This is a genomic window from Pseudonocardia sp., assembly GCF_035305885.1.
Classification (GTDB): Bacteria; Actinomycetota; Actinomycetes; order Mycobacteriales; family Pseudonocardiaceae; genus Pseudonocardia.
Genome location: NZ_DATGOP010000152.1, coordinates 113,188 through 219,714 on the forward strand (window position 1 = coordinate 113,188; position 106,527 = coordinate 219,714).

The window sequence follows — 106,527 nt, forward strand, 5'->3', positions numbered from 1 at the left end:
GCAGACGCTCTACGAGCAGACCGGCCACGAGTTCCTGGCGCACCTGCTCGTGCACCGCGACGCCACGCGGCTGAAGGTCACCGTCGAGGGCCTGCTCAAGTCGATCGCCGACGACGGGCGCATCCACACCACCTACAGCCAGACGATCGCGGCCACCGGCCGGCTGTCGTCCACCGAGCCGAACCTGCAGAACGTCCCGATCCGCACCCCGGCGGGCCGCCGCATCCGGCAGACGTTCGTCGTCGGCCCGGAGCACGCGGAGCTGATGACCGCCGACTACAGCCAGATCGAGATGCGGATCATGGCGCACCTGTCGGAGGACGAGGCGCTCATCGAGGCGTTCCGGTCGCGGCACGACTTCCACGCCGAGACCGCCGCGCGCGTGTTCGGCTGCGCGCCCGAGGAGGTCACGCCGGAGCAGCGCGCCAAGATCAAGGCGATGAACTACGGGCTGGCCTACGGCCTGTCCGCGTTCGGCCTGGCGAGCCAGCTGCGGATCTCCACCGATGAGGCCCGCGGCCTGATGGAGGAGTACTTCAAGACCTTCGGCGGCGTGCGCGACTACCTGCGCAGCATCGTCGACGTCGCCCGCAAGGACGGCTACACGGCGACGATCATGGGGCGCCGCCGCTACCTGCCCGACCTCACCAGCGACAACCGCCAGCGCCGCGAGATGGCCGAGCGCATGGCGCTCAACGCCCCCATCCAGGGCAGCGCCGCCGACATCATCAAGGTGGCGATGCTGGGCGTCCACCGCGCCCTCGCCGACGAGGGGCTGCGCAGCCGCATGCTGCTGCAGGTCCACGACGAGCTGGTGCTCGAGGTCGCCGAAGGCGAGCGGGAGAAGGTCGAGGAGCTCGTCCGCCGGGAGATGGGCGCCGCGGCCAAGCTCTCGGTGCCGCTGGAGGTCTCCGTCGGCTACGGGCGCAGCTGGGACGACGCCGCCCACTGACGGTCGCCGGCGGCGGGTTCGAGGATCCGCAGCCGGGCGGGGCCGAGGCGCAGCACGCCGTCGTCGAGCGGCTCGCACCGCACGCCGCCGCGGCCGCGCAGGGCGCGGAACGCGCCCGGGGCGAGCACGACGTCCATCCATCGGCACGGGTTCGCGGGCCGGTGCGCCCGGAAGCGGACCGGCCCGTCGCCGGAGTCGAGGCTGAACAGCGCACCGGGGTGGTCGCGGCCCGCGGCGAGCTCGTCGACCGGGAAGCCGCGCAGCACCACGTTGCGGCGGGTGAGCAGCGGGTCCGGCGTGGAGGGCAGGCCCAGCTCGCGGGCGATCGCGTCGATCGACTCGGCCGCGAACAGCGTCACCGCGGACCGTCGGTGCGCCGGCCGGGCGAAGTAGCGGTCCCCGACGAGGCCGAGCCCGGCGCGCACCGCGACCGACTCGAGGCGGCGGCCGTCCGGGTCGGGGCGTGGGCCGTCGTCGGGGCGGCCCGCGTAGGAGTGGATCGGGGAGACGAGGAGACCGGCGATGTCGACCGCGATCTCCTCCACCCGGTCGACGTTACCGGGGTCCCGGGTCGACGACGCCTCACGTGTCCGTTCCGGCGCCCGTCAACGCCTGGACGCCGACGACGTCCAGCAGCCGCAGCCGCTCGGCGGTCTCGCTGCCCTCCGCCGCGCTGAAGACCATGATCCGCAGGTCGGTGCCGAGCGCCGCGAGGATGTCGCAGTCGAGGGTGAGCTCGCCGACGCTCGCGTGCCGGACCGTCTTGGTCATGGGCTCGTGCACACCGACGACGCCGGAGTCCCACAGCGCCGCGAAGTCACCGCTGCGGGTGCGGAGCTCATCGATCAGCGCGGCCAGGCCGGCGTCCTGGGGATAGCGGGCCGACGCCGCCCGCAGGTCGGACACGAAGGCCGCGCGATGACCCGCGTGCCGGCTCACGGCCTGGGGGTACCCGGCGGGCGGCGCGACGAAGGACCACCACACCGCGTTCCTGCCGAAGCCGCGTGACGGTGGCGGGTCGCCGAACAGCGCCGCCCACAACGGGTTCCACGTGATCAGGTTCCAGGCGGCGTCGTACACGGACAGCGGGGTGCCGGTCAGCCGGTCCAGCAGGCGCTGGACGCCCGCCGGCACGTGGTCGGACACCTGCCCGGCGCTCGGCACCGCCTGCCCGGCGAGCACGAAGAGGTGCTCGCGCTCCGCCGTCGACAGCCGCAACGCCCGGGCCAACGCGGACAGCACCTGCGGGGACGGGTTCGTCGACCTGCCCTGTTCGAGCCGCACGACGTAGTCGACGGACAACCCGGCGAGCCGGGCGAGCTCCTCCCGGCGCAGGCCCGGCGCGCGCCTGCCCCCGTTGTCCGGCACGCCGACCTCGGCCGGTTTCGTGCGATCCCGCCAGGCGTGCAACGCCCTGCCGAGATCCCTGGTTCCGGTCATCCCCCGAGTGTGGCCGAACGGCCGCGTTCCGTCGTGGTACTGCGAGTCCACCGGCTGCGGCGGGCACTGGTCGACGCCCGCGGACCCGCGAACGCTGGCTGGACCGGACGGCGGGGACCGACCCCGCCGCACTGCGCCGAAGGAGCACGTTCGTGAGGTACCGCAACCTGGGGCGGACCGGGATCGAGGTCAGCCCCTACGGCCTCGGCACGCTGATGTTCGCGAGCCAGATGGGCAACGACCCGGACGAGTCGGTCCGGATCATCCACAAGGCGATCGACGCCGGGATCAACCTCATCGACACCGCCGACCGCTACGCCGACTCGGAGGAGATCGTCGGACGAGCGCTCAAGGGCCGCCGCGACGAGGTGGTCCTGGCCACCAAGGTCGGCCTGCCCATGGGCGAGGGGCCCAACCGGAAGGGCGGCTCCCGCCGCTGGATCACCACCGCCGTCGAGAACTCGCTGCGCCGGCTCGGCACCGACCACATCGACGTCTACCAGCTCCAACGGCCCGACCCGCACACCGACCTGGAGGAGACCCTCTCCGTCCTGACCGACCTCGTCAGGGCGGGCAAGGTGCGCGCCATCGGCTCGTCGACCACGCCGGCCTCGATGATCGTCCAGGCCCAGTGGGTCGCCGAACGCGCCGGGCTGCAGCGGATGCGCACCGAGCAGCCGCCGTACTCGATCCTGAACCGCGGCATCGAACGGGAGGTCCTGCCGCTCGCGCAGGAGTACGGCATGGGCGTCATGGTGTGGGGCCCGTTCGGCCAGGGCCTGCTGACCGGCCGGGTGCGCAAGGGCGGTGGCAACGACCTCCGGCGCGCCCGGTTCTCCCGTCACCTGTCCGACGAGCGTCGCATCGACGTCGTCGAGCAGCTCGTCCCGCTCGCGGAGGAGGCCGGCCTGCCCATGACCCACCTGGCGATGGCCTTCACCATCGCCCACCCGGGTGTGAGCGCCGCGCTCCTCGGCCCGCGCACCATGGAGCACCTCGACGACCTGCTGGCCGGGGCCGACGTCGAGCTGTCCGACGACCTGCTCGACCGGATCGACGAGATCGTCCCGCCGGGCACCGACGTCACCGCGCTCGACCAGGAGTACAGGCCTCCGGCCTTGCTCGAGACGGCACTGCGGCGTCGTCCCGCCGGGCTCCGGTCCGCGGCCTGAGCAGCCCGGTCCGGGCCGTCGCCGTGGCTACCGGCCACCGGGCACGAGGACGCCCCTGCCGTGCATGCGGCCCTCCTCCAGGTCGGCCATCGCGTCGGCGAAGGCCTCGAGCGGGTAGGTGCGGGTGTGCACCGGCACCCCGCCGGTCGCCGCGAGGGCCATGAGCTCCCGCAGGTCGTCGTGCGTGCCGACCGCGTTGCCGACGACGCTGATCTCCGGGAGCACGAGCGCGAACGTGGGCACCCGCAGCTCGCCGCCGTAGCCGACGACGAAGTAGGTGCCGCGGGCCCGCACCATGGCGAAGGCCGCAGCCGGGGCGTCGCCCTCGCCGACGAAGTCGATGACGACCTCGGCTCCCTGCCCGCCGGTGAGGCCGCGGACGCGCTCGACCTGCTGCTCGTCGGCGGGGACGACGTGGTGTGCGCCGATGCCGCTGGCGAGTTTGAGGGCCTCGGGGTCGCGGTCGACCGCGACGACCTCCGCCGCGGTGAGCGCCCGCAGGCACTGCACCCCGATGTGGCCGAGCCCGCCGATCCCGACGACGATCACGCGGGTCCCGGGACCGAGCAGCGGCACCGCCTTGCGGACCACGTGCATGACCGTGAGGCCCGCGTCGGCGTGCGGCGCGACGTCGACCGGCCGCAGCTCCCCGGGGAGCGGCAGCACGGCGCGGTCGGTGGTGAGCAGCAGCTCGGCGAACCCGCCGTCGCGGGTGAGGCCGGTGAAGGCGAGCCCGCGCTCGCAGCGCATGTCGTCGCCGATGCGGCAGGCCGGGCAGACGCCGCAGGACTGCTGCGGGTGGCAGATCACGGGGTCGCCGACTGCGACGTTCTCGACGGCCGACCCGACCTCGTGCACCCAGCCGCTGTTCTCGTGCCCGAGGGTGACCGGGAGCTCGCTGGGCACGACGGGGGCGAACCACCCGTCGCGGATGTGCAGGTCGGTGCGGCACAGCCCGGCGCCCCCGACCCGGACGACGACGTCGTGCGGGCCGCTGATCCGGGGTTCGGGCACCTCGTCGAGCCGAGGCGGGTGGTGGTGGTCGTGCAGCCGGACGGCCTTCATGACGCCTCCCCGGGGATCGAACCGTGTGGAGCGGCCCAGGGTCGCGAGGAGGCGCGGGGCTGTCGCCGGCCGTTCGGTCCAGGACCCGTCCGGCCGTCCGGGCGCCCGTCCGAGCTAGAACGCGTGGACCGGGCGGGCGCGCTCCCGCCGGGCCAGCGTGCCGACCAGCGCGGACTGCCCGTGCCGGCGCACCGCGAGCCGCACGAGGAGGTCCCGGACGGGCGCGAACGCCGCGTCGGGGAACTGCGGCGTGGGCACGCCGATGCTCACCGCGAGGTCGTCGGAGTGGACGACGACCTCGAGGAGCCGGGTCAGGAGGAAGTCGTCGCGGCGCAGCGCCCAACCCTGCCAGGGGATGGGCACCACCTCCCGGGCGGCCCCGGTGTCCATCAGCTCGCGCACCCGCTCCAGGGCCGCCCCGGCGCGCTCGTGCAGCGCGGCGGGCCCGAGCTCGGCCTCGGCGTCGTCGGTGCTGCGGTCGTTGGCCGGGTCGTCGGGCGAGGTCGCCTTCACCCAGGCGGCCCGCGCGTAGTGGTCGTCGGCGCTCTCGAGCGTGGGCAGCTCCGCAGCGGCGGGCAGCAGGTCGGCGGCGCGGGCGAGCTGGCGTCCCAGGTGGCACGCGAGCGCGCCGATCGACATCTTCTCCAGGGCGCTCGGCTGCGACCACCGGTCGGTGACCTCGGGTCGTCGGATGAGGTCCAGGGCGATGGACCCGGCGGTCAGGAAGGCGTGGTCGTGGCCGTCGACGGGTGCGTGCACCCGGCCAGCATGGCAAACCCGATCAACCGGCGGCGCGGGCCAGCTCGCGGGCGCGCAGCGCGAGCCACAGCTCCTGCCGGTCGTGGGCGGAGGCGAGCCGCCGGCCGGTGAGCGCCTCGACGGTCGCGATCCGGTTCCGCACGGTGTGCCGGTGGACCTGCAGCGCGGCGGCCGCGGCCTCCCAGTGCCCGTTGTGCTCGAGGAAGGCGGTGAGGGTGCGCGCCAGCTCGCCCGCCCGCTCGTCGGCGTCGAGGGGGCCGAGCACGGCGTCGGCGAACCCCTGCAGCCGCTCCGCGGGAACCGCCGCGAGCAGCTGGCGGCTGCTCGCGATGTCGGCGGCGTGCACGTGGCGGCCCGAGAGGCGGCTCTCCGGCAGCGCCGAGCGCGCCTGCCGCAGCGACACGGCGAGCGCCCCGGGGCGCACGGCGATGCCGATCCCGGCGGGCCGGGTGGGGGCGAGGGTGCCGAGCACGCCGGCGAGGTCCACACCGACCGGCACGGCCAGCTCGACCGCCTGCTCCCCGGCGATCTCGACCACCCGGGTCAGCGCGTCCGGCAGGGCGCCCGCGATGTCGGCGGCGAGCTCGGCGGCGTGCGGCGCGGCGATCACGGCGGCCTGCAGGTCGCCGCCGGGCAGGCCGGCCGCGTCCAGCCAGCGCGCGGCGACGATGTCGTCGACGGTGCCGCGGGCGAGGCGGGCGAGCAGCTGGGCCCGGTCGCGCTGCCTGGTCGCGCCCAGGCCGTGAACGCGTTCGAGCTCGAGCGACAGCAGCGAGACGAGGTCGCCCGTGACGAGGTTGGAGCCGACCCGGTCCGCGGGGCCCGCGACGAGCAGCCACGCGCGCAGCCGCCGCGACCCGAGCGGGTGCACCTCCCGCCTGCGTTCGGCGGTGGCGTCGACGGCGGCGCCGAGCAGGCCCTGCGCGCGGACCCGCGCGAGCATCGGGGCGAACTCGGCGACGAGGGCCTCGTGCCCGGGCCGGGAGGTGGCGACGGGTCGTTCGAGCAGGTCCACGACGACGGCGGGGCGGCCGGTGGCCCGCTCGTACGCGCCGAGGATGCCGGCGAGCCCTCCGGGCTGGACGGCGGCCGCGGTGAGCGCGCGCTGCGTGTGCAGCGCCCACTCCAGCTGCTTGCGCTCTTCCCGGGCCCGCCACGCGAACACGGCCTTGGTGACGGCGATGAACGGCACCCCGTCGGGCACGGCCAGAAGCGGCATGCCCGCGGCCTCGGCGGCGCGGACCAGGCAGTCGGGCGCCGCCTGGTAGCGCAGGTCGGCACCGAGCCCCAGCCCGAGCGCGCGCACGCCCGCGGCCTGCAGCCCCTCGACGTACCTGGCGCAGCCCTCGTCGGTCTCGTCGAGCAGCAACCCGATCGTGAGCAGCAGCTCGCCGCCCTGCAGCCACGGCCCCGGCTCCCGCAGCTCCGACACGGCCGCGGCCTCGATCTCGCGGCCCAGCGCGGCGTGGCCGGCGACGACCGCGAGCCGCAACGCCGGGTCGGCGGCGAGGTCGGCGACGGTGAGCACGCGTGCTCCCTTGGACGTTTCGTCGATTCGATCGGACCAACGTTAGACACGACGGCGATGGGTGGGAAGCCTGCGGGCCGCCACCCTGGGCCGATGCCGCTGGGACCAGTCGACGCGACCACCACCCCCCGCTTCGCCGGACCCGACACGTTCGCGCGCCTGCCGCGCCTGGACCAGGTCACCGACGTGGACGTGGCCGTGCTGGGGATGCCCTTCGACTCCGGGGTGTCCTACCGGCCGGGCGCCCGCTTCGGGCCGGCCCACGTGCGCGCGTCGTCCAAGCTGCTGCGCCCGCACCACCCGGCGCTGCAGGTCGACCCGTTCGCGGCCCAGCAGGTCGTGGACGCCGGCGACGTGTCGATCAACCCGTTCGACATCGAGGAGGCGATCCGCGCCGTCGAGCGGGCCTCCGACGAGCTGCGCGGGAGCGGGGCCCGGCTGCTGTCGATCGGCGGCGACCACACGATCGCGCTCCCGCTGCTGCGCTCGGTGCACCGCACGCACGGCCCGGTCGCCGTGCTGCACTTCGATGCCCACCTCGACACCTGGGACACCTACTTCGGCGCCCCGTACACGCACGGCACCCCGTTCCGGCGGGCGAGCGAGGAAGGCCTGCTCGACCCGGAACGCTGCCTGCACGTCGGGATCCGCGGGCCCGTCTACGGCTCGGGCGACCTCGCCGACGACGCCCGCCTCGGTTTTCAGGTGATCGGCTCCGACGACTACCAGCTCGACGGCCTCGCCGCCGTGGTCGAGCGGATGCGGGCCCGCCTGGGCGACGGCCCGGTCTACGTCTCGGTCGACATCGACGTGCTCGACCCCGCCCACGCCCCCGGCACCGGGACGCCCGAGGCGGGCGGGCTCACCAGCCGCGAGCTGCTGCACACCCTGCGCGGGCTGGTCGGGGTCGACATCGTGGGCGCCGACATCGTGGAGGTCGCCCCGGCCTACGACCACGCGGAGATCACCGGCATCGCGGCGGCGCACGTGGCGTACGAGCTGCTCTCCGTGCTGGCGAAGGGGTGATCGGGGCGCGATGAGCACCCGCAACGGGGGCGCCGCCGTCGTCGAGACCCTCGCCGCGCACGGCGTCGACACCGTCTTCGGCGTCCCGGGCACCCACAACCTCGAGCTGTACCGGCACCTCGGTGCCGCCGGCATCCGAGCCGTGACGCCGCGCCACGAGCAGGGTGCCGGCTACGCCGCCGAGGGCTACGCCCGGGTGAGCGGACGACCCGGGGTCGTGCTGACCACCAGCGGGCCCGGGCTCACCAACGCGATGACCGCCGCCGCCACCGCGTACGCGGAGTCGCAGCCGCTGCTCGTCGTCTCGCCCGGGGTGCCGACCGGCGCCGAGGGGGCCGACCTCGGTCTGCTGCACGAGGTGAAGGACGCGACGGGGGCGATGGACCGGCTCGTCGCCTGGAGCCGCCGCGTCGCGAGCCCCGAGGAGGCCGCCGACGCCGTCGCCGAGGCGTTCGCCGGGTTCCGCGGCCGGCGCCCCCGCCCGGTGCACGTCGAGATCCCGCTCGACGTGCTGGAGCGGCCGTGGGGCGGCAGCCCGTGGGTCGGGGCGGTCACCGCGCCGCCCGCGCCCGACCCCGCCGACGTGCGACGGGCGGCCACCCTGCTCGCCGCGGCGCGCCGGCCGCTGGTGATCGCGGGCGGCGGCGCCGTCGATGCGGCCGACGAGGTGCGGGCGCTGGCCGAGGCGCTGGGCGCGCCGGTCGCGACCACGGTGAACGGCAAGGGCGTGCTCGACGAGTCGCACCCGCTCGCGGTCGGTGCCGCCGTGCGGCTGCGCGCGCTGCAGGAGGCGGCCGGCGAGAGCGACGCGCTTCTCGTGGTGGGCAGCGAGCTCGGCGACGCCGACCTGTGGGAGGGGCGGATCTCGGCGCCGACCGTCATCCGATGCGACATCGACCCCGGCCAGTTGCACAAGAACTGCACCGCGGACGCCACGCTGCTCGGCGACGCGGCCACCGCCCTCCGCGCGCTCCGCGCGGCCATGCCACCCCTTCCGACGGACGCGCCGCTCGGCGGAGGGGACAGGGCGCGGCAGCTGCGGGAGGCGTGCCGGCGGGAGGCGCGAGCGCAGGCCGGCCGCTATGCGGAGATCACCGCCGCGGTCCGGGCCGCGCTGCCCGCCGACGGCGTGCTCGCCGGGGACAGCTCGCAGGTGACCTACCTCGGCTCGGTGCACTTCTTCGACCTGCCGGCCCCGCGGCGGTTCTGCTACACGCCCGGCTTCGCCACGCTCGGCTACGGCCTGCCCGCGGCGATCGGGGCGGCGCTCGCCCGCCCCGGCCACCCGGTCGCGGCGCTGCTCGGGGACGGGGCGCTGCTGTTCTCGGTGCAGGAGCTCGCCACCGCCGTCGACCTGCGGCTGCCGCTGCCGGTCGTCGTGGTCGACAACGGCGGCTACCGCGAGATCCGCGACCAGCAGGCCGCCCGCGGCATCCCGCCGGTCGGGGTCGACCTGCCCGCCCCCGACCTCGCCGCGCTCGCCGCCGCGTTCGGCGCCCGCGGCGTCGCCACCGGCGACCCGGGGGCGCTCACCGCGCTCGTGGCCGGCGCCCTGTCGGCCGATCGCCCGACCCTCATCCACCTGAAGAACCGGGAGTAGCCGTGGACGTCGCCATCGTCGCCGCCTACCTGGCCGCCATGATCGCGTTCGGCTTCTGGGGCAAGCGCCGCGCCACCACGGAGTCGGAGTTCCTCGTGGCGGGCCGCCGCCTCGGCCCGCTCCTCTACGCGGGCACGATGTCCGCCCTCGTGCTGGGCGGGGCGTCGACCATCGGCGGCATCGGGCTCGGCTACGAGTACGGGATCTCGGGCATGTGGCTCGTGGTCGCCATCGGCGCGGGCGTGCTGCTGCTGTCGCTGCTGTTCGCCGGGCGGATCCAGCGGCTGAAGGTCTACACCGTGAGCCAGATGCTCGAGCTGCGCTACGGGCCGGGGTCGAGCGTGCTGTCAGGCGTGGTCATGTTCGGCTACACGCTGATGCTCACGGTGACCTCGACGATCGCCTACGCCACGATCTTCGCCGCGCTGCTCGGCCTGCCGCGGGTGCCGTCGATCCTGCTCGGCGGGCTCGTGGTCGTGGTCTACTCCGCCCTCGGCGGCATGTGGTCGATCACCCTCACCGACTTCGTGCAGTTCCTCATCCAGACCGTCGGGATCTTCCTGGTCCTGCTGCCGATCGTGCTCGTGCGGGCCGGCGGGTTCGCCGCGCTCCCGCCGGAGGCGCTCTCGCCGGTCACGATCGGCACCGACACGATCGTCACCTACTTCGTCATCTACACGTTCGGCCTGCTGATCGGCCAGGACATCTGGCAGCGGGTGTTCACCGCGCGCAGCCCGGGCGTCGCGCGGTGGGCGGGCGCGGCCTCCGGCGTGTACTGCCTGCTCTACGGCGTCGCGGGCGCCGTGGTCGGGATGGGGGCCGGCGTGCTGGTCCCGGGCCTCGCCGAGCGCGACGACGCGTTCACCGCGGTGGTCGACGTCGCCATGCCGCCGGTGCTGTCGGGCCTGGTGCTCGCCGCGGCGCTGGCCGCGGTCATGTCCACCGCCAGCGGCGCGCTGATCGCGACCGCCACCGTGTTCGGCCAGGACATCGTGCAGCGGCTGCGCGGGCGGGCGCCCGCAGGCGGGGAGGAGGACCACGTCCGCGGCAACCGCGTGCTCATCGCGGTGTTCGGCGCGGTCGTGATCGTGGTCTCCTGCCTGCTCCAGGACGTCGTCGCCGCGCTGACCATCGCCTACGACATCCTCGTCGGCGGGCTCCTGGTGCCGATCCTCGGCGGCCTCGTCTGGCGGCGGGCCACGATCGTCGGCGCGATCGCCGCGATGGCCGTCGGCACGGTCGCCACCCTGACCACGATGGCGGTCGTCGGCGACATCTACGCGAACGAGCCGATCTACGTCGGGCTCGTGACCGGCCTCGTGGCGTTCGTGGTGGGCAGCCTCGCCTCCCGGGCGACGGCGCCCGCGGTGCTCGCGGAGTGGGACCGGCGCTCGGCGGGGGAGCAGGCCGCGGCGGACGCCAGCGCCTGAGCGCGGGCCGGCGTGATCCCGGCGTGATGCCGTGCGGTCTCGCGCCGCGTCGGCGCGCCCCTTCCGGCCGCGGCGGCCCGCGCCGGTAGCCTGCCCCCTCGAACGGCTGTTCGCGAGAAGACGGGCTGGGGGAGATCGGGTGCGGGTGCTCGGCGTCGACCCGGGGCTGACCCGGTGCGGTCTCGGGGTCGTCGACGGCGCCGGCGGGCGCCGCGTGCGGTGCGTGGCGGTGGACGTCGTGCGCACCCCGGCCGACTCCCCGCTCCCGGAGCGGTTGCTCGCGGTCGGGGCCGAGGTCGAGCGGTGGATCGAGCGGCACCGTCCGGACGTGGTGGCGGTCGAGCGGGTGTTCAGCCAGCACAACGTCCGCACCGTCATGGGCACCGCGCAGGTCAGCGGCGTCGTCGCGCTGCTCGCGGGCAAGGCGGGCCTCCCGGTCGCGTTCCACACCCCCAGCGAGGTCAAGGCCGCCGTCACCGGCGAGGGGCGCGCGGGCAAGCAGCAGGTGACGGCCATGGTCACGCGGCTTCTGAAGCTGGAGGAGGCCCCGCGCCCCGCCGACGCGGCCGACGCGCTCGCCCTCGCGATCTGCCACTGCTGGCGGGCCCCGATGCTCGACCGGATGGCGCAGGCGCAGACGCGGTCGGCGGAGCTCGCCCGCGCCCACCGGGCGCGGCTCGCGGCCGCGCGACGTGCGGGGGAGGCTTCATGATCAGTTCGGTGCGGGGAGAGGTCCTGGAGATCGGCCTCGACCACGCGGTCGTCGAGGTCGGCGGGGTCGGCCTCGCCGTGCACGCCACGCCGGCCACGTTGTCGAAGCTGCGGCGCGGCGAGCAGGGCCGGATGGCCACCGCGCTGGTGGTGCGGGAGGACTCGCTCACCCTGTTCGGGTTCGCCGACGAGGACGAGCGGGAGCTGTTCGGCCTGCTGCAGACCGTGAGCGGCATCGGGCCGCGCATCGCGCTCGCCACCCTCGCCGTGCTCAGCCCGGACGCGCTGCGCCGGGCGCTCGTCGACGGCGACGTGGCCACCCTGACCCGGGTGCCCGGGATCGGCCGCAAGGGCGCCGAGCGGCTGGTGCTCGAGCTGCGGGACAAGGTGGTCGTCCCGGCCGCCTCCCCGGCCACGGCGACCGCCCCGGTGAACGGGGCGAACCCGCGCCGCGACCAGGTGGTGGAGGCGCTGGTGGGCCTCGGCTTCGCGGCCAAGCCCGCCGAGCAGGCGGTGGACGCCGTGCTGGCCGCTGACGGGGAGGCCGACGCGAGCGCGCTGCTGCGGGCCGCGCTGACCAGGTTGGGTGGCAAGGGTCGATGACCGAGCTGTCGCTCACGCCGGGGCCGGAGCCGGAGGACCTCGAGGCCGAGGCCTCGCTGCGGCCGCGCACGCTGGACGAGTTCATCGGCCAGCCGCGCGTGCGCGAGCAGCTGCAGCTGGTGCTGGAGGGGGCGCGGCGGCGGGGCCAGCCGCCGGACCACATCCTGCTGTCCGGGCCACCCGGGCTGGGCAAGACCAGCCTCGCGATGATCATCGCCGCCGAGCTCGGTGCGGCGATCCGGCTGACGTCCGGTCCCGCCCTGGAGCGCGCGGGCGACCTGGCCGCGATGCTGTCCAACCTCGAACCGGGCGATGTGCTGTTCATCGACGAGATCCACCGCACCGCCCGGCCCGCCGAGGAGATGCTCTACCTCGCGATGGAGGACTTCCGCGTCGACGTGGTCGTCGGCAAGGGCCCGGGTGCCACCTCCATCCCGCTCGACGTCGCCCCGTTCACGCTGGTGGGCGCCACCACCCGGGCCGGTGCCCTCACCGGTCCGCTGCGCGACCGCTTCGGCTTCACCGCGCACATGGAGTTCTACGAGCCGCAGGAGCTGGAGCTCGTGCTCCGCCGCGCGGCCACGATCCTGGGCGTCGACCTGCGCCCGGACGGCGCCGAGGAGATCGCGCGCCGGTCCCGGGGCACGCCCCGCATCGCCAACCGGCTGCTGCGCCGCGTGCGCGACTTCGCCGAGGTGCGCGCCGACGGGGCCATCACCCGCGCCGTGGCGCGCGAGGCGCTGGCCGTCTACGACGTCGACGAGCTCGGCCTCGACCGGCTCGACCGCGCGGTGCTGGGGGCCCTGGTGCGGTCGTTCAACGGCGGGCCGGTGGGCGTGTCGACGCTGGCCGTGGCGGTGGGCGAGGAACCGGGTACCGTCGAAGAGGTCTGTGAGCCCTACCTCGTGCGCGCCGGGATGCTGGCGCGCACGCCACGGGGCCGGGTGGCCACCGCAGCCGCCTGGTCACATCTGGGCATCGCTGCGCCACCGGACGTCACTCCGGGAGGACCTCCCGCGTTGTTCTGAACCGGGGGCTGGCAGACTCTGGTGGCTCCTCGACGTGCGGAGATTCGGAGACCTGGACCATGGAACTGCTGTTCCCCCTGTTGATCCTCCTGCTGTTCATCCCGATCTTCCTGCAAGGGAGGCGGCAGAAGCGCCAGATGCAGGAGATGCAGGCGATGCAGGCCGCGCTCGAGGTCGGTGACGTCGTCATGACCACCTCGGGCCTGCGCGGCACCGTCGTCGACGCCTCCTACGAGGACACGATCGACCTCGAGATCGCCGACGGCGTCGTCACCACCTGGGTGCGCGGCGCGATCCGCGAGAAGGTCAACCCGGCCGTCGAGGAGACCCCGGCCGAGGAGACGCAGGACGGGGCGAGCACCGACGGCGAGGCCGCTGCGACGGAGCAGCCCGCGGCGGAGAAGGACGAGTCGACCAACGGCAGCGCCCGGAGCTGACGGCGCCCGCGCGGCGGCCGGTGCACCGGCGGCCGCGCTCGTAGAGGAAGAGATCGCGAGCAGTGGCATCCACCCCGGGGCAGATCCGTCCCTGGCGTCACCTGGCGGCGTTCGTCGCCGTCGTCGGCGCGTTGTACGGGCTGGTGTTCTTCACCGGTGACGGCAACCCCCTGCCCAAGCTGGGCATCGACCTGCAGGGCGGCACCCGCGTCACCCTGCAGCCGCGCACCGAGACCGGCGCCGAGCCGCCCTACGACCAGCTCGTCCAGGCCCAGTCGATCATCGAGGCCCGGGTCAACGGCCTGGGCGTGTCCGGCGCCGAGGTGGTCATCGACGGCAGCAACCTGACCATCACCGTGCCGGGCCAGGAGGGCGATCAGGCCCGATCGCTCGGGCAGACCGCCCAGCTGCGGTTCCGCGAGGTGATCGGCGGGCCGTACGCGGCGCAGCAGCCGGGCCAGGACCCCGAGCAGCCGGGCCAGCCCGGCGAGCCCCAGCCGGGCGCGCCGGAGCCCGCCCCGCCGCCGCCGGGTGACCAGCAGGCCCCGCCGCCGCCCGCCGACCAGCAGGCGCCCGAGGGCCAGCCCCAGGGGATGAGCGGCCCCGGCGACGTCGTCGAGCGCGCGGTCGCCCCGGTCGCGCACACCAACCCGCTGCAGGACCCGGCGCCCCCGCCCGCCCCGCCACCGCCCGCGCCGAGCGGGCCGGAGGACCCCCGGCTCGCGGCCGAGGTCGAGTCGGCGCGCGAGATGCGGCAGAGCACCGACCCCACCGTCCAGGAGACGGCGTTGCTCACGCTCGACTGCAACGCCCGCGACCCGCTGCGCGGCTACGACGACCCGGCCCGGCCGCTCGTCGCGTGCAGCCAGGACGGCACCGAGAAGTACATCCTGGGGCCGGCCTTCCTGGAAGGCAGCCAGATCGACACCGCCCAGGCGCAGCAGAACACCACCGGCGTCGGCTGGGTGGTCAGCCTGACCTTCGAGGCGGAGGGCGCCCAGACCTGGGGCGAGTACACGACCAACAACGTCGGCAAGCTGGTGGCGTTCACCCTCGACGGCGAGGTCGTGTCGGCGCCGCGGATCAACCAGCCGATCTTCGGGCCCACCCAGATCGAGGGGCAGTTCAACCAGGCTGAGGCCGAGCAGCTCGCCGGCGTGCTCCGCTACGGCTCGCTGCCGCTGTCGTTCGAGGCGTCCGAGGCGCAGACGGTGTCGGCCACGCTCGGGCTGGCCTCCCTCGAGGCGGGCCTGTTCGCGGGCGCCATCGGGTTGGCGCTGGTGTTCCTCTACGGCTTGGTCTACTACCGGGCGCTCGGGATCCTGCTGATCCTGTCGCTGGTCCTGTCGGCGTCCATCGTCTACCCGGTGCTGGTGCTGCTCGGGCGGTGGATCGGGTTCACCCTCGACCTCGCGGGCGTCGCCGGCTTCGTCCTCGCCATCGGCATCACCGCCGACTCGTTCATCATCTTCTTCGAACGGTTGAAGGACGAGATGCGCGAGGGGCGGACGTTCCGCTCGGCGGTGCCGCGCGGGTGGGTGCGCGCGCGGCGCACGATCCTGACCGCGGACGCGGTGAGCTTCCTCTGCTCGGCGGTGCTGTACATCCTGGCGGTCGGGCAGGTGCGCGGGTTCGCGTTCACCCTCGGCCTGTCCACCGTCCTGGACCTGATCGTGGTGTTCCTGGTGACCCACCCGCTCGTGGCGTTGCTGTCCACGTCGCGCGTGTTCGGCAACCCGGCCCTGTCCGGGCTGGGCGAGGCGGCCCGCACGGGCGCAGAACGCAGGCGGGCGTTGGCCACGGCGGCCGGCCGATCGAAGGGAGCCTGACGTGGCCAGCGTGATCAACAGGCTCTACACGGGCACCGGCGCGTTCGACATCGTCGGGCGCAAGCGCGCCTTGTACATCGCGTTCTCGGTGCTGGTCCTGATCTGCATCGGCTCGATCCTGTTCCGGGGGTTCAACCTCGGCATCGACTTCACCGGCGGCACGCAGATCCAGTTCCCGGCCACCACCGCGGCCGCGCCGGCCGACGTGGAGGCGGTGCGCGGGGTCTACGAGCGGGTGATCGGCCAGGAGCCGGAGTCGGTGCAGTCGGTGGGCACCGGGGAGGCGTCGTCGATCCTCATCCGCTCGACGACCCTCGACACCGGTCAGCTGGTGACGCTCAGGCAGGCGCTGTTCGACGAATTCCAACCGCTCGGGGAGTCCGGAGCCCCCGACATCGGCGTGATCAGCGACAGCGCGGTCAGCGGCAGCTGGGGCGGGCAGATCACCCGCCAGGCGCTCATCGCGCTGGCGGTGTTCCTCGTGCTGGTCACGATCTTCCTGGCGTTCTACTTCGAACGCGCGATGGCCATCGCGGCCCTGGTCGCGCTGCTGCACGACGTGGTCGTCACGGCGGGCATCTACTCGATCGTCGGGTTCGAGGTCACGCCGTCGACGGTGATCGGCCTGCTGACCATCCTCGGGTTCTCGCTCTACGACACGGTCGTCGTGTTCGACAAGGTCAAGGAGAACACCCGGGGGCTGCTCGGGCTGACCCGCCGCACCTACGCCGAGGCGGCCAACCTGGCGGTGAACCAGACGCTGATCCGCTCGTTCAACACCTCGCTGTTCGCGGTGCTCCCGGTCGTGGCGCTGATGGTGATCGGCGTCGGCCTGCTCGGCGTCGGCACGCTCGCCGACCTGGCGCTGGTGCAGATGGTCGGCATCATCGCCGGCGTGCTGTCGTCGGTGTTCCTGGCCACGCCGATCCTCGTCGACCTGAAGATGCGCGACGAGCGGTTCCAGCAGCAGGCCGCGCGGGTGGCGGCGCGGCGCCAGAAGGCGGCGGCCGCCGCTGCGGGCGCGACCCAGGGCGCGGACGACCCGGACCTCTCCGACGACGCCGTGCTCGAAGGGGAGCTGCGCAAGGAGCGCGCGATGGCCGCGGCGGCGAGCGTGCCGGCGCGCCACACCCGCGGTGGGCAGCACCGCGGCGGCGCCCGCCCGACCGGCAAGGCCGCCCGACCGACGGGGAAACGGCGCCGGTGAGCGGGCCCGCCGTCGTGAGCGGCGAACCCGAGCTGGAACGGGTCGCCGGGCTGGTGCGCGACGTGCCCGACTACCCCTCGCCGGGCGTGCTGTTCCGCGACATCACGCCGGTGCTGGCCGACGCGGAGGCGTTCACCACCGTCACCACCGAGATGGCGGCGCTGGTGGGGGAGGCCGACCTCGTCGCCGGGGTCGAGGCCCGCGGGTTCCTCATCGGCGCCGCGGTCGCGGTGGTGGCGGGCTGCGGCGTGGTGCCGGTGCGCAAGGCGGGCAAGCTGCCCCGGGTCGTGGCCTCCCGCAGCTACGAGCTGGAGTACGGCACCGCCACGCTCGAGCTGCCCGCCGACACCGTGCACCCGGGCACGCGGGTGTTCCTCGTCGACGACGTGCTCGCGACCGGCGGTACCGCCGCCGCGGCGGCCGGCCTCTTGCGCGAGGTGGGGGCCACCGTGGTCGGATTCGGGGCGTTGCTGGAGCTCACCGGGCTGAACGGCCGGGCACGGATGGGTGACGTACCGGTGCACGCCCTGCTGACGGCCTGATCCGACGACGCCTAGACTGGCGTAGGTGGGAGGCGCGACGGGATGACGGAGCTGCAGAACCCCGCGCTCCCGGCCGCGGAGTCGGCCACACCCGTCCCGGACCCCAACGCCAACGGGGCCCGGCCGTCGGCGACGCGGCGGGTGCGCGCCCGCATCGCACGACGGATGACGCCCCAGCGCGTCGCCGTCGTCGCTCCCGTGCTCGAGCCGCTGGCCAGCGTGCACCGCAGCATGCACCCGAAGGCCGACCTCGGCCTGTTGCAACGCGCCTACGACGTCGCCGCGGAGAAGCACGCGGGCCAGAAGCGCAAGTCCGGCGACCCGTACATCACCCACCCGCTCGCCGTGGCCACCATCCTCGCCGAGCTGGGCATGGACACCACCACGCTGGTCGCGGCGCTGCTGCACGACACGGTCGAGGACACCGACTACTCGCTCGACCGGCTGCGCAAGGACTTCGGCGACGAGGTCGCGCACCTCGTCGACGGCGTCACCAAGCTGGACAAGGTCGAGCTGGGCACCGCCGCCGAGGCCGAGACGATCCGCAAGATGATCGTCGCGATGGCCCGCGACCCGCGGGTGCTGGTGATCAAGCTGTCGGACCGGCTGCACAACATGCGCACGATGCGCTTCCTGCCGCCGGAGAAGCAGGCGAAGAAGGCCCGCGAGACCCTCGAGGTGCTCGCGCCGCTGGCCCACCGGCTCGGCATGTCCACGATCAAGTGGGAGCTGGAGGACCTGTCCTTCGCGATCCTGCACCCGAAGAAGTACTCCGAGATCGTGCGGCTGGTCGCCACGCGCGCGCCCTCCCGCGACACGTACCTCAAGCAGGTCATCGACGAGGTCACCCAGCAGCTGGACGCGGCCCGGATCCAGGCGACCGTCGAGGGCAGGCCCAAGCACTACTACTCGATCTACCGCAAGATGATCGTCAAGGGCCGCGACTTCGACGACATCCACGACCTCGTCGGGGTGCGCGTGCTCGTCGACGAGGTGCGCGACTGCTACGCGGCCATGGGCATGGTCCACGCGCTGTGGCAGCCGATGCCCGGCCGGTTCAAGGACTACATCGCCCAGCCCCGCTTCGGGGTGTACCAGTCGCTGCACACCACGGTGATCGGGCCGGACGGCAAGCCGCTCGAGGTGCAGATCCGCACCCGGGAGATGCACGAGACCGCCGAGTACGGCATCGCGGCGCACTGGCGGTACAAGGAGACCCGCGGCACCCACCAGGGCCAGGCCCTCGAGGTGGAGCAGATGGCCTGGATGCGCCAGCTGCTCGACTGGCAGCGCGAGGCCGCGGACCCGGGCGACTTCCTCGAGTCGCTGCGCAACGACCTCGGATCCCAGCAGATCTTCGTGTTCACGCCCAAGGGCGACGTGGTCACGCTGCCCGCGGGCTCCACCCCGGTCGACTTCGCCTACGCCGTGCACACCGAGGTCGGCCACCGCTGCATCGGGGCCCGGGTGAACGGCAAGCTCGTCGCGCTGGAGCGCAAGCTCGAGTCCGGCGACGTCGTCGAGATCTTCACCTCGAAGGCAGAGGGCGCCGGGCCGAGCCGCGACTGGCTGTCGTTCGTCGCGTCGCCGCGGGCGAAGTCGAAGGTCCGGCAGTGGTTCGCGAAGGAGCGCCGCGAGGAGGCCATCGAGGCGGGCAAGGAGGCGATCGCCCGCGAGGCGCGCCGCACCTCGTTCCCGCTGCAGCGGCTCGTGTCGGCCGATGCGATGGCCGCGCTCGCGCGGGAGATGCACTTCACCGACGTCTCCGGGCTCTACGCCGCGGTCGGCGAGGGTCACGCCAGCGCCCGGCACGTGGTGCAGCGGCTGGTGGCGCTGCTCGGGGGCGAGGAGCAGGCCGAGGAGGACCTCGCCGAACGCGCCAGCCCGTCGATCGAGCGGCTGCGCCGCCCGGGCGGCGACGCCGGGGTCGTGGTCCTCGGGCCCGACGGCGAGATGGGCGACATGTACATCAAGCTCGCCCGGTGCTGCACGCCGGTCCCGGGCGACGACATCCTCGGGTTCGTCACCCGCGGCGGCGGCATCAGCGTGCACCGCACCGACTGCACCAACGCCAAGGACCTGCAGACCCGCAAGGAGCGGCTCGTCGAGGTCGCCTGGTCGGTGAAGCCGGGCTCGGTGTTCCTCGTCGCGATCCAGGTGGAGGCGCTCGACCGGCACCGCCTGCTGTCGGACGTCACCAAGGTGCTCGCCGACGAGCGGGTCAACATCCTGTCGGCATCGGTGCAGACCTCGCGCGACCGGGTCGCGGTCTCCCGGTTCACCTTCGAGATGGGCGACCCGAAGCACCTCGGGCACGTGCTGCGCGCCGTCCGCAACGTCGAGGGCGTCTACGACGTCTACCGGGTGACCAGCGCGAGCTGAGTGGCGCGCGCCCGCGCCGGGTACTTCCTGCCGAGCAGGGAGGAGAAGCCCATGAGCACGGTGCCCGAGGCGGAACGCACCCAACCGCTGCCGGCCCTGGAGCAGACCCGCGCGCAGCTCACCCCCGAGCAGGCGCGCCGGCTCGGCGGCATCCGCTGGGGCGCGGCCTTCTTCGGCTGGGTGACGGCCACGGCGATGGCGGCCCTCCTCGGCGCCGCGCTGACCGCGGCGGCCACCGCCATGGGGTGGGTGTCGCTCGCGCCAGGGGCGCTCGACCGGCTCGGGCCCGCCGGCGGTCTCGCCCTGCTGGTCGTCGTGTTCGCCGGGTACTGCTGCGGCGGTTACGTCACCGGCCGGATGGCCCGGTTCGCCGGCGCCCGGCAGGGGGTGGCCGTGTGGCTGTGGACGCTGGCGCTGGCCGCGGTCGGTGCCGCGGTCGCCGCGGCGACCGGCGCCATCGCCGTCCCGCGGCCCGACGAGCTGTGGAACGCCCTGGTCGGCGGCGAGCTGATGGACGGTGGCGTGCTGTCGGCCGGTGCGGCGGCGCTCACCGTCGGGCTGCTCGTGGTGACCCTGCTCGGCGCGGTCCTCGGGGGCCTCGCGGGCATGCGTTACCACCGCAGGATCGACCGGGAGCTCGTGGCACCCCCCGTCGACTGATCCGGGGTTCTACCGCACGCCCCACAGGCCGCACCGGTGGGCCGCGGCGAACTGGCCCGCCGAGGTGGTCGTCGTCGCAGCGCCCGGACCGGAGATCGTGAGCAGCGCGCCCCCGCCGGTCCACCGCGGCCACGTGGTGGCACCGCCGCCGTTCGGGTCGCCGGTCGCGGCGAACCGCGCCCAGCGCTCCACCAGCTCGGCGGCGAGCGCCCGCTGGTCGGCCGAGAGCTGCGGCCCCGCGGGCAGGTCGAACAGGAACGGCATCTCCGCCCCGTGCGGGGAGCCGCCCGCGAGGCCGGGCGGCAGCGCGTACGGCGTGGGCGCGGCCGGGTCGGCGAACTCGTAGGCGTAGAGCGGGCCGCGGCCGGCGAGCGCGCGGTAGTTGACCAGGCCGGGGCAGGCGTACACGCGATCGGTGATCACGTCCGCCCAGGCCCGCTCCGGTGTGCGACCCGGCGTCCGGTAGGCCGCCTCGGCCTCGGCGGCGCGGGCACCGGCTGCGGCCGCGAGCAGCGCGCGGAACCCCGAGTCGGTGATCGGGGTGCCCGCGCGGTCGAAGAACGCGGCGGTGAACAGCGTGCCCTCGTCGCGCGTGGTGCCCGCGAGCACGGGCAGGCCCGGGCGGACGTCGCGGCCCAGCACCAGGTCGGACGGCCGCCGCGGCAGCATCGGGGTGCCGGTCGCCGGGCTCCAGTAGTAGCCGGCCCCGTCGACGAGCTGTTCGGTGGGCAGCGCGCGCAGGCACTCGAGCACGACGGTCGTGTCCCCGTCCGGCGGCGCCGGACACCCGAGCTCACCGGCCACGGTCACGCCGGCGGCCTCGACGAGGGGCAGCGGCTTCCACGTGTCGCCCGCGGGCCCCGCCCCCGGGCGGATGGTGTCGACGAGGCTGCCCGGGCCGCACTCGCCGCTCTGCATGATCACCCGGTGGAACAGCCCCACCGACTGGGGCGAGGTGAGGTGGGCGCACACGCTGTCCGCGCCCGCGGACTGGCCGGCGAGCGTGACGTCGTCCGGGTCGCCGCCGAACGCGGCGATGTTGCGCTGCACCCACCTGAGCGCGGCGCGCTGGTCGAGCAGCCCGAACGAGCCCGAACCCTCCAGGCCGGGCAGGCCGAAGAACCCGAAGATGCCGAGGCGGTAGTTCACGGTGACCACGACGAGGGGGCCCGCCTCGGCCAGGCGCCGCGGGTCGACGTCGGTGCCCGCGCCCGTGTTGAACCCGCCGCCGTGGATCCACACCAGCACCGGCAACCCCGCGTCGGCCGTGGTGCCCGCCGGGACCGTGACGTCGAGCGTGAGGCAGTCCTCGGTGCCGTCCGCGCCACCCCCTGCGGGGGCCTGCGGTGTGCCCGGGGCGGACGCCGGCTGGGCGCACCGCGGCCCGGGCTCCGTTGCCGGGCGGGTGCCGTGCCAGCCTGGCGGCCGCGCGGGAGGGGCGAACCGCCGATCGCCGACGGGGGCGGCCGCGTACGGGATCCCGCGGTAACGCAGCACCGACCCGTCGGCGCGGCCGAGCAGCTCGCCCTGCTCCACCGCGACGACCTCGCCGAGCGGGGTCGGCGGGGCGGGCGGTGGCGCCGTGCACGCCGCACCGGCCAGGGCGAGCGCCACCCCGACGGCGCTGTGCAGGAGGCCCCGGGCGGTCACCCGGCGGTCCGGTGCCGCCGGGTCGGTCGCACGGGGTCGGCCGGCACGCGTCAGCCCAGCTGGGCCCGCTCGATGGTGACCTGCTCGACCGGGCGGCCGTCGGTCGACCCGTTGCTCTGGTCCTGGCCGCGGCGCGCGATCTGGTCGATCACCTCGAGCCCCTCCGGGCTGATCGTGCCGAACGCGGTGTACTCGGGCGGCAGCTGGGCGTCGCCGTAGACGAGGAAGAACTGGCTCCCACCGCTGTTGGGCGCCGCGGTCTTCGCCATCGCGACGGTGCCGCGGCCGTAGGTCAGCTCGGGGAACACCTCGTCCGGGATCGTGTAGCCGGGGCCGCCGGTGCCGAGGCCCGACGGGTCGCCGCACTGCAGCACCTGCAGGCCCGCGCCCGTGGTGAGCCGGTGGCACGGGGTGGCGTCGTAGAACGACTGCCGGGCGAGGCTTTCGAAGTTGTGCACCGTGCACGGGGCGAGCGCCCGGTCGAGCGTGAGCGGGATGGCGCCCGCGTTGGTCTGCAGGGTGACGTTCACGGTGCCCTGGGCGCTGACCTCGCCGCCGGACGGCGGCTCGACGGGCTTCGCCGCCGGCTCGTCCGAGGCGGGGTACTCGCAGCTGACCGTGGCGGGCAACGGGGTGGGCCGCGCCGGGGCGGGGGCGATCTCGGTCGGGATCGACTCCGGGACGCCCGCGGCGGCCGCGGACGTCGGGGCCGCGTCGGTCGACGGTGCGGCGGTGTCGTCGCCCCCGGGCAGGCCCACGGTGGAGAGCAGGACCACGGCCAGGACCACCACGACCACGACCGAGACGGACGTGATGATCGCGACACGCTGGCGGCGGCGCGCCCGTTCGGCCCGTCGCCGCTGCTGGTTCTCCAGCTTGCGCTTGGCCGCTTCACGCCGCATCTGGTTGGTCGCCACCGGATCTCCCTTGCTTGCGCCGAACGGCGGCAGGATAGCGATCGACCCTGAGACGATCCGGTGAGGTCACGTGCCTCTACGCTGGAGTTGTGCTCGTCGCAGGATTTCCCGCCGGATCGTTCCAGACCAACTGCTACGTGGTGGCGGCGGGTCAGGGCGAGGCGTGCATCGTGGTCGACCCCGGCCAGGACGCCGTCGAGCCCTTGGACGCGCTGCTCGCCGAGCACCGGCTCACCCCGGTCGCGGTCCTGCTGACGCACGGCCATTTCGACCACACGTTCAGCGTCGCGCCGGTCTGCGACGGCAACGACGTGCCCGCCTGGATCCACCCGGACGACCGGGAGATGCTCTCCGACCCGCTGAAGGGGCTCTCGCCGGATGCGGTCGCGTTCTTCGGCGGGCGGCTCGAGGTGCGCGAGCCGCGGGAGGTCCGCGAGCTCGCCGACGGCGCCGCCCTCGAGCTCGCCGGCCTCACGCTGCGCGTCGACCACACCCCGGGCCACACGCCCGGCTCCGTCGTGTTCAGCACCCCCACCGAGGAGGGCGTCGAGGTCGTGCTCGCCGGCGACACGCTCTTCGCCGGGTCGATCGGGCGCACCGACCTGCCCGGTGGCGACCACCAGCAGCTGCTCGCGAGCCTGCGGGACAAGCTGCTGACCAGGCCCGACGACACCGTCGTGCTGCCCGGCCACGGCCCCACCACCACCGTGGGGCGCGAGCGGGCGTCCAACCCGTTCCTGCAGGGGCTCGGCGCACCGGTGCGGGGGCGGGGCCTGTGACCACCGTGGAGGAGAAGAAGATCACCCCGTTCGCCGCGCCCAAGGGCGTCCCGGAGTACTACCCGCCGGAGTCGGCGGGGTTCGCCCACGTCCGCGCCACGCTCGAGGCCGCCGCCGACCGCGCCGGCTACGGGCTGCTGGAGCTGCCGGTGTTCGAGGACACCGCGCTGTACGCGCGCGGGGTCGGCGAGTCCACCGACGTGGTCACCAAGGAGATGTACACCTTCTCCGACCGCGGCGAGCGGTCGGTGACGCTGCGGCCGGAGGGCACGGCGGGCGTCGTCCGGGCAGTCATCGAGCACGGGCTCGACCGGCACGGGCTGCCGGTCAAGCTGCGCTACTCGGGCCCGTTCTTCCGCTACGAGCGCCCGCAGGCGGGCCGCTACCGCCAGCTGCAGCAGGTCGGCGTCGAGGCGATCGGCGTCGACGACCCGGCCCTCGACGCCGAGGTGATCGCCGTCGCCGACGAGGCGTTCCGGGCGCTGGGGCTGACCGGCTACCGGCTGGAGATCACCTCGCTCGGCGACGCCGAGTGCCGCCCCGCGTACGGGCAGATGCTGCGGGAGTTCCTCGCCGGCCTCCCGCTCGACGAGCCCACTCGGGCCCGCGCCCAGCTCAACCCGCTGCGGGTGCTCGACGACAAGCGGCCCGAGGTGCGCGCGATGCTCGCCGACGCCCCGCTCCTGGTCGACCACCTGTCGGCGGCGGCCGCCGACCACTACGCCGCGGTCAAGCAGCACCTCGACGACCTCGGCGTGTCCTACGTGGAGAACCCGCGCATGGTGCGCGGCCTGGACTACTACACGAAGACCACGTTCGAGTTCGTCCACGACGGGCTCGGGGCGCAGTCCGGGATCGGCGGCGGCGGCCGCTACGACGGGCTGATGGCCACGCTGGGCGGCAAGCCGCTCTCGGGCATCGGGTTCGGCCTCGGCGTCGACCGCACGCTGCTGGCCTGCAAGGTCGAGGGCGTCGCGCCCTGGTCGGAGGCCCGCTGCGAGGTGTTCGGCGTGCCGCTGGGCGACGCGGCCAAGCGACGGCTGGTCCAGATCGCGGCGCAGCTGCGGCGGGCGGGCGTGCGGGTCGACCTCGCCTACGGCGGGCGCGGGCTCAAGGGCGCGATGAAGGCCGCGGACCGGTCCGGGGCCCGCCTCGCCCTCGTCCTCGGCGAGCGCGACCTCGAGGCCGGCACGATCGCGGTCAAGGACCTGGCGAGCGGCGAGCAGCGGTCGGTGGCCCTGGACGCCGTGGTCGACACGGTGGTCGGCGCGGTCGGCTGAAGACGTGCCCCTGGCTTCAGGAATGTGGCTTTCCTGAAGCCCAGCGTCATGAATGTGGCTTTCCTGAAAGCGCCGGGGGGCGCATCGCCCGGATCGCCGAGGGTGGCCGCGGCGGCTTACGCTCGCCGCGTGGCCGAATCGGACCGGGAGCGCTGGGACGCCCGGCACGCCGCGGCGGTGGCCGTGGGCGCGGTGGGGCCCGCCCCGCCCGACGCGCTGCGCGGGCGCACCGAGCTGCTCCCGCCCGGCGGGCGCGCCCTCGACGTGGCCTGCGGCCGCGGCACCGTGGCGGTGTGGCTGGCCGCCCGCGGGTTCGCCGTCGACGCCGTCGACGTCTCCCCGGTCGCGTTGGACGCCGGGCGCGAGCTCGCGGTGCGGGAGGGCGTCGCGGTGCGGTGGCTGCGCCACGACCTCGACGACGGGCTGCCCGAGGGCGGGCCCTACGACGTCGTCGTGTGCCAGCGCTTCCGCGACCCCGCCCGCTACCCGGAGCTGGCCGCTCGGCTCGCTCCCGGCGGCCTGCTGGTGGTCACCGTGCTGTCCGAGGTCGGCGAGGGACCCGGCCCGTTCCGCGCGCCCGCGGGGGAGCTGCTCGCGGCGTTCGCCGGCCTCGAGGTGCTCCACCACGTCGAGCGGGACGGGGAGGCGCACCTCGTGGCGCGGCTCAACGCGGCGGCGTCAGACCGTCGGTGCCCGTCCGACCGTCGGCGCCCGCCAGGCCGTCGGTGAAGTCGGCGTCCTTCGTCTCGCCCAGCGGGAGCAGCGCGCCGAGGCACACGAGGGCGATCACCAGCACGTACGCCGAGACCGCGGCGCTCGACCCGGTGCGGGCGAGCAGGTCGGTGGCGATGATCGGGCTGAGCCCGCCGCCGACGATCCCGCTCGCGCTGTAGGCGAACGAGGAGCCCGAGTAGCGGTAGCGCACCCGGAACAGCTCCGGCAGGAACGCCCCCATCGGCCCGTAGAGCATCGCGAAGCAGATCAACCCGCCGACCATGCCCAGCGTGATCAGCAGCGGGTTGCCGGTGTCGATCAGCCAGAACAGCGGGAACGCCCACACCGCCGCGAGCACCGCCGACGCGATGCAGACCCGCTTGCGGCCCACCCGGTCGGACTGCACGGCGAACCACAGCGTGAGCGCGCCCATGACGGCCACGGCCACCATCGCGGCCAGCAGCATCGTGGTGCGGTCGACGTGCAGCGTGGTCGTGCCGTAGGACAGCGCGAACGTGGTGACCGTGTAGAAGAGCGTGTGGGCGAGGACGAACGACAGCGTCGCGAGCACCAGGACCTTCGGCTGGCGGCGCAGCAGGTCCGCGAACGGCACCCGGGAGCGCTCCTGCCGGTCCATCGCGGCCTGGAACACCGGGGTCTCGGCGATCCGCATCCGGATGTAGTAGCCCACCACGAGCAGCACGACCGAGGCGAGGAACGGGATCCGCCAGCCGACCGCGCGGAAGGTCTCGTCCGACATCGTCGCGTCCAGCAGCAGGAACATCGCGTTGCCGAGGACGAAGCCGACCGCGGGGCCGAGCTGCGGGAACGCCGAGTAGAGCCCCCGCTTGCCCGGCGGGGCGTACTCGGTGGCGAGCAGCACCGCGCCGCCCCACTCGCCGCCGAGCCCGACGCCCTGCAGGAACCGGGCCGTCACCAGCAGGATCGGCGCGAGCACCCCGATCGTCTCGAACGACGGGATCAACCCGACCGCGACCGTCGCGCCGCCCATGAGCACCAGCGACACGATCAGCATCCGCTTGCGCCCGATCCGGTCGCCGAAGTGGCCGAACAGGATCGCGCCGAGCGGCCGGGCGACGAAGCCGACCGCGAACGTCGCGAACGACGCGAGCGTGCCGGCGAGCGGCGAGAACGACGGGAAGAACACCCCGCCGAACACGAGCGCCGCCGCCGTGCCGTAGATGTAGAAGTCGTAGAACTCGATCGCGGTGCCGACGAAGCTGGCGACCGCGATGCGTCGCCCGGTCGGCCGTTCGGTCGTGCTCATTCGCCCAGTGTGCGCACGGTCGGGTCCCAGTCCTCCGGCAGGGCGGGCGCCACGTCGACCGTGGTCGCCACGTCCACCGGCGTCCCGCGCTCGGCCGCCTCGATCGTGGAGATCATGACGTCGAGCACGTGCTCGCCCAGCTCCCCGGACGCGCGTTCGGGCCTGCCCGCGCGCACCGCACGGGCCAGCTCGAGCACGCCGGTGCCGCGGGTGGCCGGTGCGGGCGCCGACGGGGTGGTCGTCTGCTCGCCGTCCATGCGGTGGACCACGATGTCGCCTGCGAACGTGTTGGGGTCGGGCACGGCGATGGTGCCGTCGGTGCCTGCCACCTCGATCACGCGGCGCTTCACCGCCGAGTCGAAGCTGAACACGCTCTGCGCGCTCGCCCCGCCGGCGAACCGGTAGATGGCCGCCACGTGGGTGGGCACCGTGACGTCGAATCGCTGCCCGGCGCGCGGCCCCGACCCGACGGTGCGCACCTCGCGCGCCTTCGAGGTGACCGCGGAGACCTGCGTGATCGGGCCGAGCAGCTGGACCAGCGCGGTGAGGTAGTAGGGGCCGAGGTCGAACAGCGGGCCCGCGCCGTCCTGGAACAGGAAGTCGGGGTTGGGGTGCCACGACTCGGGGCCGGGGCTCTGCAGCAGCGTGAGCGCCGTGAGCGGCCTGCCGATCGCCCCGCCCTCGACGAGCCGGCGCGCGGTCTGGATGCCGGGGCCGAGGAACGTGTCCGGCGCCGTCGCCACCCGCAGCCCGCTCGCCCGCGCGGCGTCGAGGAGCTTGCGCGTGCCCTCGCGGTCCAGGCCGATCGGCTTCTCGTTCCACACGTGCTTGCCCGCCGCGATCGCCTGCAGCGCCACGTCGACGTGGGCCTGCGGCACGGTGAGGTTGACGACGAGCTCGATCGCGTCGTCGTCGAACACCTCGGCCACCCCGCCGCCGCGGGGCACGCCGAACGCGTCGGCCTGCGCGCGGGCCCGCTCGGCGTCGAGGTCGCCGACCGCGCGGACGTCCAGGTCGGGGAAGCGGGTGAGGTTGCGCAGGTACTCGGTGCTGATGACGCCTGCGCCGATGACGCCGACCCGCACCGGCCCCCCGCTCACGCCGGCTCCGCTCACGCCAACCCCTCCGTGCGCAGCCAGGCGAGGCTGTCGGCGACCGCTTGGAACCGGTCGCCGCGGGTGTCGTCGAGCTCGACGACCCGCAGCGCGTGCGGGGCGGCGGCGAGGATGTCCCGCACCGGGAGCCCGCCGCGGCCGACCGCCACCTGGTCGAGCGGGTCCGGGGTGGCGGGCCCGTCCTTGATGTGCACGGCCGTGACCCGGTCGCCGAGCCGCTTGAGCAGCTCCACCGGGTCCTGCCCGCCGACCGCCGCCCAGTAGGTGTCGACCTCGAGCACGACCGCGTCGTCGAGGCGTTCGGCGAGCAGCTCGAGCGCCGTGGTGCCGTCGTGGACGATCTCCAGCTCCTGGGCGTGGTTGTGGTAGCCGAGGCGCACGCCGTGCGCGGCGGCGACCTCGGCGGCGGCGTTGAGGTCGTCGGCGACGGCCGCCACCCCGTCCGGGGTCTCGAAGCGCACCCGGTCGATGCGCGGGTCGAACACGGTGCCCACGCCGAGGGCGGCGGCCGTGGCGAAGATCTCCTGCTCCGCGCCGGTGCCCACGACGTGCTGGTGCGCGGTGGGCGCGGTGAGCCCGTTGGCGGTGAGCGCGGGGCCGAGCTGCGCCGCGTGGTCGGTGAGCTTGAACGGCTCGACCTGGGTGAAGCCGAGCCCGGCGAGCCGCGCGAGGGTGCCGGGCAGGTCCTCGGCCAGCTGCTCGCGCAGGGTGTAGAGCTGAACGGAGAGGAGGGTCACCCGACGAGGATCACGGTTGGCAGGCGGCTGGGGCAAGCGCTGTCCCAGCGGGCGGACGATCCCGGAGGGTGCACCGCGCCGTCCATCGGGCGCCCCGACCCGTCCGACGGACGGCCCGTTGGCCGGATGGGTTCCGACGAACGCGCCGTCCGTCGGGATCTACGGTGCCTCGTCCGCGGCCGGCACGGTCTCCCGTGCGGCCACGGCGGCCGCCAGCGCCGTCGTGATCGGCACCGAGGCCACGAGCCCGATGCTGCCCACCAGGGTCCGCACGATCTCGGTGGCTACGTCCTGGGAGGTGACGACCTCGCCGAAGCCGCGCCCGGACACCGAGAACAGCAACAGCAGCGGCAGCGCCGCGCCGGCGTAGGCGAGCACGAGGGTGTTCACGGCGGACGCGACGTGGTCGCGCCCGATCCGCATGGCCGAGGTGAACAGGCCGCGTGCACCCAGGGCGGGGTTGGCGTATCGAAGCTCCCACACGGCGCTGGTCTGGGTGACGGTGACGTCGTCGAGCACACCGAGCGCGCCGATGACGACGCCGGCGAGCAGGAGGCCGCGGGCGTCGACGCCGGTGCCGAGCGTGGCGATCAGGTTGCTCGTCTGGTCGTCGAGGCCGGTGAGCCGGGCCGCGGCGGAGAACCCCGCGCCGAGCGCCCCGATGAGCGCGAGCGAGAGCAGGGTGCCGAGCACGGCCGTCGAGGTGCGCGCCGACGGGCCGTGCGTGAGGTACAGCACCGCGAACATGATCAGGCAGGAGCCCACCACCGCGACGGCGAGCGGGTCGCGGCCGGCGAGGATCGCCGGGACCACGAAGAACAGCAGCACCACGAAGCTGAGCCCCAGCGCGGCGAGCGCGGCGAGGCCGCGCCAGCGGCCCAGGGCGAGCACCGCGACGGCGAACAGCCCGGCCAGCCACCACAGCGGGGTGTCGCGTTGGAAGTCGATCACCTGGTAGGAGCCCGCGTCCTCCGGGTCCGCGCCGGACCAGCCCAGCACGACCCGGTCGCCGACCGCGAACTGCGGGGTGCCGGGCTCCACCGGCACGACCTGGATGAGGTCGCGGCCGGGGCGGGGCCCGTCGGCCATGTGCACGACGAGCGCGACGCACCCGCCGTTGCCGGAGCCCGGGGTGCAGTCGGTGGGACGGGTCGCGGTCACCTGGGCCCGGACCTGCTCCTGGGCCGACTGGTACGTCGTGGCGGGCGGCCCGCCGGTGGGCCAGAGCAGCGCGAGCCCGACGAGCGTGGCGAGGGCGCACGGCACGAGCAGGGCCGCGATGAGGATCCGGACCCTGCGGCCGGCCGGGCGGGCGGGGCCGTGCCCGTGCCCGTGACCCGCGGCGGCGGGTCCGGGCTCCGCCTTCGCGGCGGGCAGCCACCGGGTCGCCCAGGCGGGCAGCGCGGGGACGGGGACGCCGAGGACGCGGCGGGGCCCCGCGGCGTCGGAGGCGGCCTCGGTGGCCCTGCCGTCGGTGGCCCTGCCGTCGGTGGCCCTGCCGTCGGCGGTGCGGCCGTCGGCGGGTTCCGCGGCGGCGCGGGCCCGGTCGTGGACCCCCAGCAGCTCGGGGGTCAGCGCCGGGGTCTCCGCGGTGGTCTCGACGAACAGCTCCGCGGGCGCCGCCGGCGGGTCGCCGGGGCGGCGGGCCGGCATCGCGGCGCGGCCCCCGTCGAGGCGCGGGCGCCGCGAGCGGGCCGGGCCACGCCCGGCGGTGGGCGCGTCGGGGGAGCGGCGGCCGGGCTCGGCCGCAGGGCCGTCCGGGGCACCGCCGTACCGGTCGGCCTCGCCGACGGGCGCATCGGCCTGCGGGTCGCCGCCGGGCCGCTGCGGTCCGGCAGCGCGACCGCGGGCGCTCGGCGGCGCGGGGCCGGCCGCGGGACCGGGTTCGGCTGCGGCGTACCGGCTGGGCGGGCCCGTGCCCCTGGCGTCGCTGTGGGCGTCGGCAGGTGGCGGGTGCGCGGCGCGTCGAGGGCGGGCCGCCCCGCCGTCGGCGGCGGGGCCCGCGTCGGGCGGGCCGTACCAGCCGGCGTGGTCGACGTCGTGCTCGCCCGCGGGGTCGACGCGCGGCTGCCGGGCCCGGGTCGGGCCGCTGCGCGCCGCGGGCGGCTCGGCGCCGGTGTCGGGGTGTTCGCCGAACCAGTCGGCTTCGCCGAGGGGAGCCTCGGGCCGGGTGCCGACGCCGGGTGCTGCGCGGGCGGGGCCGCTCGGCGCTGCGGGTGGCTCGGCGCCGGTGTCGGCGGGTGCGCCGAACAGGTCGTCCGCGCCGACGGGGGCGTCGGCCCGGGGCTCGGCCGAGGGCCGCTGCCGTCCGGGGGCGCGACCGCGGGTGGGTGCGGCTTCGCCGGCGCCCCGGGCGTCGGGGGTTGAGGGCGGCGCGGGTCGGCCGTACCAGGCGGCCTCCTCGGGATCGGCCTCGGCCCGGTGGTCGACGCGGCGCTGCTGCGTGCGCGCAGGGCCGACTCCCTGCTGGTCCCCGCCGTACGGCGAACCGTCCGGGTCGAGGGCCTCCTGCGGGTCGTCGGCCTGCCGGCGCTCGGCGGCGCGCCGCCGGGACCTGCGCCCGGGCTGCGCCGTCGCGCCCTCGCCCTCGTCTGCGTCGCGGTCGGCGCCGCCGCCGGGTGAGGGCTCCGCGGGGGGCGGCCAGTCGGCGAGGTCCCAGCCGCCCGCGACCTGCTCGGGGTCGGGCCGTTCCACGGCCGGCCAGCCGCCGCTCGGGTCGCCGCCCTCCCAGGCGCCCCCGCCGTACCAGTCGGCGAACGCGTCGTGGGCGGGGGCCTCCGGGGCGTGGTGCGCGGATGCGCCTCGGCGGCGGGAGCGCCGCGGCGCGTCGGGCCGGCGGACGGGGAAGCCGGCGTCGGGCGGCTGCGGGGCGGCGCCGGGCCGGTCCGTGCGGTGACGGCCGGCCGCGCGTCTGCCCCGGACCGCCCGGATGGTCTCCTCCGGTTCGTCAGCAGGCACGATCCCCATCCTGACAACGGGGGCGCGGTGGTTGGCGCCTCGTCCGTTCGCCGGTGGCTGCTGCGCGGTCACCGGCCCGCCGTCCGGGGCTCAGCGGTCGGGCGTCCGGCCTGTCAGCGGGTGTTGCGGCCGCTCGGCGCGCCCGGTGCGTCCGTTCGGCCGATGCGCTCCAACACCTCCTCGGCGACGTCGGCGGGCGGACGGTCGGTGTCGACGCCGAAGCCGGGCTCGCCGGGCTCGAGCGGCTCGAGGGTGGCGAGCTGGCTGTCGAGCAGGGACGGGGGCATGTAGTGGCCGCGGCGGTTGTCGACGCGCTGCTGCAGCAGCGCGCGCGGGGCGAGCAGGTGCACGAACCGCACGGAGGGGTGCCCGTCGCGCAGCAGGTCGCGGTAGCTGCGCTTGAGCGCGGAGCAGGTCACCACGGCGTCGCGGCCCGCGGCCTCCTGCTCGCCGATCCAGGTGGCGATGCGGCGCAGCCAGGGCCAGCGGTCCTCGTCGTCGAGCGGGGTCCCGCCGGCCATCTTGGCGCGGTTGGCCTCCGGGTGCAGGTCGTCGCCCTCGACGAAGGCCCAGCCGGTGCGCTCGACGATCGCGCCGGCCACCGAGCTCTTGCCGACACCGGAGACCCCCATCACCACCAACGTGCGTGTCATGGGGGAGAGCTTCGCGCATCGCCGGGGCGCCCGCTTGCACCCGTCATCGAACGGGTGTTCGATGACGGTATGGCTTCCGGGTTCCGCTGGAGCGGGCAGCAGGTGCTCGACGACGGCGTCGGCGCGGCGCCCGCGCTGCCCGGGATGCGGGGTCTGCTGCGGTCGGTGCGCACCCCGGAGTTCGCGGGCACGGTGTTCCACGAGGTGGAGGCGAAGTCGGCGCTGAACCGGGTTCCGGGCTCGTCGCCGATGCCGTTCACCTGGACGATCAACCCCTACCGCGGGTGCAGCCACGCCTGCACCTACTGCTTCGCGCGCAACTCGCACACCTACCTCGACTTCGACGCGGGCGCCGACTTCGACCGCCAGATCGTCGTGAAGGTCAACATCGTGCGGGTCCTGGAGCGCGAGCTGCGCTCGCCGCGGTGGGGGCGCGAGCCGGTGGCGATGGGCACCAACACCGACCCCTACCAGCGGGCGGAGGGCCGCTACCGGCTGATGCCCGGCATCGTGGCCGCGCTGGCCCGCTCGGGCACCCCGTTCTCGGTGCTCACCAAGGGCACGGTGCTCGCGCGCGACCTGCCGCAGCTCGCGGCGGCCGCGGCCGACGTGCCGGTGTCGCTCGGGGTGTCGCTCGCCCTGCTCGACCGGCCGCTGCAGGCCCGCCTCGAGCCGGGCACGCCGTCGCCCGCCGCGCGGCTGGAGCTGGTGCGCCGCATCGTCGACGCGGGGTTCGACTGCGGGGTGATGGTGGCGCCGGTGCTGCCGATGCTCACCGACTCGGCCGAGGCGCTCGACGACCTGCTGGCGGAGATCAGCGCGGCGGGCGCGAGCGGCGCCACCGTGCTCGCCCTCCACCTGCGGCCGGGCACGCGCGAGTGGTTCATGGCGTGGCTGGGCCGCGAGCACCCGGGCCTGGTCGGGCCGTACCAGCGGCTGTACCGCCGCGGCTCCTACGCCGACCCGGAGTACCGCCGGGCGCTGGCCGAACGCGTCCGCCCGCTGCTCGCCCGCCACGGCCTCGACCGGGGTGTGGGCATGCCCCGCACGCCGGCGCGGGAGGCCGCTCCCGCCCCACCCGCCGAGCAGCTGACGCTCCTGTGAGCCGTGCGGCGGGGCGTGGGCGGGGTGCGCGGAATCCGGGTGGCCCCGGCCGGATAACCTCGCCTCGTGATGCGCAGCCACCCCGCCGGCACTCTGCGTGCCGAGCACACCGGACAGACCGTGACGCTCGCCGGGTGGGTGGCGCGCCGCCGGGATCACGGTGGCGTGATCTTCATCGACCTGCGGGACGCCTCCGGCTCGGCGCAGGTGGTGTTCCGCGAGGGCGAGATGGCCGAGCGGGCGCACCGGCTGCGCGCGGAGTTCTGCGTGCAGGTCGTCGGCGAGGTGGTGCGCCGCCCCGCGGGCAACGAGAACCCCGACCTGGCCACCGGCGAGATCGAGATCACCGCCACGTCGCTGACGGTGCTCTCGGAGTCGGCGCCGCTGCCGTTCCCGCTCGACGAGCACAGCGACGCGAACGAGGAGATCCGCCTCAAGCACCGTTACCTCGACCTGCGCCGCAGCGGCCCCGCGCGTGCCCTGCGGCTGCGCAGCGAGGCCAACCGGATCGCGCGCACCGTGCTGGCCGAGCGCGGCTTCGTCGAGGTCGAGACCCCGACGCTCACCCGCTCCACGCCGGAGGGCGCGCGCGACTTCCTCGTGCCCGCCCGGCTGCGGCCCGGCTCGTGGTACGCGCTGCCGCAGAGCCCGCAGCTGTTCAAGCAGCTGCTGATGGTGGCGGGCGTCGAGCGCTACTACCAGATCGCGCGCTGCTACCGCGACGAGGACTTCCGCGCCGACCGGCAGCCGGAGTTCACCCAGCTCGACATCGAGATGAGCTTCGTCGAGCAGGACGACGTGATCGAGCTGGGCGAGGAGATCGTCGCCGCGCTGTGGTCGGAGCTCGCGGGCTACGAGATCCCGCGCCCGATCCCGCGGCTCACCTACGCCGAGGCGGTGTCCCGCTACGGCTCCGACAAGCCGGACCTGCGGTTCGGGGTGGAGCTGACCGACCTCACCGAGTACTTCGCGAACACCTCGTTCCGGGTGTTCCAGGCGTCCTACGTCGGCGCGGTCGTGATGCCGGGCGGCGCGAGCCAGCCGCGCAAGCAGCTCGACGCGTGGCAGGAGTGGGCCAAGCAGCGCGGGGCGCGCGGCCTGGCGTACGTGCTCGTCGACGACGACGGCGCGGTGAGCGACCGCGGCCCGGTCGTGAAGAACCTGTCCGAGGCCGAGCGGGAGGGCCTGCCCAAGGCCGTCGGCGCCGCCCCCGGCGACGCGATCTTCTTCGCCGCCGGCCACCCGTCCGACGCCCGCGAGCTGCTCGGGGCCGCCCGCGGCGAGATCGCGCGCCGCTGCGGCCTGGTCGACGAGAGCGCCTGGTCGTTCGTGTGGGTCGTCGACGCCCCGCTGTTCGAGCGGGTGCGCGACGAGAAGGGCAACGAGATCGGGTGGACCGCGGTCCACCACCCGTTCACCTCGCCCAACCCGGAGTGGATCGACCGCTTCGAGGAGGCGCCGGACCAGGCGCTGGCCTACGCCTACGACATCGTCTGCAACGGCAACGAGATCGGCGGCGGCTCCATCCGTATCCACCGCTCGGACGTGCAGCAGCGCGTGTTCGCGCTGCTCGGCATGGACGAGGCCGAGCAGCGGGAGAAGTTCGGCTTCCTGCTCGACGCGTTCGCCTACGGCCCGCCGCCGCACGGCGGCATCGCGTTCGGCTGGGACCGCACCTGCATGCTGCTGGCCGGGGCCGAGTCGATCCGCGACGTGATCGCGTTCCCGAAGACCGGCGGCGGCTTCGACCCGCTCACGTCGGCGCCGGCGCCGATCACGCCCGAGCAGCGCAAGGAGGCCGGCGTCGACGTGGTGCCACCGCCCGCCGCGGCGTCCCCGGCCGGCGACGAACCGCCGACGCGGTCGTGAGGGCCGCGGGGTCGGCGCGCCGCTTGCCGGACGACCGGCCCGCCCCGCGCCGACCCGCCCGCGCAGCGGGCCTCCGGTGCGGGGCATGAGGGCGTCCGCGCAGGCGGCGAACGGTGGCAGGCAGGACGGTGACGCACCCGTTCCCGGGGCCGTCCGGAGGTGTTCGGAACGGGGCCGGCGAAGGCTTTCCGCGGGGTAGGGTCGACACGATGGTTCGCGACCTGGGCAGCTTCCCCAGGCCGGTGCTCGCTGCGCTGGCTGCTGCCGAGCGGCTGCTCACCCGCCGGTCGGGGGCGGGTGTGGTGCTCGCCGACCCCGAGGACCTCGGGGGGAGCGAGCGGTCGGTGGTGGCGCGCGCCCGGCTCGCGCGCAACCCGTTCTCGTTGCCGCGCACGATCGTCGTCAAGCACTACCTCGGCGAGCCCGACCCGGACCGGCCCGACCCGTTCCACTACGAGGTCGCGAGCTGTCAGCTGTTCACCGCGCTCCCGGCCGACAGCCGCCCGAGCCCGGTGCTGATCGCGCACGACCCGCAGGCCCGCCTGCTCGTGCTGGAGGACCTGGGCCGCAGCTCGACGCTCGCCGACAAGCTGTTCGGGCCCGACCCGGCCGCCGCCCGCAGCAACATGCTCAGCTGGGCGCGGGCGCTGGGCCGGATGCAGGCCGCCACGGCGGGCCGGGAGGGCGATTTCGGCGCGCTGCTGCGCCGGCTGGGGGAGCGGGCGTGGCGCGACCCGGTCGCGGAGGACGCGCGCATCGCGCTCGCCAAGGGCCCCGCGCTGCTCGCCAGCGAGCTCGGCGTCGACGCCTCGTCCGCCGCGATCCTGGAGGCCCACGAGACCGCCCGGCTGCTCGGCGGAACCCGGTACCGGGCGTTCAGCCCGTCCGACACCTGCCCCGACAACAACCTCGTCACCAGCCGGGGCGTGCGGTTCGTCGACTTCGAGTGGGGCTGCTTCCGCGACGTCGCGCTCGACGCGGCGTACTTCCGGGTGCCGTTCCCCGGGTGCGAGGCGAGCTTCGCCCTGCCCGCCGGCCTCGCCGACACGATGCTCGAGGCGTGGCGCAACGAGATCGCGACCGTCTGGCCCGACCTGGACGAGCCCGCCGTGCTCGAGCGCAGGCTGCTGCACGCGCAGCTGCTGTGGGTGTGGCTCACCACCTGGTGGCTGCTGCCCCGCATCCGCGAGCGCGACCGCCCGATCGGCCCCGACGCCACCCGGTCGCCCCGCATCAGCAGCGCGCTGGGGCACTACTGGCGCCAGATGGCGCGGGAGGCCGAGAGCGGCGGGCTGCCCGGCACCGCCGAGCTCGGCGACGCGGTGGCCGACGCGCTCGCGAAGCGGTTCCCGGACGCGCCGGGCACCCTGCCGCTCTACCCGGCGTTCCGCTCCGTGGCCTGACCGGCCGGGACGTCAGGCGACCCGGCGGGCCGGCTCCGGCGGGACGAGCGGCAGCAGCGCCTCGATCCGCCACAGCTGCGCGCGGGTGCAGGTGGGGCAGATCCAGGTGATCGTGCCGTCCGGCTCGTGCCGGCTGCTCCAGGTGAGCGCGTCGCCCGGGGTGCGGTGGCGGGCGCAGAGCGGGCACACGGCGTTCTCCATGCCGGCCGAGGATCCTCGGCCCGGATTGCGCTCGGATGAAGCCGGCGTGACGGTCACGACGCGTGGACGTCCGACCACCGGAGGTCGTGGCGTGTCGCCCGGGGGCAGGATGGGCGCCGTGCACGACGACGGGGGCCGGACGACCGGCTGGCCGGCGGGGGTCGAGTGGGAGGCGCATCGCGCCGCGGTGTTCGGCGCGGCCTACCGGATCCTCGGCACGGTGGCCGAGGCCGAGGACGTCACCCAGGAGGTGTGGCTGCGCGCCGCGGCCGCCGACCTGTCCGAGGTGCGGGACCTGCGCGCCTGGCTGGTGACCGTGGCGGCCCGCACGTCGTACAACGTGCTGCGGTCCGCTCGGGTCCGCCGCGAGTCCTACGTGGGGCAGTGGCTGCCCGAGCCGCTGCTCACGGGGCCGGACGCCGCGCAGGAGGTGCTGGTCGACGAGTCGGTGAGCACCGCGATGCTCGTGGTGATGGAGGCGCTCGGCCCCGCGGAGCGGGTCGCGCTGGTGCTGCACGACGTGTTCGCCGTCCCGTTCGACCACATCGCGGAGGTCCTCGGCACCACGCCCGCCGCCGCCCGCAAGCTCGCCTCCCGCGCGCGGTCCCGGGTGGCCGCGGTGCAGGAGCGCCCACGCGCGTCGAAGGCCGAGACCCGGCGGGTGCTGGAGGCGTTCCGGGCCGCGGCCCACGCCGGGGACATGGCCCGGCTCGTCGCGCTGCTGCACCCCGACGTCGTCTACGTCGGCGACGGCGGCGGCCACGTGCCCGCCGCGCGCAGGCCGGTCACGGGCGCCGAGCCGGTGGCCCTGCTGACGATCCGGCTGATCACCACCAGGCGGCCGGACGGGACCCGGATCGTCGAGGTCAACGGCCTGCCGGCGCTGCTGACCCACCGCGGCGGCAGGCCGGTGTGGCTGGACACCGTCGAGATCGCCGACGGGCGCATCACCGCCATCCGCAGGCAGGCCAACCCGGAGAAGCTCGCGCGCATCGGTCACATCTGAGCCCGCCGCCCTGTCTCCCTGCCGATGGAACGAGCGAAGGGGAGGCACGTGGCCCACGTTGTGATCATCGGTGGCGGTTTCGCGGGCGTGTGGAGCGCGGCGGGGGCGGCGCTCGCGCGCGGGGATGCCCGGCTGCGCATCACCCTGGTCGCGCCGAACGACGACCTCGTCCTGCGACCGCGCCTGTACGAGCCGGAGCCGGAACGGGCGACGGTGCCGCTGCGGCGGATCCTCGACCCGATCGGGGTCGAGCACCTGCGGGCCGCGGTGCGCACGATCGACACCGGGCGGTGCGTGGTGGACGCGGGCGGCACCGAACTCGCCTACGACCGCCTCGTGCTCGCCGCGGGCAGCGCGCTCGTCCGGCCCGACGGGCTGCCCGGCGCGGAGCGGCTGTTCGACATCGACACCCTCGACGGCGCCCGTCGGCTCGCCGACCACCTGCGCGGCCGCGACGGCTTCTCGGTCGTGGTCGTCGGCGCGGGGTTCGTCGGGCTGGAGGCGGCGACCGCGCTGGCCGACCGGGGGCGCGTGCTGCTGGTGGACCGGGCGGACGTGGTCGGGCCCGAGCTCGGCCCCGGCCCGCGCCCGGAGATCGAGAAGGCGCTGGACGAGCTGGGGATCGAGACCCGGCTCCGCACGACCGTGACCGAGGTCGGCGACGACTACGCGGTGCTGTCCGACGGGAGCCGGGTTCCCGCCGACGCGGTGGTCTGGTCGGTGGGCATGCGGGCGAGCGGGCTCACCGGGCAGATCACCGACGAGCTCGACCCCCTCGGCCGGGTGCCGGTGGACCGGCACCTGCGCGCGCTGCCCGAGGTGTTCGTCGCCGGGGACGCGGCCGCCGCGGCCTTCGACGCCGAGCACACCGCCATGCAGGCCTGCCAGCACGCCACCCCGCTCGGCAAGGTCGCCGGCTACAACGCGGCGGCCGACCTGCTGGGTGCGCCACTGCGCCCGTTCACCCCCGGCCGGTACGTCACCTGTCTCGACCTCGGCGACGCGGGCGGCATCTTCACGCGCGGCTGGGACCGCAGGGTGATGGCGACCGGCGCCGCCGGAGCGGAGATCAAGAAGAAGATCAACCAGGCGATCCACCCGCCGGTCGACGACGCCGCCGCGATCCTCGCCGCCGCCGACCGGGTGCGGAAGGAGCTGCCGTTCTTCCCGGACGAGCCTGCCGACGACGAGACCGCCGCCTGATCAGCCCGCCTGCCGCAGGAAGCGGTCGATGCGCACGAGCGCCTCCTCGAGCTGGGGGAGCGCCGTGGCGTAGGAGCAGCGGATGTGGCCCTCGCCCGAGGGACCGAAGACGCTCCCCGGGACGACGGCCACGCGCTCGGCCTGCAGCAGCCGCTCGGCGAACGTCACCGAGTCCATTCCCGTCGAGCGGATGGAGGGGAACGCGTAGAACGCCCCACCGGGCTCCGGGCAGTCGAGCCCGGTCTCCCGCAGGCCCTTGACGAACACCCGCCTGCGCCGGTCGTAGTCGGCGACCATGGCGTCCACCTCGTCCGACGGCGCCGAGAGCGCCTCGACGGCGGCGAGCTGGGACACGTGCGGCGCGCACAGCATCGTGTACTGGTGCACCCGCACCGCGAGCTCGGCGACGGCGGCCGGGGCGCAGATCCAGCCCACCCGCCAGCCGGTCATCGCGTGGGCCTTCGAGAACCCGCCGAGCAGCACCGTGCGGTCGCGGGCGCCGGGCAGGGTGCCCAGGCAGGTGTGGCTGCCGGCGTAGGTGAGCCGGTCGTAGATCTCGTCGGAGACCAGGTAGAGGTCGTGCTGCTCGGCGAGGCGCACGAGCGCCTCCAGCGCGGCCCGCGGCTGCACGGCGCCGGTCGGGTTGGCGGGCGAGCCGAGGAGGATCGCCTTCGTCCGCGGCGTGACCGCGGCCGCGACGACGTCGGCGTCGACGGCGAACCCGTCCTCGGCGCGCGTGGGCACCCGCACCGGGGTGCCGCCCGCGAACGCGACGCACGGTTCGTAGGCCACGTAGCAGGGCTCCGGGACGATCACCTCGTCGCCCGGGTTGAGCAGCACGCGCAGCGCGAGGTCGAGGCCCTCCGACACGCCGGTCGTGATCAGGCACTCGCGGGCGGGGTCGTAGTCGGCGCCGTAGCGGGCGGCGAGGTCGGCGCAGATGAGCTCGCGCAGGCGGGGCAGCCCCGCGTTGGAGGTGTAGGTGGTGTAGCCCTGCTCGAGGGCGTAGATGCCCGCCTCGCGCACCCGCCACGGGGTGACGAAGTCGGGTTCGCCGACGCCGAGGGAGATGACGTCGTCCATCTCCGCGGCGATGTCGAAGAACCGGCGGATCCCCGACGGGGGACAAGCGGCGATGACGGAGTTGAGCGGCTTCATGGCGTGACCGGCAGCCGGTGGTCGGCCTCCTGGGCGGTGAACGCGTCGCCGTCGCGCTTGTAGGTCTTCAGCACGAAGTGCGTGGCGGTCGACTGCACCCGGTCGATCGTGGACAGCTTCTGCGACACGAAGTCCGACACGGCCCGGATCGTCGGCGCGATCACCGTGCAGCGCAGGTCGTGCGTGCCCGACACCAGGTAGACGCTGCGGACCTCCTCGAACCGGGCGATGCGCGCCGCGACGTCGTCGAACCCGACCCCGCGGGCGGGGGTGAGCGAGACGTCGATGAACGCGGTGACCCGCTCGCTGGTGGGGTCCTCGTCGACGGCGTCCCAGTCGACGACGGCCTTGTAGCGGCGGATCGCCCCGGACGCCTCCCAGGCCGCGATCGCCTCGCTCACCTCGGCGACCGGGAGGCCGGTCATCGTCGCGATCGTCTCGTGGGAGAGCTGGGCGTCGCGCTCCAGCAGTTCCAGGATCTGGCGCACGCGCCGAACCCTACGTCGCGCTCGCGCGCCAGGCGGCGCCGAGCCGCTCCACGGCCGTGTGGAGCTCACCGGGCGGGTTCGAGGCGAAGCAGAGCCGGGCCGCGGCCGACAGGTCCTTCGCGACGGCGAACGCGGTGCCCGGTACGTACCCGACGCCGCGGTCGAGCGCGGCCGGCAGGAGGTCGGCCGGCCGGGTGCCGTCGGTGAACTCGACCCAGCAGAACATGCCGCCGGTCGGCACGGAGCAGGTGACCGCGTCGCCGAAGACCGCGGCGACGGCGCCGGTGAGGGCGGCGGCGCGCTCGCGCAGCGCCGCGCGCAGCCGGTCGAGGTGCGCGGTGAGGAAGGCGCGGTCGGCCAGCAGCTCGGCCGCGACGAGCTGGGTGAGGCTCGAGGTGCACAGGTCGGTGGACTGCTTGAGCCGCTCGACCGCCGCGCACAGCGGCGCGGGACCGGTGAGCCAGCCGACCCGCAGGGCCGGGGCGAGGATCTTCGACGCGCTGGACAGGCGCACCACACGCTCACCGAACCCGGCGACCGGCGGTGCGGGCGGCCCGGCGAAGGCCAGCAGCCCGTACGGGTCGTCCTCGACCACGAGGAAGCCGTACCGCTCGGCGAGCTCGGCCAGGCGGGCCCGCCGGGGCGCGCTGAGCGTGGCGCCGCGGGGGTTGTGGAAGCTGGACACGGTGTGCACCAGCCGGGGTCGCAGCCCGGCGGCGAGCCGGTCGGCGAGCACGTCGACGGCCATCCCGTCGGCGTCCACGGGCACGGCGTGCAGCGCGGCGCCCGCGGCCTGGAACACCTGCAGCGCACCGACGTAGACCGGGTCCTCGACCACGACCGGGTCGCCGGGGTCGAGCAGCGCTCGCGCCACCAGGTCGAGGGCCTGCTGCGAGCCGCTGGTCACCACGACGTCGGTGGGGGCGACCGCGCGCCCGATGCGCTCGGACTCGCGGGCGGCCAGCACCTCGCGCACCGGCCGCAGGCCCGCGGTCTCGCCGTACTGGATGGCCGCCGGGTCGGCGGCGGCCTTCGCGAGGGCCGCCGCGATGCGCTCGCGGGGGAGCAGGTCGGTGCCGGGGAGCCCGCCGGCGAGGGAGATCACCTCGGGGCGGGCGGTGAGCGCGAGGAGGTCGCGGATCGCCGAGCCGCTCACGTCGCGCAGCCGGGTGGAGAGGGTGATGGACACGCGGATCGCCTTCTGTCGAACCAGGGGTGGTGCGTCGTCCTGGGTCGGCAGGGCGAACTGGAGGGCGGGCCGGGTTGCGCCCGTGCAGAGGATGCCCCACGTGTCCTGTGATGCGGAACTGATTTCTCGGATCCTGAGATGGCCTAAGGTCGGGCGGGTGCTCCTGTGGATCAACGGGCCGTTCGGCGGCGGCAAGACCCAGACCGCCTACGAGCTGCACCGGCGGCTGCCGGGCAGCGTGGTGTGCGACCCGGAGCACGTCGGCTTCGGCCTGCACCGGATGACGCCGACGGCGCTGCGCGGCGACTTCCAGGACTTCCCGGCGTGGCGCCAGGGCGTGCGGGAGGTCCTCGACCTGGTGCTGCGCAAGCACGACGGCCCGGTCATCGCGCCGATGACGCTCGTCAACCCCGGCTACTTCGACGAGGTGGTCGGGCGGCTGCGCGAGGACGGGCACGACGTGCGCCACTTCGCGCTGCTCGCCGAGCGGGAGACGGTGCTGCGGCGGCTGCGCGAGCGCGGCTGGGGCCGCGGGCTGAAGGGGGACAGCTTCGCCGTCGCGAAGCTCGACGAGTGCCTGGAGCGGCTGCAGGGGCCGGAGTTCGCCGAGCACATCCGCACCGACGCCCTTCCGGTGCCGGACGTGGCGACCCGGATCGCCCGGTCGGCGGGGCTGCCGATCGCGCCGAACCTCGACGGTCCGCTGCGGCGGCGGCTGCGCCGCTACGCGGTGAGCCTGCGCCACGTGCGCTTCGGCTGACCGGGCGTCGAGGAGAACACGACCTGCACCGGCGCCGGTCAGCGGCGGGTGGGCCCGGTGAGCTCGATGGCCGGACGCCCGGCGACGTCGGGGCCGGCCGTGCCGGTGTGCGCGCCGGAGAGCTCGTCGTTCCCGTCCACCAGGGCGTCGGCGAGCAGGCCAGCCCCGCCTCCTGGCGCCACCGAGGGGAACGCCGGCCGCGCGCGCCCGCCGCGCGGCGCGTCCGGGAGCGACCGGCTACCGCACCCCGCGGATCGGTCGGACCGCCAGCGCCCCGGCCAGCATGAACAACCCGCCGGTGAGGAACAGCAGCGGGTAGTTCCCGGCCGGCGCCCCCGGCGCGGGCGGCCCGGCCCCGATCGCCAGCACCAGCGGGGCGATCATCGGCGCGAGGAGGTTGGGGAACAGGCTCGCGATCGTGAACAGGCCCATGTTCTTCGCGGCCTCCGCGCGCCCGGCGGGCAGCAGGTCCGTGGCCATCGCGAGGTCGACCGCGACGTACACGCCCTTGGCCGCGCCGAGGAGCGTGACGCCGACGAGGAACACCGGCAGCGTCTGCGCGAGCCCGGCGACGGCGAAACCCAGCGCGCCGAGGCAGGCCGCCGCGCCCACGAAGACCTTGCGCCGGCCGGCGCGGTCGGAGAGGTAGCCCGAGACCAGGTTCGCGGCGATGCTCACGCCGTTCTCCAGCAGCAGCACCCCGAACATCACGGCGGCGATCGACGCGGCGGGCACGCCGATCCGGGCGAGCAGGAAGTAGGTCTGGTAGACGATCAGGATCGTGATGCCCATGAACACGAGCAGCCTGCTCACCCAGGTCCAGGCGAAGTCGGGGTAGCGGCGCGGGCTGGACCAGAAGCTCGACGCGATCTCCCGAACCGACAGCGGCGGCCGCGGCCGCCCGTCGTGCACCCGGTCGGGCAGCACGAGGCACAGGAACCCGACGGCGACCGCGGCCAGGCCGACCGGTGCGAGCAGGCCCCAGGTCAGCGAGCCCGCGTTCAGCGTGAGCAGCCCCGTCCCGAGCGTCGTCGCGGCGCCCTGCCCCATGCCGACCAGCCCGCCGATGCGCCCGCGCTGGTGCGGCGGCACCTGGTCGGGCAGCACCGCGGTGATCGCGGCGAGCAGCGCCTGGATGCCCAGCTGCGTCACCGCCCACCCGACCACCAGCACCGGCATCGACGGCGCGACCGCGACCAGGCAGAGCCCCACGGCACCGGCCGCGGTCCCGCCGAGCATCCACGGCCTGCGCATGCCGAACCGGGAACGGGTGCGGTCCGACAGCCGCCCGAACAGCGGGTTCCCGATGATCCCGAACACCGCGCCGACGGCCGCCACCAGGGACAGCGATCCGCTCGCCCCGTCCGGGTCGATCTCGCGCACCCGCAGCGCCAGCGTGATCGCGGCCGGGGTGAGGATCGCCGACCAGGCACACAGGTTGGCCAGCACGAACGCGACCAGGGCCAGCGGGCGCAGGCCCGGGCCCGCATCCGTCGGCGGCGCCCCCGGTGCGGCGGGGCTCGCGGCAGAGGGCACGGCTCCAGAGGGCACGGCTGGGTCCACGGTGTGCTCCACGGCGGGTCGGCGGGCCGGCCGCGCCGGTCCGCTGCGGGGGGAGGGAGATGGTCGGTCAGACGGTCAGGTGGAACAGGCGGATCGCGATGCCTTCGAAGAACTCGCGCTTCTCGCCCGCGTCGAGCGGGAGCTGGTCCTGGTGGCGCACCTCGTCGGGCACGTACTGGTACGGGTAGTCCATCGCGTAGAGCACCCGGTCGGCGCCGACGACGTCGCGGACGAACATGATCCCGGGCTGCCAGGCCATCCCGCTGGTCGTGTACCAGACGTTGCGGCGCAGGTACTCGCTCGGGCGCAGCTGCAGCGCCTTCATGGCCGGGTAGCGCCCGGACGCGACCTGCGCGGCGTGGAAGTGGTCGATCCGGGGCAGCCAGAACGGCAGCGCCTCGCCGAGGTGCCCGACGACGAGCTTCAGCCGCGGGAACCGGTCGAACACGCCCGCGTTGATGATCCGCAGCAGGTGCATCCCGGTCTCGACGGCGAACCCGTAGATCGCGCCGTCGAGGCCCGCCTCGTACAGCGGGTCGACCATGCGGTCGTTCGGGGTGTTCGGGTGCAGGTAGACCGGCACGTCGAGCAGCTCGGCGGCCTCCAGCACCGGCCAGAACCGCGGGTCGTCGAGGTAGTCGCCCTGCACGTGGGAGTTGGCGACCACGCCGCACATCCCGAGCCGCCGCACGGCGCGTTCCAGCTCGGCGACCGCGGCATCCGGGTCCTGCCACGCGACCGCGGCGAGCGCGGTGAACCGGTCGGGGTGGTCGCGCACGGCCTGCGCGGCGACGTCGTTGGCGAGCGCGGCCACCGAGCGTGCGGTGGCGGGGTCGAGGACGTTGGTGCCGGGTGCGGTGAGCGCGAGGACCTGGTGGTCGATGCCGGCGGCGTCCATGTCGGCGATGCGCTCGGCGCCGAGGTCGGCCAGCTTGCGCACGACGGCCCGCGGCCGCTCCGCCGCGCTGCCCAGGTAGAAGCCCCACAGGCTCTGGAAGCCCTTGTCGCCCTCCCCGTCGCGCAGCAGGCCGCGGTAGAGCTGCAGCAGCTCGGGCGGGGCGAAGGCCTCCTCGGTGGCGATCCGCCGGTAGCTCACCCCCACGGCTGCCCCGTCACGGGGTGCGGGTAGTGGAACGGCAGGACGTCGGTGTTCGGGAAGAACGCGAAGTCGGGCAGCAGCTCGTCGGGCCCGGTCGGGTCCTCGGGGTAGGTCTTCGTGGGGATCAGGTGGTTCATCGGCGCGGTGCGCGCCCAGCCCTTCGCGTAGTCGGCGTGCCAGAACGGCCGGTAGTGCAGCTCCTTGATCTTCCAGACGCCGTCCTCGACGACGTAGGTGTTCTCGTAGACGCCGCCTTCCCACCACTGCTCGAACGAGGTGCGCCCGGCGAGCTCCGGCGCGGACTCGTGGACCCCGGCCTGCATGAGCGCGCGGATGCGGGCCTTCGCCGACCGCGCGTCCGGCGCGACCGTCACCACGTCCTGCAGCATCGGGTGGTCGAGGAGGAAGCCGGGGAGCGGGCCGTTGTGGCCGCGGGTGAACCGCTGCCGGAACCGCTCGAGGTACAGCCGCTCCACGCCCGCGCGGCCCCGGTAGCGCCCACCGATGAACACGACGTCGCCGTCGCGGGCGAACAGGTCGACGACCTCCTGGTAGAGGCACTTGTCGAGGTAGTAGCCGTACTTGTGGTGCAGCGTGCGCACTTCGTGGCGGGCCTCGGTGATCGCGAGGCGCCGCGCGAGGTCGTCGACCGTGCGGCGCAGCTGCTCGATCTCGGTGGATGCCTCGGTCGTGGACATGCGAACCCCTTCGTTCTCGTCAGGCGGTGCGGGCGGCGAGCTCGCGGCTGCTCACCCAGTTGCCGTGCAGGCCGCGGCGGATCCGGATCGGCAGCGCCACCGTGGCGACGGGCGGGCCGTCGAGCCGCTGCGCGTCGAGGATCACCAGGTCGCTGCGCATCTCCTGGTGGCGCCCCACCACCACGAACACGTAGCCGTGGCCCTCGGGCGCGTCGTCGTCGCCCGGGACGAACAGCGGCTCGCCCACCGAGCAGTCGTCACCGGGGTAGTAGATCTGCGGGCGCGTCGCGCCGGTGGTGTCGAAGGCGCCGATCCAGCGGAACCCGGCCCCCGGCCGGTCCTCGCCGGGTACGTGGTTGAGCGCGAGGAACCCGCGCCGGTGCGGCAGGGTCTCGTAGCGGTCGTCCATGCGCGGGAACTCGCCCGCGACGTCGGTCAGCCGGGTCTCGGTGAACGTCTGCTCGTCGGAGCCCATGTCGATCGTCCAGCGCGACAGGTAGCCGCGGGCCCGGATCGGGTCGTAGGGCGCCCCGGTGACGTCGGGGAAGAACGGGAAGAAGTTGCTCTCGCCGACCGGCGTCTCGATGTGGATGTGCCGCCCGTCGTCCCACGCGCCGAGGATGTGGCTGGCGAACCGGTTCGACCCGCGCAGCCACCGCACCTGGTCGGCGCGGCCCTTCCGCGGCAGCACCCCGAGGTAGATCTCGCGGTCCGGGTCCCACTGGAAGTGCGGCTGCCCCGCCTCGAGCCACTCCCACTCGCTGCGCATCGGGATGATCGGGAAGATCACGAAGTTCTGGGTGACGGCCCAGTCGTGGACCATGCTCGAGTACGGCGCGCGCAGCCACGCCTCGTGGATGATCCGCCCGTCCGCGTCGGCCTCGTAGTAGGCGATGTCCGGGGTCGTCTCGCCCTTGGCGGCGTAGCCGAAGAACACCATCTCGCCCGTGTGCGGGTCGATCTTCGGGTGCGCGGTGCACGTCTGCGAGGTGAGCGTGCCCTCGAAGGTGTACTCGCCGATCGTCTCCAGGGTGATCGGGTCGAGCAGGATCGGCGGGCTGTCCTCCTTCGACGCGTACAGCTTCCCGCCGTGGTAGAAGACGTTCGTGTTGGCCAGGCCGCGGGAGATGCCCGCGACGGACGGGTCGTCGGTCAGCGGGTTGCGGTAGGCCCCGAACAGGGCGCGGCCGGCCTTCGCCTCCGCCTCGTAGCGCGGGGTGCGCACGTAGCGGCTGCGGAAGTCGACCCGCCCGCCGTGGAAGCGGAAGTACATCGCCATGCCGTCGTCGTTGAACGTCGGCACGTCCGGGAGCACGGCGGGCGGCCACTGCCGGTCGGTGACCACGCGGTAGTAGGTGCCGGACAGGTGCTCGGGCACCTCGCCCTGCACCACCTCGAGCCCCGCGATGTCGGCCTCGACCCGCATCGGCGCCTCGAACGCGCTCAGCCCATCCCGCGGCGGGAACCTCGTCATCGTCGACCCCCTCGTGGTGGCGGTGACCACCACCACAGCCGGGTCTACGCGACGGCGACAAGCGACCGCGACGACCTTTCCCCGATGTGGAAAGGCTGCCGGTGGGTGGGCTGGTTCTCCCGGCCCGGCGGGCTCCGCGGGACCAGGTTCCGCCGAACGCAGGCGTGAGGCTGTCGCACGGTGTGCTGCGCGCCCGAACCGGCCAGGCGCCGGGCCCGCCGCGAAGCCTGCCCGGAGGGCGGCCGGCACGGTCCGCGGCGCCACCAGTCGGCCCGGGGGATCCGTCCCCGGCCGACCCCTCAGCTGCCCCGCATCCGCTGCTGGATCTTCGACGCCGCCGCGATCACCGCAGGCGCGAGCGCCCGCAGCCGGGCCGCCGTGCCCAGCCGCGACATCGGTGCGGCGACGCACACGGCCGCCACCGGTTCCCCGGTGCCCAGCAGCACGGCGGCCCCGAGGGCGGCGACGGCGGGGTCGGTCTCGCCGAGGTTGGCCGCCCACCCGCGGCGGCGGACGCGGTTCAGCTCGCGCCGCAGGTCGTCCCAATCGGTGATCGACCGGGCGGTGGTGGCCTGGAGGTGGTGGCTGGGGTAGCGGTCGCGCAGCGCGTCCGGGCTCAGCGCGGCGAGCATCGCCTTGCCGCCCGAGGTGCTGTGCGCGGGCAGCAGCAGGCCGAGCCGCGAGCTCACCCGCACCGACCGGCGCCCCTCGAGGGACTGCACGAAGCGGGTGTGGCGACCCTCGAGGATCGCGAGGCTGACGGTCTCGCCCAGCTCGTCGCGCAGGGCGGCGAGCACCTCGGCGCCCGCGTCGCGCAGCGGCACGGCGTTCGAGCCGGCGACGAGCGTGAGCTCGTGCAGCGCCGGCCCGACCGTGTACGGCCCTCCCACGTGGTCCTGGCGGGCGAAGCCCTCCCGCACGCAGGTGGCGAGGAGCCGGTGCGCGGTCGAGACCGCGACGTCGAGCTCCCGCGACACCTCGGTGACGGTCACCGAACCGCGCCGCGCCACCAGCCGGACGAGCGCGAGCACGGCGGCCGCCGAACCGATCGCCCCCCGCTGCGGTTTCCGCACGCCGGAACCATAGGCACCCGGGCGCGCCGTCGGGGGCCAGTGGCAGGCTGGAGGGGATGACTACCGAGGCGGACGGGCTGTTCGAGCTGGACGAGCCGGACCAGGCGCCGCCGGTCGAGCAGGCCGGGGCGGGGGCCACGGCGCCGCTCGCGGTGCGCATGCGCCCGCGCACCCTCGACGAGGTCGTGGGGCAGGGCCACCTGCTGCGCCCCGGCGCGCCCCTGCGGCGGCTCGTGGAGGGCGGCGCCGCCGCGTCGGTGCTGCTCTACGGGCCGCCCGGCACCGGCAAGACCACGATCGCCCGGCTGCTCGCCGGGGTGGGCAGCCGGCACTTCGTCGCCCTGTCGGCGCTGTCGTCCGGGGTGAAGGAGCTGCGCGCCGTCATCGACGACGCGCGCCGCCGGCGCGACCGGCTCGGGCAGCAGACCGTGCTGTTCATCGACGAGGTGCACCGCTTCTCGAAGACCCAGCAGGACGCCCTGCTCGGCGCCGTCGAGGACCGGCTGGTGCTGCTCGTGGCCGCCACCACGGAGAACCCGTCGTTCTCGGTGGTGTCGCCCCTGCTGTCGCGGTCGCTGGTGCTGCAGCTGCGGTCGCTCACCGACGACGACGTGCGGTCGCTGCTGCGGCGGGCCGTGGCCGACCCGCGCGGGCTCGACGGCGCCGTGTCGCTCGCCCCCGACGCGGAGGACGCGCTGGTCCGCCTCGCCGGCGGCGACGCGCGGCGGGCGCTCACGGCCCTGGAGGCGGCGGCGGACGGCGTGCTGGGCACCGCACCGGCGGACTCCGAGCCGGTGATCGACGTCGCGGCGGTCGAGCGGGCCGTCACCGAGGCCACGGTGCGCTACGACCGCCAGGGCGACCAGCACTACGACGTGATCAGCGCGTTCATCAAGTCGATCCGCGGCTCCGACCCGGACGCGGCGCTGCACTACCTCGCCCGCATGCTGGTGGCGGGGGAGGACCCGCGGTTCATCGCCCGGCGGCTGATGGTGCACGCGAGCGAGGACATCGGGCTCGCCGACCCCACCGCGCTGCAGGCCGCCGTCGCCGCGGCGCAGGTGGTCCAGCTGGTGGGCATGCCGGAGTGCAGGCTGGCGCTCGCACAGGCCACGATCCACCTGGCCACGGCGCCCAAGTCCAACGCCGTGATCACGGGCATCGACGAGGCGATGGCCGACGTGCGCGCGGGCGCGGCCGGGGCGGTTCCGCCGCACCTGCGCGACGGCCACTACGCGGGCGCGCAGAAGCTGGGCAACGCGGTCGGCTACCGCTACCCGCACGACGACCCCGGCGGCGTGCTGGCCCAGCAGTACCCGCCCGACGGGCTCGTCGGCCGCGACTACTACCGCCCCACCACCCACGGCGCCGAACGCGCCCTCGCCGAGCGGCTGCCCAAGCTGCGCCGCGTCGTGCGCGGCGAGCGGTCCGGCTGAGCCCTCCGTAGAACCACGGTGCCGGGCGCCCGCAACCGGTGGGAGGCTCACCGCGTGTCGATCAGCACCCTGGTTGCGCTCGGGTTCGCCGGGATCCTCGGCTACCGCGCCTACACCCACGTCACCGCGGCCCTGGCCGGGCGGTCCCGACGCCTGCGCTCGCTCGGCGCCACCCCGGTGTCGGTCGCGGAGCTCGTGGCGATGGCGGGCGCGGCGCGCACCGAGCTCGGGACGGGGGCGTTCGACCAGCACGTCGTCGTCTCCGGCACGGCGCAGCCCGCGCAGGGCGGGCCGCTCGCGGCACCGTTCAGCCGGACGCCGTGCGTCTGGTACCGGGCGATGACGATCCGCGTCGTGCGGGACCGCAAGGGCACCCGCCACGAGGTCGACGCCGACTTCACGAGCCGGCAGTCGTTCCGCCTGGTCGACGACGGCGGAGAGCTCCACGTGGTGCCCGGGACGGGCCCGGTCGAGGGCGCGGCGCAGCTGCCCGACGAGCTCGTCGAGACCGAGGGCGAGGGCCTCGAGCTCGGCCTGGTGCGCATCGTGGCGAACCCCGACCGGACGATCCGCCGCGAGTGGATCGTCCCGGCCGGGACGCCGCTGACCGTCGTCGCCGACGTCACCGAGGCCGGGGACCGGCTCGTGGCCCGCGAGCGGCCGGACAAGCCGATCCGGGTCACGACGGCCACGTCGTCGGAGGCGGTCCGGGCCGACGAGCGGGCCGAGCGCGCCGGGTGGCGCGCCGGTGCGCTCTGCGCGGCCGGCGCGATCGTCGCGCTGCTGCTGGCCGTGATCGGGCCGTTCTGACCCCGCCGCCGAGCCCGCGGCTCAGCCGCGCGGCACCGGCTCGCCCGCCCACGCCGGGTCGCGGCCCAGCGAGGTGAGCACCCGGGTCCACGGGTCGGCGTCCGGGGCCGCGGGCAGCGCGTGGCCGAACGGGGCGCCCGGCGCCTCCCGCGACTCGTCGTCCGGGATCCGTTCGGTCATCGCGAGCGCGGCGGCGACGACCTCCGCGTCGAGCCCCGCGCCGTAGTCGTCCTGCGCGCCGAGGGCGGCGGCCACGTCCCAGCCGTGCACGAGCGTGTCGATCAGGTGCATGTGCACGACGACCGGCACCGGCGCCCGGGTGCCGAACTCGGGCAGCAGGACCGGCCCGTCCTCGTCGCCGACCTGCGCGAACGCCGCCACGAGGTCGTCCAGGCCCGCGGTGAGGGCGGGCGCCGGGTCCGCGCCGACCGGCCGCGGGGCGAACGCAGCCACGTCCACCTCCTCTCCGGTGCGGGTGGCCCGGACGGTGGCGGCGAACCCGTGGTCCTGGCCGGCCATGTGCTCGAGCAGGGCACGCAGCGCCCACCCCGCGCAGGGGGTGGGCCGGTCCAGGTCGGCGGGGGTGATGCGCGCGAGGACGGGGCGGATGCCGTCGACGGCGCGTCGGTGCAGCTCTCGAATGTTCTCCACCGGTAGATCGTCTACCAACGTTTACGATTGGTCAAGGGATATCGTCCCGCCGTGGACGGGCAACGGCACGACCTGGGGGCCGCGTTCGCGTGGCTCGCGCGCGCGATGCTCAAGGCCGAGGAGCCGATCCTGCGCGCGCACGACGTCGAGATGTGGGACTACGCCGTGCTCGCGACGCTCGAACGCGGGCCCGCCTCGACCCAGTCCGAGCTCGCGGCGGCCTCGGGGCGGGACAAGACGCGGCTGATCCCGATCCTCGATCGCCTCGAGGCCCGTGGCCTGCTGCGCCGAACCCCGGACCCGGCCGACCGGCGCAACCGGATCGTCGCGCTCACCCCCGCCGGCCGGGAGGTCGTCGCCGCGTGCCGGTCGGCGATCCGGGCGATGGAGCGGGAGTTCCTCGCCGACCTGGACCCCGGGGAGCGGGCGACGTTCGTCGCCGTGCTGGACCGGCTCGCGGATGCGGTGCGCCCCGGCTGACGCCTCCCGTTGACGGGCACTAAGTTCTGCCGTAGAACTAATCCCGCCACGACGAGGTGAACGGAGGCGCCATGATCCAGCCGCTCCCGGACCCGATCCACCTGCGGGCGGGCGGGGTGAGCGTCGTCCTCACCACCGACGGGGAGCGGCTCCCCGCGGTGCTGCACTGGGGCGCCGACCTCGGCGACCTGACCGCCGCCGACCTCGCCGAGCTCGCCCGGGCCGGGGTGCCCGCCCCGGTCCCCAACGACCTCGACCGGCCCACCCGCGCCGGGATCCTCGCCGAGCACGCCGACGGCTGGAACGGCAGGCCGGGGCTCGCCGGGCAGCGCGCAGGCCGGGCGTGGTCGCCGCTGTTCGCGCTGACCGACCTCGCGGTGGCCGACGACCCGGACGGCGGCGCTCGCGTGCGCGCGTCCGGCCGGGATGCCGAGGCCGGCCTCGAGCTCCACCTGGAGCTGCAGCTGCTGCCCTCCGGGGTGCTGCGCCAACGCGCCACGGTGGCCGTCCCGCCCGACGCCGACCCCGAGCCGTTCGTCGTCGACGGGCTCGCCCTCGCGCTACCGGTGCCCCCGGTCGCCACCGAGCTGTTCGACCTCGCCGGCCGGTGGGGACGCGAGCGGGCGCCGCAGCGGATGCCGTTCGTGGTCGGCGTGCACTCCCGCGAGAACCGCCGCGGCCGCACCGGCCCGGACGCGCCGCTGATCCTCGCCGCCGGCACGGAGGGCTTCGGCTACGCCTCCGGCGAGGTGTGGGCGATCCACGTGGCGTGGAGCGGCAACCACGTCGCCTACGCCGAGCGGCTGTCCACCGGCGCCGCCGTCCTGGGCGGCGGCGAGCTGCTGCTGCCCGGCGAGGTGCTCCTGCGGCCGGGGGAGTCCTACACCGGCCCGTGGGTCTACGCCGCCCACGCCACCGGCCTCGACGGGATCGCCGCGCGCTTCCACACGATGCTGCGCGCGCGCCCGCACCACCCGAAGAACCCACGGCCGGTCGTGATGAACACCTGGGAGGCCGTCTACTTCGACCACGACCTCGACCGGCTCGTCGAGCTCGCCCGCGTCGCCGCCGACGTCGGGGTGGAGCGCTACGTGCTCGACGACGGGTGGTTCCGCCACCGCCGCGACGACGGCGCCGGCCTGGGCGACTGGTACGTCGACGAGGACGTCTGGCCCGAGGGGCTCCACCCGCTCGTGCGCGAGGTGCGCGAGCGCGGGATGGAGTTCGGGCTGTGGGTCGAGCCCGAGATGGTCAACCCCGACTCCGACCTCGCTCGCGCCCACCCCGACTGGATCCTGCGCACCGGCGGGCGGACGCCCATCACGTCGCGGCGCCAGCAGGTGCTCGACCTCGCCAACCCCGACGCCTACGCCTACCTCCTCGAGCGGCTCGACGCCCTGCTCACCGAGTACCCGATCAGCTACCTCAAGTGGGACCACAACCGCGACCTCGTGGACGCGGGGCACGGCCCGCTCGGGGTGCCCGGCGTGCACGCCCAGACGCTCGCCGTCTACCGCCTGATCGACGAGCTGCGGGCGCGCCACCCCGGTGTGGAGATCGAGTCGTGCTCGTCCGGCGGGCTGCGCGTGGACCTGGAGATCCTCCAGCGCACGGACCGGATCTGGGGCAGCGACCAGACCGACCCCCTCGAACGCCAGCAGATCCAGCGCTGGACCGCGCAGCTGCTACCGCCCGAGCTGATCGGCGCGCACGTGGCGGCGCCGCGTTCGCACTCCACCGCCCGCACCCACGACCTGTCGTTCCGCGCGGGCACGGCGCTGTTCGGCTCGTTCGGCATCGAGTGGGACCTGACCGCCACCGGGCCGCAGGAGCGCACGGAGCTCGCCGCGTGGGTGCAGCTCTACAAGGACGTCCGCGGCCTGATCCACACCGGCACGCTGGTCCGCGCCGACCAGCACGACCCGTCGTTCGCCCTGCACGGTGCCGTCGCCCCGGACCGCTCCGACGCGCTCTACGCCCTCGTGCAGCTGGCCACGCCGCTCACGTCGGTGCCGGGCCGGCTGCGGCTGCCCGGCCTGGACCCGGACCGGCGTTACCGGGTCACCGCCCAGCCGCCGGGCGACCGGCCCGCGCTGCGCCAGCGACGGCCACCGGAGTGGCTCGCCGACGGGGTGGAGCTGCCGGGCCGCGCGCTCGCCGCGGTCGGGCTGCGGGCCCCCGCGCTCAACCCCGAGCAGCTGCTCCTGCTGCGCGCGACGGCGGTGGCGTCGTGACCACGGCCGCCGTCCCGGCGACGGGCGCCACCGCCGGCGGCCCCGGCGGTGCCCACGCCACGGCCCGCCGGGCCCGCACCCGCCGCGAGACCTGGGTGGCGCTGGGCTTCACCCTCCCGACGATCTTCGGGTTCGTCGTGTTCTACCTGTGGCCGTCGGTGCGCGGGCTCGGCCTCAGCTTCACCGACTACCGGTTCTTCTCCGACACCTCGTTCGTCGGGCTCGCCAACTACCAGCGGCTGCTCGCCGACGAGACGTTCTGGAACGCCATGGCGGTGACCGTCTGGTACGTCGTGCTCAACATCGGCTTCCAGACGGTGCTCGCGGTCCTGCTGGCGGTGCTGCTGCACCGGCTGACCCGCTCGGTCGTGATCCGCGGGCTCGTGCTGATGCCCTACCTGGTGGCCAACGTCGTCGTCGCGCTGCTGTGGTTCTGGATGCTCGACGCCCAGATCGGGATCGTGAACGAGATGCTGTCCTGGTTCGGGATCGGCCCGATCTCGTTCTTCGGCAGCGAGTCGTGGGCGATCCCGACCATCGCGTTCGTCAACACGTGGCGCCACCTGGGCTACACGGCGCTGCTGATCTTCGCGGGGCTGGTGATGATCCCGCGCACCCTCTACGAGGCGGGGCGGGTGGACGGCGCGAGCGAGTGGCAGATGTTCTGGCGCATCACGCTGCCGCTGCTGCGCCCCGTGCTCGCGCTGGTGCTGGTGGTCACCGTGGTCGGTTCGTTCCAGGTGTTCGACACCGTCGCGGTCACCACCATGGGCGGGCCCGCCGACGCCTCCCGCGTGATCCAGTACCACATCTTCGACCTCGCGTTCGAGCGCCTGGACTACGGCTACGCCTCGGCGGTGTCGGTGGTCCTGCTCGTGATCCTGTCCGTGATCGCCTTCGTGCAGCTGCGGCTGATGCGAGCCGGCGAGTCGGACCTCGGCTGAGGAGTCGTCCATGGTCACCGTCGATGCGGACACCGCCGTCGCGCCCGCCGGTCGCACCCCCGGCCGCGAGGCGGGTGGCCTGACCCCGGGACGCGTGCTGGCGTGGGCCTGCCTGCTCGCGATCATCCTGGTCACGCTGTTCCCGTTCTACTGGATGCTGCGCACGGCCCTGTCGAACGGCACGACGCTCGCCACCGCAGGGGGCTCGTTCCTGCCGGTCGACTTCACGTGGGGCGCGTTCCGGCGCGTGCTCGGGCTGGCCACCCTCGAGGAGGCGCAGGCGGAGGGCGGCACCGGCTCGGCGGTGGACTTCTGGGTCTACCTGCGCAACTCGGTGGTGGTGTCGGCGCTGATCACAGCGGGACAGGTGTTCTTCGGCGCGCTCGCGGCGTACGCGTTCGCGCGGATGCGCTGGCCCGGGCGCGACGCGGTGTTCTTCGTGCTGCTGACCGCGCTGATGGTGCCGCCGATCTTCACGCACCTGCCGAACTTCCTGCTGATGCGCGACCTCGGCCTGCTCAACACCTACGCCGCGCTCGTCCTGCCGTTCTTCTTCATGACCCCGTTCGCGGTGTTCTTCCTGCGGCAGTTCTTCCTCGGCATCTCGCGCGAGATCGAGGAGGCGGCCCGCCTGGACGGCGCGGGCCACGTCCGCACGTTCTTCCGGATCATCGTGCCGATGAGCTGGGGGCCGATCACCACGCTGGCCCTGTTGCAGTACGTGCAGTCGTGGAACGAGTACTTCTGGCCGCTGCTGGTGGGCAGCGAGCGCAGCGTCCGCACGCTCACCGTCGCGCTGGGGGTGTTCCGCGCCCAGACCCCGCAGGGCGGCCTGGACTGGCCGGGGCTGATGGCGGCCACCCTGGTCGCCGCGCTCCCGGTCCTGCTGCTGTTCCTCGCGTTCGGGCGCAAGATCGTCGACTCCATCGGCTTCTCGGGGATCAAATGAAGCGCACGACCACCGCCGCCCTGGCCGCCGCCGTCCTCGCGCTCGCCCCGGCCTGCGCCGCCGAGCGCCCGCCCGCCGAGTCCGGCGGCTGGGCCGAGACCGGCGAGGTGACCTACTGGATGTGGGACGCCAACCAGCTGCCCGCCTACCAGCGGTGCGCCGACGAGTTCGAGGCGGCCAACCCCGGCATCGACATCGCGATCGAGCAGGTCGGCTGGGACTACTACTGGGGCAGGCTGCTGACGGCGTTCGTCGCCAACGCCGCGCCGGACGTGTTCGTCAACCACACCTCCAAGTACGGCGACCACACCGCGCGCGGGCTGATCGAGCCCCTCGACGAGCTGATCGCGCGCGACGGGCCCGACCTGGCGCAGTTCGTCGAGGGCACCGGCGACCTGTGGGTCGGCGACGACGGCAGGCGCTACGGCCTGCCGAAGGACTTCGACGCGGTCGGCATCTTCTACAACGCGGCGATGGCCCGCGAGGCCGGCATCACGCCGGAGCAGATGCAGAACCTCACCTGGAACCCGCAGGACGGCGGCACCTTCGAGCGCGTGCTCGCGCGCCTGTCGGTGGACCGCAACGGGGTGCGCGGCGACGAGCCGGGCTTCGACCCGCGCAACGTCGCCACCTACGGCCTGGGCATCAACTACCCGCCCGGCGGCGGGTCGGGGCAGACGGAGTGGTCGTACCTCACCGCGACGCTGGGCTGGACCCACACCGACCGCCCGTTGTGGGGCACCCGGTTCAACTACGACGACCCCCGATTCCAGGACACGATCGCCTGGTGGCGGGGCCTGGTCGAGAAGGGCTACATGCCGCCGGTGGAGCAGGCGGTCGGCACCGAGCTGGGCCAGCTGCTGCAGGCCGGGCGGGTCGCGCTGGTCACCGACGGGTCGTGGAACATCCGCACGTACGCCCGCCTGGGCGGCGTCGAGCTGGACACGGCGCCGACCCCGATCGGCCCGCTCGGCCACCGGGCGGCGATGACCAACTCGCTCGCCGACACGATCGCGGCCGGCTCGCCGAACAAGGGCGCCGCCTGGAAGTGGGTGCGCTACCTCGCCTCGCCGGAGTGCCAGGCGGTGGTGGCCGAGGGCGGCGTCGTGGTGCCCGCGATCGCGTCCGTCGTGCCCACCGCGGAGGCCGCGATCGGTGCGCACGGCCTGGACATCACCCCGTTCACCCGCCAGCTGCGGGAGGGCACCGCGTTCCCCTTCCCGGCCGCCCAGCACGCCGCCGAGGTGGACGCGATCATGGAGACGGCGATGGAACGGGTGATGACCGGCAGGGCCGACGTCTCGTCGCTCACCGCGGCCAACGAGGCGGTCAACGCCCTGTTCACGCAGGGGTGACGGCCCGGGCGGCGCGGGCCCGGCCCAACACGTGCTCCTGCACGGCGACGGCCGCCGCCCCGCGGGCCCACTCGGTGAACGGGAACGGCTGCACGTCCAGGGGCACCGGCGCGAGCGGGGCCTTGCGGTTCTCCTCCAGCGCGGCGTCCAGCGCCGGGCGGGCGACGTCGACGAGCCCGATGCCGTCGCCGGTGAGGATCACCAGCTCCGGGTCGATGAGGTTGGCGATGTCGGCCACGAGCACCCCGAGCGCGCTCGCGGCCTCGTCGACGACCCGGCGGGCGGCCGGGTGGCCCTCGGCCGCGAGCGCCAGCGCCTCGTCGTAGGTCACCGGGCGGCCGAGCGCCTGGGCGACCGCCCCGGAGACCGCGCGGGAGGACACGAGGCCCTGCGCGCAGCCGCGGTGGCCGTCCTCGCAGACCACGGAGCTGAGCACGGGCCGGTGCCCGATCGAGCCGCCGCCGCCGTGCGCGCCCTCGACCACGAGGTCGTGCACGACGATCCCGCACCCGACGCCCGCCCCGATCGTGATCACGAGCAGCGACTGCAGGCCGCGGCCCGCCCCGAACCAGTGCTCGGCCGCGGTGAGCGCCCGGACGTCGTTGTCGACGACCGCGGGCAGCCCGGTGGCCTCGTGCACCAGGTCGGCGAGCGGGACGCGCTCGTGCCAGCCGAGGAAGTGGGCGCGGGCGACGTCGCGGCGGTCGACCACGAACCCGCCGACCCCGACGCCGAGGCCGACGACGCCGGGGTGGTCGGCCCGCAGCAGCCGGGCCGCGTCGGCGATCGCCCCCACGACGGCGGCCGGCTCGGCGCCGGGCAGCGGGCGCGTGTGCTCGGCGAGCACGTTCGCCCGCAGGTCGCACACGACCGCGAACAGCGTGTCGCCCGTGACCTTCACGCCGATGAACCGGTGTTCGGAGGGGGCGACGTCCAGCGGCAGCGACGGGCGCCCGGTGCGCGGGTGGTCCGGGTCGTCGCGCGAGCCGGGGTCCGGGTCGCCCTCGACGAGCAGGCCCCCGTCGACCAGCGGGCGGGTGAGGCGGGTCAGCGAGCCGGGGGAGAGGCCGAGCCTGCGGGCGAGCCGCGCGCGCGGCAGCGGGCCGAACCGCAGGACCTCGACGGCGACGCGCCGGTGGCTGCCGTCGAGCGCGCCCCAATCCGAGAGCGGAGTTTGTTCCGCGACGGAAGTCACCCGACGACGATAGCGGTCCGACGGTCACCTCGTCGTGGATTTCACCGGCCCCGGGCGAACGGCGGCCAGCGGACGGCGCGACCGAGCACGTCGGCCGGGTCGTAGCGCCGCTTCAACGCGACCAGGTGGGCCCAGCGGTCGCCGTGGTGGGCGCGCCAGTCGTCGGCGTCGACCGGCACGGTGCCGATCGGGTAGCGCGTGCCGCCCGCGGCGACGGCCCGGTCGAGCAACCGCCGGTTGCGCGCGAGGACGCCCGCGGCGTAGTCGGCGCCGGCGTCGGGCGGGCCCGCGGTCATCACCGTGAACAGGTGCACCAGGTCGCTGCCGTCCGGGTCGGGCAGCCGCGGCGACGGCCGGGTGAGCGCGGCCCTGCGGTGGGTGTAGAGCAGCACGAACCCGCCCGCGCCGACGTCGGCCGGGCCCAGCTCGGCGAGCGTCGCGCCGACGACGTCCTCGACCCGCGAGTCGGGCAGCCACACGGTGAGCCACGGCTTGGGCAGCGCGTCCCAGCCGATGGCGGCGCGCAGGTCCGCCACCGCGTCGTCGATGCGCGTGATGTGCTCCAGGTAGCCGTCCTCGCGGACCTCCGCCCCCGGCGGCACGGGGAGCTCGGCGTCGAAGGCGAAGGCGTTGAGGTGGTGCAGCTCGCCCGCCTCACCGGGCCGCCACCAGTCGCCGAACACCTCCGTCGCCTCGCCGGCGCGGACGACGGCGCGCAGGTGGGCGAAGAACGCGGCCGGGTCGGCGTGGGGCAGCGACCAACCCCGCACCGCCGTCGGGGCGGGCACCAGGGCGACGGTGGCCTCGGTGATGATCCCGAACTGGCCCAGCCCGCCGAGCACGGCGTCGAACAGCTCGGGTTCGGCCGTCGGCGAGCACCGGCGCAGCCGGCCGTCGCCGGTGACGACCTCCAGCTCGTGGACGTGGTCGACCTGGGCGCCGCTCGCGACCGCGGGTGGGATCCCGCCGACCGACAGCGTTCCGCCGACGGTCAGGCCCAGGTAGCCGGTGGCGGCCGGGATCGCGAGGCCACGGGCGTGCGCGGACCGGGCGAGCTCCAGCCAGGTGGTGCCCGCGCCGACGGTGGCCCGGTCGGGGCCGATCGCCCGCACCCCGGCGAGCGCGGTGGTGTCGACCACGACCCCGCCGGGCACGAGCGACTGCCCGCCCGTGGTGTTGCCGAGGCCCCTGGCGCCCACCGGGACGCCGTGGGCGCGGCAGTGGGCGACGACACGGGCCACGTCGGCCGCCGAGCCGGGACGCAGGACCGCGGCGGGCAGCCCGGTCGCGATGTGCCCGGCGTCGGACGCGTAGCGGGTGCGCGTGGCGAGGTCGGTGTGCAGCGCGCCGTCGAGCGGCGGCAGGACGCCGGGCAGGGCCGTCACGTGGCCATGGTGGCCGATCGCGCCCCTCCGAGCAGCGCCGAGCGCGGGGTGGTCAGGAACTTCCGCAGCTCCGAGCGCGACACCCGCTCCTCGCCGGTGATCACGAAGTAGACCATGCCCGCGTCGGACACGTCGCCCTTCTCCGCCACCTCCAACCGGGAGTGCACCCAGGCCATCTCGGGGCCGAGGTCGCGCAGGTAGTCCCAGTCGGACAGCTTCGTGGGGCCGAGGTTGCCGTTCTGGTCGGGGATCTGGACGCGCTGGCAGCCCAGCTCCAGCACGTCGTCGTAGGAGTGGCCCCCGTGGTCTGTCTTCCCGTGGGTCTGGTTGAACGTCCCGTTGCCGTGGGAGACGCACTTGACGTGCCGCCGGGCCGCGGGGTCGGCGGCCTCGAGGGCCATCCAGGTGGTCTCCATCGGCCCGGCGAGCACGATCGTGAGCTCGTCGTCGGGCGTCGAGGCGTTGATCTCGGCGGTGAGCGCGGCGACCCCCGCCTCGAGCTGCTGCGGGTCGGCCCCGTCGTAGAACCGCGAGAGGTCGAACCCGAACCGCTCGCCGGCGCCGAGCACGCTCTCGGTCATGTTCCGGCGGTGCTCGGAGGAGGAGTCCCAGATGTGGTTGTTGTAGATGTAGTTGACGACGTTTTCCTGGAACCCGGCGTGGGCCAGGATCGCGAGCGCCATCGCCGAGGAGGCCCAGTCGTCCTCGTCGTGCTGGTTCCCGTCGGCGGACAGCGCGATGCGCCCGGGGTCGCGCACGGTGGGGTTCTGCGCGGCGCGCTCCGCGGTGATCGCGGGCAGCGACGACCCGGGCGGGGTCGGCACGGCGGGCAGGTCCGGCGGCGGGGGTGCCCCGACGAGGATCGCGGCGGTTGCGGCTGCAGCCCAGAACATCACGTCGAAGATCGTGCGGGACGCGGCGGGCCGCCGCGGCGTTTTCGGGCGAACCTCGTGCGGCCGGGTGGCCGATGATCACCCGACGGTGGGAATCGCCGGGTCGCGGCGCACCGGACAGCTCATGCACCGCGGCCCGCCGCGGCCCCGGCCCAGCTCACCGCCCGGGATGTCGAGCACCTCGATCCCGGCCGCCTGCAGGTAGCGGTTGGTGGTGACGGTGCGCTCGTAGGTGACGACCACGCCGGGCGCGACGGCGAGGGTGTTGCACCCGTCGTCCCACTGCTCGCGCTCGGCGGAGTGGACGTCCTGCACCGGGGTGAGCACGCGGATCGACGGCAGTCCGAGCGCGGCGGCGATGGCGCGGTGCATGTCCTCGGGCGGGTGGTCGCGGACGTCGAGCTCCTTGTCCGAGTCGCCGGGCCGGATCGTGTAGGCCGGCAGCATCCCCAGCCCCGCGTACTGGGTGAACGTCTCCGGGTCCACCATCGTCAGCACCGTGTCGAGGTGCATGAACGCCCGCGCCTGCGGCATCCGCAGCGCGACGATGCGGTCCACCTCGCCGCCGGCGAAGAGCTTCTGGGCGAGCCGCTCCACGCCCTGCGGGGTGGTGCGCTCGGACAGCCCGATCAGCACCGCGCCGCCGCCGAGCACGAGCATGTCGCCGCCCTCGGTCGTCGCGGGCCCGTTCACCGAGCCGTCCGACCAGACCGCGTGGCCCGCGCGGGCGAACAGCGGGTGCCAGCGGTAGACCGCCTCGTAGTGCACGGTCTCGCGCATGCGGGCCTTCTTGCGCATGCTGTTGATCGCAACCCCGCCGTAGATCCACGCCGACGTGTCGCGGGTGTAGAGGTGGTTGGGCAGCGGCTCGAGCACGAAGTCGTCGGGGTCGAGCACGTGGAAGGCGATCGAGCGCGGCTCCGGGATGCGGTCGAGCACCTCCCGCTTGGTGATGCCCCCGACGAGGTGGTCGGCGAGGGTGTCGGCGTCCATCGCGTCGAAGCAGTTGCGCAGCGCGTCGATGGCGAGCGGGCCGTACACCCGGTCGTCGAAGATCCGGTCCAGCACGTACTTGCGCGCCTCGGGGATGTCGAGCACGGTGCGCAGCAGGTCGCCGAACAGGTGCACCGCGACGCCGCGCTCGCGCAGCAGCGTCGCGAACGTGTCGTGCTCCTCCTGCGCCCGCGCGACCCACAGCACGTCGTCGAACAGCAGCCGGTCCTTGTTGCCGGGGGTGAGCCGTTTCAGCTCCAGCCCCGGCCGGTGCAGGATCACCTCGCGCAGGACGCCGACCTCGGAATCCACCCGGTACATGCGGCACATCCTGCCGCCACCCGCGACCCCCGGCCGGGCACGATGGGCTGGTGCAGCTGGACCGCCTGGATTCGGAGATCATCGCGCTGCTGGTGGAGGACGCCCGCCGCAGCTACGCCGAGCTGGGTCAGCGGGTCGGCCTGTCGGCGTCGGCGGTGAAGCGGCGGGTGGACCGGCTGCGGGCCGGCGGCGCCATCACCGGGTTCACGGTGCGGCTCGACCCGGCCGTCCTCGGCTGGACGGTGGAGGGCTACGTCGAGCTGTACTGCACCAACAGCACCCCGCCCGGGGTGATCCGCGCGGCCGTGGACCGGTTCCCGGAGGTCGTCGACGCCAGCACCGTCTCCGGCGACGCCGACGCCGTGCTGCGCATCCTCGCCACCGACATGCGCCACTTCGAGCAGGTGCTCGAGCAGATCGGCGCGCAGCCGTTCGTGGCGCGCACCAAGTCGGTGCTGGTGCTCTCGCCGCTGCTGCGCCGCTCGTCCACCCCGCCCGCCGGGGCGGGCCGGTGAACCGGTTCGTCGGTGGCGGGGACGAGGATCGGGGCGTGAGCGACGAGCGCCCGGTGGGCACCGCGGAGGACCCCGACCTGCCCCGTGCCCGCGCGGGCGACGCCGACGCCTTCACGCGGCTGGTCGCGCCGCTGCGCCGGGAGCTGCACGCCCACTGCTACCGGATGCTCGCCTCGACCCACGACGCCGAGGACGCCCTGCAGGACGGGCTGCTGCGGGCGTGGACGGCGCTCGGCGGCTTCGACGGGCGCAGCTCGCTGCGCACCTGGCTGTACTCCGTGGTCACCCACGCCTGCCTCGACGCGGCGCGCCGCCGCGGGCGCAGGGCCACGCCGGTCGACCTCGGCCCGGCGAGCGACCACGCCGTGGTCGACTCCGCGCCGCGCACGGACGTCGCGTGGCTCGAGCCCTACCCGGACGCCCTGCTCGCCGACGCCGCGGTCGAGCAGCGGGAGGCCGTCGAGCTCGCCTTCGTCGCCGCGTGCCAGCACCTGCCGGGCAACCAGCGCGCCGCGCTGCTGTTGTTCGAGGTGCTCGGCTTCTCCGCCGCGGAGATCGCGCAGATGATGCGCACCTCGCGGGCGTCGGTGAACAGCGCGCTGCAGCGCGCCCGCGCCGTGCTCGCGCGGAAGGTCCCCGACCGCACCCAGCAGCGGACGCTGCGCGAGCTCGACGACGCCCGGCTGCGCGCGGTCGTCGCGGGGTTCGCCGAGGCCCTCGAACGGCGCGACCCCGACGGGTTGGTCGCGCTGCTCACCGACGACGTGACCTGGACGATGCCGCCGCTGCCGCACTGGTACCGGGGGCTTCCCGCCGTGGCCGACTGGGCGCGGCGGGTGCCGCTGGGGTCCTGCGGGTCCTGGCGGCACCTGCCGACGTGGGCGAACGGCCAGCCCGCGCTCGCCTGCTACCTGTGGGACGACGCCGCCGGAAGCCACCGGGGCTGGGCGGTCAACGTGCTCGCGCTGCGCGGCGACCGGATCGCCGCGATCACCTCGTTCCTCGGGAACGAGCAGGTCACGGCGTTCGGGCTGCCCGCCGCGCTCCCCTGAGGGGCCGCGCACGATTCGTGCGCGAGACGGCCGGAACACGCAACGATCCGGCGCGATCCGGCAGGACTTCGCGATTGTCGCCCGCCCAGGGCGTTCCTACCGTGACCACTGTGACCAGCGTCCTGCCTCGGCCGGTAGCGGCCACCGAACCCGTTGCCCGGCCGCGGCACTACGTGATGTGCCGCCCCGAGCACTTCGAGGTCCGCTACGCCATCAACCCGTGGATGCGGCCCGGTGAGCCCGTCGACCGCGAGCGCGCCGTCGCCCAGTGGGAAGCGCTGCGGCAGACCTACGTGGACCTGGGCCATCGGGTCGACCTGATCGACCCGGTCCCGGGCCTGCCCGACATGGTCTACGCCGCCAACGGCGCCACGGTCGTCGACGGCGTGGTGCTCTGCGCGCGGTTCCGCCACCCCGAGCGCGCGCCCGAGGCCGCCGCCCACCGCGCGTTCTTCGCCGCCGCCGGCTACCCGGTGGTGGAGCCGCGGTTCGTCAACGAGGGCGAGGGCGACCTGCTCGTCGTCGGCGACGTCGTGCTGGCCGGCTACGGGTTCCGCACCGACCCGCGCGCGCACGCGGAGGTCGCCGCCGTGTTCGAGCGCGAGGTCGTGCCGCTGGAGCTGGTCGACCCGCGCTACTACCACCTCGACACGGCCGTCGCCGTGCTCGACGACGCCACCATCGCCTGGCTGCCCGCCGCCTTCAGCCCGGCGGCGCAGGAGGAGCTGCGGGCCCGGTTCCCGGACGCGGTCGTCGCCTCCCCGGCCGACGCCGCCGTCCTCGGCCTCAACGCGGTGAGCGACGGCAGGCACGTCGTGCTGCCCGCGCAGGCCACCGGGCTGGCCGCGGCCCTGCGCGAGCGTGGGTACGAGCCCGTCCCGGTCGACCTGTCCGAGCTGCTCAAAGGGGGCGGCGGGCCGAAGTGCTGCACGCTGGAGGTGCGCTCATGACCCTGACCGACAGCCCGATCGACACCGCGATCGACACCCGGACCGGCACCGGCGCCACCGCGCTGCACGAACAGCTGGTGGACGAGCACTCGGCGCACAACTACCACCCGCTGCCCGTCGTCGTGGCCGAGGGCATCGGCGCGTGGGTCACCGACGTCGAGGGCCGCCACTACCTCGACTGCCTCGCCGGATACTCCGCCCTGAACTTCGGCCACCGCCACCCCGAGCTCGTCGCCGCGGCGCACCGGCAGCTCGACCGGCTGACCCTCACCAGCCGCGCCTTCGGCAACGACCAGCTCGGCCCGTTCTGCGCGGAGCTCGCCGCGCTCGTCGGCAAACAGCGCGTCCTGCCGATGAACACCGGCGCCGAGGCCGTCGAGAGCGGGCTCAAGGTCGCCCGCAAGTGGGGCTACGAGGTCAAGGGCGTGCCGGAGGACCGCGCCCGGATCGTCGTGGCCGCCGGCGGGTTCCACGGCCGCACGATCAGCATCGTCTCCTTCTCGACCGACCCGCAGGCGCGCGCCGGGTTCGGCCCGTTCACCCCCGGCTTCGACGTCGTGCCCTACGGCGACCTCGCCGCCCTGGAGGCGGCGATCACGCCGGAGACCGTGGCCGTGCTGCTCGAGCCGGTGCAGGGCGAGGCCGGGGTGATCGTGCCCCCGGACGGCTACCTGGCCGGCGTCCGTGAGATCTGCGACGCCGAGCGCGTGCTGTTCGTGGCCGACGAGGTGCAGTCGGGCCTCGGCCGCACCGGCCACGTCCTCGCCACCCGCGGCGCCGGCACCGACGCGGACGTCTACCTGCTCGGCAAGGCGCTCGGCGGGGGCATCGTGCCGCTGTCGGCCGTCGTGGCCGACGACGAGGTGCTCGGCGTGCTGCGCCCCGGCCAGCACGGCAGCACGTTCGGCGGCAACCCGCTCGCGTGCGCGGTCGGCCGGGCCGTGGTGGGCCTGCTCTGCGACGACGGCCCGCACGGGGTGCTCGCCGCCGCCCGCCGGCTCGGGCCGGTACTGCGGGAGAAGCTCACCGCGCTCGTCGGCGACGGCGTCGTCGCGGTCCGCACCGCGGGCCTGTGGGCGGGCGTCGACGTCGACCCGCACCTGGGCACCGGCCGGGACGTCTGCGAGGCGCTCGCCCGCCGCGGAGTGCTGGCGAAGGACACCCACGGCTCGACCATCCGGCTCTCCCCGCCGCTGGTCGTCACCGAGGAGGAGATCGGGTTCGCGGTCGACGCGCTCGCCCGCTCGCTGGCCGAGCTCGCCGGCAGGTGATCTCCACCCGGTAGGCTGCCCGCGGACGCACGCCGAGAGGGGAGCAGCACCGGGATGTTCTGGACGGTGGTGGGCTGGATCGTCTTCGGTCTGGTCGCGGGCTTCATCGCCCGCGCGATCGTGCCCGGCAAGGACGACATCGGCATCCTGCGCACGATCATCCTCGGCTGCGTCGGCTCGATCGTCGGCGGCCTGATCTTCGGGCTGCTCACCGTCGGGCTGCGCGGGTTCCAGCCGGCCGGCTGGATCGGCTCGATCATCGGCGCGGTGATCGTGCTCGTCGTCTACAACCGGGTCACCGGGCGCAAGCGCAACCGGGTCTAGCCCTCGCGCAGCGCCCCGTCGGTCCGCCGGTCCGGCCCGGCCGCCGAGCGGAACGGGTGCCCGTGCGGGCCCGCCTCGGCGAGCAGCTCGGGGCGCAGCATCCCGAACAGCGCGGTCAGCAGCAGCTCCGCGGTGTGCTCCGCGGGCTCGTGCGGCCGGTTGATGCTGCGCAGCAGCAGCAGGTTGACGATCATCCCGCTGACGTCGAGCGCGCTCGGGAACGGACGCAGCTCGCCCGTGCACTGCCCGTGCTCGATGAGGATCCGCAGCGGCGTGGGCACGGGGGCGAGCGTGCGCGGGTCGCTCTCGTCGGCGGGGTCCGGCGGGCCGCCCACCTTGATCGTGTACTCCTCCACGGCCGACCAGAAGGACGCGGTGAGCCTGCGGTGGCGCTCGCTGATGCGGGCGAGCGCCCGGATCTGGTCGGTGAGCGCGTCCACCACGGGGCGGCGCAGCGCGACGTCCCGCTCGGCCTGCCCCACGAGCGGGCGCACCATCGGGCCGTACACCGCGCCCATGAGCGCGTGCTTGGACGGGAAGTGGTTGTAGGCGGTCGCGGCGCTCACCCCGGCCGCGGCCGCGACGTCCTCCATGCGCGTGTCGGCCCACCCGTGGCTGCCGAACGACGCGTCGGCAGCATCCAGCAGCGCTCGTCGCGTTCGGTCACGCTTGGTGCGGGCGGCGCGGGCGCGCGGATCGTCCCGTTCGACGGGGTCGGTCGCTGCCATCGAGCGCAGCGTAACCGCTTTCGAGCCGAACTGCTCTTGACTCCAACTTGGTATGGACCCAAACTGCGTGCTTGAACGTCGAACGATCCCGATCACCGCAGGGCACGGCGGTGATCGGGGCACGAGAGGGGCCTCCGGGCGACGCCTGCGGTCGGGGGACGCACAGGTATCAGTCGCCGTCCCGGTCGCTCCTCCACGGCAGTGACGCACAACCAAGGCCCAGCACACGGGCAGCGGTAACACCGAGCACGACTCAGCACGATCGCAGTACGCGCCGTCCGGCCGTCCGGGCGGCGCGAGCCGCCGGGGAAGGCTCTGCCGGCGCAGGGGAGGGGAACCCGATGTTCGAGTCAGACCTGTTGTCCGATCATTCCTGTCGACGCCGCGGAACGGCCGCGCCCGGCGCCATCCCGCTCGTCACGGCGGCCCTGCGATGAACGGCCTCGCGGCGGTCGCCCCGGACGCGGTCCCCGTCGGCGACCCGGCCGGTGCCGGCGCCGTCGCGCCGCTTCCGGACGCCGCGATCGCCGAGCCGCCCGAGCTCGAGCCGGCGGCCGAGCCCGATCCACCGCTCATGGAGACGCTGCTGCGGGCCGCGGTCGCCGGGGAGCCGCACGCCCGCGAGCGCCTGCTCGCCGAGATCCACCCGCTCGTGCTGCGCTACTGCCGGGCCCGCCTGGGCAGGCAGGAGACCCTCATGGGCTCCGCCGACGACGTCGCGCAGGAGGTGTGCCTGGCGGTCGTCAACGCCCTGCCCGGCTACACGCTGCGCGGGCTGTCGTTCCGCGCGTTCGTCTACGGCATCGCCGCGCACAAGGTCACCGACGCGTTCCGGGCGATCGGCCGCAACCGGTCCGAACCGGTCGCCGACATCCCGGACACGCCGCTCACCCACGACGGCCCGGAGCACCACCTCCTGCAGGCCGAGCTGACCGAGCGGCTGGGGTCGCTGCTGCACACGCTCACGCCGCGCCAGCGCGAGGTGCTCGTGCTGCGCATCGCCGTCGGGCTCTCGGCGGAGGAGACCGCCCAGGCGGTCGGGTCCACGCCGGGGGCGGTCCGGGTCACCCAGCACCGGGCCCTCAACCGGCTGCGCCGCACGATCCTCGCGGCCGCGGGGGTCGACGCCGACGCGTCGGCCGACACGGTGTCCGACGGCGACGCCGACCTGGACGAGGAGGGGTAGGAACACCGGGTCATCGCCCGGTCGGGCCGTGCGGCCCTGCCGGTAACGGGATGCGGGCGGGGAGTAACCTGAGGAGATCAAGAGCGGCGAATCGAGGTGCGCCGCGCGAGATCCGGGGAGGCTTCGTGTCGGCTGGCCAGATCGCGGCGCTCATCGCCGCGGGGGCCTTCGTGGTCCTCGTGCTGCTGCTGGCCGTCCCGCTGCTGAAGCTGGGCCGCACGCTCGACGAGGCCACCATCGCCATCCGCAAGGCGCACGAGGGCGGTGACCCGCTGCTCAAGGACGCCCAGACCACGCTGCACCAGGTGAACACGCAGCTGGAGCGGGTCGACGGCATCACCTCGAGCGCGCGCACCGTGTCGAGCAACGTCTCGGTGCTCACGTCGCTGTTCACGGCCACGCTCGGCGGCCCGCTGGTGCGGGCGGCCGCGTTCAGCTACGGCCTGAGCAAGGCGATCAAGGCCCGCCGCGCCGGCCGGGACGCCGGCGCCCACTCGCGGCGCCGGAGGGGGCGGCGGCGGTGAAGCGCCTGTTCTGGCTCGGAGTGGGGGTCGCCGTCGGCGTGTACGCCACGCGGCGGGCCTCGGAGGCGGCCCGGGCCCTCACCCCGGCCGGGGTGGGCGCCAACCTCGCCGAGGGCCTGCGCGAGCTCGGGGCCGGGATCGGCGCGTTCGGCGCGGAGGTGCGCGCCGGCATGACCGAGCGGGAACACGAGCTCGCCGAGCTCGTGGAGCGGCGGACCGGGACCCCGATCCCGGCGCTGTCCGACGCCTTCGCCGACCCGGAACCCGCCCCGCCGCGCCGGGCGGCGCACCGCGGTCGAGCGCGCAGGGCAGGGGCCTGACGCGCCTCTGCCCGAGCCTGCGTCCCCCTGCCGTACCGCGTCCCTGCCGCTGCGGGAGACTGGGCCCCGCCGTGCCTGCCTCCCGCTCGACCCTTGGAAGCCAACCGTGCAGACCCACGAGATCACCCGTCGGTTCACCGAACACTTCGTCAACGCCGGCCACACCCGCGTGCCCAGCGCCTCGCTGATCCTCGACGACCCGAACCTGCTGTTCGTCAACGCGGGCATGGTGCAGTTCAAGCCGTACTTCCTCGGGCAGGTCCCGCCGCCGTACCCGCGGGCCACCTCGATCCAGAAGTGCGTGCGCACCGGGGACATCGACGAGGTCGGCAAGACCACCCGGCACAACACGTTCTTCCAGATGGCCGGGAACTTCTCCTTCGGCGACTACTTCAAGGAAGGCGCGATCGAGTACGCCTGGAGCCTGGTCACGAACAGCCAGGACGCCGGCGGCTACGGCTTCGACCCGGACCGCATCTGGGTCACCGTCTACCAGGACGACGACGAGGCGGTCGCCCTGTGGAAGCGCATCGCCGGGTTGCCCGACGAGCGGATCCAGCGCCGCGGGGGCAAGGACAACTACTGGGACATGGGCGTGCCCGGCCCCGGCGGGCCCTGCTCGGAGATCTACTTCGACCGGGGCCCCGAGCACGGCCGCGAGGGCGGCCCCGTCGCCGACGAGGACCGCTACCTCGAGATCTGGAACCTCGTCTTCATGCAGGACGAGCGGGGGGAGCTGTCCCCCAAGGACGGGCACCCGCCGATCGGCAGCCTGCCGAAGAAGAACATCGACACCGGCATGGGCGTCGAGCGGGTCGCCTACCTGCTGCAGGGCGTCGACAACGTCTACGAGACCGACCTGGTCCGGCCGGTCATCGCCCGGGCCGAGGAGTTCTCCGGCCGCCGCTACGGGGCCGACCCCACCGACGACGTGCGTTTCCGCATCATCGCCGACCACGCCCGGTCCGGCGTCATGATCATCGGCGACGGGGTCATCCCCTCCAACGAGGGCCGGGGCTACGTGCTGCGCAGGCTGTTGCGCCGCATCGTCCGCTCGGCCCGCCTGCTCGGCGTGCACGAGCCGGTGCTCGGCTCGTTCGCCGAGGTCGTGCGGGACACGATGGGCCCGGCCTACCCCGAGCTGGTCACCGACTTCGAGCGCATCTCGGCCGTGATCAGGGCCGAGGAGGAGGCCTTCCTCGCCACGCTCACGGCGGGGTCGAAGATCTTCGACACCGCCGTGGCCGCCACCAGGCAGTCCGGTGGCACGCAGCTCTCCGGCGACAAGGCCTTCCAGCTGCACGACACCTACGGCTTCCCGATCGACCTCACGCTCGAGATGGCCGCCGAGGCCGGGCTCACGGTCGACGAGCAGGGCTTCCGCCGGCTGATGGACGAGCAGCGGGCCCGGGCCAAGGCCGACGCCGCCAAGCACAAGGTGGGCCACGGCGACGCCTCGGTCTACCGGGCCGTCCTCGACACGGCGGGCACCAGCGAGTTCCTCGGCTACACCGATCTGGCCGCCGAGGGGCGGGTGGTCGGCCTCGTCGTCGACGGCGCGGGCGTGCCCGCCGCCGGCACCGGCAGCGCGGTGGAGGTGATCCTCGACCGCACGCCGTTCTACGCCGAGGGCGGTGGCCAGCTCGCCGACACCGGCTGGATCCGCGGCGACGGGTTCACCATCGAGGTCTCCGACGTCCAGTCGCCGGTCACGGGGCTGATCGTGCACCGCGGCACGGTGACCGAGGGGGAGGCCCGGGTGGACGCCACCGTCCACGCCGAGGTGGACACCGCCCGGCGCGCCGCGGTGTCGCGGTCGCACTCGGCCACCCACCTCGTGCACGCCGGGATGCGCAAGCACCTCGGTGACGCCGCCGCCCAGGCCGGTTCGCTCAACGCCCCCGGCCGCCTGCGGTTCGACTTCACCTCACCCGGTGGCGCCGTGCCGGCGTCGGTGCTGGCCGACGTCGAGGACGAGGTGAACGCCGTCCTGCAGAACGACGAGGAGGTCCGCTGGTTCGTGACCTCCCAGGACGAGGCCCGCAAGCTCGGTGCGCTCGCGCTGTTCGGCGAGAAGTACGGCGACAAGGTGCGCATCGTCGAGATCGGCGACTACTCCCGCGAGCTGTGCGGCGGCACCCACGTGCACCGCTCCGGCCAGCTCGGCCTGGTGAAGCTGCTGTCGGAGTCGTCGATCGGTTCCGGCGTGCGCCGGGTCGAGGCGCTGGTCGGGCTCGACGCGTTCCGCTACCTGGCCAAGGAGCACGTGCTCGTCTCCCAGCTGGCCGAGCAGTTCAAGGCCCGCCCCGAGGAGCTGCCCGAGCGCATCGGCGGCATCGTGGAGCGGCTGCGCCAGGCCGAGCGGGAGCTGGAGAAGGTCCGCGCCGAGGCGGTGCTGTCCTCGGCCGGCGCGCTCGCCGACGGCGCCGAGGACGTCGACGGGATCGCGCTCGTCGCGGTCGCCGCCCCGGAGGGGGTCAGCGGCAACGACCTGCGTGCGCTCGCCTCCGACGTGCGCGGCCGGCTGGGCGCCCGGCCCGGGGTCGTGGCGCTGTTCTCCGCCGCCGGGGAGAAGGTGTCGTTCGTCGTGGCCACCACGGCCGCGGCCCGCGAGCGGGGGCTCGCCGCCGGGAAGCTCATCCCGGAGTTCGCCCCGGCCGTGGGCGGGCGCGGCGGCGGCAAGCCCGACCTCGCCCAGGGCGGCGGTACCAACCCCGCCGGCATCCCGGACGCGATCGCCGCGCTGCGCGCCGCCATCCGCGCGTGAAACCGGGGCGCTACCTCGGCATCGACGTCGGCGCCGTCCGGGTCGGGGTGGCGATCTGCGACCCGGGCGGCGTGCTGGCCACCCCGCTCGCGACCGTGCCGCGCGACGTCGAGGGTGGCTCCGACGTGCGCGCGATCGCGACGCTCGTCGCCGAGCACGAGGTGGTCGGGGTGGTCGTCGGGCTGCCGCGCACCCTCGCGGGGCGCGACGGCCCGGCCGCCCAGGCCGCCCGCGCCTTCGCCGACGCACTGGCCGCGGCGCTGGACGTCCCCGTCGAGCTGTCCGACGAGCGGCTCACGACGGTGGTGGCCACCCGGCAGCTGCGCGAGCGCGGGGTGAAGGGCCGCAAGCAGCGCGCGGTGGTCGACCAGGCCGCCGCCGTCGCGATCTTGCAGGGCTGGTTGGACGCCCGGCGCCGCTGATCGTCCTCCCGGCTCCGGCCGGGCACCCGCCGCTGCCGGCGCCCCCACCGGATGGCTACTCTCCGGTCTCGTGAACCCGGACGGATGGGACCAGCGACGGCCGACCCGCCCCCCGGGTGCAGGCGAGGGGCCGGGCCACCGTCCCGGCCCGCCGCCCCGCCCGCAGGGCAGGCCGCTGCCGCGGGTCGGGGCGGGACCGTCCCTGCACCCCGGCCCTCCTGCGCCCGATCCGGGTCCCCCCACGGTGCCCGTGCCCGCCGTGGGCCCGCGGATGGCCGGCGGGCCGCGGCGCCCGCCCGGGCCGCCGGAGGGCGGCCCGCAGCCCGCGCGGCCGGAGGGGCCGCCTCCGCCCGGCCCGCGCCGCGAGGCGCCGCGGGCGCAGCAGCCCCCGGCGGTCCAGCAGCCCGAGCCCGACGAGCCGCAGGCGGCGCCGCGCACCAAGCGCAGGCGCGCACCGGTGGTGCTGGCCGCGCTGTTCCTGCTCGGCGTGGTCGTCGCGGGCGGGGCGTACACCTACCTCACCTGGTTCTCCGTGCCCGACTACGAGGGCGCGGGCACGGGCGACGTGGTCATCGAGATCGAGGAGGGCGACTCGACGCGCCGGATCGGCGTCGTGCTCGCCGAGAACGGCGTCGTCGCGGCCCCGGAGTCGTTCGTCCGCGCGGCCGAGGACGACGAGCGGATCCGCTCCGTCCAGCCGGGCTTCTACCAGATGCGCAGGCAGATGTCGGGCGCCGCGGCCGTGGCGATGTTGCTGGACCCGGCGTCCCGCGTCGGTCAGCTCGACGTCCGCGGGGGTGTGCAGCTCGACGACACGCGGGCGCCCGACGGCACCGTCGCCCCCGGCGTGCTCAGCCTGATCTCGCAGGCCTCCTGCGCCCGCATCGACGGGCAGGAGAGCTGCGTCTCGGTCGACGAGCTGCGCACCGCCATGATGGAGACCGACCCGGCCGAGCTCGGCGTGCCGGAGTGGGCGTTGGAGAACGTCAGCGCGGCCGAGCCGGCGCGGCGGCTCGAGGGCCTGATCGTGCCCGGCCGCTACGACGTACCGCCCGGGGCGCCCGCGGTGGAGGTGCTGCGCGGCCTGCTCGCCACCTCGGGGGAGCGCCTCGAGGCGTCCGGCCTCGTCGCGGGCGCGCAGAGCATCGGCTCCACGCCCTACGAGGTGCTCACGATCGCCTCGCTCGTGGAGAAGGAGGCGATCAACCCGGACATGCCGAAGGTCGCCCGCGTGATCTACAACCGGCTCGGCGCGGGCAGGCGGCTCGAGCTCGATTCGATGGTCAACTACCCGCTGGACCTGCAGGCGCTGCGCACCACCGCGGAGGACCGGGCCCGGCCGGGCCCCTACAACAGCTACCAGGTGGCGGGCCTGCCACCCACGCCGATCGCGGCGGCGGGCAGGGAGGCCATCGCCGCGGCGCTGAACCCCGAGCCGGGCCCGTGGCTGTATTTCGTGCGGTGCCAGACCGACGGCACGTCCTGCTTCGCCGAGACGCTCGAGGAGCACAACGCGAACGTCCGTGCCGCCCGGCAGAACGGGGCGTTCTGAGCTACTCCGGGCGGCCGAAGAACCCGGGCGGGGGCGTCGGTGACGGGGTGGCGGTGCCGTCGACGGGCACGGCGGCGCCCCGGGTGAACCGGCGCAGGTCGGCGCCGGTGAGCACCCGCGCCGGGAACGGGTCGCCCGCGGCCCTGCGGGTGAGCGCCGGGACCGGGAGCGGCGCCGCGGACCCGACGAGCACCAGGTTGCCGAACCGCCGCCCGTGCAGCAGCTGCGGCGCGGCGATCACCGCCACCTCGGGGAACACCGTCATGACGGCGGCGACCTGGGTGCGGGCGAACGCGAGCGTCCCGCCGTCGGCGACGTTCGCCGCGTAGACCCCGTCCGGGGCGAGGACCGCGGCCGCGGCGCGGACGAACTGCACCGACGTCAGGTGGGCGGGGGTGCGGGCGCCCGCGAACACGTCGAGCACCACCAGGTCCGTCGACCCGGCCGCGATGCGGGTGAGCGCGGCGCGGGCGTCGCCGACGGTGACCTCGATGCCCGTTCCGTCGGCGGGCAGCCGGGAGGACACGAGGTCGACCAGGCCCGCGTCCAGCTCGACCACGCGCTGCGGCGACCCGGGGCGGGTGGCGGCGATGTAGCGGGCCAGCGTCCAGGCGCCCCCGCCGAGGTGCAGCGCGCGGATCGGCTCGGTCGGCGGGGCGATCAGGTCGGCGACGTGGGCCAGCCTGCGGACGTACTCGAACTCCAGGTGTGTGGGGTCGTCGAGGTCGACGTGCGACTGTGCGGTGCCGTCGAGCAGCAGGGTCCAGCCCTGCGGGCGGTCGGGGTCGCCGACGAGCTCGGCCGTGGCGTGGTCCACCTCGGCGGTGATGACCGCCCGTGCCGTCCGCACGTCGCGCTGCTGCACGCTTCGATCCTGCCCCGCCCGAGGCACCTGGATGCACACCGGTCCGACGTTTCGCGCGTCGCAGAACCCGGTTGTCCACCTCGCGCCCCGCCCATCCACAGCTCCGCCGCACCCCTCGACCGCCGCCGCCCACCGGCCGAGCATCGAGCCGGAACCGATGGACGCGACGGAAGGGGAAGCGATGGATGCGGTCGTGCTGGCGGTCGGGGCGTTCGCCACCGCCGGGGTCGGGGCGGGCGCAGGCGCGCGGGTGCTGCTCCGGCGGCTGCGGCGGGGCACGCGGATCCCGCCGCCGTGGTGCGAGGTGGTGGTCGGCGTGGCGTGGGCGGCCACCGGGGCGCTGTGGGCGGCGGGCCGGCTGCCCGGGGCGTGGGTGCCCGCCGTGCTCGGGGTGGGGTGGCTCGCGGTCGCGGCGGGGGTGGTCGACCTGCGGCACCACCGGTTGCCCGACGCGCTCACGCTGCCCGCGCTCCCGGCCGCTCTGCTGCTCCTGGCGCCGGTGGGGCCCGCCGCCGTGGCCAGGGGAACGGCGGGTGCGGCGGTGGCGGCGGGCGTGCACGCCGCGGTCCACCTGGTCGACCGGCGCGCGGTCGGCGCGGGCGACGTCAAGCTCGCCGCCCCGCTGGGGGCCGTCCTCGCGGCCGCGGCCTGGCCCGCGCTCGCGGCGGCGGCGGTGCTCGCGGCGCTGCTCACCGCGGTGCTCGGCGCAGCGCTCGCCGTGGTGCTCGCCGGGGTCGGCGCGGTGGGCGCCCGGGGCGGTGTGCCGTTGCCGGCCGGGGGTGGCGGCCCCGCGCGGGCGGGCCCGGGGAGGAGTCCGAGGCCGGCGGGGCGGGCCGTCCCGCACGGCCCGTCGATGCTGGCGGCCACCTGGCTGGTCGCGGTGGCCGCGTTGGCGCTGGGCGCGGGGGGTGGGTGAGCGGTGGGGTGAGACAATCGCGCTCGTGCTGCGCTGGATCACCGCCGGGGAGTCCCACGGCCCTGCCCTCGTCGCCGTGCTGGAAGGCATGGTGGCCGGGGTCGAGATCACCACCAAGGAGCTCGCCGCGGAGCTGGCCCGGCGCCGGCTCGGCCACGGTCGTGGCGCGCGGATGAAGTTCGAGGCCGACGAGCTCGAGGTCATCGGCGGGATCCGGCACGGGGTCACCCAGGGCGGCCCGGTCGCGGTGCGCATCGGCAACACGGAGTGGCCGAAGTGGGAGGCCGTCATGGCGGCCGACCCCGTCGACCCCGAGCTGATCGCGGGTCGCGCTCGCAACGCGCCGCTCACCCGGCCCCGCCCCGGCCACGCCGACTACGCCGGGATGGTGAAGTACGGCTTCGACGACGCGCGGCCGGTGCTCGAACGCGCCAGCGCGCGCGAGACGGCGGCCCGGGTGGTGCTCGGCACCGTCGCGAAGGCGTTCCTGGCGCAGGCGTTCGACGTGTCGATCGTGTCGCACGTGGTGGCGCTCGGCTCCGTGGAGGCGCCCGAGGGCGAGGCCCCCGGCCCGAACGACCTGGACCGGGTGGACGCGAGCCCGGTGCGGGCGTGGACCGAGGAGGCCACCCAGGCGATGGTCGCCGAGGTCGACGCGGCGCAGAAGGACGGCGACACGCTCGGCGGCGTCGTCGAGGTGATCGCCTACGGCCTCCCCGTGGGCATCGGCTCGTACGTGCAGAGCGACCGCAGGCTCGACGCCCGGCTCGCCGGGGCGCTGATGGGCATCCAGGCGATGAAGGGCGTCGAGATCGGCGACGGGTTCCGCACGGCCCGCCGCCGCGGCAGCGCCGCACACGACGAGATGGTGCCCGGCGACCCGGTGCGGCGGCTGTCCAACCGGGCGGGCGGCATCGAGGGCGGCATGACCAACGGCGAGCCGGTGCGCGTGCGGGTCGCGATGAAGCCGATCTCGACCGTCCCGCGGGCGCTGCGCACCGTCGACGTGGCCACCGGCGAGCCGGCGCAGGCCATCCACCAGCGCTCCGACGTCTGCGCGGTCCCCGCGGCCGGTGTGGTGGCCGAGGCGATGGTCGCGCTCGTGCTCGCCGACGCGGCGCTGGAGAAGTTCGGCGGCGACTCCCTCGCGGAGACCCGCCGCAACCTCCGCGGCTACCTCGACGCCATCCGCGAGGCCTGACCCGCGAGTCGCGCCCTGGATGCGCGCGAGTCGCGCTCCGAGTGCGGGCGAGTCGCGCTCTGCGTGTCGGCGAGTCGGGGCCTGGGTGCGCGCGGGTCGCGGGCCGGATGCGCGCGAGTCGGGCTCACCTGCCCGTGAGTCGCGGTGCGGCGTGCGCGCAGGAGGCCCGGTCACCCCGACGAGCCGGCCGGCCCCTGCTCAGCCGCGGCGGAGGTAGCCGGGTGCCGCCTGCATCGCGAGCCATGTCCGGGCCGCCCGGGTCACCGCGTCGCGCCCGTCCTCGGCCGGCGCGATCCACCCGCTCGGGCCGTCCGGCACCCGGCCGCACCCGCCGCGGACCCCACGGCCGGCCCTCCCGTTGCGGGCCGTGGGTCGGCGGCCGGTGTCGGCCGCTACTGGTGCTCGGCCCGACGCCGCTCGCCGCGACCGCGGTGGACGCCCGCGTGGAAAGCGGCCGCGCGGTCGGCCGGCCTGCTGCGCTGCTCGCAGCGATCGCCGCCGAGGCCCCGGGTGTTCTCGGTGCCCGGGTCGGCGCCGAACGGGGCGAACGGTGTGCCCGTGCCGGCCCCACCCGGCGTGCGCAGCTGCGGCTCGAGGTGCGTCTGGCGCCGGCGGCGGGGGAGCGGCAGCTGCTCGCGGGCGGGCGTGGGCCCGTCCGGCGGCGGGGGCGTGTCGTCCGGTGCGGTCACCGATCGCCCTCGCTGGGCTGTTCGCTCTCGCGTTGCGTCACCGGCTGCTCCGATCATGCGGAATCGCGGTTCCTGCGCACCATATCTGATCACCAACCGGTGCGCCGCGGGGGAGCCTCGCACATCCCCGCATCGGGGACGACGCGGCGGTCACTACGCTGGGCGCGTGCCTTCCGAGACTCGCCCCACGCTGGTCGTCGTCGGTCCCCCGGGGGCCGGGAAGACCACGGTCGGTCGCGTGCTGGCTCGGCGGCTCGGGGTCGGGTTCGCCGACGCGGACGCGCTGATCGAGGAGCGCACCGGCAAGTCGATCCCCGACCTGTTCGTCGAGGACGGCGAGGAGGGGTTCCGGCGCATCGAGCGCGAGGTCGTCGCGGAGGCGCTGCGGACCCACGACGGCGTGCTCGCCCTCGGCGGCGGCGCGGTGCTGTCGGAGCAGACGCGGGCGCAGCTGCGGGAGCACCGGGTCGTGTACCTGTCGGTGGGGCTCGCCGACGGCCTGCGCCGCACCGGCATGTCCACGGCGCGGCCGCTGTTGTCGGGGGTCAACCCGCGCGCCACGTTCAAGGCGCTGCTCGACGCGCGGGCGCCGCTGTACAAGGAGGTCGCGACGGTGCAGGTCGCGACCGACCGGTGCAGCCCGAACCAGGTGGCCCGGGCGGTGCTGGAGGCGCTCGGCGAGGCCCCCGCCTCCGCGCCCGACGACCCGGTCGACCCGGACGACCCGCTGGACCGGCCCACCCCGCACGGGGGTGCGCCGCTGCCGGACCCGACCGTCCGGGCCTGACCCGCACGGTCATAGGGTGATCGCCGTGAGTGCGACGGTGCGGATCGACGTGGCCACCGAACGGCCCTATCCGGTGCTGGTGGGCCGCGGGGTCCGCGCCGAGCTGGCGGGCACCGTCACGGGACTCGGCGCGGCGGCCGCTCTGGTCGTGCACCAGCCCGCACTGGCCGAGCTCGCGGAGGCGGTCCGCGCCGAGCTGGAGGGCGCGGGGATCGACGCCCACCGCGTGGAGGTCCCCGACGCCGAGGAGGGCAAGGCCCTTCCGGTCGCCGGGTTCTGCTGGGAGGTCTGCGGGCGGATCGGGCTCACGCGCAACGACGTCGTGGTGTCGCTGGGCGGCGGGGCGGTCACCGACCTCGCCGGGTTCGTCGCGGCGACGTGGATGCGCGGCGTGCGGGTCGTGCACGTGCCGACCACGCTGCTCGCGATGGTCGACGCGGCCGTCGGCGGCAAGACCGGCATCAACACCGCCGCAGGCAAGAACCTGGTCGGTGCGTTCCACGAGCCGTCCGCGGTGCTCGTCGACCTCGCGGTGCTCGACACCCTGCCCGAGGCGGAGCTCGTGGCGGGGAGCGCGGAGATCGTCAAGACGGGGTTCATCGCCGACCCGGTGATCCTGGAGCGGATCGAGGCCGACCCGCGGGCCGCGCTCGACCCGGCGGGCCCGGTGCTGGCGGAGCTGGTGGAGCGCTCGATCCGGGTGAAGGCCGACGTGGTGGCGGCCGACCTGCGCGAGTCGCACCTGCGGGAGATCCTCAACTACGGCCACACCCTCGGCCACGCGATCGAGCGGCGCGAGGAGTACCGGTGGCGCCACGGCTCGGCGGTCAGCGTCGGGCTGGTGTTCGCCGCCGAGCTGGCGCGGGCCGCCGGCCGGCTGGACGACGCGACCGCCGACCGGCACCGGGCGGTGCTGTCGGCCATCGGCCTCCCGGTCACCTACGTGCCGGGCGTGCTGCCCGAGCTGGTCGAGTCGATGCGCGGGGACAAGAAGGCGAGGGCGGGCACGTTGCGGTTCGTGGTGCTGGACGGGCTGGCGAAACCGGGCCGCCTGGAAGGCCCAGGTCAGGGATTGCTGGAGCGCGCCTACGCGGCGGTGGCGGCATGAGCCGGGTCCTCGTGCTCAACGGCCCCAACCTCGGTCGGCTCGGCACCCGCGAGCCGGCGGTCTACGGCCGCACCACCTACGCCGACCTCGTGGCGATGTGCGAGCGCACCGGCTCGGAGCTGGGACTGCAGGTCGAGGTGCGCCAGACCGACCACGAGGGCGAGATGCTCGGTTGGCTGCACGAGGCCGCCGACGCGGGCGCGCCGGTGGTGCTGAACGCGGGCGCCTGGACCCACACCTCGGTGGCGGTGCGCGACGCCTGCGCCCAGCTCACCGCGCCGCTGATCGAGGTGCACATCACGAACGTCCACAAGCGCGAGGAGTTCCGCCACCACTCCTACCTGTCCGGGGTCGCCACCGGGGTGATCGTCGGGCTCGGCGTGGACGGCTACCTGCTCGCGCTGCGGTGGATCGCAGGCCACACCCGGGCGACCGCCTGACGGCCCGCCCGCGGGCACATAGGGTGGCCGCCATGCCCTTCACCGCCCGCAGGGCGGCCCTGCGCGCCCTGTTGCCCGGCGCGGGCGTCGACGCCCTGCTCGTCACGGACCTGGTCAACGTCCGCTACCTGAGCGGCTTCACGGGCTCCAACGCGGCGCTGCTCGTCCACGCCGACGGCGACGACCGCAGCCGCATCTGCACCGACGGCCGGTACGCCACCCAGGTGGCCGCCGAGGTGCCGGACCTCGCGGCCGTGATCGAGCGCGCCTGCGCCGTGGAGCTCGCGAAGCGGGCGGCGAAGCTCTCCGTCGAGCGGCTCGGCTTCGAGTCCGACGTCGTCACCGTCGACGGGTACGAGGCCCTGGTCGAGGCCGCGGGCGGCGTGCCGCTGGTGCGGGCGCCCGGGCTGGTGCAGCGGCTGCGCGCGGTGAAGGACGCCGCCGAGGTGGAGGCGCTGCGGCGCGCCTGCTCGGTGGGCGACGCGGCGTTGGCCGAGCTGCTCGAGGCGGGCGGGCTGCGCCCCGGGCGCACCGAACGGGAGGTGGCGCTCGACCTGGAGAACCGGATGCGCGCCCACGGCGCCGACGGGCCCGCGTTCCCGACGATCCTCGCCGCGGGTGCGAACTCGGCGGTGCCGCACCACCGGCCCACCGACGCGCAGCTGCAGCGCGGCGACCTCGTGAAGATCGACTTCGGGGCGCTCGTCGACGGCTACCACTCCGACATGACCCGCACCCTCGTGCTCGGCCCGGCCGCCGACTGGCAGCGCGAGCTGCACGCGCTGGTCGCCGAGGCCCAGGCCGCCGGGCGGGCCGCGCTCGTGCCCGGCGCCGAGGTCACCCGGGTCGACGCCGCCGCCCGGGACGTGGTGGAGCGGGCCGGGCGCGGTGACCAGTTCGTGCACGGGCTGGGGCACGGGGTCGGGCTGCAGATCCACGAGGCGCCGTACGTTGGCCGCACCGGCACCGGGTCGCTGGCGGCGGGCATGGTGGTGACCGTGGAGCCCGGCGTCTACCTGGAGGGGAAGGGTGGCGTGCGCATCGAGGACACGCTCGTGGTGCGCCACGCCGACCCCGAGCTGCTCACCCACACCACGCGCGAGCTGCTCGAAGTCTGACGGTATCCTGGATGGCGGACGACGGCGCCGCTCTAGCGCGCCGCTTCATGAGCTAACCCCGGCGCGCGCGAACCGCCCTCTGGTGTCCTGCGCGCCCCCGCGACAGACGCAAGGAGTCAGGCGCACGTGGCCACGACGAACGACCTCAAGAACGGTCTGGTGCTCAACCTGGACGGCCAGCTGTGGTCGGTCACGGCGTTCCAGCACGTGAAGCCCGGCAAGGGCGGCGCCTTCGTGCGCACCACGCTGAAGAACGTGGTGACCGGCAAGGTGGTCGACAAGACCTTCAACGCCGGCACCAAGGTCGACACCGCCACCGTGGACCGGCGCGACATGACCTACCTCTACCGGGACGGGTCCGACTTCGTGTTCATGGACTCCGACACCTACGACCAGATCCCGATCCCGGAGAGCATCGTGGGTGACGCGGCGAACTACATGCTCGAGAACCAGGCCGCGATGGTGGCCTTCCACGAGAGCACCCCGCTCTACGTGGAGCTGCCCACGTCGGTCGAGCTCGTGGTCTCCCACACCGACCCGGGCCTGCAGGGCGACCGCTCCACCGGGGGCACGAAGCCCGCCACCCTCGAGACCGGCGCAGAGATCCAGGTCCCGCTGTTCGTCAACACCGGCGACAAGGTCAAGGTGGACACCCGCGACGGGCGCTACCTCGGCCGCGTATCCAGCTGATGCCCAAGCGCCTTCGCAGGGCCCGCACGAGGGCGCGCAAGCGGGCCCTCGACATCCTGTTCGAGTCGGAGGCCAGGGGGGACGACCCCCTGGCCGTGCTCGCCCACCGGCGGCAGACCGACGACGCGCCGCCGGTGTCGGACTACGCCGCGACGCTCGTCGAGGGCGTCGTCGCCCACCAGGAGCGCATCGACCAGCTCCTCGCCGAGCACGCCGAGGGCTGGACCGTCGCGCGCATGCCCGCGGTCGACCGCACCCTGCTGCGCATCGGCGTGTTCGAGCTGCTCTGGATGGACGAGATCGACGACCCGGTGGCGATCACCGAGGCCGTGGAGCTGGCGCGCACGCTGTCCACCGACGACAGCCCGCGCTTCATCAACGGCGTGCTCGGTCGCATCGCCGACATCGCCGAGCACCTGCGCGCCACCCGCTAGCCCGCCACCGGCGAGAGCACCGCACCGACCGCCAGGCCGAACACCAGCAGGGCGCCGGCCTGGCGCACGTGCACCCAGGCGAGCGCCGCGTACCACAGCGGCCACACCGGGAAGCCCGCCGGCGGCTCCTGCGGCGGCGGGCGGCGGAAGTGCGGCCACACCTTCGCCAGCCGCGGCAGCGCGAGCACCGCGACGAGCGCTGGCCACGGCATCGCGCCCACGAGGACGCAGCCGGCCACCAGCGCGTAGAAGGCGACCATCAGCCCGAGCGTGACGGCGCGGGCGCGGCGTTCGCCGAGGATCACCGGCAGCGTGCGGATGCCCTGCGGCGCATCGAACGGGATCTTGTCGACGTGCTTGCCCATCAGCACGGTCGTGCACAGCAGGCCGTAGGGCAGCGACGCGAGCAGCACCGGCCACGTGATGGACCCCGTCGCGGCGTAGTAGGTGCCGCCGACCATGAGCGGGCCCCACACCACGAGCACGTCCGGCTCCCCGAGCCCGCGCTTCTTCAGCCGCAGCGGTGGCGCGGTGTAGGCGACGCTCAGCACGAAGCCGGCCACCGCGAACGCCACCACCGGCAGCCCCCGCGCCGCCGCGAGCACCGCGAGGATCACCAGGTCGGCCGCGTTGACCAGCACGATCGCGGTGATCAGCGTGCGCCGCGAGACCAGGCCGGACAGCACCGGGTGCGGCGCGTAGAGGGCGCGGGGGTAGGTTGCGGTGTCGCTGCCCGCCTGCGCGTCGAACAGGTCGTTCATCAGGTTGTTGGCGACGTGCGCGAGCACGATCCCGGCGACGGCGAGCGCGAGCAGGCCTGCGTCGAAGCCGGGCGCCCCGACGGCGAGCAGGGCGGCCACCAGCCCCGAGACCAGGGTCATCGGCAGCACCGCGGCCCTGGTCACGACGATCCACAGGGTGACGGGGTCCATCGGCCCGCCGGGCGGCGGGTTGGTGGTGCGCAGCGCGTAGAGCCAGGACGACAGCCGGGACCGACCGGCGCGGGCCTCGCTCACCCGGCGAGCGTACGCCCGCGCCCCCGCCCGGCTACCGGATGAACCGGTCGACGAAGTCGGCGCCCAGCCCCACCTTCTCGTAGTGCTCGCGGCACAGGTCGATGTAGTCGAACACGTCGAACGTCCCGTTCGGCTTGCCGTTCTCGTCCAGCCAGATCAGCGGCCCGGTGACGTTGAACGTGATGCGGGTCGGCTCGCCGATGTCGTAGGTGACGAGCGTGTGCCCCTCGCCCGGCGCCTCGTAGACGAAGTCGCCCGCGGTGGCGACCCAGTCGTGCTCGAGGTAGCCCCACTTGCCCGAGATCGTGTACGCGAACACCTGGTGCGGGTGGTAGTGCCGGTTCACCAGGCCCGCGCCGCGCGCCATGAGCACGTCGCACCAGCGGTTCTGGCTGGTGGAGATGAACAGCGGGCGGGTGCCGACCGTCTCCGACAGCGGGGCGTAGTAGCGGTCGTCGTCGATCGGCCCGTCGGAGACGTGCAGGTCGGGCAGGGCGCCCGGCCGGAAGACGTTCTCGATGGGCGCGATGTCGTGCCAGAACTCGGTCATGGCGTCACCTTCCCCGGGCCCGGCCGCCGGGGCCTTCCCCAGCGTGCACGGCGTCCGATCGAGCGCGTACCGCGCGCGCCCGCCACTCCCGGGGCGGGCAGCCGTAGGTGGCCCGGAACACGCGGCTGAAGTGGTCGGGGTTGGTCATGCCCCACGAGCTGCAGATCGACTCGATGGTGCAGCCGGCGAGCGCCGGGTCGGCGAGGTCGCGCCGGCAGCGCTCCAGCCTGCGCTGCTGCACGAACCGCGACACGGTGATCCCCTCGGCGCGGAACAGCTTGTGCAGGTAGCGCACGGAGATGAAGTGCGCGTTCGCGATCCGCTCCGGGCCGAGGGCGGGGTCGGCGAGGTGCTCCTCGATGTAGGCGTGGATGCGGTGGCGCAGCAGCGCCGCCGGGTCGCCGGGCGCTGCGGGCCTGCCGGTGTCGAACAGCGACCGCAGCAGGCCGACCATGCTGTCGGCGAGCGCGTCGGACTCGGCGACGGTGCCCTCGTCGAGCCCGTCGAGGAGCCCGGCGAGGAACGGGCCGACGTGGGCCGCGAGGCCCGTTCCGCCCGGGATGCGCAGGGCCGTGCGCGCCCCGATGTGGTCGGCGTGCGGGCCGAGCAGGTACTTCGGGAAGTTGAAGACGATGAGCTCGAACGGCCCGTCGGCGCGGTCGCAGACGACGTCGATCGTGAACGGCCGGGACGTGTCGTGGGTGGTGAGGTCCCCGGGCACGAGCTCGCTCGCCCGGTCGGCCTGACCGACCCGGCAGACGCCGCGGCGCACGAGGTACAGCTGCAGCTCCTCGGGATCGCCCTGGCGGATGGTGCTCGGGGTGCGCAGGCAGGTGTTCGGGTCGCCGGTGATGCGGAACGCCTGGATGGGGCCGAGGTGGTGGCCGAGGACGCGGCCGAAGAACGGCTCCGCGGGAGAGCGGTCGGGCCGCAGCGCGATCCGCAGCGGGAAGAAGATCTTCGACGCGGCCTCGTGCCAGCAGGCGAACCGCTCCCGCGGCGGAACGGTGCGCGTGTCGACGAGGACGGCCATCGTCGAACCGCCTCCTCGCGATCGGCTGTCCCCCTCGGAACACGAGCCATCACAGTGGCGCCGTCGACGCGGTGTCAAGCGGGTCCCCGCGTGGTGGAAGGGAAGCCGGGCGGTGATCGCGATCCGCGCCGTCGTGCACTGCTGCCGCGCGCCCGTGCACGGGTGCGGTGCGCGGGGCCGCGCCGCGGCGGCGGCCCCACTAGCGTCCGGCGCACCGATCCTCGAGGGGCAGTTCCTCGAGGGGCAGTGCACGCAGGGGGAGTGATGCGGGCGGTCGTGACCCGCGAGGCCGGGGTCATGGAGGTCGGCGAGGTGCCCGACCCGGGAGCGCCGGGTGCCGGGCAGGTGCTGCTGCGACCGGAGGCCGTCGGGATCTGCGGGTCGGACCTGCACTTCCTCACCGCGGAGCTGAGGACGCCGCCCGCGTTCGGCCCGCAGTTCCCGCGCGTGCAGGGCCACGAGTTCGCCGCCGTGGTGGAGGCGCTCGGCCCGGGCTGTCCCCCCGGGCTCGCGGTGGGGCGGCGGGTGGCCGTGCACCCGCTGTCGTCGTGCGGGACGTGCCGGGCCTGCCGGGTGGGGCGCGGGAACGCGTGCCCGAACTTCCGGCTGGTGGGCGTGCACGTCGACGGCGCGCTGGCCGAACGCGTCGTCGTGGCGGCGGACCAGGTGTTCGACGTCGGCGAGCTGCCGGCGGCCACCGCCGCGTTCTGCGAGCCGATGTCGATCGCCGTGCGGGCCCTCGAACGCGGGAGGGTGGCCGAGGGGGAGCGGGTCGTCGTGCTCGGGGCCGGGCCGATCGGCCAGGCGGTGACGATCGGGGCCCTCGACCGCGGTGCCCGCGTCCTGGTCACCGACGTCGCCGCGGGCCGGCTCGCCCCGGCGGCCGCGGCGGGGGCCGACGTACTCGACGCCACGGCGGACGGGGTCGTACCGAAGGCCCGCGAGTGGGCCGAGGGCGGCGGACCCGCGGTCGTGGTCGACTGCACCGGGGTGCCCTCGGCCATCGCCGACGGCGTGGCGATGGTGGCGCCCGCTGGGCGGGTCGTCGTGGTCGGCATCTCCCACCGGACGGTCGAGCTGCCGGTGAACGCCTTCACCGAGAAGGAGATCGACGTGCTCGGCTCCACGGTGTGCACCGGGGCGGACTTCGCCGAGGCCGTCCGGCTGGTCGGCAGGCGCCGCGCGCAGGTGGAGCGGCTGATCACGCACCAGGTGCCGCTCGCGGAGGCGCCCGCCGCCGTCGAGCACGCGTTGCACCACCCCGGGGATGTGATGAAGCTCGTGATCCGGACGGAGGGGGCGTAGCGGTGGGCCTGCTCGCGGGGAAGGCCGCCGTCGTCACCGGCGCGGCAGGCGGGATCGGCCGCGGCGTCGCGCGCGAGCTGGCCCGCGAGGGCGCATCCGTGCTGGTCTCCGACCTGGGGTCGGCGGCACGCGGCGGCGAGGAGACCGTGGCGCTGATCGAGGACGAGGGCGGCACGGCGGCGTTCACGCCGTGCGACGTGACCTCCGAGCGGGACTGCGCCGCGCTCGTGGCCGCCGCGCTGGAGCGGTTCGGTCGCCTCGACTGCGCGGTCAACAACGCCGGCATCGCCGTGCACAAGCCCCTCGCCGACGTGACCGAGGAGGAGTACGACCGCGTCCTCGGCGTGAACCTGAAGGGCGTGTTCCTCGGCATGCGAGCCCAGATCCCGGCGATGGTCGAGCGCGGCGGCGGCGCGATCGTCAACGTCGCGTCGGTGGCGGGCCTGCAGGCCGTGCCGCTGATCAGCCCCTACACCGCGAGCAAGCACGGGATCATCGGGCTCACGCGCAACGCCGCGAAGGAGTACGGGGAAGCGGGCGTGCGCGTGAACGCCGTCTGCCCGAACGCGATCCGCACCCCGCTGATGGACGCGTCGCCGCCGGAGCTCGTGGAGGAGCTGATCCGCCCACAGGCGATCAAGCGCGTCGGCGAGCCCGAGGAGGTCGGGTTCGCCGTGGCCTACCTGTGCTCGGATCGAGCCGCGTTCGTGACCGGCGTGGCGCTCCCCGTGGACGGGGGCTACGCGGCCTGACGCGCCCGGGCCGCGGGACCGGGCCGCTGGGTCAGGCGCTGGGCCGGGCCTCGGGCGGCAGGACGCCCCAGTCGATCAGCTGGTCGGTGAGCTCACCGGGCGTCATGTCGTAGATGATCGACAGCGACCGGAGGTCCTCGGAGCGGATCGAGAGCACCTTGCCGTTGTAGTCGCCGCGCTGGCTCTGGATCGCCGCGGCGTAGCGGGCGAGCGGGCCGACCTTGTCGGCGGGGAGCTGCTGGAGCCGTTCGAGGTTGATCACGATCTTCGTGGCGGGCTCCGACCCGGACGGGACGCGGCCCTCGGGAAGCAGCTCGGCGACCGGAACGCCGTAGAAATCTGCCAGCTCGGCCAGCTTCTGCACGGTGACGGCGCGGTCACCGCGCTCGTAGGAGCCCACCACGACGGCCTTCCAGCGACCGCCGGACTTCTGCTCGACGCCGTGCAGCGACAACCCCTGCTGCTGCCGGATGGCGCGGAGCTTCCCGCCGAGCGCCTTGGCGTAGTCGCCCATCTGGCGACCTCCTCACTTGCTGCTGGCTCGGCCGCGGGACCGAGCTGTTCCAGTGGTGCTGCTGTCCCGGCGCACACGGCACCGGTCCTCGCGCCCCGGGTGGACCCCCCGCAACCGCGGCCACCCAGGGAGCAATGCCTAGATACGGAGAGTAATCATGCGCTCGCCCCGACAATCGGTCAAGTTGTCGTCCCCCTCCCGGTGCCACAGTGGACACAGACCACTCGAACGGCTGATCGAGCGTCCCCCGCCAGCCGTTACGCCGTCCGCTGCGGGCGCACGACCCCCCAGATGGTCTCAGCCGCACCATCGCACTGTGACGGGTGGGGTATGTGTGGGGGGCCGCGGAGGGTACGGGGTGTGACATCCGCGATGCGGCGGCGCGCGAGCGGGGGGTCGCGGGCGGGCCGCTGGTAGCGTCCGGATGACCGGTTCCTTTAAAGCCCGTCCGGTGAGGCGGGGAAGGAGAATCTCTGTGGCGGAGCACCGCCGCGGGGACCCGGCAGGCGAGAGCGCTCCCGCCCGGGAGCTGCTCGGCGCTGCCGACGTCGCCCGCACCATCAGGCGCATCGCGCACCAGATCATCGAGAAGACGGCCACCGGGCCGGGCGGCCTGGCCGACGTCGTGCTGATCGGCATCCCCACCCGCGGCGTGGTGCTCGCGCGGCGGCTCGCCGCGGCGATCGCCGAGTTCGAGGGCACGCCGATCCGCGTCGGCGCGGTCGACCCCACCCTGTACCGCGACGACCTGCGCCGCCGCCCGGCCCGCGCGCTGGAGGACACCGCCGTGCCCGAGGGAGGGCTCGACGACGCGCTCGTCGTGCTCGTCGACGACGTGCTGATGTCCGGCCGCACGGTCCGCGCCGCGCTCGACGCGCTCGGCGACCACGGGCGCCCGCGCGCGGTGCAGCTCGCGGTTCTGGTCGACCGCGGGCACCGCGAGCTGCCGATCCGCGCCGACTACGTGGGCAAGAACGTGCCCACCGCCCGCGACGAGCAGGTGCTGGTGCTGCTGGAGGAGATCGACGGGACCGACGCGGTGCGGCTGCGGAAGGCGGTGCAGCCGTGAAGCACCTGCTCTCGGTCACCGACCTCGACGCCGCCTCCGCGACCGGCCTGCTCGACACCGCCGACCGGCTCAAGCAGGCGCTGCTGGGCCGCGAGGTGCGCAAGCTGCCGACCCTGCGCGGCCGCACCGTGATCACGATGTTCTACGAGAACTCCACCCGCACCCGGGTGTCGTTCGAGGTCGCGGGCAAGTGGATGAGCGCCGACACGGTCAACGTCAGCGCCTCGGGGTCCTCGGTCGGCAAGGGCGAGTCGCTGCGCGACACCGCGCTCACGCTCTCGGCCGTCGGCGCCGACTGCGTGATCGTGCGGCACCCCGCCTCCGGCGCGGCGCACCGGCTGGCCGGCTGGGTCGACCGGGACGCGGCCAAGACCGGCACCCACACCTCGATCGTCAACGCGGGTGACGGCACCCACGAGCACCCCACCCAGGCCCTGCTGGACGCGGCGACCCTGCGTGACCGGCTCGGCGGCATCGCCGGGCGGCGGGTCGGGATCGTCGGCGACGTGCTGCACAGCCGGGTCGCGCGCTCCAACGTCTTCCTGCTGGCGACGCTCGGCGCCGAGGTGGTGCTGGTCGCGCCGCCCACGCTGCTGCCGGTCGGCGTGGAGCAGTGGCCGTGCCGGGTGAGCCACGAACTGGACGCCGAGCTGCCCGGCCTGGACGCGGTGATGATGCTGCGGGTGCAGGCCGAGCGGATGCACGGCGCCTTCTTCCCGTCGGCGCGCGAGTACGCGATCGGCTACGGCCTCACCGAGGAGCGCGCGCGGCTGCTGCCCGACCACGCCGTGGTCATGCACCCCGGCCCGATGGTGCGCGGCATGGAGATCGCGCCCGCGGTCGCCGACAGCCCGGCCTCGACGATCCTGGCGCAGGTCGCCAACGGCGTGCACGTGCGCATGGCCGTGCTGTACCACCTGCTGGCCGGAGCCCCCGAATGAGCCGGCGGCGTGCTCCGGAGAAGTTCAGGAAAGCCACATTCACGAACCTGGAGGGCAGGAAAGCCACATTCCTGAACCTCGGCGGAGGCTCTCATGACTGACCTGCTGATCACGAACGCGCGGCCGTACGGGGAGGACGCCGTCGACCTGCTCGTCCGCGACGGCGTGGTGACCGACATCGGCGCCGGCCTCGAGCGGCCCGACGGCGTCGAGGTCCTCGACGCGGCGGGCGGCGTGCTGCTGCCGGGGTTCGTCGACCTGCACACCCACCTCCGCGAGCCCGGCGGCGAGGAGTCCGAGACCATCGAGACCGGCTCCCGCGCCGCAGCGCGCGGCGGCTACACCGCCGTCTTCGCGATGCCCAACACCGACCCCGTCGCCGACACCGCGGTCGTCGTGGAGCACGTGCGCCGCCGCGGCGAGGAGGTCGGCCTGGTCGACGTGCACCCCGTCGGTGCGGTCACGGTCGGGCTCGAGGGCGTCAAGATGGCCGAGCTCGGCACGATGGCGCGCTCCCGCGCCCAGGTGCGGATGTTCTCCGACGACGGCCGCTGCGTGCACGACCCGGTGATCATGCGGCGCGCGCTGGAGTACGCCTCCGCCCTCGACGTCGTGATCGCCCAGCACGCCGAGGACCACCGGCTCACCGTCGGCGCCCAGGCCCACGAGGGCGTGGTCGCGTCCCGGCTGGGCCTCGCCGGGTGGCCGGCCGCCGCCGAGGAGACGATCGTGGCCCGCGACTGCGCGCTGGCCCGCGACGCCGGGGCGGCGCTGCACGTCTGCCACGTCTCGTCCGCGCGCACCGTCGAGGTGCTGCGGGCGGCGAAGGCGCGGGGCGTGCGGGTGTCGGCCGAGGTCACGCCGCACCACCTGCTGCTCACCGACGCGGCGATCGCGAGCTACGACCCGGTCAACAAGGTCAACCCGCCCCTGCGCACCGGCGAGGACACCAAGGCGATGCGCGCGGCGCTGGCCGAGGGCGTCATCGACGTGGTCGCCACCGACCACGCCCCGCACGCCGCCCAGTACAAGGACACGGAGTGGGCCGCGGCCAAGCCCGGGATGCTGGGGCTGGAGACGGCGCTCTCCGTCGTGGTGCACACCATGGTCGAGCCCGGCCTGCTGGACTGGCGCGGCGTCGCCCGCGTGATGTCGGAGCGGCCGGCGCAGATCGCGGGCCTTGCCGACCAGGGGCGGCCGATCGCGGTCGGCGAGCCCGCCACGTTCGCCGTCGTCGACCCGGACGCGGTGTGGACCGTGCGCGGCGCGGCGATGGCGAGCAAGGCCACCAACACCCCCTTCGAGGGGATGCGACTGCCCGCCGCGGTGACGGCCACCGTCCTGCGCGGGCGGATCACGGCGAGGAACGAGGAGGTGCGGGCGTGACGGCGGTTCTCGTCCTCGAGGACGGACGGATCTTCCGCGGCGAGGCCTACGGCGCCCGCGGCCAGGGGCTCGGCGAGGCGGTGTTCACCACCGGCATGACCGGCTACCAGGAGACCCTCACCGACCCCAGCTACCACCGCCAGATCGTGGTGCAGACCGCGCCGCAGATCGGCAACACCGGCTGGAACGACGAGGACGACGAGTCCCGCGGCATCCAGGTGGCCGGCTACGCGGTGCGCGACCCCGCCCGCACGCCCTCGAACTGGCGCTCGCGCCGCTCGCTCGAGGACGCGCTGCGCGAACAGGGCGTCGTCGCGATCTCCGGCATCGACACCCGCGCCGTGGTGCGCCACCTGCGCGAGCGCGGCGCCATGCGGGCGGGCGTGTTCTCCGGCGACGCACTGGCCCCCGACGCCGAGCTGCTCGAGCGGGTGCTCGCGAGCCCGCCGATGGAGGGCGCCGACCTCTACGGCGCGGTGACCACCCCCGAGCCCTACGTCGTGCCCGCGGTCGGGGAACGCCGGTTCCGGGTGGCCGCGCTCGACGTGGGGATCAAGTACAACACCCCGCGGATGATGGCCGCCCGCGGCATCGAGGTGCACGTGCTGCCCGCCCACACCCCGATCGAGCAGATCGACGACCTCGCCCCGGACGGGTTCTTCATCGCCAACGGGCCCGGCGACCCGGCCACCGCCGACGTCCCGGTGGAGCTGACCAGGCAGGTGCTCGCCCGGCGGATCCCGACGTTCGGGATCTGCTTCGGCAACCAGATCCTCGCCCGTGCGCTCGGCCGCGGCACCTACAAGCTGCGCTACGGCCACCGCGGCATCAACATCCCGGTGGTCGAGCACGCCACCGGCCGGGTGGCGATCACCTCGCAGAACCACGGGTTCGCCGTCGAGGGCGAGGCGGGGGAGCGGTTCGACACCCCGTTCGGCCCCGCCGAGATCACCCACACCTGCCCGAACGACGGCTGCGTGGAGGGCCTGCGCGCGGTGGACGTGCCCGCGTTCAGCGTGCAGTACCACCCCGAGGCCGCCGCGGGCCCGCACGACGCGCAGGACCTGTTCGACCGGTTCGTCGAGCTCATGGACGGGAGCAACAGCTGATGCCCAGGCGCGACGACATCCGGCACGTGCTGGTGATCGGCTCCGGGCCGATCGTCATCGGCCAGGCCGCCGAGTTCGACTACTCCGGCACGCAGGCCTGCCGCGTGCTGCGGTCCGAGGGCATCCGCGTCTCGCTGGTGAACTCGAACCCGGCCACGATCATGACCGACCCCGAGTTCGCCGACGCCACCTACGTCGAGCCGGTCACGCCCGAGTTCCTGGAGCAGGTGATCGCCGCGGAGCGGCCGGACGCGATCCTGCCCACCCTGGGCGGGCAGACCGCGCTCAACGCCGCGGTCGCCCTGCACGAGCAGGGGGTGCTGGAGCGCTACGGCGTCGAGCTGATCGGCGCCGACATCGAGGCCATCCAGCGCGGCGAGGACCGGCTCAAGTTCAAGGAGATCGTGCAGTCGGTCGGCGGCGACGTGCCGCGCAGCGCGGTCTGCCACTCGATGGAGGAGGTGCGGGCGGCCGTCGCCGAGCTGGGCCTCCCGGTCGTCATCCGCCCCTCGTTCACGATGGGCGGCCTCGGCTCCGGCATGGCGCACACCCCGGAGGAGCTGGAGCGGCTCGCCGGCACCGGGCTCGCCGCCTCGCCGGTCACCGAGGTCCTCATCGAGGAGTCGGTGCTCGGGTGGAAGGAGTACGAGCTCGAGCTGATGCGCGACCGCAACGACAACGTCGTGGTCGTCTGCTCGATCGAGAACCTCGACCCGATGGGCGTCCACACCGGCGACTCGATCACCGTCGCCCCGGCGATGACGCTCACCGACCGCGAGTACCAGCACATGCGCGACGTCGGCATCGCCGTGCTGCGCGCGGTCGGGGTGGACACCGGCGGCTGCAACATCCAGTTCGCGGTGCACCCGAGGACCGGCCGGCTCGTCGTCATCGAGATGAACCCGCGGGTGTCGCGGTCCTCGGCGCTCGCGTCGAAGGCCACCGGGTTCCCCATCGCGAAGATCGCCGCCCGGCTGGCGATCGGCTACACGCTCGACGAGATCCGCAACGACATCACCGGCGAGACCCCGGCCGCGTTCGAGCCGACGCTCGACTACGTCGTGGTGAAGGTGCCCCGGTTCGCGTTCGAGAAGTTCCCCGGCGCCGACCCCGAGCTCACCACCACGATGAAGAGCGTCGGCGAGGTGATGGCGCTCGGCCGCTCGTTCCCCGAGGCGCTCGGCAAGGCGCTGCGGTCGCTGGAGACCTCGCGCGTCGGGTTCTGGACCACGCCCGACCCCGACGGCGAGCCGGACGTCGCCGCGAGCCGGGACGGGCGGATCTACGCCGTCGAGCGGGCGCTGCGGATGGGCCGCAGCGTCGCCGAGGTCGCCGCGGAGTCGGGCATCGACCCGTGGTTCGTCGACCAGGTGGCGGCGCTCACCGAGCTGCGCCAGGAGATCGTCGACGCCCCGGTGCTCGACGCGCCCCTGCTGCGGCGGGCGAAGCGGGCGGGGCTGTCGGACCGGCAGCTCGCGGCGCTGCGCCCGGAGCTGGCCGGCGAGGACGGGGTGCGCGCCCTGCGGCACCGGCTCGGCATCCGGCCGGTCTACAAGACGGTCGACACCTGCGCGGCCGAGTTCGCCGCGAAGACGCCGTACCACTACAGCGCCTACGAGACCGACCCCGCCGCGGAGTCGGAGATCGCGCCGCAGACCGAGAAGCCGAAGGTGATCATCCTCGGCTCCGGGCCGAACCGCATCGGGCAGGGCATCGAGTTCGACTACTCCTGCGTGCACGCGGTCATGGCGTTGCGCGAGGCCGGGTTCGAGACCGTCATGGTCAACTGCAACCCGGAGACCGTCTCCACCGACTACGACACGGCCGACCGGCTCTACTTCGAGCCGCTGACCTTCGAGGACGTCCTCGAGGTGGTGCACGCCGAGCAGCGGTCCGGCACCGTCGCGGGCGTCATCGTGCAGCTGGGCGGGCAGACCCCGCTCGGGCTCGCGCAGCGGCTCACCGCGGCCGGGGTGCCCGTGGTCGGCACGTCCGCGGCGGCGATCGACCTCGCCGAGGACCGCGGCGCCTTCGGCGAGGTGCTGCGCAAGGCGGGCCTGCCCGCGCCCGCGTTCGGCATGGCCACGTCGTTCGACGAGGCGCGCGCGATCGCGGCGCGCATCGGCTACCCGGTGCTGGTGCGCCCGTCGTACGTGCTCGGCGGGCGGGGCATGGAGATCGTCTACGACGACGAGACCCTCGCCGGCTACATCTCGCGCGCCACCGCGATCAGCGAGGAGCGGCCGGTGCTCGTCGACCGGTTCCTCGACGACGCCATCGAGATCGACGTCGACGCGCTGTGCGACGGCCACGAGGTGTTCATCGGCGGCGTCATGGAGCACATCGAGGAGGCCGGGGTGCACTCCGGCGACTCCTCGTGCGCCCTGCCGCCGATCACCCTGGGCCGCTCCGTGCTGGAGCGGGTGCGCCGCTCCACCGAGGCGATCGCCCACGGCGTCGGCGTCCGCGGGCTGCTCAACGTGCAGTACGCCCTGCACGGGGAGACGCTCTACGTCCTGGAGGCCAACCCGCGGGCCTCCCGCACGGTCCCGTTCGTCTCCAAGGCCACCGCGGTGCCGCTGGCCAAGGCGGCGGCGCGGATCATGATGGGCGCCACGATCGCCGAGCTGCGCGCCGAGGGCATGCTCCCGGCCACCGGCGACGGCGGGGAGCTGCCGCCGGACGCGCCGATCGCGGTCAAGGAGGCGGTGCTGCCGTTCCACCGGTTCCGCACCGTCGACGGCCACGGTGTCGACCCGCTGCTCGGGCCGGAGATGAAGTCCACCGGCGAGGTCATGGGCTTCGACGGCTCGTTCGGCGCGGCGTTCGCGAAGTCGCAGGCCGGGGCGTACGGGTCGCTGCCCACGTCCGGGAAGGTGTTCGTGTCGATCGCCGACCGGGACAAGCGCGCGATGGTGTTCCCGGTGCTGCGGCTCGCCGACCTCGGCTTCGAGGTGCTCGCCACCGCGGGCACGGCCGACGTGCTGCGCCGCCACGGCGTCTCCGCCACGGTGGTGCGCAAGCACTACGAGGGCGGCGAGACGATCGTCGACCGGATCCTGGCCGGGGACGTCGACCTGATCATCAACACCCCGTACGGCAACGCCGGGCCCCGCGTGGACGGCTACGAGATCCGCTCCGCGGCGGTGGCCCGCGGGATCCCGTGCATCACCACGGTGCAGGGCGCCGGGGCGGCGGTGCAGGGCATCGAGGCGATGAAGGCGGGCCGCATCGGCGTCCGCTCGCTGCAGGACGCCCACGCGAGCCTGCAGAAGGCCCGCTCGTGACGGCGGCGTTCGGGCAGCGCCTCGTGCGCGCGGTGGCCGACCTCGGGCCGCTCTGCGCCGGCATCGACCCGCACCCGGGCCTGCTCGCCGCGTGGGGGCTGACCGACGACGGCGACGGGCTCGCCCGGTTCGCGCAGGCCTGCGCCGAGGCGTTCGCCGGGACGGTGGCCGTGGTGAAGCCGCAGTCGGCGTTCTTCGAGCGGCACGGCTCGCGCGGCATCGCGGTGCTCGAGGAGCTGCTGTCGGCGTTCGCCGGCACCCCGACGCTCACGATCCTCGACGTCAAGCGCGGCGACATCGGCTCGACCATGGACGGCTACGCCGACGCCTACCTCGGGGTGGGGGCGCCGCTGGGCGCCGACGCGGTGACGCTCTCGCCGTACCTCGGGTTCGGGTCGCTCACGGCCGCGCTCGACACCGCCGCCGACGCCGGGCGCGGGGCGTTCGTGCTCGCCCGCACCTCCAACCCGGAGGGCGCCGAGGTGCAGCTGGCGGAGTTCGGCGGGCGCTGCACGGCCCAGGCCGTGGTGGACGCCGCCGCGGCCCGCAACGCCGGCGCCGAACCGCTCGGCGACGTCGGGGTGGTCGTCGGCGCCACCCGCGAGCACGGGCTCGACCTGTCCGCCGTGAACGGCCCGGTGCTCGCGCCGGGCCTCGGTGCCCAGGGCGCGGCCCCCGCGGACATCCCCGGGATCTTCGCGGGCCTGCGGGGCATCGTCCTGCCCGCGGCCGCCCGCTCCGTGCTGAAGGCCGGCCCGGACGTCGCCGCCCTGCGGGCGGCGGCGGAGTCGCTGCGCGACGAGCTGGCGGCCCTGGAGTAGCCCGCCCGCACGCGGTGAGACCGCCTCCCGGCGGCGCCGCGCGCCCCGCTGGGCAGGCCCTCGGGCTGCCCGCGAAGCCTGCCGTTGGGGGCCGCAGAGGCTCGCAGGTCGAGGGTCGCGACGCGATCGCGTAGCGACGCCAAGCGCCCTCGACCTGCGAGGAGCGACCCGGCACACCGCGCGGCGCCACCAGGAGGCCGCGCGGGGGATGCACCCGGGCGGCCGGCCGTCCGACGCAAGGCCGTCGCGGTTGCGCGGGATCCGCTCGTGCGGCCCGCGACCGCCGCCTGGCCCGTGCTCGACGGCCGGTTCGGGCAGGCGCCCGATCGTCGTGCGCCCACGAGCGCCGACCGTGCGCCCGGCGCGCCCCGGCCCCGGCACCGTGCCGCGGATCACCGAACTGATCATTCGTCGCGCCGGAGCACCCGCCGACAGCGGGTCGGCGCAGCTCGGCGCGCCCGCACGACTGATCGGCGCGGCCGCCCACGGGCCCGCGGTTCGGGCGAATCCGACGATCGGGTGGTCCGCAGGGGCGCGGGTACGGTGGCGAGCGGGGCGACGGTCGTTCCGGTGCGCCGAGTGGGCGGGTTGAATCCACGATCGGGCGCATTCCCGTGGTATCACCCGTACGGGTGGGCCCCGAGGGAGAACCGGCAGGTGGACCCCCGTTTCCCCTTCCCGGCCGGGCGTGAGTACGTTCGGTGGGAGCCGCGGGCCGGGGCCCGCGACGGTGGTGAGGATGCGCCTGGATTGCAGGCCGCACGGAGAAAGACGGAGGAGACCGTGGCCCTTCCCCAGCTGACCGAGGAACAGCGTGCTGCCGCCCTGGAGAAGGCGGCTGCGGCGCGCCGGGCTCGGGCCGAGCTGAAGGACCGGCTGAAGCGCGGAGGGACGACCATCGGGGAAGTCCTGAAGCAGTCGGAGTCCGACGAGGTGCTGGGCAAGATGAAGGTCTCGGCCCTGCTCGAGGCCATGCCGGGCGTCGGCAAGGTCCGGGCGGCTCAGATCATGGAGCGCCTGGAGATCGCGCCGTCGCGCCGGCTGCGCGGGCTGGGCGAGCGGCAGCGCAAGGCGCTGCTTGCCGACTTCGAGTCCTGACGAACGCGCTGGTTCGGGCTCTGGAAGACTGAGCAGCGTGTCGGAAGGCGTACGGAGGGGTCGGCTGGTGGTACTGGCCGGCCCCTCCGGCGTCGGCAAGTCCAGCGTGGTCAACGCGCTGCGCAGCCGGCTGCCGGAGATGTACTTCAGCGTGTCGGTCACGACGCGCGCACCCCGCCCGGGCGAGGTCGACGGGGTGCACTACCACTTCGTCGACCCCGCCCGTTTCGACGAGCTCATCGCCCGCGGCGAGCTGCTGGAGTGGGCGGAGATCCACGGTGGCCTGCAACGGTCCGGCACGCCGCGCGAGCCGGTGGAGCGGGCCCTCGTCGAGGGGCGTCCGGTGCTCGTCGAGGTCGACCTCGCCGGTGCCCGCACCATCAAGGCCGTCCTGCCCGAGGCGGTCACCGTGTTCCTCGCGCCGCCGTCGCTCGCCGAGCTGGAGCGGCGGCTGCGCGAGCGGGGCACCGAGTCCGAAGCCCAGTTCCGCCGTCGCCTGCAGACCGCCCGCGAGGAGCTCGCGGCCAGCGACGAGTTCGACGTGGTCATCGTCAACGCCGACCTGCAGGACGTCGTGTCCCGGTTGGTAGAATTGCTGGTCGGCGCGGGTGATCCCGCGGTACGGCCGTTCCCCCAGGAGTCTTCTTCGTGAGCATGCCGATGACCGGTTCAGTCGCCGGTTCCACCCCCGAGGGCATCACCAACCCGCCCATCGACGACCTGCTCGACAAGGTCAGCTCGAAGTACGCGCTGGTGATCTACGCCGCCAAGCGCGCCCGCCAGATCAACGACTACTACTCGCAGCTCGGCGAGGGCCTGCTGGAGTACGTCGGCCCGCTCGTCGAGCCGGGTCCGCGCGAGAAGCCGCTGTCGATCGCCATGCGCGAGATCCAGGCCGGGCTGCTCGAGCACACCGAGGGCGAGTAGTGCCCGGCCCCCGGGTCCTGTTGGGTGTCGCCGGGGGCATCGCCGCCTACAAGAGCGCCGAGCTGCTGCGCCGGCTCACCGAGACCGGGCACTCCGTGCGGGTGCTCCCGACGGCCTCGGCGCTGGAGTTCGTCGGCGCCGCGACGTTCGAGGCCCTGTCCGGGCAACCGGTGCACACCGGGGTCTTCGCCGACGTCCCGGAAGTGCCGCACGTGCGGCTCGGCAAGGAGGCCGACCTCGTCGTCGTCGCCCCGGCCACCGCCGACCTGATCGCGCGCGCCGCGGCCGGCCGCGCCGACGACCTGCTCACCGCGTCCCTGCTCACCGCCCGGTGCCCGGTGCTGTTCGCGCCGGCCATGCACACCGAGATGTGGGAGCACCCGGCCACGCGCGCCAACGTGGAATTGCTGCGCTCCCGCGGCGTGGTCGTCATGGAGCCCGCTTCCGGCCGGCTGACCGGCGCCGACACCGGCCCGGGTCGGCTGCCCGAGCCGGCCGAGATCGCCGAGCTGGCCCGGCTGCTGCTCGAACGCGGCGACGCGCTGCCCCGCGATCTGGAGGGCCGCCGCGTCGTCGTCTCCGCGGGCGGCACGCGCGAGGCCCTCGACCCGGTGCGCTACCTCGGCAACCGCTCGTCGGGCCGCCAGGGCTACGCGCTCGCGCGGGTCGCGGCGCAGCGGGGCGCCCAGGTCACGCTCGTGGCCGCGCACACGGCCGACCTCGGCGACCCGGCCGCGGTCGAGGTGGTGCGGGTCGGGTCGGCGCTCGAGCTGCGCGACGCGATGCACGCCGCCGCCAAGGGCGCGGACGCGGTGGTGATGGCCGCCGCCGTGGCCGACTTCCGGCCGGAGGCGCTGGCCGAGCACAAGATCAAGAAGGACGGGTCGGAGCCGCCGCCGCTGCGGCTCGCGCTCAACCCGGACATCCTCGTCGAGCTGGTCGCCGCGCGGGAGCCGGGGCAGGTGGTGGTCGGTTTCGCCGCCGAGACCGGGGACGAGACCGGCGACCCGCTGCACCACGGCCGCGCGAAGCTCGCCCGCAAGGGCTGCGACCTGCTGGTGGTCAACGCCGTCGGCGACGGGCGGGCGTTCGAGGTGCCCGACAACGCGGGGTGGCTGCTGGGCGCCGACGGCAGCGAACAGGAGCTCGAACCGGGCTCCAAGGCCCTGCTGGCGTCCCGGGTGTGGGACGCGGTGGCCGCCCGCCTGGCCTGAGGCGCCTGGCGCGGGCGGCCGCGGAACGCGAGGTGGTGACCGCGGGGCGGGCGCAGCGAGCGGGTCCGGGGACACCCGGCGCAGCCCGCCCCGCGGAGCACCGGCCCCGCCTCAGCGGAACAGGCCGCCGAGACCCCCCGAGCGGGGCGCGTGCACGCGGCTCGTGTCCTCGGAGTCGTCGGACTCCTCCTCGGACGAGTCGGCCGCCGTCGAGTCCTCGTCCTCGCTCTCCTCCGAGCTGCTGTCGCTCGCGCTGCTGTCCTGCGAGCCCCTGCTCTGCGAACCGCTGCTGTCGGACCCGCTGTCGGACCCGCTGCCCCGGGAGCTGCTGCGCTCGGAGCTGCTGTCGCTGCTGCGGCTGCCCTGGCGCTCGGAGCGGCTGCTGTCGTCGGAGTCGTCGGTCGAGCGACGGGACCGGCGGTCGGAGCTCGAGCTGTCGTCGTCGGAGTCGGTGTTGCGCGCGGCGGGGGCCGGCGCGCGCCCGTTCACGGAGATGTACTCCTGCGCGGCCCAGCCGCCCATGTTGGTCAGCCGCAGGAACCCGTCGCGGGACTCACCGACCTTCACCGCCGTGCCCTCCTCGCACAGGGCGACGATCCGGGAGGAGGTGCTGGGCTCCGCGCGCACGTTGACGTTCTTGGTGCAGCGGCCCGGCTGCTCGGCACCGGGCGTCGCGGTGGCGGTCCCGGAGAGCAGGGCGACGACGGCGGTCGCGCTGACCGCGACCACCGCACCCACGGCAGCGGTCGCGCGGCCGGGTCGGTCGAACAACGACGTGGGGGCCTTCATGATCAGGTGTCCTCCGTAGAAGTGGGCCTTCGCAGGGGACCAACGAGCGTTTCCGTTACCGATTCGCTACCCAGCGCAACATCACCGGATGGATTGACGAGTCCGGGGCGTGTCGTGCACGACGTGACGTTGCGTGCTCGTCGAGCGACCTACCCGCTGCCCCGTGCCCCGGTCGGCGCGTCGACTACGCTCGCGGTTCGAACACCGGGTGGCGTGGGACCCGGGTGGAATTCCGAAGTGAGATGCGGACGGAGTGGGCGTGGCGACACCAGGGCGGCGGCTGTTCACCAGCGAGTCGGTGACCGAGGGTCACCCCGACAAGATGTGCGACGCCATCAGCGACACCATCCTCGATGCGCTGCTGGCGCAGGACCCGCGGAGCCGGGTCGCGGTGGAGACGCTCGTGACCACCGGGCAGGTGCACGTGGCGGGCGAGGTCACCACCAGCGCCTACGCCGACATCCCCACGCTCGTGCGGGACAAGGTCCTCGAGATCGGCTACGACTCGTCGGCCAAGGGCTTCGACGGCGCCTCCTGCGGCGTCAACGTCGCGATCGGCGCCCAGAGCGCGGACATCGCGCAGGGCGTCGACACCGCCTACGAGACCCGGGTCGAGGCGGCGGAGGACGAGATCGCCCGCCAGGGCGCGGGCGACCAGGGCCTGATGTTCGGCTACGCCAACACCGACACCCCGGAGCTGATGCCGCTGCCGATCGCGGTCGCGCACCGGCTGGCCCGCCGCCTCACCGCGGCCCGCAAGTCCGGCCTCCTGCCGTACCTGCGCCCGGACGGCAAGACGCAGGTCACGATCGAGTACGACGGCGACAAGGCGGTCCGGCTGGACACGGTGGTCGTGTCCACCCAGCACGCCGCCGACATCGACATCGACGGCCTGCTCACGCCCGACATCCGCGAGCACGTGGTCGGCCCGGAGGTCACCGACCTCGGCATCGACGTCTCCGACTTCCGGCTGCTGGTCAACCCGACGGGCCGGTTCGTCGTGGGCGGCCCGATGGGCGACGCGGGTCTGACCGGTCGCAAGATCATCGTCGACACCTACGGTGGCTTCGCCCGCCACGGCGGCGGTGCGTTCTCCGGCAAGGACCCGTCGAAGGTGGACCGCTCGGCGGCCTACGCCATGCGCTGGGTCGCGAAGAACGCGGTCGCGGCGGGCCTCGCCGAACGCCTCGAGGTGCAGGTGGCGTACGCGATCGGCAAGGCGGCCCCGGTGGGCCTGTTCGTCGAGACGTTCGGCACCGAGCGCGTCGACCCGCTCAAGATCCAGGCGGCGATCGCCGAGGTGTTCGACCTGCGCCCGGCCGCGATCATCCGCGACCTCGACCTGCTGCGGCCGATCTACGCCCAGACCGCGGCGTACGGGCACTTCGGGCGCACCGACATCGACCTGCCCTGGGAGCGCACCGACCGCGCCGCCGCGCTGAAGGCCGCGGCGGGCGCCTGACGCCGGCGTCGCCTCCAGGCTCGGGTGGGCGCCCGCGTGAGCACCGAGTGGTGAGCACCCTGACCCGACGGGGTCGCAACCGCGGTGAGTGGCAGCCCGCGGCCGAGCTGCCGGTCGCCCGGGTGGCCGTCGACGTGCCGCTCGCGCACCTGGACCGGCCCTTCGACTACCGCGTGCCCACGCACCTCGACGCCGAGGCGAAGCCGGGGGTGCGGGTGCGCGTGCGGTTCGCCGGGCGACTCGTCGACGGGTTCCTGCTCGAGCGGGTCGCCGAGTCCGGCCACACCGGTCGCCTCGCGTGGGTGGACAAGGTGGTCTCGGCCGAGCCGGTGCTCACGCCGGAGGTCGCGGCCCTGTGCCGGGCCGTGGCCGACCGGTACGCGGGCGTGCTCTACGACGTGCTGCGCCTCGCCGTACCGCCCCGGCACGCCCGGGTCGAGGCGGAGGCGCCGCCGCCGCGCGAGGCCGCGCCGCCCCCCGAGGTGCCCCGGGACGGGTGGTCCCGCTACGGCCGCGGGTCCGCGTTGCTCGACGCCCTCGCGGGCGGTCGGGCGGCGCACGCGGTCTGGCAGGCCCTGCCGGGGGAGGACTGGCCGCAGCGGCTCGCGGAGGCCGCCGCCGCGACGGTCACCGCCGGCCGCGGGGCGGTGATCGTGGTGCCGGACCAGCGCGACGTGGACGCCCTGCACGCGGCGTGCGCACGGCTGCTCGGCGCGGGCGCCGTGGTCGCGCTGACCGCGGACCTGGGGCCCGCCGAGCGGTACCGGCGCTGGCTCGCCGTCCGGCGGGGGCAGGTCGACGTGGTCGTCGGCACCCGGTCGGCGGCGTTCGCCCCGGTGCAGCGGCTCGGCCTGCTGGCCGTGTGGGACGACGGCGACGACCTGCACGCCGAGCCGCGCGCGCCGTACCCGCACGTGCGCGACGTGCTCGTGCTGCGCGCCCACGGGGTCGGCGCCGCGCTGCTGGTCGGCGGGTTCGCCCGCACCGCGGAGGCGCAGCTGCTCGTCGAGTCCGGCTGGGCCCGCGAGGTGGTGGCCGACCGGACGGCGGTCCGGGCCGCGATGCCGCGGGTCACCGCGGTCGGCGAGACCGACGCCCACCTCGTCCGCGATCCGCACGCGCGGGCGGCCCGGCTGCCGCACCTCGCGTTCGAGGTGGCCCGTTCGGCCCTCGCGGCGGGGCGCCCGGTGCTCGTGCAGGTGCCGCGCTCGGGGTACCTGCCGTGGCTCGCGTGCGGCTCCTGCCGGGAGACGGCCCGGTGCCGCCAGTGCGCGGGCCCGCTCGGTTTCACCGGCAGGCCCGCCGGGGACGCCGGCGGCGCCGAGCTGCCGCACTGCCGCTGGTGCGGGCGCCCGGAACCGGGGTTCCGCTGCCCCGGGTGCGGGTCGCGGCGGCTGCGGGCCGGGGTGGTGGGCGCCGGGCGCACCGCCGACGAGCTGGGGCGGGCCTTCCCCGGCACGACGGTCCGCGCGTCCGGGGGCGGGGCGCCGGTGCTCGCGGCCGCGGACCAGCGCCCGGAGCTGGTGGTCGCCACCCCGGGGGCGGAGCCGCGGGTGCCCGGGGGGTACGGCGCCGCCCTCCTGCTGGACGGGTGGGCGCTGCTGTCGCGGCCCGACCTGCGGGTGGCCGAGGAGACGCTGCGCCGCTGGCTCGCCGCGGCCGGGCTGGTGGTGCCGCACGGCGACGGGGGCCGGGTGGTCGTGATGGCCGACCCCGAGCTGCCCGTCGTGCAGGCCATGGTGCGCTGGGACCCGGCCGGGCACGCCGCGGCCGAGCTGGCGCAGCGGGCCGAGGTCGGCTTCCCGCCCGCGGTGCGCATGGCCGCCGTCGACGGCCCGCCCGCCGCGGTCGCCGAGGTCGTGGACGCGGTGCTCGGCGAGCTGCCGTCGGCGGAGGTGCTCGGGCCGGTCGAGCTGGAGCCGGAGCGGCCCGAACCCGGCCGGGAGGCCGACGGCGAGGTGCGGGAACGGGCGCTGGTGCGGGTGCCGCGCGAGCGGGGCAAGGTGCTGGCCGCCGCGCTGCACGCCGCGCAGGCGGTGCGCACCGCGCGCAAGGCCGCCGACCCGGTCCGCGTCCGCCTCGACCCCGTGGAGATCGGCTGAGTTCCGGCCGCGGGCCGCGTGGCAGAATCGGGGTCTCGCCGCCGCGCGCCCCGCTCCCGACACCCCTGATCGTCCGCGTGGCGCCCGTTGGAGGAAATGCGTGTCCGTCCTGCCCATCCGGTTGTTCGGTGATCCGGTGCTGCGCACCCGCGCCGAGGAGGTCACCACGTTCGACGCCGAGCTGCGCAAGCTCGTGGCCGACCTCACCGACACGATGAACGCCGAGGGAGGCGCCGGCCTCGCCGCCCCGCAGCTCGGGGTGGGCCTGCGCGTGTTCACCTACAACTGCGACGGCTTCTCCGGCCACCTGGTCAACCCCACGTGGGACGCGATCGGCGACGAGGACCAGGTCGGGCCGGAGGGGTGCCTGTCGATCCCCGGCCTGCGCTGGGACTGCCGCCGCCACCTGCACGTGGTCGCGCGGGGCTGGAACATGCACGGCGAGCCGGTCGTCGTCGAGGGCACCGAGCTGCTGGCCCGGTGCATCCAGCACGAGACCGACCACCTGGACGGCGTGCTGTTCGTCGACCGCCTCGACCCCGAGACCCGGCGGCGGGCGATGGCCGAGATCCGCGCCGCGGACTGGTTCGACGGCCAGGTGCCCGAGATCCGGGTGAGCCCGCACCCGCTGTTCGGGAAGGTCAGGTAGTGCGGCTCGTCTTCGCGGGCACCCCCGACGCCGCGGTTGTGACCCTGCGGGCGCTGCTCGACTCGCCGCGGCACGAGGTCGTCGCCGTGGTGACCCGCCCCGACGCGCCGGCGGGCCGCGGCCGCAAGCTCGTGCGCTCCCCGGTCGGACGGGTCGCCGACGAGGCGGGCATCCCGGTGCTCACCCCCGCCCGGCCGTCGGACCCGGACTTCCTCACGCGCCTCGCCGAGCTGGCCCCGGACTGCTGCCCGGTGGTCGCCTACGGCGCCCTCGTGCCCCGCAAGGCGCTCGACATCCCCAGGTACGGCTGGGTGAACCTGCACTTCTCGCTGCTGCCCGCCTGGCGCGGGGCCGCGCCGGTGCAGGCGGCGCTGCGCCACGGCGACGAGATCACCGGCGCCACCACGTTCCGGCTCGAGGAGGGGCTCGACACGGGGCCCGTCTACGGCGTCGTCACCGAACGGGTGCGCCCCACCGACACGGCGGGCGACCTGCTCGGCAGGCTCGCGGAGTCGGGCGCGCGGCTGATGGTCGCCACGCTCGACGGGATCGAGGACGGCACCCTCGAGGCCCGGCCGCAGCCGGCCGAGGGCGTCTCGCACGCCCCGAAGGTCACCGTCGCCGACGCCCGCGTCGACTGGACCGCCCCGCCGGTCGCCATCGACCGCCTGATCCGGTCGGTCACGCCCGAGCCCGGCGCGTGGACGACGTTCCGCGGCGAGCGGCTCGGCATCGGCCCGGTCACCCGGCCCGACGACGCCCCCGGGCTCGCGCCGGGGGAGCTGCGGGCGGAGAAGCGGCGCGTGCTCGTCGGCACCGGCGGCACGCCCCTGCAGCTGGGTGAGGTGCGGCCGGTGGGCAAGCGGGCCATGCCCGCGCCCGACTGGGCCCGCGGCGTGCGGATCGAGCCGGGGGAGCGGCTGACATGACGGGCACGGGCCCGCGCCGGGAGGGGCCGCGCCGCCCGCGGCGCGACCGCGGCGCCGGTGCCCGCCGGTCGGGGCCGCCGCGCGGCCGCCAGGGCCCGCCCCGCCCGCCCGAACCGGACCCGCCGCGGCTGGCCGCGCTCGAGCTGCTCACCGCGGTGCGCACCCGCAACGCCTACGCCAACCTCGCGCTCCCCGCGATCCTGCGCCGCTACCGGCTGCAGGGCCGCGACGCCGCGCTCGCCACCGAGCTGGGCTACGGCACGCTGCGCGCCCAGGGCCTGCTCGACGCCGTGATCGACGAGTGCACCGACCGCCCGCTGTCGAAGGTGGAGCCGGGCGTGCTCGACGCGCTGCGGCTGGGCGCCTACCAGCTGCTGCGCACCCGGATCCCGCCGCACGCCGCGGTCGCCACCACCGTCGAGCTGGTGCGCGCCGAGTCGGGCAGCCGGGTGGGCGGGTTCGTCAACGCCGTGCTGCGCCGGGTCGGCGAGCGCGACGAGCGGGCCTGGGTGGAGGCGCTCGCCCCGCCCGCCGACGAGGACCCGGTGGGCCGCGCCGCGTTCGCCCACTCCCACCCGCGCTGGATCGCCCAGGCCTTCGCCGACGCGCTCGGCCGCTCGCCCGACCCGGCCGCCGAGCTGGACGCCGCCCTCGCCGCCGACGACGCCCGCCCCGCCGTGCACCTGCTCGCGCGCCCCGGCGAGATCACCGCCACCGAGCTCGCGCTCGTCACCGGCGGCGAGGAGGCGCCGTATTCGCCCTACGGCGTGCACCTGCCGTCCGGCGGCGGCGACGTCGGCGAGATCGACGCCGTGGCCGAGGGGCTCGCGATCGTGCAGGACGAGGGCAGCCAGCTGGTGGCGCTCGCCCTCACCCGCGCCCCGCTGGACGGCGCCGACGGCGGCCGCTGGCTGGACCTGTGCGCGGGCCCCGGCGGCAAGGCGGCCCTGCTCGGCGGGCTCGTGGGCCTCGAGGGCGGCACGCTGGACGCCGTCGAGCCCAGCGAGCACCGCGCGGGCCTGGTCCGCCGGGCCACCGACGGGCTGCCCGTGACCGTCCACCAGGCCGACGGGCGCGCGGCGCCGCTGCCGGAGGCGGCCTACGACCGCGTGCTCGTCGACGCGCCGTGCACCGGCCTCGGGGCGCTGCGGCGCCGGCCGGAGGCCCGGTGGCGGCGCCGGCCGTCCGACGTCGCCGGGCTGACCGCGCTGCAGCGGGAGCTGCTCGCCGCCGCGCTGCGCCACGTGCGGCCCGGCGGGGGCGTCGCGTACGTGACCTGCTCGCCGCACCTGGCCGAGACCGTGGGCGTGCTCGCCGCC

101 protein-coding genes (1 of these 101 only partly in view) are annotated in these 106,527 nt (G+C 75.0%); 66 read left to right on the forward strand and 35 right to left on the reverse strand.

Annotation, left to right across the window (positions count from 1 at the left end):
• A protein-coding gene (gene polA, locus VKZ81_RS34220; RefSeq protein WP_324246009.1) for a DNA polymerase I crosses the window boundary here: on the forward strand, positions 1–952 show its end. The gene continues 1,763 nt to the left of window position 1, outside the view; 952 of the gene's 2,715 nt are visible here — the last part of the coding sequence; the start codon falls outside the window, past its left edge; the stop codon is at positions 950–952.
• Here polA and VKZ81_RS34225 read toward each other — a convergent pair.
• Both VKZ81_RS34225 and VKZ81_RS34230 read right to left on the reverse strand, forming a co-directional pair.
• Positions 919–1,497 (reverse strand): MOSC domain-containing protein, encoded by a 579-nt coding sequence (locus tag VKZ81_RS34225; RefSeq protein ID WP_324245912.1) that lies wholly within the window; start codon positions 1,495–1,497, stop codon positions 919–921. The genes polA and VKZ81_RS34225 overlap by 34 nt on opposite strands.
• A gap of 37 nt (positions 1,498–1,534) precedes the next feature.
• On the reverse strand, positions 1,535–2,392 hold the full coding sequence (locus VKZ81_RS34230) for a helix-turn-helix domain-containing protein (protein ID WP_324245913.1): 858 nt from the start codon (positions 2,390–2,392) through the stop codon (positions 1,535–1,537).
• Between the two features lie 152 nt (positions 2,393–2,544).
• On the opposite strand from VKZ81_RS34230, the gene VKZ81_RS34235 reads away from it, so the two are divergent.
• Positions 2,545–3,564 carry an aldo/keto reductase gene (locus tag VKZ81_RS34235; RefSeq protein ID WP_324245914.1) on the forward strand — a complete coding sequence of 340 codons (1,020 nt, stop codon included), beginning with the start codon at positions 2,545–2,547 and terminating at the stop codon, positions 3,562–3,564.
• A gap of 27 nt (positions 3,565–3,591) precedes the next feature.
• Here VKZ81_RS34235 and VKZ81_RS34240 read toward each other — a convergent pair whose 3' ends face one another.
• From VKZ81_RS34240 to VKZ81_RS34250, 3 genes are all read right to left on the reverse strand, one after another.
• Positions 3,592–4,629 carry an NAD(P)-dependent alcohol dehydrogenase gene (locus tag VKZ81_RS34240; RefSeq protein WP_324245915.1) on the reverse strand — a complete coding sequence of 346 codons (1,038 nt, stop codon included), beginning with the start codon at positions 4,627–4,629 and terminating at the stop codon, positions 3,592–3,594.
• A gap of 114 nt (positions 4,630–4,743) precedes the next feature.
• Positions 4,744–5,388, reverse strand: coding sequence for a maleylpyruvate isomerase N-terminal domain-containing protein (locus tag VKZ81_RS34245; protein ID WP_324245916.1), 645 nt, complete (start codon positions 5,386–5,388; stop codon positions 4,744–4,746).
• Between the two features lie 22 nt (positions 5,389–5,410).
• Positions 5,411–6,916 (reverse strand): PucR family transcriptional regulator ligand-binding domain-containing protein, encoded by a 1,506-nt coding sequence (locus VKZ81_RS34250; protein WP_324245917.1) that lies wholly within the window; start codon positions 6,914–6,916, stop codon positions 5,411–5,413.
• A gap of 93 nt (positions 6,917–7,009) precedes the next feature.
• On the opposite strand from VKZ81_RS34250, the gene speB reads away from it, so the two are divergent.
• From speB to VKZ81_RS34310, 12 genes are all read left to right on the forward strand, one after another.
• Positions 7,010–7,942 carry an agmatinase gene (speB, locus tag VKZ81_RS34255; RefSeq protein ID WP_324245918.1) on the forward strand — a complete coding sequence of 311 codons (933 nt, stop codon included), beginning with the start codon at positions 7,010–7,012 and terminating at the stop codon, positions 7,940–7,942.
• A 10-nt stretch (positions 7,943–7,952) separates the two neighbouring features.
• Positions 7,953–9,542: a 5-guanidino-2-oxopentanoate decarboxylase gene (locus tag VKZ81_RS34260; protein WP_324245919.1), complete on the forward strand. Its 1,590-nt coding sequence runs from the start codon at positions 7,953–7,955 to the stop codon at positions 9,540–9,542.
• A 38-nt stretch (positions 9,543–9,580) separates the two neighbouring features.
• Positions 9,581–10,972, forward strand: coding sequence for a sodium:solute symporter family protein (locus VKZ81_RS34265; RefSeq protein ID WP_414709551.1), 1,392 nt, complete (start codon positions 9,581–9,583; stop codon positions 10,970–10,972).
• Positions 10,973–11,111: 139 nt separating this feature from the next.
• Positions 11,112–11,684 carry a crossover junction endodeoxyribonuclease RuvC gene (gene ruvC / locus VKZ81_RS34270; RefSeq protein WP_324245921.1) on the forward strand — a complete coding sequence of 191 codons (573 nt, stop codon included), beginning with the start codon at positions 11,112–11,114 and terminating at the stop codon, positions 11,682–11,684.
• Entirely contained in the window at positions 11,681–12,286 is a 606-nt protein-coding gene (gene ruvA / locus VKZ81_RS34275; RefSeq protein ID WP_324245922.1) for a Holliday junction branch migration protein RuvA, read from the forward strand. Before ruvC ends, ruvA begins: the two co-directional genes overlap by 4 nt.
• Positions 12,283–13,314, forward strand: a complete 1,032-nt coding sequence (gene ruvB / locus VKZ81_RS34280) for a Holliday junction branch migration DNA helicase RuvB (protein ID WP_324245923.1) — start codon at positions 12,283–12,285, stop codon at positions 13,312–13,314. Before ruvA ends, ruvB begins: the two co-directional genes overlap by 4 nt.
• 59 nt (positions 13,315–13,373) lie before the next feature.
• Entirely contained in the window at positions 13,374–13,751 is a 378-nt protein-coding gene (gene yajC / locus VKZ81_RS34285) for a preprotein translocase subunit YajC (protein WP_324245924.1), read from the forward strand.
• Positions 13,752–13,813: 62 nt separating this feature from the next.
• On the forward strand, positions 13,814–15,580 hold the full coding sequence (gene secD, locus VKZ81_RS34290) for a protein translocase subunit SecD (RefSeq protein ID WP_324245925.1): 1,767 nt from the start codon (positions 13,814–13,816) through the stop codon (positions 15,578–15,580).
• A gap of 1 nt (position 15,581) precedes the next feature.
• Positions 15,582–16,787: a protein translocase subunit SecF gene (gene secF, locus VKZ81_RS34295; RefSeq protein ID WP_324245926.1), complete on the forward strand. Its 1,206-nt coding sequence runs from the start codon at positions 15,582–15,584 to the stop codon at positions 16,785–16,787.
• Positions 16,784–17,329 carry an adenine phosphoribosyltransferase gene (locus tag VKZ81_RS34300; RefSeq protein WP_324245927.1) on the forward strand — a complete coding sequence of 182 codons (546 nt, stop codon included), beginning with the start codon at positions 16,784–16,786 and terminating at the stop codon, positions 17,327–17,329. The genes secF and VKZ81_RS34300 overlap by 4 nt, the downstream gene beginning before the upstream one ends.
• 42 nt (positions 17,330–17,371) lie before the next feature.
• Positions 17,372–19,711, forward strand: a complete 2,340-nt coding sequence (locus VKZ81_RS34305) for a RelA/SpoT family protein (RefSeq protein ID WP_324245928.1) — start codon at positions 17,372–17,374, stop codon at positions 19,709–19,711.
• A 51-nt stretch (positions 19,712–19,762) separates the two neighbouring features.
• Positions 19,763–20,371, forward strand: a complete 609-nt coding sequence (locus VKZ81_RS34310; protein WP_324245929.1) for a hypothetical protein — start codon at positions 19,763–19,765, stop codon at positions 20,369–20,371.
• A 9-nt stretch (positions 20,372–20,380) separates the two neighbouring features.
• On the opposite strand, the gene VKZ81_RS34315 is transcribed toward VKZ81_RS34310, so the two are convergent.
• Together VKZ81_RS34315 and VKZ81_RS34320 are read right to left on the reverse strand one after the other, a co-directional pair.
• The gene (locus tag VKZ81_RS34315) at positions 20,381–22,021 is read right to left on the reverse strand and encodes a carboxylesterase/lipase family protein (RefSeq protein WP_324245930.1); all 1,641 of its coding nucleotides are present in this window, start codon (positions 22,019–22,021) and stop codon (positions 20,381–20,383) included.
• Positions 22,022–22,071: 50 nt separating this feature from the next.
• On the reverse strand, positions 22,072–22,938 hold the full coding sequence (locus VKZ81_RS34320) for a peptidylprolyl isomerase (RefSeq protein ID WP_324245931.1): 867 nt from the start codon (positions 22,936–22,938) through the stop codon (positions 22,072–22,074).
• A gap of 89 nt (positions 22,939–23,027) precedes the next feature.
• Here VKZ81_RS34320 and VKZ81_RS34325 point away from each other — a divergent pair, with 89 nt between their 5' ends.
• The 3 genes from VKZ81_RS34325 to VKZ81_RS34335 all read left to right on the forward strand — a co-directional run bounded on the left by VKZ81_RS34325 (position 23,028) and on the right by VKZ81_RS34335 (position 25,726).
• Positions 23,028–23,717 carry an MBL fold metallo-hydrolase gene (locus VKZ81_RS34325; RefSeq protein ID WP_324245932.1) on the forward strand — a complete coding sequence of 230 codons (690 nt, stop codon included), beginning with the start codon at positions 23,028–23,030 and terminating at the stop codon, positions 23,715–23,717.
• A 20-nt stretch (positions 23,718–23,737) separates the two neighbouring features.
• Positions 23,738–24,997, forward strand: coding sequence for a histidine--tRNA ligase (gene hisS, locus VKZ81_RS34330; RefSeq protein WP_324246010.1), 1,260 nt, complete (start codon positions 23,738–23,740; stop codon positions 24,995–24,997).
• Positions 24,998–25,126: 129 nt separating this feature from the next.
• Positions 25,127–25,726 carry a class I SAM-dependent methyltransferase gene (locus VKZ81_RS34335; protein WP_324245933.1) on the forward strand — a complete coding sequence of 200 codons (600 nt, stop codon included), beginning with the start codon at positions 25,127–25,129 and terminating at the stop codon, positions 25,724–25,726.
• Here the strand turns inward: VKZ81_RS34335 and VKZ81_RS34340 are convergent.
• The 5 genes from VKZ81_RS34340 to VKZ81_RS34360 form a co-directional block, all read right to left on the reverse strand.
• Positions 25,662–26,999, reverse strand: a complete 1,338-nt coding sequence (locus VKZ81_RS34340) for an MFS transporter (RefSeq protein ID WP_324245934.1) — start codon at positions 26,997–26,999, stop codon at positions 25,662–25,664. The genes VKZ81_RS34335 and VKZ81_RS34340 overlap by 65 nt on opposite strands.
• A complete protein-coding gene (locus tag VKZ81_RS34345) occupies positions 26,996–28,099 on the reverse strand; it encodes a Gfo/Idh/MocA family protein (protein WP_324245935.1) in 1,104 nt (367 codons plus the stop codon). The genes VKZ81_RS34340 and VKZ81_RS34345 overlap by 4 nt, the downstream gene beginning before the upstream one ends.
• Positions 28,100–28,110: 11 nt before the next feature.
• Positions 28,111–28,851, reverse strand: coding sequence for a sugar phosphate isomerase/epimerase family protein (locus VKZ81_RS34350; RefSeq protein WP_324245936.1), 741 nt, complete (start codon positions 28,849–28,851; stop codon positions 28,111–28,113).
• A 159-nt stretch (positions 28,852–29,010) separates the two neighbouring features.
• Positions 29,011–31,809: a YibE/F family protein gene (locus tag VKZ81_RS34355; RefSeq protein WP_324245937.1), complete on the reverse strand. Its 2,799-nt coding sequence runs from the start codon at positions 31,807–31,809 to the stop codon at positions 29,011–29,013.
• Positions 31,810–31,922: 113 nt separating this feature from the next.
• A complete protein-coding gene (locus VKZ81_RS34360) occupies positions 31,923–32,462 on the reverse strand; it encodes a gluconokinase (protein WP_324245938.1) in 540 nt (179 codons plus the stop codon).
• Between the two features lie 69 nt (positions 32,463–32,531).
• On the opposite strand from VKZ81_RS34360, the gene VKZ81_RS34365 reads away from it, so the two are divergent.
• The 3 genes from VKZ81_RS34365 to VKZ81_RS34375 all read left to right on the forward strand — a co-directional run bounded on the left by VKZ81_RS34365 (position 32,532) and on the right by VKZ81_RS34375 (position 36,838).
• Positions 32,532–33,566, forward strand: coding sequence for an Rv2578c family radical SAM protein (locus tag VKZ81_RS34365; protein ID WP_324245939.1), 1,035 nt, complete (start codon positions 32,532–32,534; stop codon positions 33,564–33,566).
• Between the two features lie 66 nt (positions 33,567–33,632).
• Entirely contained in the window at positions 33,633–35,435 is a 1,803-nt protein-coding gene (gene aspS / locus VKZ81_RS34370; RefSeq protein ID WP_324245940.1) for an aspartate--tRNA ligase, read from the forward strand.
• A gap of 209 nt (positions 35,436–35,644) precedes the next feature.
• Positions 35,645–36,838 (forward strand): hypothetical protein, encoded by a 1,194-nt coding sequence (locus VKZ81_RS34375; RefSeq protein WP_324245941.1) that lies wholly within the window; start codon positions 35,645–35,647, stop codon positions 36,836–36,838.
• 12 nt (positions 36,839–36,850) lie between these two features.
• On the opposite strand, the gene VKZ81_RS34380 is transcribed toward VKZ81_RS34375, so the two are convergent.
• Positions 36,851–37,039, reverse strand: coding sequence for a hypothetical protein (locus tag VKZ81_RS34380; protein ID WP_324245942.1), 189 nt, complete (start codon positions 37,037–37,039; stop codon positions 36,851–36,853).
• Positions 37,040–37,157: 118 nt separating this feature from the next.
• Here VKZ81_RS34380 and sigJ point away from each other — a divergent pair, with 118 nt between their 5' ends.
• A complete protein-coding gene (gene sigJ, locus VKZ81_RS34385; protein WP_324245943.1) occupies positions 37,158–38,045 on the forward strand; it encodes an RNA polymerase sigma factor SigJ in 888 nt (295 codons plus the stop codon).
• A gap of 48 nt (positions 38,046–38,093) precedes the next feature.
• The gene (locus tag VKZ81_RS34390; RefSeq protein WP_324245944.1) at positions 38,094–39,248 is read left to right on the forward strand and encodes an NAD(P)/FAD-dependent oxidoreductase; all 1,155 of its coding nucleotides are present in this window, start codon (positions 38,094–38,096) and stop codon (positions 39,246–39,248) included.
• On the opposite strand, the gene VKZ81_RS34395 is transcribed toward VKZ81_RS34390, so the two are convergent.
• Genes VKZ81_RS34395 through VKZ81_RS34405 form a run of 3 tightly spaced genes read right to left on the reverse strand, consistent with a single transcriptional unit; the run spans position 39,249 to position 42,083 of the window.
• Entirely contained in the window at positions 39,249–40,406 is a 1,158-nt protein-coding gene (locus VKZ81_RS34395) for an aminotransferase class I/II-fold pyridoxal phosphate-dependent enzyme (RefSeq protein ID WP_324245945.1), read from the reverse strand.
• On the reverse strand, positions 40,403–40,894 hold the full coding sequence (locus VKZ81_RS34400; protein ID WP_324245946.1) for an Lrp/AsnC family transcriptional regulator: 492 nt from the start codon (positions 40,892–40,894) through the stop codon (positions 40,403–40,405). Before VKZ81_RS34400 ends, VKZ81_RS34395 begins: the two co-directional genes overlap by 4 nt.
• 10 nt (positions 40,895–40,904) lie before the next feature.
• Complete coding sequence (locus VKZ81_RS34405) at positions 40,905–42,083, reverse strand: aminotransferase-like domain-containing protein (protein WP_324245947.1); 1,179 nt, start codon at positions 42,081–42,083, stop codon at positions 40,905–40,907.
• 157 nt (positions 42,084–42,240) lie between these two features.
• On the opposite strand from VKZ81_RS34405, the gene VKZ81_RS34410 reads away from it, so the two are divergent.
• On the forward strand, positions 42,241–42,843 hold the full coding sequence (locus tag VKZ81_RS34410) for an AAA family ATPase (RefSeq protein ID WP_324245948.1): 603 nt from the start codon (positions 42,241–42,243) through the stop codon (positions 42,841–42,843).
• Between the two features lie 38 nt (positions 42,844–42,881).
• On the opposite strand, the gene VKZ81_RS34415 is transcribed toward VKZ81_RS34410, so the two are convergent.
• The 6 genes from VKZ81_RS34415 to VKZ81_RS34440 all read right to left on the reverse strand — a co-directional run bounded on the left by VKZ81_RS34415 (position 42,882) and on the right by VKZ81_RS34440 (position 48,750).
• Positions 42,882–43,025, reverse strand: coding sequence for a hypothetical protein (locus tag VKZ81_RS34415; protein ID WP_324245949.1), 144 nt, complete (start codon positions 43,023–43,025; stop codon positions 42,882–42,884).
• A gap of 55 nt (positions 43,026–43,080) precedes the next feature.
• Complete coding sequence (locus VKZ81_RS34420) at positions 43,081–44,379, reverse strand: MFS transporter (RefSeq protein WP_324245950.1); 1,299 nt, start codon at positions 44,377–44,379, stop codon at positions 43,081–43,083.
• A 94-nt stretch (positions 44,380–44,473) separates the two neighbouring features.
• Entirely contained in the window at positions 44,474–45,502 is a 1,029-nt protein-coding gene (locus VKZ81_RS34425) for an amidohydrolase family protein (RefSeq protein ID WP_324245951.1), read from the reverse strand.
• A complete protein-coding gene (locus VKZ81_RS34430; protein WP_324245952.1) occupies positions 45,499–46,203 on the reverse strand; it encodes a nuclear transport factor 2 family protein in 705 nt (234 codons plus the stop codon). Before VKZ81_RS34430 ends, VKZ81_RS34425 begins: the two co-directional genes overlap by 4 nt.
• A 19-nt stretch (positions 46,204–46,222) precedes the next feature.
• On the reverse strand, positions 46,223–47,677 hold the full coding sequence (locus tag VKZ81_RS34435; RefSeq protein ID WP_324245953.1) for a carotenoid oxygenase family protein: 1,455 nt from the start codon (positions 47,675–47,677) through the stop codon (positions 46,223–46,225).
• A 299-nt stretch (positions 47,678–47,976) separates the two neighbouring features.
• Positions 47,977–48,750, reverse strand: coding sequence for an IclR family transcriptional regulator (locus tag VKZ81_RS34440; RefSeq protein WP_324245954.1), 774 nt, complete (start codon positions 48,748–48,750; stop codon positions 47,977–47,979).
• Between the two features lie 56 nt (positions 48,751–48,806).
• On the opposite strand from VKZ81_RS34440, the gene VKZ81_RS34445 reads away from it, so the two are divergent.
• Together VKZ81_RS34445 and VKZ81_RS34450 are read left to right on the forward strand one after the other, a co-directional pair.
• Positions 48,807–50,186, forward strand: a complete 1,380-nt coding sequence (locus tag VKZ81_RS34445; protein WP_324245955.1) for a replication-associated recombination protein A — start codon at positions 48,807–48,809, stop codon at positions 50,184–50,186.
• A gap of 54 nt (positions 50,187–50,240) precedes the next feature.
• Positions 50,241–50,996 carry a GIDE domain-containing protein gene (locus VKZ81_RS34450; protein ID WP_324245956.1) on the forward strand — a complete coding sequence of 252 codons (756 nt, stop codon included), beginning with the start codon at positions 50,241–50,243 and terminating at the stop codon, positions 50,994–50,996.
• Positions 50,997–51,017: 21 nt separating this feature from the next.
• On the opposite strand, the gene VKZ81_RS34455 is transcribed toward VKZ81_RS34450, so the two are convergent.
• The gene (locus VKZ81_RS34455) at positions 51,018–51,647 is read right to left on the reverse strand and encodes a TIGR03086 family metal-binding protein (protein WP_324245957.1); all 630 of its coding nucleotides are present in this window, start codon (positions 51,645–51,647) and stop codon (positions 51,018–51,020) included.
• A gap of 51 nt (positions 51,648–51,698) precedes the next feature.
• Here VKZ81_RS34455 and VKZ81_RS34460 point away from each other — a divergent pair, with 51 nt between their 5' ends.
• The 5 genes from VKZ81_RS34460 to VKZ81_RS34480 all read left to right on the forward strand — a co-directional run bounded on the left by VKZ81_RS34460 (position 51,699) and on the right by VKZ81_RS34480 (position 57,609).
• Positions 51,699–52,127 (forward strand): MarR family winged helix-turn-helix transcriptional regulator, encoded by a 429-nt coding sequence (locus tag VKZ81_RS34460; protein WP_324245958.1) that lies wholly within the window; start codon positions 51,699–51,701, stop codon positions 52,125–52,127.
• A gap of 71 nt (positions 52,128–52,198) precedes the next feature.
• Complete coding sequence (locus VKZ81_RS34465) at positions 52,199–54,361, forward strand: alpha-galactosidase (RefSeq protein ID WP_324245959.1); 2,163 nt, start codon at positions 52,199–52,201, stop codon at positions 54,359–54,361.
• Positions 54,358–55,305 carry a carbohydrate ABC transporter permease gene (locus VKZ81_RS34470; protein WP_324245960.1) on the forward strand — a complete coding sequence of 316 codons (948 nt, stop codon included), beginning with the start codon at positions 54,358–54,360 and terminating at the stop codon, positions 55,303–55,305. The genes VKZ81_RS34465 and VKZ81_RS34470 overlap by 4 nt, the downstream gene beginning before the upstream one ends.
• A 10-nt stretch (positions 55,306–55,315) precedes the next feature.
• Positions 55,316–56,254, forward strand: coding sequence for a carbohydrate ABC transporter permease (locus VKZ81_RS34475; protein WP_324245961.1), 939 nt, complete (start codon positions 55,316–55,318; stop codon positions 56,252–56,254).
• A complete protein-coding gene (locus VKZ81_RS34480; RefSeq protein WP_324245962.1) occupies positions 56,251–57,609 on the forward strand; it encodes an ABC transporter substrate-binding protein in 1,359 nt (452 codons plus the stop codon). Before VKZ81_RS34475 ends, VKZ81_RS34480 begins: the two co-directional genes overlap by 4 nt.
• Here the strand turns inward: VKZ81_RS34480 and VKZ81_RS34485 are convergent.
• From VKZ81_RS34485 to VKZ81_RS34500, 4 genes are all read right to left on the reverse strand, one after another.
• Positions 57,596–58,804 (reverse strand): ROK family transcriptional regulator, encoded by a 1,209-nt coding sequence (locus VKZ81_RS34485; protein ID WP_324245963.1) that lies wholly within the window; start codon positions 58,802–58,804, stop codon positions 57,596–57,598. The two genes, VKZ81_RS34480 and VKZ81_RS34485, sit on opposite strands and share 14 nt — an antisense overlap.
• Before the next feature lie 41 nt (positions 58,805–58,845).
• Positions 58,846–60,189 carry an FAD-binding protein gene (locus tag VKZ81_RS34490; protein WP_324245964.1) on the reverse strand — a complete coding sequence of 448 codons (1,344 nt, stop codon included), beginning with the start codon at positions 60,187–60,189 and terminating at the stop codon, positions 58,846–58,848.
• Complete coding sequence (locus VKZ81_RS34495) at positions 60,186–61,082, reverse strand: hypothetical protein (RefSeq protein WP_324245965.1); 897 nt, start codon at positions 61,080–61,082, stop codon at positions 60,186–60,188. The genes VKZ81_RS34490 and VKZ81_RS34495 overlap by 4 nt, the downstream gene beginning before the upstream one ends.
• 78 nt (positions 61,083–61,160) lie before the next feature.
• Positions 61,161–62,396 carry an arginine deiminase gene (locus VKZ81_RS34500; RefSeq protein WP_349255548.1) on the reverse strand — a complete coding sequence of 412 codons (1,236 nt, stop codon included), beginning with the start codon at positions 62,394–62,396 and terminating at the stop codon, positions 61,161–61,163.
• Between the two features lie 50 nt (positions 62,397–62,446).
• Between VKZ81_RS34500 and VKZ81_RS34505 the strand changes: the two genes are divergently transcribed.
• From VKZ81_RS34505 to VKZ81_RS34525, 5 genes are all read left to right on the forward strand, one after another.
• A complete protein-coding gene (locus VKZ81_RS34505; protein WP_324245967.1) occupies positions 62,447–62,911 on the forward strand; it encodes an Lrp/AsnC family transcriptional regulator in 465 nt (154 codons plus the stop codon).
• A gap of 35 nt (positions 62,912–62,946) precedes the next feature.
• Positions 62,947–63,963, forward strand: a complete 1,017-nt coding sequence (locus VKZ81_RS34510; RefSeq protein WP_324245968.1) for a sigma-70 family RNA polymerase sigma factor — start codon at positions 62,947–62,949, stop codon at positions 63,961–63,963.
• Between the two features lie 110 nt (positions 63,964–64,073).
• The gene (gene ddaH / locus VKZ81_RS34515) at positions 64,074–64,913 is read left to right on the forward strand and encodes a dimethylargininase (RefSeq protein WP_349255549.1); all 840 of its coding nucleotides are present in this window, start codon (positions 64,074–64,076) and stop codon (positions 64,911–64,913) included.
• Positions 64,910–66,184: an ornithine--oxo-acid transaminase gene (rocD, locus tag VKZ81_RS34520; RefSeq protein ID WP_324245969.1), complete on the forward strand. Its 1,275-nt coding sequence runs from the start codon at positions 64,910–64,912 to the stop codon at positions 66,182–66,184. The genes ddaH and rocD overlap by 4 nt, the downstream gene beginning before the upstream one ends.
• A 54-nt stretch (positions 66,185–66,238) precedes the next feature.
• Positions 66,239–66,508: a GlsB/YeaQ/YmgE family stress response membrane protein gene (locus tag VKZ81_RS34525; protein WP_324245970.1), complete on the forward strand. Its 270-nt coding sequence runs from the start codon at positions 66,239–66,241 to the stop codon at positions 66,506–66,508.
• Here the strand turns inward: VKZ81_RS34525 and VKZ81_RS34530 are convergent.
• Entirely contained in the window at positions 66,505–67,236 is a 732-nt protein-coding gene (locus tag VKZ81_RS34530) for a TetR/AcrR family transcriptional regulator (RefSeq protein WP_324245971.1), read from the reverse strand. The genes VKZ81_RS34525 and VKZ81_RS34530 overlap by 4 nt on opposite strands.
• Before the next feature lie 574 nt (positions 67,237–67,810).
• On the opposite strand from VKZ81_RS34530, the gene shbA reads away from it, so the two are divergent.
• The 6 genes from shbA (at position 67,811) to VKZ81_RS34560 (ending at position 74,007) form a co-directional block, all read left to right on the forward strand.
• Positions 67,811–68,422, forward strand: coding sequence for an RNA polymerase sigma factor ShbA (gene shbA / locus VKZ81_RS34535; protein WP_324246012.1), 612 nt, complete (start codon positions 67,811–67,813; stop codon positions 68,420–68,422).
• Between the two features lie 125 nt (positions 68,423–68,547).
• On the forward strand, positions 68,548–68,946 hold the full coding sequence (locus VKZ81_RS34540; RefSeq protein ID WP_324245972.1) for a DUF948 domain-containing protein: 399 nt from the start codon (positions 68,548–68,550) through the stop codon (positions 68,944–68,946).
• Positions 68,943–69,266: a hypothetical protein gene (locus VKZ81_RS34545; protein ID WP_324245973.1), complete on the forward strand. Its 324-nt coding sequence runs from the start codon at positions 68,943–68,945 to the stop codon at positions 69,264–69,266. Before VKZ81_RS34540 ends, VKZ81_RS34545 begins: the two co-directional genes overlap by 4 nt.
• A 106-nt stretch (positions 69,267–69,372) precedes the next feature.
• Complete coding sequence (alaS, locus tag VKZ81_RS34550; protein ID WP_324245974.1) at positions 69,373–72,033, forward strand: alanine--tRNA ligase; 2,661 nt, start codon at positions 69,373–69,375, stop codon at positions 72,031–72,033.
• A complete protein-coding gene (gene ruvX / locus VKZ81_RS34555) occupies positions 72,030–72,455 on the forward strand; it encodes a Holliday junction resolvase RuvX (RefSeq protein WP_324245975.1) in 426 nt (141 codons plus the stop codon). The genes alaS and ruvX overlap by 4 nt, the downstream gene beginning before the upstream one ends.
• Before the next feature lie 250 nt (positions 72,456–72,705).
• Positions 72,706–74,007: an endolytic transglycosylase MltG gene (locus VKZ81_RS34560; RefSeq protein ID WP_324245976.1), complete on the forward strand. Its 1,302-nt coding sequence runs from the start codon at positions 72,706–72,708 to the stop codon at positions 74,005–74,007.
• Position 74,008: 1 nt separating this feature from the next.
• Here VKZ81_RS34560 and VKZ81_RS34565 read toward each other — a convergent pair whose 3' ends face one another.
• Positions 74,009–74,872 (reverse strand): spermidine synthase, encoded by an 864-nt coding sequence (locus VKZ81_RS34565; protein WP_324245977.1) that lies wholly within the window; start codon positions 74,870–74,872, stop codon positions 74,009–74,011.
• A 181-nt stretch (positions 74,873–75,053) separates the two neighbouring features.
• On the opposite strand from VKZ81_RS34565, the gene VKZ81_RS34570 reads away from it, so the two are divergent.
• Both VKZ81_RS34570 and aroC read left to right on the forward strand, forming a co-directional pair.
• On the forward strand, positions 75,054–75,788 hold the full coding sequence (locus tag VKZ81_RS34570; RefSeq protein ID WP_324245978.1) for a prepilin peptidase: 735 nt from the start codon (positions 75,054–75,056) through the stop codon (positions 75,786–75,788).
• Between the two features lie 25 nt (positions 75,789–75,813).
• On the forward strand, positions 75,814–76,989 hold the full coding sequence (gene aroC, locus VKZ81_RS34575; RefSeq protein WP_324245979.1) for a chorismate synthase: 1,176 nt from the start codon (positions 75,814–75,816) through the stop codon (positions 76,987–76,989).
• Positions 76,990–77,381: 392 nt separating this feature from the next.
• Here the strand turns inward: aroC and VKZ81_RS34580 are convergent, their stop codons facing one another.
• Positions 77,382–77,678: a hypothetical protein gene (locus VKZ81_RS34580; RefSeq protein ID WP_324245980.1), complete on the reverse strand. Its 297-nt coding sequence runs from the start codon at positions 77,676–77,678 to the stop codon at positions 77,382–77,384.
• A 166-nt stretch (positions 77,679–77,844) separates the two neighbouring features.
• Here VKZ81_RS34580 and VKZ81_RS34585 point away from each other — a divergent pair, with 166 nt between their 5' ends.
• The 6 genes from VKZ81_RS34585 (at position 77,845) to nusB (ending at position 82,255) form a co-directional block, all read left to right on the forward strand.
• Positions 77,845–78,465, forward strand: a complete 621-nt coding sequence (locus tag VKZ81_RS34585) for a shikimate kinase (protein WP_324245981.1) — start codon at positions 77,845–77,847, stop codon at positions 78,463–78,465.
• A gap of 25 nt (positions 78,466–78,490) precedes the next feature.
• Positions 78,491–79,573 (forward strand): 3-dehydroquinate synthase, encoded by a 1,083-nt coding sequence (gene aroB, locus VKZ81_RS34590; RefSeq protein WP_324245982.1) that lies wholly within the window; start codon positions 78,491–78,493, stop codon positions 79,571–79,573.
• The gene (aroQ, locus tag VKZ81_RS34595) at positions 79,570–80,013 is read left to right on the forward strand and encodes a type II 3-dehydroquinate dehydratase (RefSeq protein ID WP_324245983.1); all 444 of its coding nucleotides are present in this window, start codon (positions 79,570–79,572) and stop codon (positions 80,011–80,013) included. Before aroB ends, aroQ begins: the two co-directional genes overlap by 4 nt.
• Positions 80,014–80,045: 32 nt before the next feature.
• Complete coding sequence (locus VKZ81_RS34600; RefSeq protein WP_324245984.1) at positions 80,046–81,131, forward strand: M24 family metallopeptidase; 1,086 nt, start codon at positions 80,046–80,048, stop codon at positions 81,129–81,131.
• 126 nt (positions 81,132–81,257) lie between these two features.
• A complete protein-coding gene (gene efp / locus VKZ81_RS34605; protein ID WP_324245985.1) occupies positions 81,258–81,821 on the forward strand; it encodes an elongation factor P in 564 nt (187 codons plus the stop codon).
• Complete coding sequence (gene nusB, locus VKZ81_RS34610; protein ID WP_324245986.1) at positions 81,821–82,255, forward strand: transcription antitermination factor NusB; 435 nt, start codon at positions 81,821–81,823, stop codon at positions 82,253–82,255. Before efp ends, nusB begins: the two co-directional genes overlap by 1 nt.
• Here the strand turns inward: nusB and VKZ81_RS34615 are convergent.
• Genes VKZ81_RS34615 through VKZ81_RS34625 form a run of 3 tightly spaced genes read right to left on the reverse strand, consistent with a single transcriptional unit; the run spans position 82,252 to position 84,854 of the window.
• A complete protein-coding gene (locus VKZ81_RS34615) occupies positions 82,252–83,271 on the reverse strand; it encodes a prenyltransferase (RefSeq protein ID WP_324245987.1) in 1,020 nt (339 codons plus the stop codon). The two genes, nusB and VKZ81_RS34615, sit on opposite strands and share 4 nt — an antisense overlap.
• Positions 83,272–83,302: 31 nt before the next feature.
• Positions 83,303–83,821, reverse strand: a complete 519-nt coding sequence (locus VKZ81_RS34620; protein ID WP_324245988.1) for a 2,4'-dihydroxyacetophenone dioxygenase family protein — start codon at positions 83,819–83,821, stop codon at positions 83,303–83,305.
• A gap of 4 nt (positions 83,822–83,825) precedes the next feature.
• A complete protein-coding gene (locus tag VKZ81_RS34625) occupies positions 83,826–84,854 on the reverse strand; it encodes an AraC-like ligand-binding domain-containing protein (RefSeq protein WP_324245989.1) in 1,029 nt (342 codons plus the stop codon).
• A 264-nt stretch (positions 84,855–85,118) separates the two neighbouring features.
• Between VKZ81_RS34625 and VKZ81_RS34630 the strand changes: the two genes are divergently transcribed.
• Positions 85,119–86,159 (forward strand): alcohol dehydrogenase catalytic domain-containing protein, encoded by a 1,041-nt coding sequence (locus VKZ81_RS34630; protein WP_324245990.1) that lies wholly within the window; start codon positions 85,119–85,121, stop codon positions 86,157–86,159.
• Between the two features lie 2 nt (positions 86,160–86,161).
• Complete coding sequence (locus tag VKZ81_RS34635; protein ID WP_324245991.1) at positions 86,162–86,911, forward strand: SDR family NAD(P)-dependent oxidoreductase; 750 nt, start codon at positions 86,162–86,164, stop codon at positions 86,909–86,911.
• A 31-nt stretch (positions 86,912–86,942) separates the two neighbouring features.
• On the opposite strand, the gene bldD is transcribed toward VKZ81_RS34635, so the two are convergent.
• Positions 86,943–87,425: a transcriptional regulator BldD gene (gene bldD / locus VKZ81_RS34640; protein ID WP_324245992.1), complete on the reverse strand. Its 483-nt coding sequence runs from the start codon at positions 87,423–87,425 to the stop codon at positions 86,943–86,945.
• A 475-nt stretch (positions 87,426–87,900) separates the two neighbouring features.
• On the opposite strand from bldD, the gene pyrR reads away from it, so the two are divergent.
• The 10 genes from pyrR (at position 87,901) to coaBC (ending at position 99,277) form a co-directional block, all read left to right on the forward strand.
• Entirely contained in the window at positions 87,901–88,494 is a 594-nt protein-coding gene (gene pyrR / locus VKZ81_RS34645) for a bifunctional pyr operon transcriptional regulator/uracil phosphoribosyltransferase PyrR (RefSeq protein ID WP_324245993.1), read from the forward strand.
• Positions 88,491–89,435 (forward strand): aspartate carbamoyltransferase catalytic subunit, encoded by a 945-nt coding sequence (locus VKZ81_RS34650; protein WP_324245994.1) that lies wholly within the window; start codon positions 88,491–88,493, stop codon positions 89,433–89,435. Before pyrR ends, VKZ81_RS34650 begins: the two co-directional genes overlap by 4 nt.
• A 93-nt stretch (positions 89,436–89,528) precedes the next feature.
• Complete coding sequence (locus tag VKZ81_RS34655) at positions 89,529–90,821, forward strand: dihydroorotase (protein WP_324245995.1); 1,293 nt, start codon at positions 89,529–89,531, stop codon at positions 90,819–90,821.
• Complete coding sequence (gene carA / locus VKZ81_RS34660) at positions 90,818–91,930, forward strand: glutamine-hydrolyzing carbamoyl-phosphate synthase small subunit (RefSeq protein ID WP_324245996.1); 1,113 nt, start codon at positions 90,818–90,820, stop codon at positions 91,928–91,930. Before VKZ81_RS34655 ends, carA begins: the two co-directional genes overlap by 4 nt.
• The gene (gene carB, locus VKZ81_RS34665) at positions 91,930–95,217 is read left to right on the forward strand and encodes a carbamoyl-phosphate synthase large subunit (protein WP_324245997.1); all 3,288 of its coding nucleotides are present in this window, start codon (positions 91,930–91,932) and stop codon (positions 95,215–95,217) included. The genes carA and carB overlap by 1 nt, the downstream gene beginning before the upstream one ends.
• On the forward strand, positions 95,214–96,038 hold the full coding sequence (pyrF, locus tag VKZ81_RS34670; protein WP_324245998.1) for an orotidine-5'-phosphate decarboxylase: 825 nt from the start codon (positions 95,214–95,216) through the stop codon (positions 96,036–96,038). The genes carB and pyrF overlap by 4 nt, the downstream gene beginning before the upstream one ends.
• 783 nt (positions 96,039–96,821) lie before the next feature.
• The gene (gene mihF, locus VKZ81_RS34675; protein WP_324245999.1) at positions 96,822–97,136 is read left to right on the forward strand and encodes an integration host factor, actinobacterial type; all 315 of its coding nucleotides are present in this window, start codon (positions 96,822–96,824) and stop codon (positions 97,134–97,136) included.
• Positions 97,137–97,203: 67 nt separating this feature from the next.
• Complete coding sequence (gene gmk / locus VKZ81_RS34680; RefSeq protein WP_414709550.1) at positions 97,204–97,788, forward strand: guanylate kinase; 585 nt, start codon at positions 97,204–97,206, stop codon at positions 97,786–97,788.
• A 2-nt stretch (positions 97,789–97,790) separates the two neighbouring features.
• Positions 97,791–98,063, forward strand: coding sequence for a DNA-directed RNA polymerase subunit omega (gene rpoZ / locus VKZ81_RS34685; RefSeq protein WP_324246000.1), 273 nt, complete (start codon positions 97,791–97,793; stop codon positions 98,061–98,063).
• On the forward strand, positions 98,063–99,277 hold the full coding sequence (coaBC, locus tag VKZ81_RS34690; RefSeq protein WP_324246001.1) for a bifunctional phosphopantothenoylcysteine decarboxylase/phosphopantothenate--cysteine ligase CoaBC: 1,215 nt from the start codon (positions 98,063–98,065) through the stop codon (positions 99,275–99,277). The genes rpoZ and coaBC overlap by 1 nt, the downstream gene beginning before the upstream one ends.
• Positions 99,278–99,388: 111 nt before the next feature.
• On the opposite strand, the gene VKZ81_RS34695 is transcribed toward coaBC, so the two are convergent.
• Positions 99,389–100,066 (reverse strand): SH3 domain-containing protein, encoded by a 678-nt coding sequence (locus tag VKZ81_RS34695; RefSeq protein WP_324246002.1) that lies wholly within the window; start codon positions 100,064–100,066, stop codon positions 99,389–99,391.
• 259 nt (positions 100,067–100,325) lie between these two features.
• On the opposite strand from VKZ81_RS34695, the gene metK reads away from it, so the two are divergent.
• The 5 genes from metK to VKZ81_RS34720 form a co-directional block, all read left to right on the forward strand.
• A complete protein-coding gene (gene metK, locus VKZ81_RS34700; RefSeq protein WP_324246003.1) occupies positions 100,326–101,528 on the forward strand; it encodes a methionine adenosyltransferase in 1,203 nt (400 codons plus the stop codon).
• Positions 101,529–101,578: 50 nt separating this feature from the next.
• Positions 101,579–103,630, forward strand: coding sequence for a primosomal protein N' (locus tag VKZ81_RS34705; RefSeq protein ID WP_324246004.1), 2,052 nt, complete (start codon positions 101,579–101,581; stop codon positions 103,628–103,630).
• A 100-nt stretch (positions 103,631–103,730) separates the two neighbouring features.
• On the forward strand, positions 103,731–104,279 hold the full coding sequence (gene def, locus VKZ81_RS34710; protein WP_324246005.1) for a peptide deformylase: 549 nt from the start codon (positions 103,731–103,733) through the stop codon (positions 104,277–104,279).
• On the forward strand, positions 104,279–105,208 hold the full coding sequence (fmt, locus tag VKZ81_RS34715; RefSeq protein ID WP_324246006.1) for a methionyl-tRNA formyltransferase: 930 nt from the start codon (positions 104,279–104,281) through the stop codon (positions 105,206–105,208). The genes def and fmt overlap by 1 nt, the downstream gene beginning before the upstream one ends.
• Positions 105,205–106,527, forward strand: a 1,323-nt coding sequence (locus tag VKZ81_RS34720; protein WP_324246007.1) for an RsmB/NOP family class I SAM-dependent RNA methyltransferase, incomplete at its 3' end; no start/stop codon positions are given. The genes fmt and VKZ81_RS34720, both read left to right, overlap by 4 nt.

What these genes read in the sequence shown, in the direction of transcription:
- VKZ81_RS34375 (WP_324245941.1), top strand. Translation starts at nt 35,645, where the DNA reads ATGGTTCGCGACCTGGGCAGCTTCCCCAGGCCGGTGCTCGCTGCGCTG.
- VKZ81_RS34430 (WP_324245952.1), bottom strand. Translation starts at nt 46,203, where the DNA reads ATGTCCACGACCGAGGCATCCACCGAGATCGAGCAGCTGCGCCGCACG.
- ruvA (WP_324245922.1), top strand. Translation starts at nt 11,681, where the DNA reads ATGATCAGTTCGGTGCGGGGAGAGGTCCTGGAGATCGGCCTCGACCAC.
- rocD (WP_324245969.1), top strand. Translation starts at nt 64,910, where the DNA reads ATGACCCTGACCGACAGCCCGATCGACACCGCGATCGACACCCGGACC.
- VKZ81_RS34435 (WP_324245953.1), bottom strand. Translation starts at nt 47,677, where the DNA reads ATGACGAGGTTCCCGCCGCGGGATGGGCTGAGCGCGTTCGAGGCGCCG.
- VKZ81_RS34310 (WP_324245929.1), top strand. Translation starts at nt 19,763, where the DNA reads ATGAGCACGGTGCCCGAGGCGGAACGCACCCAACCGCTGCCGGCCCTG.
- VKZ81_RS34695 (WP_324246002.1), bottom strand. Translation starts at nt 100,066, where the DNA reads ATGAAGGCCCCCACGTCGTTGTTCGACCGACCCGGCCGCGCGACCGCT.
- VKZ81_RS34480 (WP_324245962.1), top strand. Translation starts at nt 56,251, where the DNA reads ATGAAGCGCACGACCACCGCCGCCCTGGCCGCCGCCGTCCTCGCGCTC.
- rpoZ (WP_324246000.1), top strand. Translation starts at nt 97,791, where the DNA reads ATGCCGATGACCGGTTCAGTCGCCGGTTCCACCCCCGAGGGCATCACC.
- VKZ81_RS34570 (WP_324245978.1), top strand. Translation starts at nt 75,054, where the DNA reads ATGGATGCGGTCGTGCTGGCGGTCGGGGCGTTCGCCACCGCCGGGGTC.
- VKZ81_RS34655 (WP_324245995.1), top strand. Translation starts at nt 89,529, where the DNA reads ATGACTGACCTGCTGATCACGAACGCGCGGCCGTACGGGGAGGACGCC.
- VKZ81_RS34230 (WP_324245913.1), bottom strand. Translation starts at nt 2,392, where the DNA reads ATGACCGGAACCAGGGATCTCGGCAGGGCGTTGCACGCCTGGCGGGAT.
- VKZ81_RS34465 (WP_324245959.1), top strand. Translation starts at nt 52,199, where the DNA reads ATGATCCAGCCGCTCCCGGACCCGATCCACCTGCGGGCGGGCGGGGTG.
- VKZ81_RS34265 (WP_414709551.1), top strand. Translation starts at nt 9,581, where the DNA reads ATGATCGCGTTCGGCTTCTGGGGCAAGCGCCGCGCCACCACGGAGTCG.
- VKZ81_RS34360 (WP_324245938.1), bottom strand. Translation starts at nt 32,462, where the DNA reads ATGACACGCACGTTGGTGGTGATGGGGGTCTCCGGTGTCGGCAAGAGC.
- VKZ81_RS34500 (WP_349255548.1), bottom strand. Translation starts at nt 62,396, where the DNA reads ATGTACCGGGTGGATTCCGAGGTCGGCGTCCTGCGCGAGGTGATCCTG.
- carB (WP_324245997.1), top strand. Translation starts at nt 91,930, where the DNA reads ATGCCCAGGCGCGACGACATCCGGCACGTGCTGGTGATCGGCTCCGGG.
- VKZ81_RS34340 (WP_324245934.1), bottom strand. Translation starts at nt 26,999, where the DNA reads ATGAGCACGACCGAACGGCCGACCGGGCGACGCATCGCGGTCGCCAGC.
- VKZ81_RS34625 (WP_324245989.1), bottom strand. Translation starts at nt 84,854, where the DNA reads ATGGCCGTCCTCGTCGACACGCGCACCGTTCCGCCGCGGGAGCGGTTC.
- nusB (WP_324245986.1), top strand. Translation starts at nt 81,821, where the DNA reads ATGCCCAAGCGCCTTCGCAGGGCCCGCACGAGGGCGCGCAAGCGGGCC.
- VKZ81_RS34630 (WP_324245990.1), top strand. Translation starts at nt 85,119, where the DNA reads ATGCGGGCGGTCGTGACCCGCGAGGCCGGGGTCATGGAGGTCGGCGAG.
- VKZ81_RS34475 (WP_324245961.1), top strand. Translation starts at nt 55,316, where the DNA reads ATGGTCACCGTCGATGCGGACACCGCCGTCGCGCCCGCCGGTCGCACC.
- VKZ81_RS34525 (WP_324245970.1), top strand. Translation starts at nt 66,239, where the DNA reads ATGTTCTGGACGGTGGTGGGCTGGATCGTCTTCGGTCTGGTCGCGGGC.
- bldD (WP_324245992.1), bottom strand. Translation starts at nt 87,425, where the DNA reads ATGGGCGACTACGCCAAGGCGCTCGGCGGGAAGCTCCGCGCCATCCGG.
- VKZ81_RS34445 (WP_324245955.1), top strand. Translation starts at nt 48,807, where the DNA reads ATGACTACCGAGGCGGACGGGCTGTTCGAGCTGGACGAGCCGGACCAG.
- ruvB (WP_324245923.1), top strand. Translation starts at nt 12,283, where the DNA reads ATGACCGAGCTGTCGCTCACGCCGGGGCCGGAGCCGGAGGACCTCGAG.
- VKZ81_RS34530 (WP_324245971.1), bottom strand. Translation starts at nt 67,236, where the DNA reads ATGGCAGCGACCGACCCCGTCGAACGGGACGATCCGCGCGCCCGCGCC.
- VKZ81_RS34620 (WP_324245988.1), bottom strand. Translation starts at nt 83,821, where the DNA reads ATGACCGAGTTCTGGCACGACATCGCGCCCATCGAGAACGTCTTCCGG.
- VKZ81_RS34240 (WP_324245915.1), bottom strand. Translation starts at nt 4,629, where the DNA reads ATGAAGGCCGTCCGGCTGCACGACCACCACCACCCGCCTCGGCTCGAC.
- aroQ (WP_324245983.1), top strand. Translation starts at nt 79,570, where the DNA reads ATGAGCCGGGTCCTCGTGCTCAACGGCCCCAACCTCGGTCGGCTCGGC.
- yajC (WP_324245924.1), top strand. Translation starts at nt 13,374, where the DNA reads ATGGAACTGCTGTTCCCCCTGTTGATCCTCCTGCTGTTCATCCCGATC.
- VKZ81_RS34395 (WP_324245945.1), bottom strand. Translation starts at nt 40,406, where the DNA reads ATGAAGCCGCTCAACTCCGTCATCGCCGCTTGTCCCCCGTCGGGGATC.
- speB (WP_324245918.1), top strand. Translation starts at nt 7,010, where the DNA reads ATGCCGCTGGGACCAGTCGACGCGACCACCACCCCCCGCTTCGCCGGA.
- shbA (WP_324246012.1), top strand. Translation starts at nt 67,811, where the DNA reads ATGGAGACGCTGCTGCGGGCCGCGGTCGCCGGGGAGCCGCACGCCCGC.
- VKZ81_RS34495 (WP_324245965.1), bottom strand. Translation starts at nt 61,082, where the DNA reads ATGTTCTGGGCTGCAGCCGCAACCGCCGCGATCCTCGTCGGGGCACCC.
- VKZ81_RS34380 (WP_324245942.1), bottom strand. Translation starts at nt 37,039, where the DNA reads ATGGAGAACGCCGTGTGCCCGCTCTGCGCCCGCCACCGCACCCCGGGC.
- VKZ81_RS34365 (WP_324245939.1), top strand. Translation starts at nt 32,532, where the DNA reads ATGGCTTCCGGGTTCCGCTGGAGCGGGCAGCAGGTGCTCGACGACGGC.
- VKZ81_RS34305 (WP_324245928.1), top strand. Translation starts at nt 17,372, where the DNA reads ATGACGGAGCTGCAGAACCCCGCGCTCCCGGCCGCGGAGTCGGCCACA.
- VKZ81_RS34600 (WP_324245984.1), top strand. Translation starts at nt 80,046, where the DNA reads ATGCCCTTCACCGCCCGCAGGGCGGCCCTGCGCGCCCTGTTGCCCGGC.
- VKZ81_RS34260 (WP_324245919.1), top strand. Translation starts at nt 7,953, where the DNA reads ATGAGCACCCGCAACGGGGGCGCCGCCGTCGTCGAGACCCTCGCCGCG.